77 protein-coding genes, 1 other RNA gene, 2 pseudogenes and 1 riboswitch are annotated in these 94,629 nt (G+C 66.7%); of the genes and pseudogenes, 54 read left to right on the forward strand and 26 right to left on the reverse strand.

Translation table 11 applies throughout. From position 1 onward, the window contains the following. From FG323_RS15640 to def, 5 genes and pseudogenes are all read left to right on the forward strand, one after another. Positions 1 to 1,187, forward strand: a pseudogene (locus FG323_RS15640) (type II secretion system protein GspD); the annotation flags it as partial. Continuing rightward, positions 1,184 to 2,032, forward strand: coding sequence for a glycosyltransferase (locus tag FG323_RS15645; RefSeq protein ID WP_141455656.1), 849 nt, complete (start codon positions 1,184 to 1,186; stop codon positions 2,030 to 2,032). The pseudogene FG323_RS15640 and the gene FG323_RS15645, both read left to right, overlap by 4 nt. 526 nt (positions 2,033 to 2,558) lie before the next feature. Beyond that, positions 2,559 to 3,416: a glycosyltransferase family 2 protein gene (locus tag FG323_RS15650; protein ID WP_141455657.1), complete on the forward strand. Its 858-nt coding sequence runs from the start codon at positions 2,559 to 2,561 to the stop codon at positions 3,414 to 3,416. A gap of 93 nt (positions 3,417 to 3,509) precedes the next feature. Beyond that, positions 3,510 to 4,691 carry a nicotinate phosphoribosyltransferase gene (gene pncB / locus FG323_RS15655; RefSeq protein WP_141455658.1) on the forward strand — a complete coding sequence of 394 codons (1,182 nt, stop codon included), beginning with the start codon at positions 3,510 to 3,512 and terminating at the stop codon, positions 4,689 to 4,691. Beyond that, positions 4,688 to 5,215: a peptide deformylase gene (gene def / locus FG323_RS15660; protein ID WP_141455659.1), complete on the forward strand. Its 528-nt coding sequence runs from the start codon at positions 4,688 to 4,690 to the stop codon at positions 5,213 to 5,215. The genes pncB and def overlap by 4 nt, the downstream gene beginning before the upstream one ends. Before the next feature lie 84 nt (positions 5,216 to 5,299). Here def and FG323_RS15665 read toward each other — a convergent pair whose 3' ends face one another. From FG323_RS15665 to lpxO, 4 genes are all read right to left on the reverse strand, one after another. Next, on the reverse strand, positions 5,300 to 6,172 hold the full coding sequence (locus FG323_RS15665) for a fimbrial protein (RefSeq protein ID WP_181444262.1): 873 nt from the start codon (positions 6,170 to 6,172) through the stop codon (positions 5,300 to 5,302). A 260-nt stretch (positions 6,173 to 6,432) separates the two neighbouring features. Further along, on the reverse strand, positions 6,433 to 7,746 hold the full coding sequence (locus FG323_RS15670; protein ID WP_141455661.1) for an NCS2 family permease: 1,314 nt from the start codon (positions 7,744 to 7,746) through the stop codon (positions 6,433 to 6,435). Between the two features lie 203 nt (positions 7,747 to 7,949). Further along, the gene (ettA, locus tag FG323_RS15675) at positions 7,950 to 9,614 is read right to left on the reverse strand and encodes an energy-dependent translational throttle protein EttA (protein ID WP_141455662.1); all 1,665 of its coding nucleotides are present in this window, start codon (positions 9,612 to 9,614) and stop codon (positions 7,950 to 7,952) included. 206 nt (positions 9,615 to 9,820) lie between these two features. Next, positions 9,821 to 10,723, reverse strand: a complete 903-nt coding sequence (gene lpxO, locus FG323_RS15680) for a lipid A hydroxylase LpxO (protein ID WP_255470209.1) — start codon at positions 10,721 to 10,723, stop codon at positions 9,821 to 9,823. 243 nt (positions 10,724 to 10,966) lie between these two features. Between lpxO and glyA the strand changes: the two genes are divergently transcribed. From glyA to thiL, 10 genes are all read left to right on the forward strand, one after another. Beyond that, a complete protein-coding gene (gene glyA / locus FG323_RS15685; RefSeq protein WP_141455664.1) occupies positions 10,967 to 12,220 on the forward strand; it encodes a serine hydroxymethyltransferase in 1,254 nt (417 codons plus the stop codon). 213 nt (positions 12,221 to 12,433) lie between these two features. After that, positions 12,434 to 12,970: a transcriptional regulator NrdR gene (nrdR, locus tag FG323_RS15690; protein WP_141455665.1), complete on the forward strand. Its 537-nt coding sequence runs from the start codon at positions 12,434 to 12,436 to the stop codon at positions 12,968 to 12,970. 3 nt (positions 12,971 to 12,973) lie between these two features. Then, positions 12,974 to 13,504, forward strand: coding sequence for a GNAT family N-acetyltransferase (locus FG323_RS15695; RefSeq protein WP_141455666.1), 531 nt, complete (start codon positions 12,974 to 12,976; stop codon positions 13,502 to 13,504). Continuing rightward, the gene (ribD, locus tag FG323_RS15700) at positions 13,501 to 14,607 is read left to right on the forward strand and encodes a bifunctional diaminohydroxyphosphoribosylaminopyrimidine deaminase/5-amino-6-(5-phosphoribosylamino)uracil reductase RibD (RefSeq protein WP_141455667.1); all 1,107 of its coding nucleotides are present in this window, start codon (positions 13,501 to 13,503) and stop codon (positions 14,605 to 14,607) included. Before FG323_RS15695 ends, ribD begins: the two co-directional genes overlap by 4 nt. A gap of 13 nt (positions 14,608 to 14,620) precedes the next feature. After that, the gene (locus tag FG323_RS15705; RefSeq protein WP_141455668.1) at positions 14,621 to 15,385 is read left to right on the forward strand and encodes a class I SAM-dependent methyltransferase; all 765 of its coding nucleotides are present in this window, start codon (positions 14,621 to 14,623) and stop codon (positions 15,383 to 15,385) included. Positions 15,386 to 15,482: 97 nt separating this feature from the next. After that, positions 15,483 to 15,628: riboswitch (FMN riboswitch) on the forward strand. A gap of 148 nt (positions 15,629 to 15,776) precedes the next feature. Continuing rightward, positions 15,777 to 16,388, forward strand: coding sequence for a riboflavin synthase (locus tag FG323_RS15710; protein WP_141455669.1), 612 nt, complete (start codon positions 15,777 to 15,779; stop codon positions 16,386 to 16,388). Then, entirely contained in the window at positions 16,385 to 17,482 is a 1,098-nt protein-coding gene (gene ribB, locus FG323_RS15715; RefSeq protein ID WP_141455670.1) for a 3,4-dihydroxy-2-butanone-4-phosphate synthase, read from the forward strand. The genes FG323_RS15710 and ribB overlap by 4 nt, the downstream gene beginning before the upstream one ends. Before the next feature lie 74 nt (positions 17,483 to 17,556). Next, positions 17,557 to 18,024: a 6,7-dimethyl-8-ribityllumazine synthase gene (ribH, locus tag FG323_RS15720; RefSeq protein WP_141455671.1), complete on the forward strand. Its 468-nt coding sequence runs from the start codon at positions 17,557 to 17,559 to the stop codon at positions 18,022 to 18,024. Between the two features lie 4 nt (positions 18,025 to 18,028). Next, on the forward strand, positions 18,029 to 18,508 hold the full coding sequence (nusB, locus tag FG323_RS15725; RefSeq protein ID WP_255470214.1) for a transcription antitermination factor NusB: 480 nt from the start codon (positions 18,029 to 18,031) through the stop codon (positions 18,506 to 18,508). 46 nt (positions 18,509 to 18,554) lie between these two features. Continuing rightward, a complete protein-coding gene (gene thiL / locus FG323_RS15730; RefSeq protein WP_255470210.1) occupies positions 18,555 to 19,493 on the forward strand; it encodes a thiamine-phosphate kinase in 939 nt (312 codons plus the stop codon). Between the two features lie 40 nt (positions 19,494 to 19,533). On the opposite strand, the gene FG323_RS15735 is transcribed toward thiL, so the two are convergent. The 4 genes and pseudogenes from FG323_RS15735 to FG323_RS15750 all read right to left on the reverse strand — a co-directional run. After that, a complete protein-coding gene (locus FG323_RS15735) occupies positions 19,534 to 20,346 on the reverse strand; it encodes a hypothetical protein (protein WP_141455674.1) in 813 nt (270 codons plus the stop codon). Beyond that, positions 20,343 to 21,725, reverse strand: coding sequence for an FAD-linked oxidase C-terminal domain-containing protein (locus FG323_RS15740; protein WP_141455675.1), 1,383 nt, complete (start codon positions 21,723 to 21,725; stop codon positions 20,343 to 20,345). The genes FG323_RS15735 and FG323_RS15740 overlap by 4 nt, the downstream gene beginning before the upstream one ends. 34 nt (positions 21,726 to 21,759) lie before the next feature. Further along, on the reverse strand, positions 21,760 to 22,146 hold the full coding sequence (locus FG323_RS15745) for a YraN family protein (RefSeq protein ID WP_141455676.1): 387 nt from the start codon (positions 22,144 to 22,146) through the stop codon (positions 21,760 to 21,762). Then, positions 22,136 to 23,410 (reverse strand): annotated as a pseudogene (locus tag FG323_RS15750) (penicillin-binding protein activator); the annotation flags it as partial. The gene FG323_RS15745 and the pseudogene FG323_RS15750, both read right to left, overlap by 11 nt. A gap of 166 nt (positions 23,411 to 23,576) precedes the next feature. Between FG323_RS15750 and rsmI the strand changes: the two are divergent. The 3 genes from rsmI (at position 23,577) to rnpB (ending at position 25,715) form a co-directional block, all read left to right on the forward strand. Next, on the forward strand, positions 23,577 to 24,401 hold the full coding sequence (rsmI, locus tag FG323_RS15755) for a 16S rRNA (cytidine(1402)-2'-O)-methyltransferase (protein WP_141455678.1): 825 nt from the start codon (positions 23,577 to 23,579) through the stop codon (positions 24,399 to 24,401). Positions 24,402 to 24,476: 75 nt separating this feature from the next. Beyond that, positions 24,477 to 25,349, forward strand: a complete 873-nt coding sequence (locus FG323_RS15760; RefSeq protein ID WP_141455679.1) for an alpha/beta hydrolase fold domain-containing protein — start codon at positions 24,477 to 24,479, stop codon at positions 25,347 to 25,349. Positions 25,350 to 25,364: 15 nt separating this feature from the next. Further along, an RNA gene (gene rnpB / locus FG323_RS15765) (RNase P RNA component class A) lies at positions 25,365 to 25,715 on the forward strand. Positions 25,716 to 26,399: 684 nt separating this feature from the next. Here the strand turns inward: rnpB and FG323_RS15770 are convergent. Next, positions 26,400 to 27,170, reverse strand: coding sequence for an NRDE family protein (locus FG323_RS15770; protein WP_141455680.1), 771 nt, complete (start codon positions 27,168 to 27,170; stop codon positions 26,400 to 26,402). A gap of 316 nt (positions 27,171 to 27,486) precedes the next feature. Between FG323_RS15770 and mraZ the strand changes: the two genes are divergently transcribed. The 15 genes from mraZ (at position 27,487) to lpxC (ending at position 44,560) form a co-directional block, all read left to right on the forward strand. Next, positions 27,487 to 27,933, forward strand: a complete 447-nt coding sequence (mraZ, locus tag FG323_RS15775) for a division/cell wall cluster transcriptional repressor MraZ (RefSeq protein ID WP_141455681.1) — start codon at positions 27,487 to 27,489, stop codon at positions 27,931 to 27,933. Continuing rightward, positions 27,930 to 28,901 carry a 16S rRNA (cytosine(1402)-N(4))-methyltransferase RsmH gene (rsmH, locus tag FG323_RS15780; protein WP_255470211.1) on the forward strand — a complete coding sequence of 324 codons (972 nt, stop codon included), beginning with the start codon at positions 27,930 to 27,932 and terminating at the stop codon, positions 28,899 to 28,901. Before mraZ ends, rsmH begins: the two co-directional genes overlap by 4 nt. Then, positions 28,898 to 29,161 (forward strand): cell division protein FtsL, encoded by a 264-nt coding sequence (gene ftsL / locus FG323_RS15785; RefSeq protein ID WP_141455682.1) that lies wholly within the window; start codon positions 28,898 to 28,900, stop codon positions 29,159 to 29,161. Before rsmH ends, ftsL begins: the two co-directional genes overlap by 4 nt. Beyond that, positions 29,158 to 31,020, forward strand: a complete 1,863-nt coding sequence (locus FG323_RS15790) for a penicillin-binding protein 2 (RefSeq protein WP_249888672.1) — start codon at positions 29,158 to 29,160, stop codon at positions 31,018 to 31,020. The genes ftsL and FG323_RS15790 overlap by 4 nt, the downstream gene beginning before the upstream one ends. Then, complete coding sequence (locus FG323_RS15795) at positions 31,017 to 32,501, forward strand: UDP-N-acetylmuramoyl-L-alanyl-D-glutamate--2,6-diaminopimelate ligase (protein WP_141455683.1); 1,485 nt, start codon at positions 31,017 to 31,019, stop codon at positions 32,499 to 32,501. The genes FG323_RS15790 and FG323_RS15795 overlap by 4 nt, the downstream gene beginning before the upstream one ends. Then, on the forward strand, positions 32,498 to 33,865 hold the full coding sequence (gene murF, locus FG323_RS15800; RefSeq protein ID WP_141455684.1) for a UDP-N-acetylmuramoyl-tripeptide--D-alanyl-D-alanine ligase: 1,368 nt from the start codon (positions 32,498 to 32,500) through the stop codon (positions 33,863 to 33,865). Before FG323_RS15795 ends, murF begins: the two co-directional genes overlap by 4 nt. Beyond that, positions 33,855 to 34,940 (forward strand): phospho-N-acetylmuramoyl-pentapeptide-transferase, encoded by a 1,086-nt coding sequence (mraY, locus tag FG323_RS15805; RefSeq protein WP_141455685.1) that lies wholly within the window; start codon positions 33,855 to 33,857, stop codon positions 34,938 to 34,940. Before murF ends, mraY begins: the two co-directional genes overlap by 11 nt. Continuing rightward, positions 34,940 to 36,250, forward strand: coding sequence for a putative lipid II flippase FtsW (ftsW, locus tag FG323_RS15810; RefSeq protein WP_141455686.1), 1,311 nt, complete (start codon positions 34,940 to 34,942; stop codon positions 36,248 to 36,250). The genes mraY and ftsW overlap by 1 nt, the downstream gene beginning before the upstream one ends. Next, positions 36,247 to 37,332, forward strand: a complete 1,086-nt coding sequence (gene murG, locus FG323_RS15815) for an undecaprenyldiphospho-muramoylpentapeptide beta-N-acetylglucosaminyltransferase (protein WP_141455687.1) — start codon at positions 36,247 to 36,249, stop codon at positions 37,330 to 37,332. The genes ftsW and murG overlap by 4 nt, the downstream gene beginning before the upstream one ends. A 111-nt stretch (positions 37,333 to 37,443) precedes the next feature. Then, entirely contained in the window at positions 37,444 to 38,913 is a 1,470-nt protein-coding gene (gene murC, locus FG323_RS15820; protein ID WP_181444263.1) for a UDP-N-acetylmuramate--L-alanine ligase, read from the forward strand. Then, entirely contained in the window at positions 38,910 to 39,875 is a 966-nt protein-coding gene (locus tag FG323_RS15825) for a D-alanine--D-alanine ligase (RefSeq protein WP_141455689.1), read from the forward strand. The genes murC and FG323_RS15825 overlap by 4 nt, the downstream gene beginning before the upstream one ends. Beyond that, positions 39,875 to 40,714: a cell division protein FtsQ/DivIB gene (locus FG323_RS15830; protein ID WP_141455690.1), complete on the forward strand. Its 840-nt coding sequence runs from the start codon at positions 39,875 to 39,877 to the stop codon at positions 40,712 to 40,714. The genes FG323_RS15825 and FG323_RS15830 overlap by 1 nt, the downstream gene beginning before the upstream one ends. Further along, positions 40,711 to 41,946: a cell division protein FtsA gene (ftsA, locus tag FG323_RS15835; RefSeq protein ID WP_141455691.1), complete on the forward strand. Its 1,236-nt coding sequence runs from the start codon at positions 40,711 to 40,713 to the stop codon at positions 41,944 to 41,946. The genes FG323_RS15830 and ftsA overlap by 4 nt, the downstream gene beginning before the upstream one ends. Before the next feature lie 226 nt (positions 41,947 to 42,172). Then, on the forward strand, positions 42,173 to 43,402 hold the full coding sequence (gene ftsZ, locus FG323_RS15840) for a cell division protein FtsZ (RefSeq protein ID WP_141455692.1): 1,230 nt from the start codon (positions 42,173 to 42,175) through the stop codon (positions 43,400 to 43,402). A gap of 240 nt (positions 43,403 to 43,642) precedes the next feature. Then, the gene (gene lpxC, locus FG323_RS15845; protein WP_141455693.1) at positions 43,643 to 44,560 is read left to right on the forward strand and encodes a UDP-3-O-acyl-N-acetylglucosamine deacetylase; all 918 of its coding nucleotides are present in this window, start codon (positions 43,643 to 43,645) and stop codon (positions 44,558 to 44,560) included. A gap of 182 nt (positions 44,561 to 44,742) precedes the next feature. Here the strand turns inward: lpxC and FG323_RS15850 are convergent, their stop codons facing one another. Next, positions 44,743 to 45,216, reverse strand: coding sequence for a DUF721 domain-containing protein (locus FG323_RS15850; protein WP_141455694.1), 474 nt, complete (start codon positions 45,214 to 45,216; stop codon positions 44,743 to 44,745). An 8-nt stretch (positions 45,217 to 45,224) separates the two neighbouring features. Here FG323_RS15850 and FG323_RS15855 point away from each other — a divergent pair, with 8 nt between their 5' ends. The 3 genes from FG323_RS15855 to FG323_RS15865 all read left to right on the forward strand — a co-directional run bounded on the left by FG323_RS15855 (position 45,225) and on the right by FG323_RS15865 (position 50,461). Beyond that, the gene (locus FG323_RS15855; RefSeq protein ID WP_141455695.1) at positions 45,225 to 46,175 is read left to right on the forward strand and encodes a M23 family metallopeptidase; all 951 of its coding nucleotides are present in this window, start codon (positions 45,225 to 45,227) and stop codon (positions 46,173 to 46,175) included. A 161-nt stretch (positions 46,176 to 46,336) separates the two neighbouring features. Beyond that, positions 46,337 to 49,075 carry a preprotein translocase subunit SecA gene (gene secA / locus FG323_RS15860; protein ID WP_141455696.1) on the forward strand — a complete coding sequence of 913 codons (2,739 nt, stop codon included), beginning with the start codon at positions 46,337 to 46,339 and terminating at the stop codon, positions 49,073 to 49,075. A 429-nt stretch (positions 49,076 to 49,504) separates the two neighbouring features. Beyond that, positions 49,505 to 50,461, forward strand: a complete 957-nt coding sequence (locus FG323_RS15865; protein WP_141455697.1) for a Nudix family hydrolase — start codon at positions 49,505 to 49,507, stop codon at positions 50,459 to 50,461. Between the two features lie 25 nt (positions 50,462 to 50,486). Here the strand turns inward: FG323_RS15865 and coaE are convergent, their stop codons facing one another. The 4 genes from coaE to pilB form a co-directional block, all read right to left on the reverse strand. Further along, a complete protein-coding gene (gene coaE, locus FG323_RS15870; protein WP_141455698.1) occupies positions 50,487 to 51,116 on the reverse strand; it encodes a dephospho-CoA kinase in 630 nt (209 codons plus the stop codon). 355 nt (positions 51,117 to 51,471) lie between these two features. After that, positions 51,472 to 52,335 (reverse strand): A24 family peptidase, encoded by an 864-nt coding sequence (locus FG323_RS15875; RefSeq protein ID WP_141455699.1) that lies wholly within the window; start codon positions 52,333 to 52,335, stop codon positions 51,472 to 51,474. Between the two features lie 3 nt (positions 52,336 to 52,338). Beyond that, entirely contained in the window at positions 52,339 to 53,607 is a 1,269-nt protein-coding gene (locus FG323_RS15880) for a type II secretion system F family protein (protein ID WP_141455700.1), read from the reverse strand. A gap of 155 nt (positions 53,608 to 53,762) precedes the next feature. Continuing rightward, complete coding sequence (gene pilB, locus FG323_RS15885; protein ID WP_141455701.1) at positions 53,763 to 55,502, reverse strand: type IV-A pilus assembly ATPase PilB; 1,740 nt, start codon at positions 55,500 to 55,502, stop codon at positions 53,763 to 53,765. A 212-nt stretch (positions 55,503 to 55,714) separates the two neighbouring features. Between pilB and FG323_RS15890 the strand changes: the two genes are divergently transcribed. From FG323_RS15890 to FG323_RS15910, 5 genes are read left to right on the forward strand one after another with little or no spacing between them, the layout of a single operon-like run. After that, a complete protein-coding gene (locus FG323_RS15890) occupies positions 55,715 to 56,587 on the forward strand; it encodes a glycosyltransferase family 2 protein (RefSeq protein WP_141455702.1) in 873 nt (290 codons plus the stop codon). Then, positions 56,565 to 57,854 (forward strand): glycosyltransferase family 4 protein, encoded by a 1,290-nt coding sequence (locus FG323_RS15895; protein ID WP_255470212.1) that lies wholly within the window; start codon positions 56,565 to 56,567, stop codon positions 57,852 to 57,854. The genes FG323_RS15890 and FG323_RS15895 overlap by 23 nt, the downstream gene beginning before the upstream one ends. 56 nt (positions 57,855 to 57,910) lie before the next feature. Next, positions 57,911 to 58,585: a class I SAM-dependent methyltransferase gene (locus FG323_RS15900; RefSeq protein ID WP_255470213.1), complete on the forward strand. Its 675-nt coding sequence runs from the start codon at positions 57,911 to 57,913 to the stop codon at positions 58,583 to 58,585. Next, entirely contained in the window at positions 58,582 to 59,631 is a 1,050-nt protein-coding gene (locus tag FG323_RS15905) for a glycosyltransferase family 4 protein (RefSeq protein WP_141455704.1), read from the forward strand. The genes FG323_RS15900 and FG323_RS15905 overlap by 4 nt, the downstream gene beginning before the upstream one ends. Next, positions 59,628 to 60,164 carry a methyltransferase domain-containing protein gene (locus tag FG323_RS15910; protein ID WP_141455705.1) on the forward strand — a complete coding sequence of 179 codons (537 nt, stop codon included), beginning with the start codon at positions 59,628 to 59,630 and terminating at the stop codon, positions 60,162 to 60,164. The genes FG323_RS15905 and FG323_RS15910 overlap by 4 nt, the downstream gene beginning before the upstream one ends. A 6-nt stretch (positions 60,165 to 60,170) precedes the next feature. Here FG323_RS15910 and FG323_RS15915 read toward each other — a convergent pair whose 3' ends face one another. The 7 genes from FG323_RS15915 to FG323_RS15945 all read right to left on the reverse strand — a co-directional run bounded on the left by FG323_RS15915 (position 60,171) and on the right by FG323_RS15945 (position 69,598). Continuing rightward, positions 60,171 to 60,959, reverse strand: a complete 789-nt coding sequence (locus FG323_RS15915; RefSeq protein WP_141455706.1) for a class I SAM-dependent methyltransferase — start codon at positions 60,957 to 60,959, stop codon at positions 60,171 to 60,173. Next, positions 60,956 to 62,263 (reverse strand): lipopolysaccharide biosynthesis protein, encoded by a 1,308-nt coding sequence (locus tag FG323_RS15920; protein WP_141455707.1) that lies wholly within the window; start codon positions 62,261 to 62,263, stop codon positions 60,956 to 60,958. The genes FG323_RS15915 and FG323_RS15920 overlap by 4 nt, the downstream gene beginning before the upstream one ends. Positions 62,264 to 62,310: 47 nt before the next feature. Next, positions 62,311 to 64,206 carry a hypothetical protein gene (locus FG323_RS15925; protein ID WP_141455708.1) on the reverse strand — a complete coding sequence of 632 codons (1,896 nt, stop codon included), beginning with the start codon at positions 64,204 to 64,206 and terminating at the stop codon, positions 62,311 to 62,313. A gap of 160 nt (positions 64,207 to 64,366) precedes the next feature. Next, on the reverse strand, positions 64,367 to 64,747 hold the full coding sequence (locus FG323_RS19955; protein ID WP_141455709.1) for a prepilin-type N-terminal cleavage/methylation domain-containing protein: 381 nt from the start codon (positions 64,745 to 64,747) through the stop codon (positions 64,367 to 64,369). A 775-nt stretch (positions 64,748 to 65,522) separates the two neighbouring features. Then, entirely contained in the window at positions 65,523 to 65,954 is a 432-nt protein-coding gene (locus tag FG323_RS15935) for a pilin (protein ID WP_141455710.1), read from the reverse strand. Between the two features lie 501 nt (positions 65,955 to 66,455). Then, the gene (locus FG323_RS15940) at positions 66,456 to 67,859 is read right to left on the reverse strand and encodes a sigma-54 dependent transcriptional regulator (RefSeq protein WP_141455711.1); all 1,404 of its coding nucleotides are present in this window, start codon (positions 67,857 to 67,859) and stop codon (positions 66,456 to 66,458) included. A 116-nt stretch (positions 67,860 to 67,975) separates the two neighbouring features. Then, the gene (locus tag FG323_RS15945) at positions 67,976 to 69,598 is read right to left on the reverse strand and encodes a HAMP domain-containing sensor histidine kinase (RefSeq protein ID WP_141455712.1); all 1,623 of its coding nucleotides are present in this window, start codon (positions 69,596 to 69,598) and stop codon (positions 67,976 to 67,978) included. Positions 69,599 to 69,788: 190 nt separating this feature from the next. On the opposite strand from FG323_RS15945, the gene sucC reads away from it, so the two are divergent. The 4 genes from sucC (at position 69,789) to FG323_RS15965 (ending at position 74,233) form a co-directional block, all read left to right on the forward strand. Next, positions 69,789 to 70,955 (forward strand): ADP-forming succinate--CoA ligase subunit beta, encoded by a 1,167-nt coding sequence (gene sucC, locus FG323_RS15950; RefSeq protein ID WP_141455713.1) that lies wholly within the window; start codon positions 69,789 to 69,791, stop codon positions 70,953 to 70,955. 26 nt (positions 70,956 to 70,981) lie between these two features. Further along, entirely contained in the window at positions 70,982 to 71,854 is an 873-nt protein-coding gene (gene sucD, locus FG323_RS15955; RefSeq protein WP_141455714.1) for a succinate--CoA ligase subunit alpha, read from the forward strand. 349 nt (positions 71,855 to 72,203) lie between these two features. After that, a complete protein-coding gene (locus tag FG323_RS15960) occupies positions 72,204 to 72,587 on the forward strand; it encodes a DUF559 domain-containing protein (RefSeq protein WP_141455715.1) in 384 nt (127 codons plus the stop codon). An 8-nt stretch (positions 72,588 to 72,595) separates the two neighbouring features. Next, positions 72,596 to 74,233, forward strand: a complete 1,638-nt coding sequence (locus FG323_RS15965; RefSeq protein WP_141455716.1) for an NAD+ synthase — start codon at positions 72,596 to 72,598, stop codon at positions 74,231 to 74,233. 230 nt (positions 74,234 to 74,463) lie between these two features. Here the strand turns inward: FG323_RS15965 and FG323_RS15970 are convergent, their stop codons facing one another. Then, complete coding sequence (locus FG323_RS15970) at positions 74,464 to 75,342, reverse strand: outer membrane protein assembly factor BamD (protein WP_141455717.1); 879 nt, start codon at positions 75,340 to 75,342, stop codon at positions 74,464 to 74,466. 109 nt (positions 75,343 to 75,451) lie between these two features. On the opposite strand from FG323_RS15970, the gene rluD reads away from it, so the two are divergent. Genes rluD through FG323_RS15990 form a run of 4 tightly spaced genes read left to right on the forward strand, consistent with a single transcriptional unit; the run spans position 75,452 to position 78,135 of the window. Beyond that, positions 75,452 to 76,426, forward strand: coding sequence for a 23S rRNA pseudouridine(1911/1915/1917) synthase RluD (rluD, locus tag FG323_RS15975; protein ID WP_141455718.1), 975 nt, complete (start codon positions 75,452 to 75,454; stop codon positions 76,424 to 76,426). After that, on the forward strand, positions 76,423 to 77,175 hold the full coding sequence (gene pgeF / locus FG323_RS15980; RefSeq protein WP_141455719.1) for a peptidoglycan editing factor PgeF: 753 nt from the start codon (positions 76,423 to 76,425) through the stop codon (positions 77,173 to 77,175). Before rluD ends, pgeF begins: the two co-directional genes overlap by 4 nt. Then, positions 77,160 to 77,714, forward strand: coding sequence for a DUF4166 domain-containing protein (locus FG323_RS15985; RefSeq protein ID WP_141455720.1), 555 nt, complete (start codon positions 77,160 to 77,162; stop codon positions 77,712 to 77,714). Before pgeF ends, FG323_RS15985 begins: the two co-directional genes overlap by 16 nt. Next, the gene (locus FG323_RS15990; protein ID WP_141455721.1) at positions 77,704 to 78,135 is read left to right on the forward strand and encodes a DCC1-like thiol-disulfide oxidoreductase family protein; all 432 of its coding nucleotides are present in this window, start codon (positions 77,704 to 77,706) and stop codon (positions 78,133 to 78,135) included. The genes FG323_RS15985 and FG323_RS15990 overlap by 11 nt, the downstream gene beginning before the upstream one ends. A 269-nt stretch (positions 78,136 to 78,404) precedes the next feature. Here the strand turns inward: FG323_RS15990 and FG323_RS15995 are convergent, their stop codons facing one another. Beyond that, entirely contained in the window at positions 78,405 to 80,831 is a 2,427-nt protein-coding gene (locus FG323_RS15995) for a TonB-dependent receptor (protein ID WP_141455722.1), read from the reverse strand. Between the two features lie 313 nt (positions 80,832 to 81,144). On the opposite strand from FG323_RS15995, the gene FG323_RS16000 reads away from it, so the two are divergent. Next, positions 81,145 to 81,621, forward strand: a complete 477-nt coding sequence (locus tag FG323_RS16000) for a DUF3574 domain-containing protein (protein WP_181444264.1) — start codon at positions 81,145 to 81,147, stop codon at positions 81,619 to 81,621. A 257-nt stretch (positions 81,622 to 81,878) separates the two neighbouring features. After that, complete coding sequence (locus FG323_RS16005) at positions 81,879 to 83,453, forward strand: hypothetical protein (RefSeq protein WP_141455723.1); 1,575 nt, start codon at positions 81,879 to 81,881, stop codon at positions 83,451 to 83,453. 18 nt (positions 83,454 to 83,471) lie between these two features. On the opposite strand, the gene FG323_RS16010 is transcribed toward FG323_RS16005, so the two are convergent. Then, positions 83,472 to 83,729 (reverse strand): GIY-YIG nuclease family protein, encoded by a 258-nt coding sequence (locus FG323_RS16010; RefSeq protein WP_141455724.1) that lies wholly within the window; start codon positions 83,727 to 83,729, stop codon positions 83,472 to 83,474. A gap of 116 nt (positions 83,730 to 83,845) precedes the next feature. Here FG323_RS16010 and clpB point away from each other — a divergent pair, with 116 nt between their 5' ends. Beyond that, positions 83,846 to 86,437 (forward strand): ATP-dependent chaperone ClpB, encoded by a 2,592-nt coding sequence (gene clpB / locus FG323_RS16015; protein ID WP_141455725.1) that lies wholly within the window; start codon positions 83,846 to 83,848, stop codon positions 86,435 to 86,437. 143 nt (positions 86,438 to 86,580) lie between these two features. Next, complete coding sequence (locus FG323_RS16020; RefSeq protein ID WP_141455726.1) at positions 86,581 to 88,830, forward strand: bifunctional diguanylate cyclase/phosphodiesterase; 2,250 nt, start codon at positions 86,581 to 86,583, stop codon at positions 88,828 to 88,830. A 6-nt stretch (positions 88,831 to 88,836) separates the two neighbouring features. On the opposite strand, the gene ybaL is transcribed toward FG323_RS16020, so the two are convergent. Both ybaL and FG323_RS16030 read right to left on the reverse strand, forming a co-directional pair. After that, the gene (gene ybaL / locus FG323_RS16025; protein ID WP_141455727.1) at positions 88,837 to 90,525 is read right to left on the reverse strand and encodes a YbaL family putative K(+) efflux transporter; all 1,689 of its coding nucleotides are present in this window, start codon (positions 90,523 to 90,525) and stop codon (positions 88,837 to 88,839) included. 395 nt (positions 90,526 to 90,920) lie between these two features. Next, the gene (locus FG323_RS16030) at positions 90,921 to 93,302 is read right to left on the reverse strand and encodes a TonB-dependent receptor (RefSeq protein WP_141455728.1); all 2,382 of its coding nucleotides are present in this window, start codon (positions 93,300 to 93,302) and stop codon (positions 90,921 to 90,923) included. 289 nt (positions 93,303 to 93,591) lie between these two features. Here FG323_RS16030 and FG323_RS16035 point away from each other — a divergent pair. Next, positions 93,592 to 94,629: ABC-F family ATP-binding cassette domain-containing protein (locus FG323_RS16035; protein ID WP_181444265.1), on the forward strand; the 1,038-nt coding region annotated here is incomplete at its 3' end.

Consider the following 94,629-nt stretch of genomic DNA (forward strand, 5'->3'; position numbering starts at 1 on the left):
GGGGGTTCGGTTCGGGGGGATCGCGGGATTCCGGTAGCAACGGTGGAAACGCGTCGCTGATGCCTGGCGCAGATCCGACGCAACTGGGTGACAGTGGATTACTGGGTCAACAAAGCGATGGCTTTGATTCTGGCGGCGTGACCGGTGGCAATAGTGGCGTGGGAGGCGGTTCGGGGAGTGGCCTGGGCAATGGCAGCTTCAGTCTGAATCCACGCCGCGACGGCAATGGTTCGGTCACCCTGCAGGTCGAGGGCGATAAGGTAGGCGTGGCTGCGGTCGATGAGACGAATACGCTGCTGGTGCGATCTAGTGCTAGTGCATGGAAGTCGATCAAGGATGTTATCGAAAAGCTCGACATTATGCCGATGCAGGTGCATATCGAAGCGCAGGTGGCCGAAGTCAAACTGACGGGAAAACTCAGCTACGGCGTGAACTGGTTTTTCGAAAATGCGGTGGTGGATGAGGCGGGGTTACCTAGCGCATTGGGGCGACGCATCTGGGGCGATATCAGCGGCAGCATCCGGGGTGACGCAAACGCACCAGGCCTGGGCTGGACCTTCCTGGGCAAGAACGCGGCCGCCATCATCGAAGCGCTGGAGGACGTTACGGATGTCCAACTGCTGCAGACGCCGTCGGTCCTGGTGCGCAACAACGCAGAAGCCACATTGAATGTCGGCACCAAGATTCCGATCAATTCGGTCAGCATCACGCCGGATCAAACTTCCAACACATACAGCCAGGTCCAGTACCTGGATACGGGTGTGATCCTGAAAGTGCGTCCCCGCATCACCAAGGACGGCATGGTATTTCTGGATCTAGTCCAGGAAGTCAGTTCACCTGGCGCGCGACCGGCTAGCTGTGACGACACCACCACCGGATGCAATGTGCCCATCGATACCCGGCGCCTGAAGACCGAAGCGGCTGTCCGCACCGGAGACACGATCATGCTCGCGGGCCTGATTGGTGATTCTGTGGACAATGGATCGCGAGGGCTCCCTGGTCTTACCAAGTTGCCGATCATCGGCGGCCTGTTCGGTAACAAGCGCCAGAACACGGACCGACAGGAGGTGATCATCCTCTTGACGCCGACCATCGTCAGGGATCCCCAGGATGCGCGGAATCTCACCGATGAATACGGTCGCCGATTCCGTTCCATGAAGCCGCTCTACGCGCCTGAAGAGAAATGACAGGATTCAGCGTGTCGTCGCTGCCCATCATCCTTCTGCCAATCGGAGTGGATGACGACGCGCTGGATGCCTGCCTTGGTTCACTGGATGCGGGTACTCCTGAAGGAACGCGTATCTGGCTAGCCGATGATGCACAGGCAGGCCCACGTGGGCTTGCCATCGTCGAACGCTGGCTGCAACGCACGCGACTACAGGCGGACTACACCCGACGTCCGCGCCCGGTCGGCGAGGTCGCGCATCTAGATGAAATGCTCCGTGCCTGCGGCGATGCCGATGTGGTGATCCTCGCGCCGGATGCACAGCCGCTACCAGGCTGGCTTCAGCAAATGGTTGCCTGCCTCGCCCGTGATGCATCCATCGCTACTGCCACGCCGTGGTGCAATGCAGGCGAAGCTGCATCCTGGCCACGTCTAGGAGAAATCTCACCTCCTCCCGCTGACTTCGAGCGCACGGCGCGTGCGTGTGCGGGGATGCCGCCGGCACATCCTGAACTACCCGCTGCGGTAGCACATGCCGTCGCTCTTCGAGGCAGTGCCCGCAAGCGTGCCGGCGGTTTGGATGCCAGCAGCTATATGTCTTGGTATGCAGCGCTGATCGATTTATCGCTGCGTCTGGCCGGTCTGGGCTGGCGAAATGCCTTGTGCGAAACTGCTTTCGTCGCGCGTGGCGGCGAAGGTCTACCCGCCGATGGCGATATGGACACTATCAATGCGCGTTGGCCTGCTTGGCACGCGAGACTCGCGGGTTGCTTGATGGAAGATCCACTACGGCCTTATCGGGAGAACTTGACAAGGATCTACATGGACATTGGCTCGCCAGAGCCACAGCGCCAATTGTTCCAGTGATTCTCGGCACAAAAAGATCCATATTTCAATGTTAGTTGAACTCGCTGTTGTCTAGGCATAGAAGCAAGATGCTGCGCTATTGCAGCAATGCCGTTAAACACAGGGAGTTCAACTCATGAAGGTGAAGTCAATTTGTCTCGGTGTGCTGATGTTGGGATATGTTCTTCCCGGAATTCGGGATGCGCGGGCTACGGAAATAACGGGTAGTTTCACGGCCACTGCGGAATGGGGCTCAGTCGAATCAGCCCTTTCAAAGGCCATGTGGACAGCGAGAACCATGGCGTCAAGGCAAGGCTACAGAGATTGTGTGCTTGCGCGGTATGTGTACTGGCGGCCAAGAGGCGGTTTTTGGCAGGTCACTGCGATAATGACCTGCAAGAAGACACTCAGGTAGCCTTATCCGCGTACGAGCCCATGACTCGTGTCATGGGCTCGTCAGAAAAGGAAGAGGATTTCGAGCTTTGCAGGAAGGCTGTCTCGGAAATTGTGCCGCCAAATGCTGGGTGATGATATTGATATACAGAATATGAAAATCCCGGAGCACGAAACGGCCATCGCCGCGATCGTCGTCACCCACGAAAGCGCCAGCACCATCGACGATTGCCTGCAGCGCCTGCGCGATGCGGTGGACGTGGCGGAAATCCGGGTGGTGGACAACGCCTCGACCGACGATACGGTGAGCGTGATCCAGCGGCATGCGCTGGCGGACCCGCGGGTGCGCTTCGTCGCCAACCCGGACAACCCGGGATTCTCGGTCGGCTGCAACCAGGGCGCGGATGATTCGGCATCGCCGTGGCTGGCGTTCGTGAATCCGGATCTGCAGGTGTTGCCGGAGACCCTGGCCCGCCTGCGCGATCTGGCGGCGGGCACCGGCAGGGAAACCCTGCTGGGCGCGGATCTGGTCGACGAAGCGGGCGTCAGGGACACCGCCGCGCGTCGCCGCGATCCGGATTTCGCCGCCATGCTGACCGCGCCGGGCGCCGCTTCGCGGTTGGGCGTGGAGGTGGACGATGCCCAGACGCTGCAACCGCTGGAAGCGCTCTCCGGCGCGCTGATGGTGATGCCGCGTTCGCTGTTCCGCCGGCTTGGCGGGTTCGACGAGGGCTATCGGTTGCATGCGGAGGATCTCGACCTGTGCCGGCGCGCGCGCATGGCCGGTGCGCTGGTGGCTGTCGCCAACAGCGTGCGTGTGGTGCATATCCGTGGCGTGTCCAGCCGTTCGCGGCCGTTCTTCGTGGAATGGCACAAGCATCGTGGCCTGTGGCGGTACTTCGGCAAGTTCGAGGCCAGTCGGCGCGGACTGGGAGTGCGCATCGGAGTATTCGGTGCGATCTGGGCGCATTTCGCGATGGTCGCGCTGAAGTTGCTGTTCCGTCGTCGCTGACCCTGCCGGGGCCTGTCGTCGCGGCGGCGGATATGCCGCAGGCGCCTGGGTCGCGTGGAGTATGCTGACGGCGCTCCCGCACGGCCCGGCCCGATGATCATCACCTCGTTGCTCGATACCGATCTCTACAAGTTCACGATGATGCAGGCGGTCCTGCATCACTATCCGGCCGCGCAGGTGCAGTACCGCTTCAAATGCCGCACGCCGGGCGTTCCGCTGGCGGACGTTCTTGATGAGATTTCCGCGGAAATCGATGCGCTGTGCACGCTGCGCTTCCGGACCGATGAGCTCGATTACCTGCGCGGACTTCGCTTCATCAAGTCCGATTTTGTCGATTTCCTCGGCCTGTTCCACCTGGATCGCAAGTACATCCGGTTGCGGGCCTCGCCGACGGTTCCGGGGGAAATCGAACTCGACATCGCCGGCCCCTGGCTGCACACCATCCTGTTCGAGGTCCCGCTGCTGGCGATCATCAACGAGGTCTGGTTCCGTCATGTCGGACAGGCGGATACGGGCGAGGGGGAACGGCGGCTGGGGGCCAAGATCGCCCGCCTGCGCGAGGGCGGCGAGGATTGCGTCATCGCCGACTACGGCACGCGTCGCCGTTACTCGCGGGGGTGGCATGCGCGCGTGCTGCCGAAGCTCAAGGCCGGACTGGGCGCCCAGTTCGTTGGCACCAGCAACGTGTACTTCGCGCGCGAATACGGCATGACCCCGCTGGGCACGATGGCGCACGAATGGCTGCAGGCATTCCAGGCACTGGGTCCGCGCCTGCGCGATTCGCAGGCGGTGGCTTTCGATATCTGGGCCAAGGAATATCGCGGCGATCTGGGGATCGCGTTGTCGGACGTGGTGGGCCTGAAGGCGTTCCTGCGCGACTTCGATCTGTATTTCTGCAAGCTGTTCGATGGCATGCGCCACGACTCCGGTGATCCGTTCGCGTGGGGCGAGGCGATCCTCGCGCATCTGGAGCGCATGCGTATCGACCCGCTCGGCAAGACGCTGGTGTTCAGCGACGGCCTCGACGTGGAGAAAGTGCTACAGCTGCATGAACGTTTCCGCGGCCGCTGCCGCCTGGCGTTCGGCATCGGTACCAACCTGACCAACGATCTGGGGCCGACGCCCTTGCAGATTGTCATCAAGATGATCCGCTGCAACGGCCAGCCGGTCGCCAAGCTGAGCGATTCGCCCGGCAAGAGCATGTGCGAGGACGAAGGCTACGTGCGTTATCTGCGGCAGGTGTTTGAACTGCCGGACGTGGAGGAAACGACATGATTCATCCCATCCTGAAAATGGGTGACCCGCGGTTGTTGAAGATTGCCAACCCGGTGGAGCGATTCGACACACCGGAACTGCACGCGCTGATCGCCGACATGTTCCAGACCATGGCTGCGGCCGGCGGCGTCGGTCTGGCCGCACCGCAGATTGGCGTGGACATGCAACTGGTCATCTTCGGCTTCGACAACAGCGATCGCTATCCCGACGCGCCGCCGGTGCCGCGCACCATCCTGCTCAACCCCGTCATAGAACCGCTGTCCGACGAAATGGAGGATGGCTGGGAAGGCTGTCTGTCGGTGCCGGGCCTGCGCGGTGTGGTGCCGCGCCATCGCGCGATCCGCTATCGCGGTTTTGATCCACAGGGCCATACGATTGATCGCGAGGCCGAGGGCTTCCACGCGCGGGTGGTGCAGCACGAGTGCGACCACCTGATTGGCCGGTTGTATCCCTCGCGCATCCGCGACTTCAGCCAGTTCGGCTATACCGAAATCCTGTTCCCCGGTTTGCAGGGCGACGACTAGGACTGTGCCTGGGAATTCCGCCCAACGCCGGGCCGGAACGCAGAAGCTTGCGCAGAAAGCGGGGCTTCGCTGGGAGACTCAGGTTTATTGATAGTCAATCGAAATCAGCATTCCCGCCTGGACCGAACCGCCGGTAACCTGCCTCGCGGTCTGCACGTAGGCCGCTCGCATCGGAATCTTGAACGAACCGCCCGTATCCTTGCCATATTCGGCCACGGGCACTGACACGTTCGGTTCCAGCGGCGTTCCCGAGGGATCGGTTACCCGGATCGAGGCACCGGTCGCGGTCGATTCCGGAAGCCGCGGCAGGATGCCGGAACCTTTCGCCATCGTACCGCCCACCGGAAGTATCGTGTAGCCGACACGATTGAAGCCGCGGGGACATGCATTGATGGCGAGATCGAAGGGCGTTTCGGCCGCGGTGGTGTTGATGCCGCGCAGGTGGGCCGTGTTGATGGGAGGCAACTTCACGTTCTGATCCGGCGCCGTGCAGGTGCCATCGATGGCCGTGACCGAACCCCGCAGCTTGATCGATGTGCTGTCGGTCCAGAGGATGCCACTCTTGTAGGTGAGGATGTAGTACGAGTTGAACGGTCCGCTCGCGAACACGCCGCTTGCGATCCGCCCGCTGTTGCGGAACAACTGGATTTCGGCGATATCCGAGAACGTCCCGGAGTAACGCGATGAAACGGGTGTTCCGTCGAGGAGCAGGCGCAATGATACGCCTGGAACGTCGGTTTCCAACTCTGGACCGCTGGCACCGCCCCCGAAGACGCTGCCCTTGTTGTAGAGCGCGGCAACAGTAATCTCACAGTGGGCCTTGCCACAGAGTTGGGTCGGCGTGAACTTATACAGGGACAGGAGGGCGTCGGGTTGCACCGATGAAGGGGTGGCGATGTTCCTGCCGAACGCATGGATGCTCTCGGCCGCGATGCCCGGGCTGGAGAGACCGGCCATCATCGCGGCGGTGAGCAGGCGCCGGGGGCCTGTACGCCGGTTCTCCCCAGGCCGGGCCAGCGTCGGGACGCAGGAGCCTGGAATGGACGTCTTCGGCGTGCATGGAACACATGGCGCGGGCATGTGGTCTTGTGCCGTCTGTGAGGGAGGGGATCATCCTAGGGAACCCGCGAGCCGAATCCACTAGGAAAAATCCCAAATCGCGAACATCGCCGCTACGCGTGGCGATGGCCATGCGAGCGCTCTTGCCTGGTCCGGATTCAACCCAGCGCGTAGCGCAGGATGAACAATCCGGCCACCAGCCACACCGCCGGGTGCACCTCGCGCCAGCGGCCGGTGCCGAGCTTGAGCGCGGCGTAGGCGATGAAGCCGAACGCCAGGCCGTTGGCGATGGAGTAGGTGAACGGCATCGCCAGCGCGCACAGCGCCGCCGGCACCGATTCGGTCAGGTCGCTCCAGTCCACGTCGACCAGTTCGCGCAGCATCAGGCCGGCCACGTAGAGCAGGGCGGGCGCCGTCGCATAGCCCGGCACCATCGCCGCCAGCGGCGAGAACAGCAGGGCGACCAGGAACAGCAGCGCCACCACCAGTGCGGTCAGGCCGGTGCGACCACCCACCTGCACGCCCGAGGCGCTTTCGGCGTAGGCGGTGGTGCTGCTAGTGCCCAGCAGCGAGCCGGCGATGATGGCGCCGCTGTCGGCGAGCAGCGCGCGGCCGAAACGCTTCTGTCCATCGGCAAGCTTCAGCAGGCCGGCGCGTCCGGCCACGCCGTAGAGCGTGCCGGTCGCATCGAACACTTCCACCAGCACGAACACCAGCACCACCTGCAACAGCACCGCCACCGGCGTGCCGTCGTCGCGATGCAGCAGGCCGGGCAGATCCAGTTGCAGCCAGGTCGGCGCCAGGCTGGGCGGCGCCGCGACGATGCCCTGGTAGTCCACGTAGCCGAGCAGGCCGGCGAACGCCGTCACCACCAGGATGCCGATCAGGATCGCGCCGCGCACGCCACGGGCCTCCAGCACCGCGATCAGCAGGAAGCCGCCCAGCGCCAGCAGCGGTTCGTGCGAATGCAGCGTTCCCAATGCGACCAGCGTGTCCGGATTGCCGACGATGACCTGCGATTTCTGCAGCGCGATGATCGCCAGGAAAAGGCCGATGCCGGCGACGATCGCCGCGCGCAGCGACGGCGGGATGCCGGCGACCAGCCAGGCGCGCACGCCGGTGAGGCTGAGCAGCAGGAACACCAGGCCGGAGATGAATACCGCCGCCAGCGCCTGCTCCCAGGGCAGGCCGGCCGTACCGACCACCGTGAAGGCGAAGAACGCGTTCAGGCCCATGCCCGGCGCCATGCCGACCGGGAAGTTCGCGGCGAACGCCATGATCAACGATCCGAGCGCGGCCGCCAGACAGGTGGCGACGAACACCGCGCCCGCGTCCATGCCGGTGGTCGAGAGGATTTCAGGGTTGACGAAGACGATGTAGGACATCGTCAGGAAGGTGGTGGCGCCGGCCAGCAGTTCGGTGCGGACGGTGGTGCCGTGCTCGCGCAGGCGGAACAGGCGGTCGATGGACATGGGGCTACCTCTTCATCCGGGGGCAGGGTACTGCAGGCGCGTGTGCTGCGGCGGCCGCGGCGGGTCGGATGGAAAAACAAGGAAGGGCCGGATTCGGGGGAATCCGGCCCTTCGGGATCATTGCCGGTCGCCAGTGGATCCCCGCTTTCGCGGGGATGACGATCCGACAAGGCCGTGGCCGTTGCCGGCCACGGGGCGAATCGTCACTTCAGCGCCTTGAAGCGCAGGCGGTGCGGCTGCGCGCCCTCGGCGCCGAGGCGGCGCTTCTTGTCTTCCTCGTACTCGCGGTAGTTGCCCTGGAAGAATTCCACGTGCGAGTCGCCCTCGAAGGCGAGGATGTGGGTGGCGATGCGATCCAGGAACCAGCGATCGTGCGAGATGACGAAGGTGTTGCCGGGGAATTCCAGCAGCGCGTCTTCTAGCGCGCGCAGGGTTTCGATGTCCAGATCGTTGGACGGTTCGTCGAGCAGCAGCACGTTGCCGCCCTGCAGCAGGGTCTTGGCCATGTGCAGGCGGCCGCGCTCACCGCCGGACAGCGAACCGACCAGCTTCTGCTGGTCCTGGCCCTTGAAGTTGAAGCGGCCGATGTAGGCGCGCGACTGGATTTCCACGCCGTTGATGTTGAGGATGTCCAGGCCGCCGGAGACTTCCTGGAACACGTTGTGGTTGCCTTCCAGCTTGTCGCGGCTCTGGTCGACGTAGGCCAGCTTGACGGTCGGGCCGATGTTGATGGTGCCGGTGTCGGGCTTTTCCTGTCCGGTGATCATCTTGAACAGGGTCGACTTGCCGGCGCCGTTCGGGCCGATGATGCCGACGATGGCGCCGGCCGGGACCAGGAAGCTCAGGTCATCGATCAGCAGGCGGTCGCCGAACTTCTTGGAGACGTTCTTGAACTCGATGACGCTGTTGCCCAGGCGTTCGCCCGGCGGGATGAAGATTTCGTTGGTCTCGTTGCGCTTCTGGTAGTCGACCGACTGCAGTTCATCCAGGCGGGCCAGGCGCGCCTTGCCCTTGGAGCGGCCGCCCTTGGCGTTCTGGCGCGACCATTCCAGTTCCTTGGCGATCGCCTTCTGGCGCGCCTTTTCCTGGTTCTCTTCCTGCTTCAGGCGCTCTTCCTTCTGCACCAGCCAATCGGTGTAGTTGCCCTTCCACGGAATGCCGCGGCCGCGATCCAGTTCCAGGATCCACTCGGCGGCGTTGTCGAGGAAGTAGCGATCATGGGTGACCGCCACCACGGTGCCGGTATAGCGGGCCAGGAACTGTTCCAGCCACTCCACCGACTCGGCGTCCAGGTGGTTGGTCGGTTCGTCGAGCAGCAGCATGTCCGGCTTCTGCAGCAGCAGGCGGCACAGCGCGACGCGGCGCTTTTCGCCGCCGGACAGCTTGCCGACGATGGCGTCCCACGGCGGCAGGCGCAGCGCGTCGGCGGCCACTTCCAGCTGCTGTTCCAGCATGTGCGCGTCACCGGCGGCGAGGATCGCTTCCAGGCGCTGCTGCTCGGCGGCCAGCTTGTCAAAGTCGGCGCCTTCCTCGGCGTAGGCGGCATACACCGCGTCCAGCGCGGCCTGCGCCTGCAGCACTTCGCCGACGCCTTCCTCGACCGCTTCGCGCACGGTCTTGTTCGGATCCAGCTCCGGCTCCTGCGCCAGGTAGCCGACCTTGATGCCCGGCTGCGGGCGCGCCTCGCCCTGGAAGTCGGTGTCCACGCCGGCCATGATCTTCAGCACGGTGGACTTGCCGGCGCCGTTGAGGCCCAGCAGGCCGATCTTGGCGCCGGGGAAGAACGACAGCGAGATGTCCTTGATGATCTGGCGCTTGGGAGGGACGATCTTGCTTACACCGTTCATGGTGTAGATGTATTGCGACATGGGGCTCTCCGGAACCGGGACGCGCCGAGCCCGGCCGGATGGCCTGGGACAGGGCGGGAAGGAGGTGATTATCCCGCAGGGTGGGGGCGCGTTGCCAGCGCGGAAAGGGTGGAACACCGCTTCCACGCCCGTCGTTCAGGCGGGGTGGGCCCGGATCCACGGCCAGGGTCTGGCCGGGGCCGCCGCCGGGCGGCGCGTCCGGGACTTCAGATCCAGATGATCAGGGCCACCACCAGCGCCACGCCCAGGTACTTGAGCGTGTAGTACAGCCCCTTGCTGCGCTCGCGCAGGGCCTTGCTCTTCAGGCGCAGCGCGTAGAAGTACTTGAAGGCCCGGTTGAAGCCGCCGGTCTTGTCGCCTTCCTGGTTGGGCGAAGCGCCGGCGGCGATCAGGTGGCGGGCGACGAAGCGGTTGAGCGCCGCCGCCCAGCGGTACTTCATCGGCCGCTCGATGTCGCAGAACAGGATGATCCGGTTGCCGGCGCTGTCGTTGCGGGCGCTGTGGATGTAGGTCTCGTCGAACATGGTCCATTCGCCGTCGCGCCAGCTGTAACGCTGGCCGTCCACGTCGATGAAGCAGGCGTCGTCGTTGGGGGTTTCCAGGCCCAGGTGCAGGCGCAGCGAGCCGGCGTAGGGGTCGCGGTGCGGCCGCAGTTCGCTGCCCGGCGGCAGCTCGGTGAACATGGCGGCCTTCACCCCCGGCAGCTCGCGCAGCAGGGCGGTGGTGGCCGGGCACAGCTCGGCGGCGGACGGATGGGCATCGTCGTACCACTTCAGGTAGAAGCGCTTCCAGCCGCGCCGGAAGAACGAATTGAAGCCGACGTCGGTATAGCCGTCGGCGGCCTTGATCTGCTGCATTTCACGCAGGTGCCGGGCCTCGGCGCGGATTTCCTGCCAGCGGGCGCGCAGGGGCGCCAGTTCCGGGAAATGCCGGTCCGGGTCCAGGAACGGGGTGGTCGGCACCCGCGAGCAGGCATACATCAGCACGTTGATGGGCGCCATGAAGGTCGAGTGGTCCAGCAACTGCCGGCCCAGGCGATGGCGCACGCGTCCGCGGAAGTGCACGTAGACGGCACAGGCGACGAACAGGAAGACGAGAACCCATTTCACGGTCGGGGGGCATCCAGTGGGGAAGACCGGCTGGCGGAGGCGGCTGGCGGGTCGGGCGGCGGGGTCGCGGTTGGGCGAATCCGCCCATTGTCGGGCAGAACGGGCCTGGTGGCACCTGTCCGAGTTGGCCGCCATACGCCCGTGGGCTAATATTTCAAGTCTTATCCCGACCGCCTGAACGCCGGTCCGCCGGCTCGGCCTGGTCTCATCTTTTCTTCAGCTTCCCCCTTGCGAGGCCCGCGAATGTTCCCCAGCACCACCCGTATTGCCGGATTCGATGACGAACTCGCCCAGGCCATCGCCGCCGAGGCCCGCCGCCAGGAGGACCACGTCGAGCTGATCGCCAGCGAGAACTACGCCAGCCCGCGGGTGATGGAAGCCCAGGGCAGCGTACTCACCAACAAGTACGCCGAAGGCTATCCGGGCAAGCGCTACTACGGCGGCTGCGAGTACGTCGACATCGCCGAGCAGCTGGCGATCGACCGGGTCAAGCAGCTGTTTGGCGCCGACTACGCCAACGTGCAGCCGCACTCCGGCTCGCAGGCCAACCAGGCGGTCTATTTCGCGCTGCTGCAGCCGGGCGACACCATCCTGGGCATGTCGCTGGCGCACGGTGGCCACCTGACCCACGGTGCCAAGGTCAATGCCTCGGGCAAGCTGTTCAACGCCGTGCAGTACGGCGTCAACGACCAGGGCCTGATCGACTACGACGAAGTCGAGAAGCTGGCGCTGGAGCACAAGCCGAAGATGGTGGTGGCCGGTTTCTCCGCCTATTCGCAGGTGATCGACTGGGCGCGCTTCCGCGCCATCGCCGACAAGATCGGCGCCTACCTGTTCGTGGACATGGCGCACGTGGCCGGCCTGGTCGCCGCCGGCGTGTACCCGAATCCGCTGCCGCATGCCCACGTGGTCACCTCGACCACCCACAAGACCCTGCGCGGTCCGCGTGGCGGCATCATCCTGGCCAAGGGCGCCGGCGAGGACATCGAGAAGAAACTGCAGAGCATCGTGTTCCCGGGCATCCAGGGCGGTCCGCTGATGCATGTCATCGCCGCCAAGGCGGTGGCCTTCAAGGAAGCGCTGGAGCCGGAATTCACCGCCTACCAGCAGCAGGTGGTGAAGAACGCGCAGGCGATGGCCACGACCATCATCCAGCGCGGCTACAAGATCGTCTCCGGCGGCACCCAGAACCACCTAATGCTGGTCGACATGATCGGCAAGGGCATCACCGGCAAGGCCGCCGAGGAAGCGCTGGGCAAGGCGCACATCACCGTCAACAAGAATGCGGTGCCCAACGATCCGCAGAAGCCCTTCGTCACCTCGGGCCTGCGCATCGGCACCCCGGCGGTGACCACCCGCGGTTACAAGGAAGCCGACTGCGTGGCCCTGGCCAACTGGATCTGCGACGTGCTGGACGCGCCCAACGACGACAAGGTCATTGCCGGGGTGCGCGAGAACGTCACCCTGCAGTGCCGCCAGTTCCCGGTCTACGGCTGATCGGCTGACCACCGCCGCCATCGCCACGATGGCGGCGACGCCACCGGTCCGGCGCGCCGTGGCGGCGTGGGTTTTTTCCGCCGTCCCGTCGGGCCCGCCGCCCGCCGGCCCGGGCGGATCGTGACCGGGAGGGGCGGCGGCAGTACACTCAGGCGTTCGGGTGGAGTTCCCGCCCATTGCCGCCGCTTCCCGCGGTGGAAAGCCCCAGAGCCGATGCACTGCCCCTTCTGCCAGCACACCGACACCCGCGTCATCGATTCGCGCGTCTCCGAAGACGGTGCGACGATTCGTCGCCGGCGCGAATGCGAGGCCTGCGGCGAGCGCTTCAGCACGCTGGAGAACATCGAAATCAAACTGCCCGGGGTCATCAAGAGCGATGGCCGCCGGGATGCGTTCGACGCGCGCAAGCTGCGCGCCGGCTTCGACCGCGCCCTGCAGAAGCGTCCGGTCTCGGAGGAACAGATCGAGGCAGCGGTACGCGCGGTGGTGCACAGCATCCGGATGAGCGGCGAGCGTGAAATCCCCTCGCGGCGGATCGGCGAGTTCGTGATGAACGAACTGCGCAAGCTGGATCACGTGGGTTACGTCCGCTTCGCCTCGGTCTACCGCAGTTTCGAGGACGTGGCCGACTTCCGCGAGGAAATCGAGAAGCTCGAGCGCGATCTGCCGGCCGGCGCCGGCCAGCTTTCGCTGCTGGGCGGCGAAGTCGTGCCCTTCGACAAGAATCTCGACAAGCAAAAGAAGCGCTGAGCCATGCGCATCGAATGGATTGGACGCCACCCGCAGCACGTGGCCGTGCTGGCGCGCTGGCATCATGCCGAGTGGGGCGCGCTGTACGACGACTGGACCCTGCCGGTGGCGACCGCCGAACTGGAGGAGCACACCCGCCGCGCCTCCCTGCCGACCACCTTGGTGCTGCTGGATGGCGACACCCTGCTGGGTTCGGTCAGCCTGCTGCTGGAAGACGCGCCGGAATTGCAGGATCGCGGCAGCCCCTGGCTGGCCAGCCTGTTCGTGTCGCCGGAAGCGCGCGGACGCGGGGGCGGCAGGCACCTGGTGGCGGCGGCCGTGGCGCATGCGGCGGCGCAGGGGGTGGAACGGCTGCGTCTGTTCACCCTCTGGCACGAGGACTTCTATTCCGGGCTCGGCTGGGAACTGGAGGAACGTGCGCAGCTGCACGGCGTGCCGATCAGCATCATGGGCATCGTTCCCGCGCGCCGTGTCGCGGAGTCGCCGCCGCGCTCCCCGCCGTACCCAATCCAAACCCCGGGAACCCTGGCATGACCGATACCGCCGCCTTCACCGCCACCGACCACGCGTTGATGGCGCAGGCCCTTCGCCTTGCCGAGCGTGGCGCCTACACCACGCGACCCAATCCGATGGTGGGCTGCGTCATCGCCCAGGGCGGGGAAGTGGTCGGGGAAGGCTGGCACCAGCGGGCGGGCGAGCCGCATGCGGAAGTATTCGCATTGCAGGCGGCGGGCGAACGCGCCAAGGGCGCCACCGCCTATGTGACCCTGGAGCCCTGCGCGCACACCGGTCGCACTGGTCCGTGCGCGGATGCGCTGATCGCGGCGGGCGTCACCCGCGTCGTCGCGGCGATGCGGGATCCGTTCCCGCAGGTCGATGGCGCGGGCTTCGACAAGCTGCGCGCCGCCGGCATCACCGTGCAGTCGGGTTTGCTGGAGGCGCAGGCGCGACAGCTCAATCGCGGTTTCCTGTCGCGCATCGAGCGTGGCCGGCCGTTCGTGCGGGTCAAGCTGGCGACCAGCCTGGACGGACGCACCGCGATGGCCAACGGCGATTCCAAATGGATCAGCGGTGATGCCTCGCGCCTGGACGTGCAGCGTTGGCGTGCGCGCGCTGGCGCCATCCTGACCGGTGCCGGCACCGTGCTGGCCGACGATCCCTCGCTGACCGTGCGGCTGGAGGATGACACCCCGTTCGTGCCGCCGCTACGGGTGGTGCTGGATCCGGGATTGGCGACCATCGCGCGCGGGCGGGTCCGCGAAGGCGATGCGCCCACCCTGTACATCCACACCGCCGACGCCAAGCCGCCGCGCGAAATCGCCGCGCAGCGCGCGGTGGCCCCGGCCGACGGCAGCAACTTCGATCTGCGCGCGGTGCTGGAGCTGCTGGCCGCGCGTGGCGTCAATGAGGTCCAGGTCGAAGCCGGCGCCACCCTGGCCGGGGCGTTCATCGCCGCCGGGCTGGCCGACGAAGTCCTGCTCTACGTTGCGCCGGTGCTGCTGGGCGACCAGGCCCGGCCCCTTTTCGCAGGACTGGGCATCCAGAGCATGGCCGAGCGCGCGCGATTGAAGATTGTCGACGCGCGCGCGATTGGCGAGGATCAGCGCATCCTCCTGCAACCCGCGCCCGCCGCCTGAGCCAGTCCCGATCATGGCCGCCTTCAAGGATCATTTCTCGGCGCTCGCCGACACTTACGCCAGTTCGCGGCCGACCTATCCGGATGCGCTGTATGACGCCATCGGCACGGTGGTGCCGGCCAGCGCGCGGGTGTGGGAGCCGGGCTGCGGCAGCGGTCAGGCGACCCGTGGCCTGGCCGCGCACTTCGCACACGTCCATGCCACCGATCCCAGCGCGGCCCAGATAGCGCGCCACTGGGCGCAGCGTGAACCGATCGGCAACGTGACCGTCGCGGTCGAACTGGCCGAGACGCCCTCGCTGGCCGATGCCAGCGTCGAGCTGATCGCGGTGGCGCAGGCGCTGCATTGGTTCGAGCGGCGGGCGTTCTTTGCCAGTTGCGAACGCGTGCTGGCGCCGGGCGGCGTGCTGGCCGCCTGGACTTACCAGGACATCGTATTCTCCGACGATCTCGCCGATGTGGTCGAGGCGGTGCGTGACGACATCGATCCGTACTGGCCGCCGGAGCGCAACGACGTGGATGTCGGCTACACCGGCTACGACTGGCCGTTCGTGGCAATGTCCGCACCCGACGATCTCTGGCTGACCGCCGACTGGACCCTGCCGCAACTGCTGGGCTACTTCGCCAGCCTGTCCGCGACGGCGTGCTTCCAGGCCGCCACCGGCCGCGATGCCATCGAAATCCACGGCCCTGAACTGGCCGCCGCCTGGGGCGACCCGCAGCGCGTGCGGCGGATGCGCTGGCCGCTGGTCCTGCATCTGAGGCGCAAGCCCGCCTGACTCGGCCTTCATGTCGCGCTGGTTGGCGCGACACAGCGTTCGGCCGGGCGCGGCGGGCGGCGGGGCTACAATGCGCGCGCCGGTTCGCCGGCAACCAAGACGTCTTCAGGGCGGGGCGAAACTCCCCACCGGCGGTAGGTGCGCAAGCACGAGCCCGCGAGCGCCTCCGGCCACGCCGGAGGGTCAGCAGACCCGGTCCAATGCCGGGGCCGACGGTCACAGTCCGGATGAAAGAAGACGGCAACGCGGGCACCGCGAGGTGTGCGATGGCCTGCGCCTGCCTCAATGCCTTGGGGCGTTTTTCGCTTTTTTCATTTCCGCGAGAAACGTTCATGCTCCCAGTATTCCCCGTTGTTGTTCCCGTCCCGGCCGTGCGCGCGGAGGTGCCCTGATGTTCACTGGCATCATCGAGGGCGTGGGCGCGCTGGCCGCGTCCGAAATCCGTGGTGGCGACGTCCGCCTGACCATCCAGGCCGGAACCCTGCCGTTCGCCAACGTGCAGCCCGGCGAAAGCATCGCGGTCAACGGCGTCTGCCTGACCGTGATCGATTTCGACGCCGGCTCGTTCCAGGCCGATGCCTCCAACGAGACCCTGGCATTGACCACCCTGGGCCGGCTCAAGCCCGGCGCGCCGGTCAACCTGGAGCGTGCGATGCGTCCGACCGATCGCCTCGGCGGCCATTTGGTCAGCGGGCACGTCGACGGCATGGGCCAGGTGCTGGACATCCGCGAGGACGCGCGCGCGCAGCGCTGGCGCTTCGCCGCGCCGTCCGCGCTGCTGCGCTACATCGCCAAGAAGGGATCGATCTGCGTCGACGGCGTCAGCCTGACCGTCAACGAGGTCGACGACGCCGGCTTCGAGGTCGCGCTGATCCCGCATACGGTTTCGCACACAGCCTTCGCGCAGACGCGGGTGGGCGACGCGGTGAACCTGGAAATCGATCTGGTCGCGCGTTACGTCGAGCGCCTGCTCGGCGCGCGTGACATGGAGGCGCAGGCATGAGTTTCGCCACCATCCCCGAACTGCTGGAAGAAATCCGCAACGGCCGCATGGTCGTCATCGTCGACGACGAGGACCGCGAGAACGAGGGCGACCTGATCATGGCGGCCGAGCTGGTCAAGCCGTCGGACATCAATTTCATGGTCACCCACGCGCGTGGCCTGGTCTGCCTGTCGCTGACCCGCGAGCGCTGCCGGCAGCTGGGGCTGCCGCCGATGGTCCAGGACAACACCTCGCCGCACCACACCAACTTCACCGTCAGCATCGAGGCGGCCGAAGGCGTCACCACCGGCATTTCCGCCTACGACCGCGCGCATACCGTGCGCACCGCCGTGCGGCCCGATGCCAAGCCGCAGGATCTGGCCCAGCCGGGCCACATCTTTCCGCTGGCCTCGCAACCCGGCGGCGTGCTCAATCGCGCCGGCCATACCGAAGCGGCCAGCGACCTGGCGCTGATGGCCGGGCTGGAACCGGCCGGCGTGCTGGTGGAGGTCCTCAATCCCGACGGCAGCATGGCCCGTCGCCCGGAACTGGAAGCCTTCGCGCGCGAGCACGGCCTGAAGATGGGTTCGATCGAGGAGTTGATCCGCTACCGGCTCAGCACCGAACACACGGTCGAGCGCGTGGACGAGCGCGACATCCAGACCGAGCACGGCCCGTTCCGCCTGTTCACCTATCGGGATCGGCTGAGCCACGGACTACATTTCGCGCTGCTGCGCGGCACCGCCGCGGCCGAAGTGCCCACGCTGGTGCGCGTGCACATGCAGAATCCGCTCGCCGACGCCCTGCACTGGCGTCGCGCCGATTTCGGTCCGGCCATCGGCGAGGTGCTGCGCCGGATCGCGGCCGAGGAGCGTGGCGCGCTGGTGCTGCTGGGCGACGCGGCGACCCCGGATGCGCTGCTGGATCGCATCCGGGAGTGCCCGGAGGCTCCCGCCAGCCGGGCGGGCGCGCTGGCCGAATGGCGCCGCAACGGCGCCGGCAGCCAGATCCTGGCGGATCTGGGCTTGGGCCGCTTGCGCGTGCTGGGCACGCCGCGCCGCCAGGTCGGCCTGGCCGGTTTCGGCCTGGACGTGGTCGAGTACGTCGAACCCTGACGCCCGCGACCTGGCCGGCCCCGGCGTGCGGGGCCGGCCCTGCTAAACTTCCCAACCCCCAAGGAAATCCGCCCATGGCCCACTACGAAGGCGATCTGCGCGCCCCCGAAGGCGCCCGCTTCGCGATCATCGCCAGCCGCTGGAACGCCCGCATCACCGACGTGCTGGTGGCCGGCGCCCGCGAAAGCCTGGCCGGCAACGGCGTGGGCGAGGACGCCATCGACGTCATCCGCGTGCCCGGCGCCTGGGAAATCCCGGTGGCCGCCGCGCGCGTGGCCGCGGGCAGCGGACACGCGGCGATCATCGCGCTGGGCTGTGTGATCCGCGGCGACACCCGCCACTACGAACACGTCGCCGACAGCTGCGCCGAGGGACTGATGCGGGTGCAACTGGACTTTGGCGTGCCGGTGCTCAACGGCGTGCTGGCGGTCGAGCGCATCGAGGACGCCGAGGCGCGCGCCGGCGGCAGTCACGGCAACAAGGGCGAGGAGGTCGCGCTCGCGGCCGTCGAGATGGCGCAACTGCTGGAACAGTTGCCGTAACCACATTCAGGCTGGAGAACCCGTGAGCCGACAGTACCGAAAAGATGGCGTCGATCCCGTGACCCGCGCGCGTGCGCGCCGTCGCGCCCTGCAGGCGCTGTACGCGTGGCAGCTGTCGGGTGGCGAGGTCGGGCAGGTGATCGCCCAGTTCGCGCACGAACAGGCGCACGAGATCGCCGATCTCGAATACTTCGAGGATCTGGTGCGCGGCGTGGTGAAGCATCGCACGCAGTTGGACGAAGCACTGGCGCCGTATCTGGATCGCACGGTGGAGGAGGTCGACCCGATCGAGCGCGCGGTGCTGCGCATCGCCGCCTACGAACTGTTGCATCGCCTCGACGTGCCGTACCGGGTGGTCCTGAACGAGGCCATCGAAACGGCCAAGCGTTTCGGCGCCGAGCACGGCCATACCTACGTCAACGGCGTGCTGGATCACGCCGCCGTGGCATGGCGTCCGGCCGAGACTTCGGCGAAAGCGCGCTGAATCCGACGTGATGCGGAGCGGATCCGCATCCCGGAATCCCCGCCCCGTGGACACCGGTGAATTCGATCTGATTGCCCACATCCGCGCGCGCGCCGGCGTGCGCGCGGATGTGGTGCTGGGCATCGGCGACGATGCGGCGCTGCTGCAGTTGCCGGCCGGCCGGCACCTGGTTGTCACCGCCGACACGCTCAACGCGGGCGTGCACTTCCCCGAAGCCACCGCGCCGCAGGACATCGGCTGGAAATCGCTGGCGGTGAACCTGTCGGATCTGGCCGCGATGGGCGCGGAACCGGCCTGGTGCACGCTGTCGCTGTCGCTGCCGGCAAGCGATCCGGCGTGGCTGGATGCGTTTCTCGATGGTTTCCTGGCGCTGGCGCGGCGGCACGGCGTCGCGCTGATCGGCGGCGATACCACCCGCGGTCCGCTGGCGATCGCGGTGACCGCGATCGGTACGGTCGAACCCGGTCGCGCGCTGCGGCGCGATGGCGCCAGGGTCGGCGATGACGTCTGGGTCAGCGGCACGCTCGGCGACGCGGCGGCCGCGCTGCATCTGTTGCCCATGCCGCCCGCCGACCTGCGCGAGCGCCTGGATCGTCCGGTACCGCGGGTGGAACTGGGCCGCCGCCTCGCCGGTCTCGCGCACGCCGCGCTGGATGTGTCCGATGGCCTGATCGCCGATCTGGGCCATATCTGTCGCGCCAGCGGGGTGGGCGCGGAGGTGGAACTGGATCGCCTGCCGGCTTCCGCCGCGTTGCATGCGTATCCGCCATCGGAGCGCTTTGCGTGGCAGGCGACTGGCGGCGACGACTACGAACTCTGCTTCACCGCCCCGGCCTTCACCCGGAACGCATTGGCCGAACTTGGCGTGTCGCTCGCTCTGCCGTTGACGCGCATCGGCCGGATCGTGGAAGGCGCAGGTGTGCTCGCCCTCGACGTCGAAGGACGTCTCTGGCCGCCGCCACGCGCCGGCTACACCCACTTCTGAACCGAGTGGATGCGGTGCTGGGCTTGCGCTGCCGCTTTTCCTATGGGGCTGGCTCGGCGGCCTCAAGCAATGGTGGCAACTCCGCCGCGCTTAACGCAATAGGGCGGATCAGTGCGTTGAGCGCGGCATTCTGTTCCAGTGGCAGGTTGTCACCCATCGGGCTGCCTGGAGGCAGCAAAGGAAAGTCCAGCCGCAGATCCGCGGCCTGCGCCGGTCGACCGGCGATTTCACGATACAGGGTGGCCGTCACGATCAGCGATGCGGACAAGGACGGATGCAGGTCGTCATCGGTGAACAGAACGAGGTCGCGATGGGCCTGCTGATAGGCCCGCAGACGGGTACCGGACAGCACGGGCGTCGCGTTGGTCATGCGTGCGACGTGACGCAATCCCCGGTCCAGATTTTCCTGCCAATCCGCATCCGGCCCCCAGGTTCCGAGCAACAAGACGCGCGCTCCGTGCGTTCTTGCGAGTTCGGCGAAGCGACGATGCGTGCGCAAACTATTGCGACAGTCGTCCTGCTCTTTCTGGGTAGGGCTGGCGATGCAGGCGAGCAGGCCCCCGCGTTCCTGCAACACGACGACATCCCAGTGTTCCCGCTCGAGTGCTTTCGTCGCCGCGCCATTTTTCCAGTGATGCACCAATTCGGCGCCTGGCATCACGTAGGTTCCCGTTTCGAGCAAAGGGCCGTCACCCTGTGCGCGCGCGAGACTGCGCAACAAGCCGGGCAGATTGTTGACGTAGATTTGACTGTTGCCAATCAGCATGACCCGCAGGATGGGGCGCTCCGGAGCCTGCGCGCCCGCCTGGGCAGCAAGGCACAACAGCATGAACAGAAGTGCGGTACGTTTCACGGCGGCAGCACCTTGCCCGGGTTGAGGATGCCGTCCGGATCCAGCGCACGCTTGATCGCATGCATCGCCGCCAGCGTCGCCGAGGTGAAGGCCTGCGGCATGAAATCTCGCTTGGCCACGCCGATGCCGTGTTCGCCGGACAGGGTGCCGCCGAGCGACAGGGTCAGTTCGAACAGGCGCGGGAGCGCCAAGCGCGCGCGCGCGGTCTGGGCCGGGTCCTGCGGGTCATAGAGGATGTTGACGTGCAGGTTGCCGTTGCCGGCATGGCCAAACGCGACGATGGGCAGTTCGAATTCCGCCGCCATCCTCTCGACTCCACCGACCAGATCCGGGATGCGCGAAACAGGCACCACGACGTCTTCGTTGATCTTGCCGTCGGCGATCGTGCGCAACGCCGGCGAGAGCGATTTGCGCGCCGCCCACAGCCGTTCGCGCGCGATTTCATCCGGGGCTTCGTCCAGCGCGATCAGCCCTTCACCGGCCGCCGCGGTGGCTACCGCTTCCAGCGCGTGCGGGAGGGTTTCCCGTTCGCCATCGACCTCGATCATCAGCAACGCGCCGGCGTCGGGAATATCGGCACCGCCGACCTCGCGTGCCAGCCGGATGCAGGCGCGATCCATGAACTCCAGCATCGCCGGCGCGACCGGCTGCGCCATCACCCGCGATACCGCCGCCGCGGCCTGGGTAACGTCGCGATAGAGCGCGCGCAGGCTGGCGCGGCACGGCGGCCTGGGCAACAGGCGCAGGGTGGCCTCCACGATCAGCCCCAGCGTGCCCTCGCTGCCGACCAGCAGATGGGTGAGGTCGTACCCGGTCGCGTCCTTGGTGGTGACGCTGCCGCAGGCGATCAGATCGCCGGTGCCGGTCACCGCCTGCAGGCCCAGCACGTTGTCGCGGCTGGTGCCGTACTTCACCGCGTGCGGGCCACCGGCGTTGCAGGCGAGGTTGCCGCCGATGGTGGAAACGTCGGCGCTGGCCGGATCCGGGGCCCAGAACAGGCCATGCGGCGCCAGCGCGGCTTGCAGTTCGCCGTTCAGCACCCCGGGCTCCACCACCGCATAGCGATCGCCGGCCTCGATGCGCAGGATCCGGTTCATCCGTTCGAACGACACCGCCACGCCACCGGCATACGGAATCGCCGCGCCGGTACTGCTGGTGCCGCTGCCGCGAGCCACGATCGGTACGCCGTGTTCGCGGCACGCCCGCACGATCGCCTCGACCTGTTCACGGGTGCGCGGCAGGGCGACCGCGTCGGCGAGGGCGAAACGGCGCGAATTGTCTTCGCCGTAGCGGCGGCGGGCGTCGGCGTCGGTCAGCCAGCCATCGCCGAGCAATTCGCCCAGCGCGGCATCCAGTGAGGCGGGAAGGGAGGGATTCACCCGCCCATTCTAAGGGAGTGGGCGGGCCTGGGATTCAGGCATCGTCGGCGCGGAAGGCGTCCGCGATCCAGTCCAGCCGCGGGGAATCCGGATCGCCGCGGGCGTCGATCACGTCGAAGCGGCAGGGCAGGTCGGCGTAGCGGGGATGGGCGGCGAGAAACCGCGAGGCGGCATGGATCAACCGGCGACGCTTGCCGGCATCGATCGAGCCGGCGCCACCGCCGAACGCATCCGAACGGCGATGACGGACCTCGACGAACACCAGCACCGCCTCGCCGCGGCGTTCATCGCACATCACCAGATCCAGTTCACCGCCGCGGTAGTTCACGTTCGCGGCCAGCGGACGCAGGCCGGCGCGGATCAGGAACCCGCGTGCGGCCTGCTCGATCCGCGCACCCTGTGCGCGGCGATCAACCGCCATCGGCGATGGGAACCACCGCGCCGCTGCGGAAGGTCGACCAGGCCGGCGAGCGCAGCACGTTGCCGAAGCCGTCCAGGCGCAGGACGCCGGTGGCGCCGCGCAGGCCCTCGTTGGTGTCGTTGGCCAGCTTTTCCAGGTATGCGGTCAGCAGCCAGGCGTCGTAGCCGAACGCGAACAGGCGCGCGGCCGGACCGCGCGCGGTCGCCAGGCGTTCGCCGGTCACGCTGGCCGGTGGCAGGCCCGGCACGCCGCGGGTGGTCCAGGCTTCGGTCGGGAACACGATGCCGTCCAGCGCCACGTCGTCCAGCACTTTGCCGGTGCCGGACAGCAGCTGCGAGGTGGCCACCCGGCTCTTGCCGCCGAGGCCGGCAAGCGCCAGTTGCGGCGCCAGCACGCGCGCGGTTGCGCCCTTCACCGCCAGGAACACCGCATCCACATTCGCCTGCGCGGCCGAGGCCAGCGCCGCCGACAGATCGCCGGGCGTGTCGCCGACGCTGAGATTGGCCGCGACCTTGCCGCCGCGCTCGCTGAAGCGTTCGGCGAACGCCTGCGCCGCGCGCCGGCCGTTGTCGTCGGCGCCGCCGATCACCAGCACGTTGCGGCGCTCGCGCTCGAGCAGGTATTCGGCGGCCATGATGCCGTCGTCTTCCGGGGTCAGCGAGAAGCCGGCCATGCCATTCGGTGGGGGGACGTTGCCGCGGTTGAGCACCAGCGTGGGCACCTTGAGCGCGGGCTCGCGAAACAGCGCGCTGACCTCGTCGCGGCCGAGCGGGCCGATCACGAAATCGGCGCCGGCGGCGACCGCGCGGCCGTAGGCGGCGATCGCGCCACCGGCGGTGCCGCTGGTGTCGAAGAACTCCACTTCCGGCCGGCGCCGGCTCTCGCCGTAATAGCCGGCCATCAGGCCGTCGCGGACCGGCTGCGCGGCGGTGGCCAGATCGCCGGACAGCGGCAGCAGCACGGCCAGCTTCACCGGCGGACGGTAGCCGTCGCGCTCGGCCGGGGGACGATTGCCGAATTGCCACTGATCGCGATCGAACGGCCGGGGCAGCGCCAGGCCGCGCCGCAGCAGGGCGCGACCGGCGAATTTGTACAACGGGTCGCCGGCCGGCAGTGCGGCCGCGTCGCGCGCCAGGGTGGCATCGTCCAGGCTCGACAGCAGCCGGTCGATCTCCCTCGCGTTGTCGCTGCGTGCCTGGCCGGTCAGGGTCGCGTCCTGCCGCGCCAGTTCCGCGGCGCGCGCGATGGCGGCCGAGGCCTGGCCCTTCGGCGTGGTCGGACCGCTGACCTGGGTGGTGGCGCAACCGGCGAACAGCACGGCCAGCAGCAGCGGGGCGAGAATCCTTGCGAAGCGCATTTCCATAGGCATCGGCGGCGACAGGACGGAGGAACCGGCTACGATTCTACCCCTGCCGAAGGATCCCCACTGAATGCCCGCCGGAACCCTGTTCATCGTCGCCACGCCCATCGGCAACCTGGCCGATCTGTCGCCCCGGGCGCTGGAGACCCTCCGCCAGGTCGCCGCCATCTGCGCCGAGGACACCCGCCGCAGCGGCCAGCTGCTGGCCCATTTCGGCATCGAGCGGCCGCTGATCGCCCTGCATGAACACAACGAGGACGCGCTGGCCGAGCGCATCGTGGCGCGCCTGCAGGCCGGCGAATCGATGGCGCTGGTCAGTGACGCGGGCACGCCGCTGGTCAGCGATCCCGGCTATCGGGTGGTGCGCGCGGCGCGCGCGGCCGGAATCCCGGTCAGTCCGGTGCCCGGCGCCTGCGCGGCGATTGCCGCGCTGAGCGTGGCGGGGTTGCCGAGCGATCGCTTCGTGTTCGAGGGATTCCTGCCGGCCAAGGCCTCGGCGCGCCGGGAGCATCTCGCGCAGCTGGCCGACGAAACCCGCACGCTGGTGTTCTACGAATCCTCCCACCGCATCGCCGAGTCGCTGGCGGACATGCGCGCGGCGTTCGGCGACGAACGCCCGGCGGTGCTGGCCCGCGAGCTGACCAAGCTGTTCGAGACCGTGCTGGACGGCAACCTGGCCGACCTGCAGCGGAAGGTCGACACCGACGACAACCAGCGCAAGGGCGAGTTCGTGGTCATCGTGCAGGGCGCCGGCGAGGATGCCGACGCGCAGATTGCCGAGGGACGCCGCGTCTACGCGCTGCTCAACGCGCACCTGCCACCGTCGGCGGCCGCCAAGTTGGCCGCGGAAATCACCGGCGCGCCGCGCAAGGCGCTGTACGGGCAGAAGGACTGAGGAAGCGTCCGCGGGACCCGGTCCTGCGCCCGCCGGGAACCTGCTAACGTGCGGTCGACTTCCGGGGAAGCCGCCATGATCAGGATCCGATCCGCGTTCGCGATGGGGGTGTTCTGCCTTGCCGCGTGGACGGCGAGCGCGGCCGAGCCGGCACCTCCAAAGCAGCATTTCGTCGACATGGAGCAGGGCCAGCGCCTGCGGCTGGATGTGTTCGAACCGCAGGCCGGACCCGTGCCACGCGCGGCCATCGTGCTGTTCCATGGCGGTGGCTGGTCCGTGGGCGAGGCGTCCTGGATCCATCCCACCGCGCGCCTGCTGGTGGAGCAGGGCATGGTCGCCGTCTCGGTGGAGTACCGGCTCTCGGATCAGAAGACGGTTACGCCGTTCGACGCGGTGGCGGATGCGCGCGCGGCGATCCGCTGGGTCCGCGCCAATGCCGAGGCGTTGGGCGTGGACCCGGCGCGAGTGGCGGCGGGAGGCATTTCCGCGGGCGGCCACCTGGCGGCATCGACGGCCGTGTTCGACGAGCCGGGAAGCGCGCCGCCGTCCGCGCGCCCGGATCTGCTGGTGCTGTGGTCACCGGCCGTGACGGTGGCAAACGATGGCTGGTTCACCCGGCTCAGTGGCGGTCCCGCGCAGGCGGCGGCGCTGTCGCCGGATCGGCATGTCCGTGCCGGGCTGCCGCCGGCGATCCTGCTGCAGGGTGCGGAGGACAGCGTCACGCCGGCCGCGGGCGCGACCCGCTTCTGCGAGCGCATGCGGCAAGCCGGAAACGTTTGCGAACTGGTGATCTATCCGGGCGTGGGGCACTTGTTCACCCGCAACCTGCAACAGCAGGAAGAACCCGATTACAAGGCGATCGACATGGAGATCGACGCCAATGCCGATCGCAAGGCGATCGCGTTCCTGCAACAGCACGGGTTCATCACCAAACCGCGCGCGCCGTGAGACAATGCGCGCGGCGGAGCCGGCCAGACAGTCGCGTCATGCGCAAGCATGCCGAGGAAAGTCCGGGCTCCACAGGGCACGGTGCCAGGTAACGCCTGGGCGGCGCGAGCTGACGGAAAGTGCAACAGAAAGATACCGCCGAACGGCTCTCCGGAGTGCGTGGCAAGGGTGAAATGGTGCGGTAAGAGCGCACCGCGAGTCCGGCAACGGACCGGCACGGCAAACCCCACCGGGAGCAAGACCAAATAGGGAGGCTATGCCGCGGCCCGCGGTGCCTCCGGGTAGGTTGCTTGAGCGTAGCGGTGACGCTGCGCCTAGAGGAATGACTGTCCAAGACAGAACCCGGCTTATCGGCCGGCTCCGCCTCATGTTTACTGGGCTTGTGCCCAGTAAACCCCGAAGTTCGCTAGGCGAACTTCGGGCCCCGATGCGCACTTCCATACCCCCGTCGTTCGCGCCGCTGGCGCGAACTCGCCCCCAGACTCAGGGGGCTTTGTGCTTTCGGACAGGTCGAGTCGCGTGACGGGTTTGTCGTGCCAGTAAACCCCAAAGTTCGCAGCGCGAACTTCGGGCCCCGATGCGCACTTCCATACCCCCGTCGTTCGCGCCGTTGGCGCGAACTCGCCCCCTGATTCAGGGGGCTTTGTGCTTTCGGACAGGTCGAGCCGCGTGACGGGTTGTCGTGCCAGTAAACCCCAAAGTTCGCAGCGCGAACTTCGGGCCCCGATGCGCACTTCCATACCCCCGTCGTTCGCGCCGCTGGCGCGAACTCGCCCCCTGATTCAGGGGGCTTTGTGCTTTCGGACAGGTCGAGCCGCGTGACGGGTTTGTCGTGCCAGTAAACGCCGAAGTTCGCTAGGCGAACTTCGGGCCCCGATACGCACTTCCATACCCCCGTCGTTCGCGCCGCTGGCGCGAACTCGCCCCCTGACTCAGGGGGCTTTTGCGTTCTGATGGATCAGGCTTGTGTGTTCGTGAGCGGGTTCGGCGCCATCGCGAAGAGCGGAGCTTGCTCCGCTGCTCCTTGGGCGGCCGGATGCGGCATCCCCCTTACGGCGGCATCCGGTTGGAGAGGGTGGTTTCGCCCAGCAGGTGGCCATCGGGGCCGAAGCGGCGTTCGCTGATCCAGCCGTGGCCCTGGTGGTCGATGGCGATGAGGGTGCTGGCCCGGGTGCCATAGATCGGGTTGCGGATGAAGGCGGCCGACAGCAGGCGTTCGCGTTCCAGGCCGACGCCGGTGTCGGGCAGTTCCGGGTCGGGGGCGAGGCGTTCGTCGGCCAGGCCGCGCCAGAGCAGGTCCACGTCTTCCGTCTCGCGTGACACCCAGTCGGACATCACCTGCATCAGCCGCAGGGTCTTGGGCCAGGGCTCGTCGAGGTCGCCGTTGGATAGCCCGTGCACGCCGTCGGCCAGGAGCATTCGACGTGGATGCGGGTAGTTGCTGACGTATTCGCAGACATTGGCATCGGCAACCAGCAGATTGAAAGGGGCATAGGCGTCTGCCGCCGACCCGGTCGCGCCCGCGTATGCGGACGCGGACAGGCCGCTGCCGAGGAAATCCGCCGCCAGCGCGCCCCGCGACGGGGCCTGCGGGACGACGATGCGGGGATCCCGGACGTTGGTCACCACCGTCATCCGCCCCGAGACATCCAACCCCGCCCAGGTACCGCCGGACCGCAGATCGCGTCCGGCCAGAACTTCCGGCCGGTCTGACCAGCGCGCCAGCGGGGCGGTCGGACGCTCGTGCGCCTCGTCGCGGTTGCCGGCCATGACCAGGCGCCAGCGGGGATGAATGTTCCAGGCGATGGCGAGCAGGCACATGCCCGCATTCTGGCCCCTTGCGCGCCTCGTCGTCAGTAGTCGCAATCCACGGCGAGACTGAGATCACGTCGTGCTCACGTCGGTGAATCTGACCCGAATCTCAAAATCTGAGACGAAACAGCAACTTGTGGATAAGGCTTGAACAAGTCTCTGAAGTTTGCTGCAAGCCCTTGATACATCAAGCGATTTTTTGTCGATCTGCCTGTTGACAACCCTGTGCGCGGTGCTAATGTGGGCATCCGAGGGAAAACCGGGTTTTTAGTGGGTTTTCGTGGTTCAATTACCGCCTTCGTGCGGACGGGCAAGGGCAGGATTCGTGTTTCAGGGTGAGACCGCCATCACGGTTGACGACAAGGGACGGCTAGCGGTGCCCACCGCTTACCGCGACCTCGTCGCGCGCGAGTGCGGCAACCGGCTGGTCATCACTTACAACCCGTTCGAGGCCGGCAGCCTGTACCTGTACCCCGAACACGAATGGCAGCGGGTCCGGGACGAGGTCAGCAAGCTGCCGAGCACCCAGCGCGCCCATCGCAGCCTGCAGCTGAAGCTGATCGGTGCCGCCTCGGTGGTGGAACTCGACGGCAATGGCCGCATCAGCATCCCGGCAAGCCACCGCAGCGCGGTCGGCATCGAGAAAAAGGCGGTGCTGCTGGGCATGGGCGACAAGTTCGAATTGTGGAGCGAGCAGGCACACCACGCGCAGATCCGCCAGACCATCGGCGACGAGGATCTCAGCGCGCACATGCTCGAGTTGCGCTTGTGAGGACCGGTGACGGCACGCGGCAGTCCGCGCAGGCCGGTCACCTTTCAGCGCTGCACTTGCCGGTGTTGTACACGCAGGTCATGGAAGGGCTGCAGGTGAAACGGGACGGGACGTATCTGGACGGCACGTTCGGGCGTGGAGGACACGCGCGCGGAGTGCTGGAACGACTGGGGCCGGGAGGTCGGCTGCTGCTGATGGACAAGGATCCCGAAGCGATCGCGCATGCCGAACGTACGTTCGCGGACGATGCGCGCGTCGCGATCCGCCGCGGCAGCTTCGCCGGCATGGCGGAGTGGGACGCCACCGCCGCCGGCCTGGACGGCGTGCTGCTGGATCTCGGGGTCTCGTCCCCGCAACTGGACGTGGCCGAGCGCGGCTTCAGTTTCGGCAAGGACGGCCCGCTGGACATGCGCATGGATCCCGAATCCGGCGAGAGCGCCGCGGAGTGGCTGGCGCGCGCCGACGAGCGCGAAATCGCCGACGTGCTGTGGACCTACGGCGAGGAGCGCATGAGCCGGCGGATCGCCCGCGCGATCGTCGCGCGCCGCGCGTCGCAGCCGTTCGTCCGCACCGCGGACCTGGCCGAGGTCATCGCCTCGGCGATGCCGCGCGGCAAGCAGGACATCCATCCGGCCACCCGCAGCTTCCAGGCCATCCGCATCCACATCAACCGCGAACTGGCCGACCTGGAAGCCGGCCTCGACGCCGCGCTGGCGCGCCTGAAGACCGGCGGCCGGCTGGCCGTGATCAGCTTTCATTCGCTGGAAGACCGCATCGTCAAGCGGTTCATCGCCGCGCACGCCAAGGCGCCGCCGGCCAACCGCCGGCTGCCGGTGCAGGAAGCGTTCGTGCCGACCCTGCGCATGATCGGCGATGCGCAGAAGGGCACGGCCGAGGAAATCGCCGGCAATCCGCGCGCCCGCAGCGCGGTGCTGCGCGTGGCCGAGAAGCTGGAGGCCGCCGCATGATGCGCTTTTTGATCGCGGTGCTGCTGGTGGCGAACGTGGCTTCGGCCATCGGCGTGATCTATGCGCGCCACCGCCATCGCCAGTTGTTCGTCGAACTGTCGCGGCTGGAACGCTCGCGCGACGAACTGAACGTCGAATTCGGCCGGCTCCAGCTGGAGCAGGCCACCGTCGCCGAAAGCACGCGCATCGACCAGATTGCGCGGGTGCGCCTGGGCATGAAGTTCCCCGAGACCAATGACGTCGTGGTGGTGCGCCCGTGAACTCGCGCAGCACGCCGCCGCTGAAGAACCGCAACCGCGCCCGCTTCAACCTGCGCGGGCGGTTGGCGCTGGTCATCGGCGCGCTGGGCCTGTGCTCGGTGAGCCTGATCGGCCGCGCCGCCTACGTGCAGCTGATCAACAACGACTTCTATCAGCGCCAGGGCGACTCGCGCTTCCTGCGCGAGATTCCGATCCCGACCTCGCGCGGCATGATCACCGATCGCAACGGCGAGCCGGTGGCGGTGTCCTCGCCGGTGGAATCGGTATGGGCCAACCCGCGCGAACTGCTGAAGACGCCGGATCGCCTGCCGGAGCTGGCGCAGGCGCTGGGCGTGCCGCTGGAACACCTGACCAACCGCCTGTCGCAGCGCGCCGACAAGGAGTTCGTCTACCTCAAGCGCCGGATCAATCCGGACGAGGCGCATCGCATCCTGGCGCACAAGATCCCGGGGGTGTTCTCGCAGCGCGAGTTCCGTCGTTTCTACCCGCAGGGTGAAGCGATGGCGCACGTGCTGGGCTTCACCAACATCGACGATCGCGGCCAGGAAGGACTGGAACTGGCGTTCGACGAGTGGCTGCGCGGCAAGCCCGGCGCCAAGAAGGTGATTCGTGACAACCGCGGCCGCATCGTCGAGAACGTCGATCTGGTGCGCTCGGCGGAGCCGGGCAAGGACCTGACCCTCAGCATCGACCGTCGCATCCAGTTCCTGGCATTCCGCGAACTGCGCAACGCGCTGATCGAACACCAGGCCAGCAGCGGCTCGATGGTGATCATGGACGTGGCCACCGGTGAAGTGGTGGCGATGGTGAGCCTGCCGACCTACAACCCCAACGCGGTCGGCCAGGCCGGCGCCGAGACGCGCCGCAACCGCGCGGTGACCGATATCGTCGAACCGGGTTCGACGATGAAGCCGATCACCGTCTCGGCCGCGCTGAAGGCGGGCGCGGTGACGCCGTCCACCCTGATCAACACCTCGCCGGGCTACATGTCGCTGGGCCGTTACACCATCCGCGATGTGCCCCGCAACAACGGCGTGCTGACAGTCACCGGCATCATCACCAAGAGCTCCAACATCGGCTCGGTGAAGCTGGCCGAGAAGCTGCCCAACGACTACTTCTACTCGGTGGTGCGCAGCTTCGGCTATGGCAGCGCGCCCGGCAGCGGCTTCCCCGGCGAAGGCGTCGGCATCCTCGCGCCGCCGGCGCGCTGGAACGGCCTGCAGAAGGCCACCATGTCCTATGGCTACGGCCTGTCGGTGACGCCGCTGCAGATCGCGCGCGCCTACGCGGCGCTGGGCAATGGCGGCCGGCTGGTGACCCCGACCTTCGTCAAGGGCGAACATCACGACGCGCCGCAGGTGCTGGATCCGGCCATCGCCCGCGAGGTCGTGGGCATGATGGAAACCGTGGTGACCCAGGGCGGCGCCAAGCGCGCCGGCGTGCTGGGCTATCGCGTCGCCGGCAAGACCGGCACCGCGCGCCTGGCCTCGGGCGGCGGCTACGCGCGCGGCCGCTACGCCTCGCTGTTCGCCGGCCTGGTGCCGGCGAGCAATCCGCGCTTCGCCGCGGTCGTGGTGATCAGCGATTCGCAGGAAGGCGGTTACTACGGTGGCCTGGTCGCCGCGCCGGTGTTCCACAACGTGATGGATGGCGCGCTGCGCCTGATGGACGTGCCGCCGGATGACATCGAGACCTGGCTGGCCGTGCAGGCCAAGGCCGAAGCGAAGCTGGGTGGCAACAAGCCGGCGGCGCCCGCGGCGATGCCCGCGAGCCTGGACGACGCCACCGACATGACCGATTCGCCCACCTTCGACGCCCCGGCACCGGTGGCCGTGCAGGGCACGGGAGGCGTGCGATGAGGCGCATGATGGCGCTGGCGGAATTGCTGCCCGACGTGGACGTGCCGCGCGACATCGTGGTGCGCGGGTTGGTCCAGGACAGCCGCACGATCGAGCCGGGCGACGCCTTCGTGGCGATCGCCGGTTTCGGCGCGCACGGGCTCAACTTCGTCGAGCAGGCCAGGCAGAAGGGCGCCAGCGCGATCCTGTACGAACCCCCGGCACCGCCCGGCATGGACGTACCGCGCGACGCCATCGCCGTGCCCGGCCTGCGCGCGCGCATGGGCACGATGGCCGATCGCTTCCACGCCTTCCCGTCGCGCGACATGAAGCTGGTCGGCGTCACCGGCACCAACGGCAAGACCTCCACGGTGCAGTTGCTGGCGCAGGCCTGGCATATCCGTGGCACCCGCTGCGGCAGCATCGGTACGCTGGGCGCGGGCATGTACGGCGAAGTCGTGCCGACCGGCTTCACCACCCCGCTGGTGCTGCAGATGCACGCGCTGCTGGCGCAGCTGCGCGATGCCGGCGCCAAGGCGGTGGCGATGGAAGTCAGCTCGCACGCGCTGGACCAGGGCCGCGTGGACGGCGTGCATTTCGACGTCGGCGTATTCACCAACCTCACCCGCGATCACCTCGATTACCACGGCGACATGGCGACCTACGGCGCGGCCAAGGCGCGCCTGTTCGCCTGGCCCGAGCTCAAGGCGGCGGTGATCAACCTCGACGACGAGTACGGCCGCGTGCTGTATCCGCACCTGCCCGGCGCGGTGCAGGGCGTGGGCGTCAGCTCGCGCGGACAGGAGGCGGCCACCCTGCGCGCGGACGCATTGCGTCTGGACGCCAGCGGCATCGCGTTCGATCTGGCCACGGGTGGCGAGTCCCATCCGGTGCAGTCGCGCCTGCTCGGCCGTTTCAACGTGGACAACCTGCTGGCGGTGGCCGGCGTGCTGTACGCACTGGGCGAGGCGCCGCAGGAAATCGCCCGCACCCTGTCGCGGCTGCAGCCGATCCACGGGCGCATGAACCGCTTGGGTGGCAGCATCGACGAACAGGGCCGTCGGTTGCCGTTGATCGTGATCGACTACGCGCACACGCCCGACGCGCTGGAACAGGCGCTGTCGAGCCTGCGCGACCACGCCGGGGGCCGGCTGATCTGCGTATTCGGCTGCGGTGGCGAGCGCGATGCGGGCAAGCGTCCGCAGATGGCCGGCGCCGCCGAGCGGCTGGCCGATCGCGTGATCGTCACCGACGACAATCCCCGGGGCGAGGACGGCGATCGCATCGTCGCCGACATCATGGTCGGATTCACCCGGCCGGACGCCGTCACCGTGCTGCGTGATCGCCGCCAGGCAATCGAGCGCGCGGTCGGCGAGGCCGGCGAGAACGACATCGTGCTGATCGCCGGCAAGGGCCATGAGCCGTACCAGGAAATCAATGGCGTGAAGCATCCGTTCGACGACACCGCGGTGGCCCGCCAGGCATTGGAGGCGCGCGCATGAAGCGGCTGCCGCTCTCGCTGCTCGCGCACTGGGCCGGTGGCGAACTCCACGGCGAGGACGCCGTGGTGGACGCGATGACCCAGGACACCCGCGCCCTGCAGCCGGGCAGCCTGTACGTGGCCCTGCGCGGCGAGCGTTTCGACGGACACGACTTCGCCTACGACGCGGCCATGCGTGGCGCCGCCGCGGTGCTGGTGGAGCACACCGTCAACGTCGAGCTGCCGCAGATCGTGGTGCCCGACAGCCAGCTCGCATTGGCCCGGATCGCCGCCGGCATCCACCAGGATCAGTCTGGCCGCGTGATTGCCATCACCGGCAGCAACGGCAAGACCTCGGTCAAGACGCTGGTGGTGGCGATCCTGCAGCGCGCCGGCGTGACCTATTTCAACCCGGGCAACCGCAACAACGAGATCGGCCTGCCGCTGGCGGTCATCGATGCGCCCGACGACGCCGACTTCGCGGTCTACGAAATGGGCGCCGGCCAGCCGGGCGACATCGCCTACCTGACCGACATCGTCGCTCCCGACGTGGCGCTGGTGAACAACGTCGCCGCCGCGCACCTGGAGCGGATGGGGTCGCTGCTGGGCGTGGCCGAGACCAAGGGCGCGATCTACGACGCCCTGCCGGCGTCGGGCACCGCCGTGATCAACGCTGACGATGCCTTCGCCGAATACTTCGCCGAGCGGGTCGCCGATCGCCGGATCCTGCGCTTCGGCCTGGAGGCCAGCGCCGACGTGACCGCGCGCGACGTCCGCACCAATGCGAGCGGTTCGGGTTTCACGCTGGTCGCGCCGCAGGGTGAAGTGGCGGTCGAACTGCACCTGCCCGGACGCCACAACGTGCTCAACGCCTTGGCCGCCGCTTCGCTGGCGCTGGCCTGCGACGTGTCGCTGGCGACGATCGCCGAGGGCCTGGGCGCGGCGCAGCCGGTCGCGGGTCGCCAGGTCGCGCGCACGCTGGGCAATGGCGCCGTGCTGATCGACGACAGCTACAACGCCAACCCGGGTTCGCTGGCCGCCGCCATCGATGCGCTGGCCGCCGGCGAGGGCGAAGCCTGGCTGGTATTGGGCGACATGCGCGAGCTCGGCGCCGACGCCGAGACGCTGCACGCCGATGCCGGTCGCCGCGCGCGTACCGCCGGCATCCGTCGTCTCTACACATTGGGTCCGCTCAGCCAGCACGCCGCGCAGGCGTTCGGCGAGGGCGCCCTGCATTTCGAAACACACAAGACCCTGGCCGATGCGCTGCGCGCCGATCTGCATGCCGGTGTGCGCTGCCTGGTGAAGGGGTCGCGCGGCAGCGCCATGGACAAGATCGTCGCGGCGCTGCTGGCCGAAGGGGAGGGGAAATCGCATGTTGCTTGAGCTCGCACGCTGGCTGCAGAGCCTGGAGAATTTCTTCGGGCTGTTCGGCTATCTGACCTTCCGCGGCATCCTCGCCGCGCTGACCGCGCTGTTCCTGTCGCTGTGGTGGGGGCCGGCGGTGATCCGCCGCCTGGCGCAGTTCAAGGGCGGCCAGCCGATCCGCCAGGACGGTCCGCAGACGCATTTCTCCAAGGCCGGCACGCCGACCATGGGCGGTGGCCTGATCCTGATGACCGTGCTGGCGGCGGTGCTGCTGTGGGGCGACCTGCGCAACAAGTACGTGTGGACGGTGGTGCTGGTGATGCTGGCGTTCGGCGCCATCGGCTGGTACGACGACTGGATCAAGATCGTCAAGCGCGATCCCAACGGCCTGAAGTCGCGCTGGAAGTACCTGCTGCAGTCGATTTTCGGCCTGGCCGCCGGCCTGTACCTGTACCTGTACGCCGACGTGCCGGCGGCAACGACCTTCTACGTGCCGTTCTTCAAGTCGATCGCGCTGCCGCTGGCCGGCATCGGCTTCGTCGCCATCGCCTATTTCTGGATCGTCGGTTTCTCGAACGCGGTCAACCTGACCGACGGCCTGGACGGCCTGGCGATCATGCCGACCGTGCTGGTCGCCTGCGCGCTGGGCATCTTCGCCTACGCCTCGGGCAACGCGGTGTTCTCCAACTATCTGCAGATCCCGCAGGTCCCGGGCGCCGGCGAGCTGGTGATCATCTGCGCGGCCATCGCCGGCGCGGGCCTGGGCTTCCTGTGGTTCAACACCTATCCGGCGATGGTGTTCATGGGCGACATCGGAGCGCTGGCGCTGGGCGCCGTGCTGGGCACCATCGCGGTGATCGTGCGCCAGGAACTGGTGCTGGTGATCATGGGCGGCATCTTCGTCATCGAGACGCTCTCGGTGATGATCCAGGTCGCCTCGTTCAAGCTGACCGGCAAGCGCGTGTTCCGGATGGCGCCGATCCACCACCACTTCGAACTGAAGGGATGGCCGGAGCCGCGCGTGATCGTGCGCTTCTGGATCATCTCGGTGGTGCTGGTCCTGGTCGGACTGGCCACGTTGAAGGTGCGCTGATGAACGACCGCGCCCGCCAGGCGACACGACTGGAGGCCATCGGTGGCCGCTATGACCCGTGGCTGCTGGGCGCGGCGCTGGCGCTCGCCTCGCTGGGCGTGGTGATGGTCGCGTCGAGCTCGATCTCGCAGACCGCCACGCCGTTCTACTACCTGGTGCGCCACCTGATGTTCCTGGCCGGCGGCCTGGGCCTGGCGATCTGGGCGATGCGCACCGAACTGAAGACCGTCGAGCACTACAACCAGCTGCTGCTGCTGGGCTGCGTCGGCCTGCTGCTGCTGGTGTTCGTGCCCGGACTGGGCGTGAGCGTGAAGGGCGCGCACCGCTGGATCAACCTGGGCGTGTCCAACTTCCAGGTGGTCGAGGCGGTCAAGGTGTTCTTCATCGTCTGGCTGGCCAGTTACCTGGTGCGGTTCCGCGACGAAGTCAACGCGACCTGGATCGCGATGCTCAAGCCGCTGGGCGTGGTGGTGGTGCTGGTGGCCCTGCTGCTGATGCAGCCGGACTTCGGGTCGTCCTCGCTGCTGCTGGCGATCACCGCCGGCATGCTGGTGCTGGGCGGCGTCAACATGCCGCGCATGTTCGGACCGGTGCTGGTCGGCCTGCCGGTGCTGGCGGTAATCGCCATCGCCGAGCCCTATCGCATGCGCCGCCTGACCTCGTTCGCCGATCCGTGGGCGGATCCGTTCGGCTCCGGCTACCAGCTGACCAATGCGCTGATGGCGATCGGCCGAGGCGAATGGTCCGGCATCGGCCTGGGTGGTTCGGTGCTGAAGCTGAACTACCTGCCGGAAGTGCACACCGACTTCATCTTCTCCGTCATCGGCGAGGAACTCGGCTTCGCCGGCATCTGCCTGGTCATCGGCCTGTACGCGCTGCTGGTCGGCCGCGCGTTCTGGGTGGGCCTGCGCTGCGTCGAGATGCGCCGCCACTTCGCCGGCTACTGCGCGTTCGGCATCGCCCTGTGGATCGGCCTGCAGAGCTTCGTTTCGATGGGCGTGAACCTGGGCCTGCTGCCGACCAAGGGATTGACCCTGCCGCTGATCTCCTCCGGCGGCTCCAGCGTGCTGATGACCTGCGCGGCGATGGGCCTGCTGCTGCGGGTGTCCTACGAACTGGATCGCGCCCAGCGGCAGGTCGCGCTGCGTGGCGAACTACAGGCGGGCGTGGACACGGCACCGCCCGTTTCCGATTCCCCTGCGGCCGCCCCGGCGGCGCCTGCACCCGCCGCGACGCCCGCGCCGGCGGCCGTGCGCGGCACCAGCCGCCTGCGCCAGCGCATCGAACCCATTTTCGGGAGGACCGCATGACCGCGTCGGTCCAGCCCGTGATGATCCTCGCCGGCGGTACCGGCGGGCATATCTTCCCCGCGCTGGCGGTGGCGAAGGTGTTGCGCGCGCGTGGCGTGCCGGTGACCTGGCTGGGTGCCGACGGCGCGATGGAAACCCGGCTGGTGCCGCCGCACGGCATTCCGCTGGATACGCTTCCGATCTCCGCCCTGCGCGGCAAGGGCAAGCTGGCGCTGTTGGGCGCCCCGCTGCGCGTGGGTCGTGCGATTGCCCGCGCGATGGGCCTGCTGCGCGCGCGCCGTCCGCGCGCGGTGGTCAGCTTCGGCGGTTTCGCCGCCGGTCCCGGCGGCATGGCCGCGCGGCTGTCCGGCAAGCCCCTGCTGGTGCACGAACAGAATCGCGCGCCCGGTTTCACCAATCGCGTGCTGGCGCGCTTCTCGCGCCGCGTGCTGACCGGTTTCCCGGGCAGCTTCGCCCATGGCGAGGAATACGTCGGCAATCCGGTGCGCGAAGAGATCGCCGCCATCGCACCGCCCGCGCAGCGCATGGGCGGGCGCGAAGGGCCCCTGCGCCTGCTGGTGCTGGGCGGCAGCCAAGGCGCGCGCGCGCTCAACCAGTCGGTGCCGCGCGCGGTGGCGATGCTGGGCGCGGAAATGCCGGTCGAGATTCGCCACCAGTGCGGCGAGAAGCTGCGCGAGGAAGCGGTCAAGGCCTATACCGATGCCGGCGTGCCGGCCAGCGTGGAAGCCTTCATCACCGACATGGCCGCCGCCTATGGCTGGGCGGACCTGGTGGTGTGCCGCGCCGGCGCGTCCACCCTGGCCGAAGTCTGCGCGGTGGGCGTGGGCAGCGTGCTGGTGCCGTTCCCGCAGGCGGTGGATGACCACCAGACCCGCAACGCCGAATTCCTGGTCGAGCGCGACGCCGCGATCCTGCTGAAGCAGGACGCCTATCTGGCCGAGCGCCTGCATGGCGTGCTGAGCGATCTCGCCCAGCACCCGGACAAAAGAAAAGCCATGGCCGAGGCCGCGCGCGGCCTGGCCAAGACCGATGCGGCCGACCGCATCGCCGACATCATTCTGGAGGAAAGCCGTGATTCGTGATTGGGCAATGGAGATTCGCAACAGCAACGCCACCGGCCAGGGCCGGCGGCGCGCGCAGGCGTGCACGAATCCCCAATCCCCGATCCCCAATCCCGGCACCGGAGGCGCCGCATGATGGCCGCCGCACGTGAACGCCGCCTGCAGCACACCGGCAACCTGGCGCGCGAGTTCCGTCGCGTCCACTTCGTGGGCATCGGCGGTTCCGGCATGAGCGGCATCGCCGAGGTGCTGTGCACGCTGGGCTATGAAGTCTCCGGTTCGGACAACGCCGACAATGCGGCGACCCGCCGGCTGGCCTCGCTGGGCGCGCGGGTGATGCGTGGCCACAACGCCTCCAACGTGCTTGGCACCGACTGCGTGGTCGTGTCCAGCGCGATCAAGCACGACAACCCCGAATTGATGGAAGCGCGTTCGCAGCGCATCCCGATCGTGCCGCGCGCGGCGATGCTGGCGGAACTGATGCGTTTCCGCCGTGGCATCGCGGTGGCCGGCACGCACGGCAAGACCACCACCACCAGCCTGACCGCGGCGGTGCTGAGCGAGGGCGGGCTGGATCCGACCTTCGTCATCGGTGGCCAATTGCTGGCCGCCGGCGCCAACGCCAAGCTGGGCGATGGCCAGTGGCTGGTGGCCGAGGCCGACGAGAGCGATGGCAGCTTCCTGCGCCTGAACCCGCTGATCTCGATCGTCACCAACATCGACGCGGATCACCTGGAGAACTACGGCAACGATTTCGAACGGGTCAAGGCCGCGTTCGCGGAATTCCTCCAGCGCCTGCCGTTCTACGGCCTGGCGGTGCTGTGCATCGACGACGCCGAAGTGGCCGCGTTGGCCGCGGAGACGCCGCGCCACGTGATGACCTACGGCTTCGCCGACAACGCCGACGTGCGCGCCGAGGACGTGGAGCAGGAAGCCGGGCGCATGCGCTTCACCCTGCGCCTGCCCGAGGACGTCAGCATCCCGGTGACGCTGGCCCTGCCTGGCCGCCACAACGTACAGAACGCGCTGGCCGCCGCCGCCGTTGGCTGGCAGCTCGGCGTGTCGCCGGAGAACATCGCCGCCGCGCTGGAGAAGTTCGCCGGCATCGGGCGCCGCTTCAACGATCTGGGCGAGGTCGCCACGGCCGCCGGCGCGCGCGTGCGCCTGGTGGACGACTACGGCCATCACCCGAAGGAACTGGCCGCGGTGTTCGCCGCGGCGCGTGGAGGCTGGCCGGACAAGCGCCTGGTGGTCGCGTTCCAGCCGCACCGCTACAGCCGTACCCGGGACCAGTTCGATGCCTTCGCAGCGGTGCTGTCGGAAGCCGACGCGCTGGTGCTGAGCGAGGTGTATCCGGCCGGCGAGGCGCCGATCGCCGGCGCCGACGCCAAGTCGCTGGCGCGCGCCATCCGCGCGCGCGGCCGCAACGAGCCGGTGGTGGTCAGCCAGGTCGCCGACCTGATCGAGGTGCTGCCGGACGTGCTGCGTGATGGCGACCTGCTGCTGCTAATGGGCGCCGGCGACATCGGCCACATCTCCCAGCAGATCGCGGCGCACGGTTTCGTGGATCCCAACGGCGCGAAGGCGCAACAACACTCATGAGCAAGTTTTCGTTCCCGCCAAAGCGCGTCACCGATCCGGCCCGTTTCGGCCGCGTCGCCGTGCTGCTGGGCGGTACCTCCAGCGAGGCCGAGGTTTCGCGCGACTCCGGTCGCAATGTGCTGGACGCGCTGCGCGCGCGCGGCGTGGATGCCACCGCCGTGGACGGCATTCCCGCCCTGGCCGAGGCGCTGGTGCAGCGCCGCTTCGATCGCGTCTTCAACATCCTGCATGGCCACAAGGGTGGCGGCGAGGACGGCGTGGTGCAGGGCCTGATGGAAGCCTTCGGCATGCCGTACACCGGTTCGCCGGTGCTCGGCTCGGCCCTGAGCATGGACAAGGTGCGCACCAAGCAGGTCTGGCTGTCGCTGGGCCTGCCGACGCCGCGCTATGTGCGCCTGCTGAAGGGCGACGACGTGCACGCCGCGGCCCGCGAGCTGGGCCTGCCGGTGATCGTCAAGCCGGCCAACGAGGGTTCCAGCGTGGGCGTGACCCGGGTCTTCCAGGACAGCGATCTGGATGCCGCCGTGGAGCTGGCCATCCGCTACGACGGCGAACTGCTGATGGAGCAGTTGATCGAAGGTGACGAACTGACGGTGGGTATCCTGGGCGGAGTCGCGCTGCCGTCGATCCGGATCGTGCCCAAGGGGCAGTGGTACGACTACCACGCCAAGTACGTGGCCGAGGACACCCAGTACCTGTGCCCCGGCCTGGAAGGCGACGACGAGACCGAAATCCGCCGCATCGCGCTGGCCGCATTCCAGTCGGCGGGCTGCCGTGGCTGGGGCCGCGTCGACGTGATGCGCGATCGCGCCAGCGGTCGCTTCTACCTGCTGGAAGTGAACACCGCGCCGGGCATGACCAGCCATTCGCTGGTGCCCAAGGCCGCCGGCCAGGCAGGACTGGATTTCGCGGAGCTGTGCTGGCGCATCCTGGAACAGACGCTGCCGGAGGTGGACGGCTGATGAACGCCGTGCTGCGCATCCTCGCCTGGCTGCTGGCCGTCGCGCTCGTCGCGCTGCCGGTGGTGGCGGTGGTCAACGGCTGGATCGGCGCCGATCGCTGGCCGCTGACCCGGTTGCGCGTGCACGGCGAGTTCGAGCGCGTGGATCCGGCGCAACTGCGCGCGGTGGTGCTGCCGTACGCCAGGCACGGCTTCTTCGCGGTGCGGTTGCAGGAAGCGCAGGACGCGGTGGAACGACTGCCCTGGGTCGAGCGCGCGGAAGTGCGCAAGCGCTGGCCCGACGTGATGGAGATCAGCATCGTCGAGCATCGGCCGTTCGCGCGCTGGGGCAAGGATCGCCTGCTGTCCGAGCATGGCCGTCTGTTCCCGACGCCGAAGGCGCTGCAGGACCTGAAGCTGCCGCAGCTCGGCGGGCCGGATTCGCAGGTCAAGGAAGTGGTTTCGCTGTACAACGAAGCCCGCCAGTTGTTCGCGCCGCTCGGCTTGGCCGTGGAAACGCTGACCATGGATCGGCGCGGCAGCTGGACGCTCACCCTGGGCAACGGCACCGAAGTGGTGATCGGACGCGCCGACGCCCGTCCGCGCCTGAGCCGTTTCGTGCGCATGCTCCCGCAGATCCTCGCGCGCCAAGGACAGCCGCTGCTGCGAGCCGACCTGCGCTACACCAATGGTTTCGCGCTCAGCTGGGGAGCGGTGAAGCCGGCGGTCGGGAATCGGGAATCGGGAATCGAAGCAGCGATCTCCGGCTCTCCACCCACCGTCGCGAGCATCGTTCCCGATCCTGGAGCGCTTCCCTCCATTCCCCATTCCCCATTCCCCATTCCCGGTCTCGCAACATGAATCGCAAGGGCGACAAATCGCTGATCGTCGGTCTCGACATCGGCACCTCCAAGGTCACCGCACTGGTGGGCGAGTACGCCCCCGGCAATCCGATCGAAGTGATCGGCATCGGCTCGCATGAATCGCGCGGGCTGAAGCGGGGCGTGGTGGTCGACATCGAATCGACCGTGCAGTCGATCCAGCGCGCGGTCGAGGAAGCCGAGCTGATGGCCGGTTGCGAGATCCGGTCGGTCTACGCCTCGATTTCCGGCAACCACGTGCAGTGCCGCAATTCGCCGGGCATCGTGCCGATCCGCGACGGCGAGGTGACCTGGGGCGACCTGGACCGCGTGCTGGAAGCGGCCAAGGCGGTGGCGATTCCCGCCGACCAGAAAATCCTCCATGCCATCCCGCGTGAGTACAAGCTGGACAACTCGCAGGAAGGCATCCGCAATCCGGTCGGCATGACCGGCGTGCGCCTGGAAGTGGACGCGCACCTGGTGTTCTGCGCGCAGTCGGCCGCGGCCAACATCAGCAAGTGCGTGCAGCGCTGCGGCCTGCAGATCGACGACCTGATCTTCTCGTCGCTGGCCTCCAGCGTGGCCGTGCTGACCAGCGACGAGCGCGAGCTCGGCGTGGTGCTGGTCGACCTGGGCGCGGGCACCACCGACCTGGCGGTGTTCATGCAGGGCGCGATCTGCCACACCGCCTCGTTGCCGATTGCCGGCGACCAGGTCACCAACGACATCGCGCACATGCTGCGCACGCCGACCCCGGAAGCCGAGCAGATCAAGGTGCGCTATGCCTGCGCGCTGGCCCAGCTGGCCACCGCCGAGGAAAGCATCCAGGTGCCGAGCGTGGGCGACCGTCCGCCGCGCCGCCTGCCGCGCCACTCGCTGGCCCAGGCGGTGCAGCAGCGCTACGAGGAAATCTTCGAGATGGTCCAGGCCGAACTGCGCCGCTCCGGCTTCGAGGAGCGCGTGCGCGCGGGCATGGTCCTGACCGGCGGCGCTTCCAAGATGGAAGGCGTGGTCGAACTGGCCGAGGAAATGCTGCAGATGCCGGTGCGCGTGGGCATCCCGCAACACGTCACCGGCCTGGGCGAAGTCGTCGGCAACCCGGTCCACGCCACCGGCGTGGGCCTGCTGCTGATGGGCAGCCAGATCGAACACCCGCGTCGGCCGTCCCTGCCCACGGGCAAGGCGGGCAGCTGGTTCAAGAAGATCCAGAACTGGTATCGCGGTGAGTTCTGACGACCGCGAATCGGGAATAGGGAATCGATAGTCGTGGAAGCAAAAGCAGGACAGCGGCAGGTTGGAAAGAAGCAAGGCGCGGCAGGCAGGTAGAGACGTAGTTCATTGGCGGTACGCAACACCACTTAAAACACAACAACTCGCCGGAAACGGCATGGGTACAGGGAAAGCACTTTCGGTTCCCGATTCCCCATTCCCGGTTACCGGCCCAAAGAGGACAACGGACATGGCACATTTTGAACTGGTTGAAAAGATGGCTCCGAATGCGGTGATCAAGGTCATTGGCGTGGGCGGCGGCGGCGGCAACGCGGTGGCGCACATGGTCAACGGCAGCGTGGATGGCGTGGAATTCATCACCGCCAACACCGATTCGCAGGCGATCAAGAACTGCGGCGCCAAGCTGCAGCTGCAGCTCGGCGGCAACGTCACCAAGGGCCTGGGCGCGGGCGCGAATCCGGAAGTCGGCCGCCAGGCCGCGCTGGAAGATCGCGAGCGCATCATCGAGGCGCTGGACGGCGCCGACATGGTGTTCATCACCGCCGGCATGGGCGGCGGCACCGGCACCGGCGCCGCGCCGGTGGTGGCGCAGCTGGCCAAGGAGATGGGCATCCTGACCGTGGCCGTGGTCACCAAGCCGTTCCCGTTCGAAGGCCGTCGCCGCATGCAGGTGGCGCTGAAGGGCATCGAGGAACTGAGCCACCACTGCGACTCGCTGATCACCATCCCGAACGAAAAGCTGATCACCGTGCTGGGCCGCAACGCGACCATGATCCAGGCGTTCCGCGCCGCCAACGACGTGCTGCTCGGCGCCGTGCAGGGCATCGCCGACCTGATCGTGCGTCCGGGCCTGATCAACGTCGACTTCGCCGACGTGCGCACCGTGATGAGCGAAATGGGCCTGGCGATGATGGGCACCGGCCACGCCCGCGGCGATGACCGCGCGCAGGCCGCCGCCGAGAGCGCCATCCAGAACCCGCTGCTGGACGACGTCAACCTGTCCGGCGCCAACGGCATCCTGGTCAACATCACCGCCGGTCCGGACTTCACCATGGCCGAATTCGACGAAGTCGGCCGCACCATCGAAGGCTTCGCCTCCGAGGACGCGACCGTGGTGGTCGGCACCGTGCTGGATCCGGACATGCAGGACGAGGTCCGGGTGACCGTGGTCGCCACCGGCCTGAACCGCGCCGTCGCCCGCCAGCCGGTGGGCCGTGGCCTGGACCGCGAGCCGGTGCGCGCACCGATCAAGCTGGTCCGCGACGCCACCACCGGCCTGCCGGCGTTCGACGCGATGGCCAATGTCGATCCGGTGGCCGACGCCGTCGGCGGCCTGGGCCTGCGCCGTGGCTCGGCGGCTCCGGCAAGCGCGCCGGCCGCGTCGTCCGCCCCGGCGGCGGCCGACCTGCCCGCGGACTACCTGGACATCCCGGCGTTCCTGCGCCGGCAGGCGGACTGACCCCCGCCCCCTGAAACACCCTCCCGCCGGTCCGGGGGAGGGCGCGGTACCGCCATGTCCTTTCGCTGCCGGGCCTGTCTGGGCCCGGCAGCCCTTTCCGTCCCCCGAGGAAAGCGGACCGGCCAGTGTCGCGCGGCATTGTTTCAGCTGCGGGACAGAGCAATTCTTCCGTTAAGATTCAGCTAATTGCGTGCTATTCTCGCCGCTCTTGGTCAGCACCTTCACCTCGGTCCCCCTCCGATGGCCCAGCAACGCACCCTCAAGAACGTGATCCGCGCCACCGGCGTGGGTCTGCACAGCGGCGAAAAGGTCTACATGACGCTGCGTCCGGCCCCGGTGAACACCGGCGTCGTGTTCCGGCGCGTGGATCTGGAGCCGGTGGTGGAAATGCCGGCCAGCGCCGAACTGGTCACCGAGACCACGCTGTGCACGGGCCTGAGCTGCGACGGCGCCAAGGTGCAGACGGTCGAGCACCTGATGTCCGCGCTGGCGGGTCTGGGCGTGGACAACGTCTACGTCGAGCTGTCCTCGGCCGAACTGCCGATCATGGACGGTTCCGCCGGCCCCTTCGTGTTCCTGCTGCAGTCCGCCGGCATCGCCGAGCAGAACGCGCCCAAGCGCTTCATCCGCATCAAGTCGCCGGTGGAAGTCACCGAGGGCGACAAGGTGGCGCGCTTCGATCCCTACGAGGGCTTCCGGGTCGGCTTCACGGTCAAGTTCGATCACCCGATGATTCCCGCCTCGCAGTCGCGCGCCGAAGTCGAGTTCTCCACCGGCGCCTACATCAAGGAAGTCGCGCGCGCGCGCACCTTCGGCTTCATGCGCGACCTGGAGTACATGCGCGAGCGCAACCTGGGCCTGGGCGGTTCGATGGACAACGCCATCGTGCTGGACGAGTTCCGGGTCCTCAACGACGACGGCCTGCGCTACGCCGACGAATTCGTCCGCCACAAGATCCTCGACGCCATCGGTGATCTGTATCTCGCCGGCCGCCCGATCCTGGGCGCCTACGAGGGCTACAAGTCCGGGCACGCCCTAAACAACAAGCTGGTGCGGGCCCTGCTGGCCCAGCCGGAAGCGTGGGAAGAGGTCACCTTCGAGGACGAACGCTACCCCTCGCCGGTGCTGTACGGCGCCCCGGCCACCGCGGCGGCCTGAGTCGGGTCCAGCCCCGTCCAATCCTTGCCCGTGAAACCGTATCCGCAGGGATGCGGCGTCGCCGCATTGTCATTTGTGTGATTCAGGTCAAATTTCGGGCCTGAATTTAACCAATTTCTAACTTTCATCTAACGACCCGGGTCGCCATGCCCGGTAACATGCCTTGCCTTCGCGTCGCGGGCCTAGCGCTTTCGCCCGCCGCGCCGGTTGTCAGGAGCAATACCTCCTCCGGCGGAGTCCGGAGATTCCAAGGATGCCAGGACAGCCGCCAGCGCCTTGCGCGAGGCTTCCGGAACAGGTGGTGCCGTTGTTTCTGCCCGAAGATTCGGGTGGAGCGGGGCGGTTGTTGTTTTGACGGTCACCTCGGTAACCGTCAGTCCCACGGATCGGGCGGCATCAAGCAGTTCGACGGAGGCGAGCCGGAGTTTGGCGCGCCACACGGGGGAGTCGACGATAAAAACGAGCCGTTCGCCGGCCACATTCGCCAGACGGCAATGGGGGGCCAGGGCGGGCGGGAGACAGGGGCGAAGTTGCTGTTCAAGGGCGTCGAGCCAGAGGGCACGACGCACCGGGTCGGCGGCAGCATCCGTCAGCGCGGCCTGGAGGGCCGGTTGCGGAGTGCTTGCGCCACGCGGCTTGGACTTCGAATCAGACATCGGTATCTATGGCTTTTCAAAACATCGTAAACAATTCGCGCGCCTGGTTGGCCAATCATCTCGCCGGCCCCGCCTACAAGGCGCGCAGTCTGGTCCACGCAAGACCGCTCAGCACCGCCGCCTGTCTGCTCGCCGTTGGCCTGGTCGCCGGCCTGGCTGGACGCAGCGCGATGGGCATGGCCCAGGTCTCGCTCCTGCAGGCCAAGACCGAGCGCCAGGATGTCGAACTCGAGCAGGTCCGCCGCGGCGCCCAGCAGGAAATCAACGCCATGGCCGCGCGCCTGGGCGAACTGCAGGCGCAGGCCAACCGCCTCAACGCGCTGGGCGATCGCCTGACCCGCATGGGTCAGTTGCAGGACGGCGAGTTCGATTTCGAGGAGCCGGTGGGCGTCGGCGGCAACGATGCCGTCTACGACATGTCGCCGTCCGAACTGGACAAGGGCGTCACCCAGCTCGAACGCCAGTTCGCCGCCTCCGGCCAGCAGCTGTCGGTGCTCGAAGCGCTGCTGTTCAACCGTGAGCTGGACAAGAACGCGACCCCGTCGCGCATGCCCATCGCCAACAGCTACATCACCTCCGGCTTCGGTGGCCGCGCCGATCCGTTCGGCGGCGGCGGCCAGTACCACAAGGGCATCGACTTCAAGGCCAGCGTGGGCGATCCGGTGCTGGCCGTGGCCGACGGCGTGGTCAGCTTCGCCGGCATCAAGGGCGGTTACGGCAACGTGGTCGACGTCGATCACGGCAACGGTTATGTCACCCGCTACGCGCACAACTCCCGCCTGGTGGTGAAGTCCGGCGACCTGGTGCGGGTTGGCCAGGAAGTGGCCAAGGCCGGTTCCACCGGCCGCTCGACCGGCGCCCACGTGCACTTCGAGGTCTGGGAAAACGGCCGCGTGGTCAACCCGCGCAAGTTCCTGGGCGACGGTCCCACCCCGGTCGGCAAGATCAAGCGGGGCTGAGCTTCGGGAGGGGCTTGCGGCAGGGTTGATTCCCCCGGGGGCGCCCCAAGCTACAATACGGTGTTGCCAGACAGGGCGCAGTGCGCCCTGTTTCGTTTTGGGGTTCTCCTCGCCGGCCTGCTCGCGGCGGCCCCGACGCTCATTTCCAACCGGTTCCTTACATGATCAACAACTTGCTTACCCGTGTCTTTGGCAGCCGCAACGAACGCCTGCTGAAGCAGCTCCAGCGCAGCGTCGGCAAAATCAATGCCCTGGAACCGGAGATGGAGAAGCTCTCCGACGACGAGCTCAAGGCCAAGACCCCGGAATTCCAGAAGCGCGTCGCCGACGGCGAGTCGCTGGACAAGATCCTGCCCGAAGCGTTCGCCGTCTGCCGTGAAGCCAGCCGCCGCGTGCTGGGCATGCGCCACTACGACGTGCAGCTGATCGGCGGCATGGTGCTGCACCTGGGCAAGATCGCGGAAATGCGCACCGGTGAAGGCAAGACCCTGGTCGCGACCCTGCCGGTCTACCTCAACGCGCTGGAAGGCAAGGGCGTGCACGTGGTGACCGTCAACGACTACCTGGCCCGCCGCGACTCGGCCTGGATGGGCCGCCTGTACAACTGGCTGGGCCTGTCGGTCGGCGTGGTCTACCCGGGCATGCCGCACAGCGACAAGCATTCGGCGTACGCGGCCGACATCACCTACGGCACCAACAACGAATTCGGTTTCGACTACCTGCGCGACAACATGGCGATGGCCAAGGAGGACCGCTTCCAGCGCGGCCTGCACTACGCCATCGTCGACGAAGTCGACTCCATCCTGATCGACGAAGCGCGTACGCCGCTGATCATCTCCGGTCCGGCCGACGAATCCCCCGAACTCTACCTGCGCGTCAACCAGATCGTGCCGAAGCTGGTCAAGCAGGAGAGCGAGGAAGGCGAGGGCGACTTCTGGGTCGACGAGAAGGGCAAGCAGGTCCACCTGTCCGAAGCGGGCATGGAGCACGCCGAGGCGTTGCTGCTGCAGGCCGGCATCCTGAAGGATGAGGAAGACAGCCTGTACGGCGCCAACAACCTCACCGTGGTGCACCACCTCAACGCGGCGCTGCGCGCGCACGCGATCTACCAGCGCGACGTCGATTACATCGTGCGCGATGGCGAAGTGGTGATCGTCGACGAGTTCACCGGCCGCACGCTGCCGGGCCGGCGCTGGTCCGACGGCCTGCACCAGGCGGTGGAAGCGAAGGAAGGCGTGCCGGTCCAGCGCGAGAACCAGACGCTGGCCAGCATCACCTTCCAGAACCTGTTCCGCATGTACAAGAAGCTGTCCGGCATGACCGGTACGGCGGACACCGAAGCCTACGAATTCCAGAGCATCTACGGCCTGGAAGTGATCGTCATCCCGACCCACCGCCCGACCGTGCGCAAGGATTCGCCCGACCAGGTGTTCCTCAACCGCAAGGGCAAGTTCAACGCGGTGCTGGCCGACATCCAGGACTGCTACCAGCGCGGCCAGCCGGTGCTGGTCGGCACGACCTCGATCGAAACCTCCGAGATGCTGTCGGAGTTCCTGACCAAGTCCGGCGTCCCGCACGAAGTGCTCAACGCCAAGCAGCACGAGCGCGAAGCGCACATCGTCGCGCAGGCGGGTCGTTCCGGCGCGGTCACCATCGCCACCAACATGGCCGGCCGCGGTACCGACATCGTGCTGGGCGGTTCGCTGGAAGTGGAACTGGAACAACTGCCGGAAGACGCCACCGACGCCGATCGCCAGCGGGTCAAGGCCGAATGGCAGCAGCGCCACGAAGCGGTCAAGGCCGCCGGCGGCCTGCACATCATCGGCACCGAACGCCACGAATCCCGCCGCATCGACAACCAGCTGCGTGGCCGTTCCGGCCGCCAGGGCGACCCGGGTTCGTCCCGCTTCTACCTGTCGCTGGAAGACAACCTGATGCGCATCTTCGCCTCGGACTGGGTCCAGAAGGCGATGAAGCTGATCGGCATGAAGGAAGACGACGTGATCGAGGATCGCCTCGTCAGCCGCCAGATCGAAAAGGCCCAGCGCAAGGTCGAGGCGCACAACTTCGACATCCGCAAGAACCTGCTGGATTTCGACGACGTCAACAACGACCAGCGCAAGGTGATCTATTCCCAGCGCGACGAACTGCTGGAAGCCGATTCGGTGAAGGACAACATCGATGGCATCCGCGGCGACGTGGTCGCCGAGACGGTGGGCCGCTTCGTGCCGCCGAATTCGGTGGACGACCAGTGGGATCTGGCCGGCCTGCAGCGCGAGCTGGAAGAGGAAATGGCGCTGGCCCTGCCGGTCGCCGCCTGGCCGAAGGAAGCCGAGGAACTGGATGCCGAAGCCATCGAGCAGCGCGTGCAGGACGCGATGAACCGCCACTTCGAGGAGAAGGAAACGGTCATCGGCGGCGAGACCATGCGCGCGCTGGAAAAGCACATCATGCTGACGGTGCTGGACAAGAACTGGAAGGAACACCTGGCGCGCATGGACTACCTGCGCCAGGGCATCCACCTGCGCGGCTACGCGCAGAAGCAGCCGAAGCAGGAGTACAAGAAGGAAGCCTTCGAGCTGTTCTCGGACATGCTGGAGCGGGTCAAGCGCGAAGTCGTGACCCTGCTGGCGCGCGTGCGCATCCGCACCGAGGAGGAAGTGGCGGCGCTGGAAGCGCAGGAGCGCGCGATGGCCGAAGCGCAGGCCCGGCAGATGCAGTTCCAGCACGCCGACGCCGGCGGCTACAGCGCCGACGAGGAGGCCGCGCAGGCCCAGGCCGCGCAGGGTGGCCGCCCGGTGGCGATGCCGGCCGACGCCGGTCCCAAGGTCGGCCGCAACGATCCCTGCCCCTGCGGCAGCGGCAAGAAGTTCAAGCACTGCCACGGCCAGCTGGCCTGATACGACGGCAGTCAGTGAAGAAAAACAGGCGCCTCGAGGCGCCTGTTTTTTTTGGGCTGTCGGGGTTGCCCCCATCCGCCTTCGGCACCTTCCCCCGCGCGCGGGGGAAGGGGGCACGGGCAGGTCACGCGTGGGAGTCGGGGACAGGCGGGTCGGGTCGGCAGGTATCGTTGGCTTCCGGCTTCCGGCTTCCGGCTTCCGGCTTCCGGCTTCCTCCCGACTCCCGACTCCCGACTCCCGACTCCGACCGCTGGCCGCTGGCGCTCCCGAGTGAAGTCTCCCCGCCCCATCTCTTCCCCGCCCCCGAAGTCGTCCAACCCCTCCTTCCCCCGCCTGCGGGGGAAGGTGCCGAAGGCGGATGGGGGCAAGCCCTGGAACCGTGACCCACCGCATTTGCATTTGCGCGGAAATACCCGGCAAGCTTCGGCCATGTCCTCCGAACCTCTGCGATCCATCCATGTCGTGGCCGGCGTCATCAGCGATGCCCGGGGCCGCATCCTGCTGGCCCGCCGCACCGAGGGCCGTGATCTGGCCGGCCGCTGGGAGTTTCCCGGTGGCAAGCGCGAGGCCGGGGAGACCGAGGCCGAGGCGCTGATTCGCGAACTGCAGGAAGAACTTGGCATCACCGCCGAAATCGGTGAACCCATCATCAACGTGCCCCAGCAGTACCCCGACAAGCGCCTGCGCCTGGACGTGCGCCGGGTGCTGTCCTGGAAAGGCAATCCGCGTGGACACGAGGGACAGGCGCTGGCCTGGGTGGCGCCGGAGAAACTTCCGCGCTACGTGATGCCGCCGGCCGATCGCCCGGTGGTGGCGGCGCTGCTGCACCCGGACCGTTACCTGGTGACCCCGTCGCCGGCGGACGTCGACGACGAAGCCTGGCTCGGTGCGTTGCAACGGGCACTGGAGGCGGGCATTCGCCGCCTGCAACTGAGGATGCCCGGGGTCGACGCGGAACGCCGTCGCCGGCTGGCGCGCGCGGCAGTGGAGGCCAGCCAGCGGGCCGGCACAGAGGTGCTGGTCAATTCCGACATCGGCCTGGCGCGCGAGCTTGGCACGGGCGTGCACCTGCGCGCCGCGCAGCTGCCGGAACTCTCGGTACGGCCGCTGCCCGACGCGCAGCCGGTCGCCGCGTCCTGCCATACCGGCGAGGAACTGCGTCGTGCCGAGGACCTGGGTTGCGATTTCGCGGCGCTGGGCAGCGTGCGGGAAACGGCCAGCCATCCGGGCGGCAGCGTGCTGGGCTGGGAAGGATTCGCCCGCCTTCGCGAGGCGGTCTCGCTGCCGATCTACGCCATCGGCGGCTTGCAGCCGGACCATATCCTCGAAGCCCGCCAGCATGGCGCGCAGGGAATCGCCGCCATCCGCGGACTCTGGGCGTACTGAGGACGTATCGAGGCGCGCTTGCCGGCTAGGCGGATTCGCCGACAGCGGCGGCCGCCAGGCGGCGATAGCGGGCATCCAGTTCCGCCACCGCGGCTTCCAGTCGATCGATGTGGCCGTCGTTGACCACGATGTCGTCGGCCAGCGCCAGGCGCTGGTCGCGATGCGCCTGTGCATCCAGCATGCGCTCGGCCAGCGCGGCATCGATGCCGTCGCGCTGCATCAGGCGCGCCTTCTGCACCGCACGCGGCACGTCCACCACCAGGATGCGGGAAAGCCAGGGGTAGGCGACGCGGCCCCCGCCTTCGGTCAGCAGCGGGATGGTGGCGATGGCATACGGACTCTCCGCCGCCAGGCAGAGCGCCTGCATGCGCTGGCGGATGCGCGGATGGAGGATGCCTTCGAGCGCCCGCCGTTCGCTTTCGTTGCCGAACACGCGTGCGCGCAGGACCGCGCGATCCAGCCGGCCATCGGCCTGCAGCACCTCCGCACCGAACCGGGCCGCGACTTCGGCCAGCGCGGGCTGGCCCGGCTCGACGATTTCCCGCGCCACCCGATCGGCATCGGCGATGCCCACCCCGCGCGCGGCGAAGGCGCGCTCCAGCGCGCTTTTCCCGGACGCCACGCCGCCGGTCAGCCCGATCACGTATTCGCTCATGCGCCCATTATTGGCCGGAACCGCCGCGTTGTAGAGCGCAGCCAGCCGATGCGTCCTTCCCCCGCCTGCGGGGGAAGGTGCCCGAAGGGCGGATGGGGGCAAGCGGAAAGCTCAGACTCGAACGCCCAGCCACGCAAGCCCGGCTCTACACATGCGTCCTTCCCCCGCCTGCGGGGGAAGGTGCCCGAAGGGCGGATGGGGGCAAGCGGGAAGGTCAGACTCAATCGCCCAGCCGAGCAAGCTCGGCTCTACACGATGTGATCTTCCCCCGCCTGCGGGGGAAGGTGCCCGAAGGGCGGATGGGGGCCAAGCGAAAAGGGTCAGGCGGGATCGCCCAGCCAAACAACCCAGGCTTCTACCGGAAGCCAGCGAAACGCAGATAGGCGTCGATCAGATCCTGGCCCCAGAAAAACACCACCCAGCCGGCGACGGCCAGATAAGGACCAAACGGAATGGGCGTGGCCCGGTCGCGGCCCTTCGCCGCCAGCCAGACCGAACCGATGATGGCGCCCACCAGCGAGGACAGCAGGATGGTCGGCAGGACGCCCTTCAGGCCAACCCAGGCGCCGATGGCCGCCAGCAGCTTGAAATCGCCATGGCCCATGCCTTCTTTGCCGGTCAGCTGCTTGAACAGCCACCACACCGACCACAGCGACACGTAGCCGGCAATCGCGCCCAGCACCGCCGCCTTGGGCACCATGTAGAGGTTTTCCAGGCTGGCGATCAGGCCCAGCCACATCAGCGGCAGGGTCAGTTGATCGGGCAGCAGGCGGGTACGCAGGTCGATGCCCGACAGCGCCACCAGGAAACAGCTGAGCAGCGAGGCCCCGAATCCCTGCCAGCCAAAGCCGAAGCGCCACACCGACGCGACCACCAGCAGGGCGGTGAGCAGTTCCACCAGCGGGTACTGCACGGAAATGGGTGTCTTGCAGTGGCGGCACTTGCCGCGCAGGGCGAGCCAGCTGACCAGCGGGATGTTCTCGAACCAGGCCAGCTTGTGCTTGCAGTGCGGGCAGTGCGAACTCTCGACCACGATGCCGGGGGGCGGCGGGTCGTAGATTTCCGGTTCCTCGAGGATCTCGCGCGCATCGCGCCGCCATTGCCAGTCCAGCTTGCGAGGCAGGCGCAGGATGACCACGTTGAGGAAGCTGCCCACCAGCAGGCCCAGGCCGGCCGCGACCGGGAAGCCGAGGCCGGGGTGTTGATCGAGGAATGCCACGGATTATCCGACCGTCATCGCCAGCTTGAAGATGGGCAGGTACATGCCGATCACCATGCCACCGACCAGGATACCGATGACCACCATGATGAAGGGTTCGATGAGGCTGGACAGGGCATCCACCGAGTTGTTCACTTCCTGCTCGTAGTATTCGGCCACCTTGAACAGCATCGTGTCCAGCGCGCCGGCCTCCTCGCCAATGGCGGTCATCTGCACCACCATGTGCGGGAACAGCGCGGTCTGCCTCATCGCCATGTTCAACGGGTAGCCCACCGCCACGTCGTCGCGCATCCGGTGCACGGCCCTCTCGTAGACCGTGTTGCCGGTGGCGCCGGCCACCGTATCCAGCGCCTCGACCAGCGGCACGCCGGCCTTGAAGGTGACCGCGGTGGTGCGGGCGAAACGCGCCACCGAAGAATTGTGCATGATCTGGCCGATCACCGGCACCTTCAGGATCATGCGGTCGACGAAATGCTGGAACGCCGGGGATCGCTTGAAGCTGAAGACCGTCACCACGATGCCGACGACCGCGATCAGCAGCAACGCCCACCACCAGGCCACCATGAAGCGGGACGCAGCGACGATCAGCTTGGTGAAGGCGGGCAGATCCGCGCCGAAGCTCTTGAAGGTTTCCTCGAACTGCGGCACCACGAACACCAGCAGGATGGCGCTGACCAGGATCGCCACCGCGATCACCATGGCCGGGTAGAACAGCGCCTTCTTGATCTTGCCCTTCAGGGTTTCCAGGTTTTCCTTGTAGCTAGCGATGGTGTCGAGCACCGTTTCCAGCACGCCGGCGCCTTCGCCGGCCCGGACCAGGTTGCGGTAGAGCTCATCGAACTGGACCGGATGCCTGGAAATCGCCTCGGTCATCGAGGAGCCGCCTTCGATGTCCGTTCGCACTTGGTCGACCATCTTCTTCATGCGCGGGTTCTTCTGCCCGCCCGCGATGATGTCCAGCGAACTTACGATCGGCACGCCGGACTTCATCATGGTCGCCATCTGGCGGCTGAAGAAGGCGATTTCCTTCGCACTGATGGCCCGACCCGCTGCACCGAACAGCGGCTTGGGCTTGACCTTGACCACGTTGGGGGTGATGCCCTGCTTGCGCAGTTCGGCGCGCAGCATGTTGGCGTTCTTGGACGGCTGCTCGCCCTTCATCTTGACGCCGCGCTTGTCCACGCCTTCCCAGACGAACAGGCTGAGCGGGTTCTCGCGCGGGGCCGCAGTCGTGGCGGCGGTCTTCTTGGCAGCAGATCGGCTGATGGACATCGGCATTTCCCCGTCCGGTTTCCCCGACCGGACTTCATTCCGCATGGTAGCGGTTTACGGCCGGAAGGGAACTCCCCCGGCCTGTGACGCGGGGCAGGGTTTGGGATCCTGCCCCGCCGGGCGCGGGGAAAGCGGCACCCGGGCCATCCCGCGGGTCAGTCCTTGGTGACGCGGTTGATCTCGGCCAGGCTGGTCACGCCGTTGCGGACCTTCATCAGCGCCGACTGGCGCAGGTCCCGGACTCCCGCCTGCTGGGCGGCTTCGGCGATCTGCAGGGCATTGCCGCCTTCCAGCACGATGGTGGCGATTTCCTCGCTCATCGGCATCACCTGGTAGATGCCGGTGCGGCCCTTGTAGCCGCCGGTGCATTCATCGCAGCCGACCGCGTCGTACAGGGTGAAACCGGCGCCAATCTCCTCCTCGCTGAAGCCTTCGGCCACCAGCGCATGGTGGGGCAGTTCCACCGGCACCTTGCAGCGCGAGCACAGGCGGCGGGCCAGGCGCTGGGCGATCACCAGGGTCACCGAACTGGTGATGTTGTAGGGCGCGATGCCCATGTTCATCAGGCGGGCGATGGTCTGCGGCGCGTCGTTGGTGTGCAGGGTGGACAGCACCATGTGGCCGGTCTGGGCGGCCTTGATGGCGATCTCGGCGGTTTCCAGATCGCGGATTTCGCCGACCATGATGATGTCCGGATCCTGGCGCAGGAAGCTGCGCAGCGCGGCGGCGAAGGTCATGCCGCGCTTGGTGTTCTGCTGTACCTGGTTGACACCTGGCAGGCGGATTTCCACCGGGTCCTCGACCGTGGAGATGTTGCGGATCTCGTCGTTCAGGATGCCCAGCGCGGTGTACAGCGACACCGTCTTGCCCGAGCCGGTGGGGCCGGTGACCAAGACCATGCCGTAGGGTTTGTGGATGGCGTCCTCGAACAGCTTCTGCTGGTCCTTTTCATAGCCCAGCTTGTCGATGCCCAGCTTGGCCGCGCTGCCGTCCAGGATACGCAGCACCACCTTCTCGCCGAACAGGGTGGGCAGGGTGCTGACGCGGAAGTCGATCTGCTTGGTCTTGCTGAGGTTGAGCTTGATGCGGCCGTCCTGCGGCACGCGCTTTTCGGCGATGTCCAGCTGTGCCATCACCTTCAGGCGGGCGGCGATGCGCTGGCTCAGCTTGACCGGTGCCTTGGCCACCTGCTTGAGGATGCCGTCGATGCGCAGGCGTACCCGGTAGTCGGTCTCGTAGGGCTCGAAGTGGATGTCCGAGGCGCCGCGCTTGATGGCGTCGACCAGCACCTTGTTGACGAACTTGACCACCGGGGTGTCATCGCCCTTGGCGTCGACGCCGCTGTCGGCGCCGGCCAGTTCGTCGTCGTTGCCGACCTCCAGGTTGTCCAGTCCCTCATCATCGTCGCCGCCGAAGGCGCCGGAGAGGTTGCTGCTGGCGTTGATCCACTGGTCCAGCGCCCGCCGCAGCGAATCATCGTCGACCAGGATCGGCTCCACCACCAGGTTGGTGTGGAACTTGATTTCGTCCAGCGCGTGCATCTTGTTGGTGGGATCGGAGACCCCGACGAACAGCTTGCTGCCACGCTTGAACAGCGGCAGCACCTGGTGCTTCTGCAGCAGCTCCTCGCTGACCAGCTTGACCGCGTTGTGGGCTGGATCGAAGCTGGCCACGTCCAGCAGCGGCATGCCGAACTCGATGGCGTTGGCCGCCGCCATCTGCGAGGCGGTGACCAGTTTCTTCTCGATGATCCACTGGGCCAGCGGCAGCCGGGCCTCGGTGGCGCTGGCCATCGCGGCACGGGCCGCGCCTTCCTCCAGCGCGCCGTCCTGGACAAGGCGGCGGGCGATACCGGTGATGCCCACCAGGTTTGCAGTGTTGACGACGGCGCTCATGTGCAGGTTCCCGTGGTGACGATGGGGCGCCGCAAGAAGCGGGCCAGTACCAACTTTACCGCAAGCTCCCCCGCGTACGCGTGGCCGGCCCCCCGGCCCGGAACGACCTGGGTCACAAGCTGACGCGATACGGCAATGAAGTGACGGCAAGACCTGCCAGTCCCGAATGTGATTGAAGTAAGCTGGGCAGGGGAAAACAGACTGGGGCGGTAATGAGGATCAGTGTCGTATTGCCGGCCAAGAACGAAGCGGGGGGACTTCCGCGGACGCTCGAACGCTTGCGGGAGGTGCTGCCGGAAGCCGAAGTCATCGTGGTGGACGACGGATCCACGGACCAGACTGCCAGCCTGGCCGCGGCCCTGGGGGCCCGCGTCCTGACCTCGCCCTATTCGATGGGCAATGGCGCGGCCATCAAGCGCGGTGCGCGGGTGGCCAGCGGCGATGTCATCGTGTTCATGGATGCCGATGGCCAGCATGATCCCGCCGATGCCTGCCGCCTGCTGGAGAAACTGGGTGAAGGTTACGACATGGTGGTCGGGGCCAGGAACTGGGAGGGCCAGGCAGGCGTCAGCCGTGGCCTGGCCAATACCTTCTACAACTGGCTGGCCAGCCGGATGACCGGTTTCCAGGTCAAGGACCTGACCTCCGGGTTCCGGGCGGTGCGCGCGGACAGGTTCCGGGAATTCCTGCACCTGCTGCCCAACGGTTTTTCCTATCCGACCACCAGCACAATGGCTTTTCTCCGCAGTGCCTACGCCGTAGCGTATGTGTCCATCCCGGTGGCGCGTCGCATCGGGACCAGTCATATTCGCCCCATAAAAGACGGTATCCGGTTCCTGCTGATCATCTTCAAGATCGCGACCCTGTATTCGCCCCTGAAGCTGTTCGTGCCGATGGCCCTCGCCTTTTTCCTGCTGGGACTTGGCTACTACGCTTACACCTTCACCGCGTATGGTCGCTTCACCAACATGAGCATGCTGCTGTTCAGCGCCTCGGTCATCATCTTCCTGATCGGACTGATATCCGAGCAGATTACCGGCCTTACCTACCTAGCGGCGAAAGGTGAAGAGTCCCGTCGCCCATGAATACCTGGACCGGGTCAGTCGCAAGCCGCGATTGCTGGTTCTGGCGTCCACATATCCCCGCTGGAGGGACGATCCGGAACCGGGATTCGTTCATGCGTTGTCGAAGCGATTGACCGACCGGTTCGATGTGATGGTCGTCTGTCCGCATGCGCCGGGTACGCCGGTGCGGGAGACGATGGATGGCGTCGAAGTCGTGCGTTATCGCTATGCGCCCGAGAAGTGGGAAACGCTGGTCAACGATGGCGGTATCGTCACCAACCTGCGCAGGCGAAAATGGAAGGTTTTTTTGTTGCCCGGCTTCATTCTCCTGTTGGCCTGGCAAGCATGGCGGCAGAACCGCAAGGCCCGCTTTGACGTCGTGCATGCGCACTGGATTATTCCGCAAGGGCTGGTGGCCCGGCTGCTGTGCTTTGCGGCGGGTGGTATTCCGTTCGTGGTTACTTCGCATGGTGCCGATCTGTTCGCACTGCGAGGTCCCGTGTTCAATTGGATGAGGAGATGGGTCATGCGCGGCGCCGCGCGCAGCACGGTGGTCAGTACCACGATGCGCGATGCCGTGGAGTGTGCGGGTATCAATGTCGATGCGGTCTCTGTCCTGCCCATGGGAATCGATCTCAAGGCGCGCTTTCAACCTGCCGAAACCCCATCTCAAGTGGTGGACCGGATCCTGTTCGTGGGTCGGCTGGTTGAAAAGAAAGGGTTGCGATTCCTGTTGCAGGCGATGCCGTTGGTGCTGGCGGAGCGACCGCAAGCACGCCTTGTCATTGCCGGATTCGGGCCGGAAGAAGCCGAACTGAAGGAGCTTTCACGCCGCCTTGGCCTCGTCGACAGCATCGAGTTCGTGGGCGCGGTGGCGCAAGCCCGCTTGCCGGAGCTATATCGCACCGCCTCGCTGTTCGTCGCGCCGTTCGTTGAAACGGCATCCGGCGATCAGGAAGGCCTGGGCCTGGTCACCATCGAGGCCTTGGGCTGTGGTTGCCCGGTCATCGTGGGGAACGTACCTGCCGTCAACGATGTGCTGGGTGCGTGGCCGGAGTGCATCGTCGATCCCCGTGATACCAAACTGTTGGCTTCCAGAATCCTGGAGGTCCTGGGCCATCCGGTGGTGGCCAGGGAGAATGCGTTGCGGATGCGGGCCGATCTGGAGGCGCGCCTGGACTGGTCCGTGGTCGCGGAGACCTATGGTGATCTCCTGATGGGAGTTGCGCTGGAAGGTGATGGCTATTCCAGCAGGGCGGACACGTCCGCTTCCGAAGGCCGGCAATGACAGACGCATCGCCAGACCGGCAGCCACATGCAACCCTCGACCTTCGGTCCCGCAGGTTGAAGGGACGCAAGATAGAGCGCCTGCTGGACCTCCCCGATGGCGGAGAGATGCCGCGCCTTCTTGAAGTCGGGGCCGGATCCGGTGGCATCAGTCACTACTTTGCCACGGGCGCTTCGCGGCGCTACCAGGTGGAAGCGGTGGATGTCGTCGACAATCGCCAGAATGCCGAAGGCTACGGATTCCGGTTGATCGATGGTACTGACCTGCCATATCCAGATACATGCATGGACGTGGTAATCAGCAATCACGTGATCGAACACGTTGGCGGAGAGCGTGAGCAGTCGAATCACTTGGCGGAGATACGGCGGGTAATGAAGCAAGACGGAGTTGGCTACGTCGCCGTTCCCAACCGGTGGATGCTGGTCGAACCGCATTATCGGCTGGCCTTTCTCAGCTGGTGGCCGGAAGGAATGCGCAGTGGCTGGCTCCGCCTGTGGCGAAAGGGCAAGCATTACGACTGCAGGCCGCTTTCGCGACGCCAGATCGAACGGCTACTTGATCAGGCCAGGCTTCGCTACGAGCAACTCCATGGCGAAGCGCTGGTGGCCATCCTGGACATCGAACGGCCTGGGACGTTTGCCGGTTTCGTGATGAAGCGGGTCCCCGCAGCCGTCTGGCGGCGTATCAGGGGAATTTTTCCGACACTTATCTATCGAGTCCGAAGGGCATGAAGACCGGTATTCCGGTTCCCGCCGTTTGGTTTCCCGCCATCAGGACAGGCACGGGGGCCGACGTCTTTACCGAACGATTGGCGACAGGACTGCGGGAAAGAGGCATCAGGGTCGAAGTCACCTGGCTGCCACACCGTGCGGAGTATCTTCCCTGGACAGTTCCGGCGCCCACGCAACCCGAGTGGGCAAACATCGTGCATGTGAACACCTGGTTGCACCCCAGGTTCATTCCGGCGGGCATGCCCTTGCTCGCGACCATGCACCATTGCGTGCACGAATCGGAACTTGGACGGTACAAGTCGAGCTTGCAGAAGGTTTATCACGAGTTCTGGATTCGCCCCATCGAGCGCCGTGTGCTCGAACGAGCGGCCAGGGTCGTGGCGGTGAGCCACTACACCGCGGAGCAGACGCGGAAGTCATTTGGTTGCGACGGCATCGAAGTCATCCACAATGGACTGCCCCCGCTTGCCGGTCATCGGCCTCTCGTCGCCAGAAATCCGGGGAGTCCCTTCCGCCTCCTGTACGTGGGTACCTGGTCGCGCAGGAAGGGAAGCGATCTGCTCGCTCCCATCATGGAAGCGCTGGGTGAGCAATACGAACTCTGGTTTACCTCCGAAGAGGGCAGGAAGACCATCCTTCCCACCAATTGCAGGGCGTTGGGGAGGCCGAGCAACGAAGAACTGGACGAGCTATATCGGAGCTGCGACGCACTTCTTTTTCCAAGCAGGCTGGAGGGATTTGGCCAGGTAGTACTGGAAGCGATGGCAAGGGGCCTGCCCGTGATCGCGACGAATGGATCCGCACTGCCGGAAGTCATGCGCGATGGACTGGAAGGCTTCCTCTGTACACGCGACGACGTTCCTTCCTTCGTGAGTGCGGTCCGCCGCATGTCCACGGACAGCCAGTCATGGTCGGGGATGAGGGTTCAGGCCCTGCGCCGCTCCCGGGACTTCAGCCTGGATTCCATGGTGGATGCTTACTTGGCTGTCTACTCGGAACTTCTGTCGGATGACGCCGGCATCAACAGAAAAGGTCTCGTCACATGAAACAGGAAGAGGGCCGCCGCGAGCGGGTCGCCAATCTCGGCAGCGGCAGGGACTATCTGGCGGGTGCGATAAATGTGGACCTGTATGCCGAAAAAGCGGATATCAGGCACGATCTCGCCAGCATCCCCTATCCATTCGATGACAATAGCTTCGACAGGATTCACGCGCTGAACATCATCGAGCACCTGGACAATCCGATCGACGTCATGAGGGAAATTCACCGAATCGGCGCCGATGGCTGCCTGGTGGATATCCGCGTACCGCATTTCCGGAGCGCCAGCCTGTACGAGGACATCACCCACGTCCGCGGCTTCGCCTGGCGGACATTCGATGTCTTCCTCGGGGATGGGACCGTCTACGGGGAATACGCCGACTTCCGTTTCGAGATGGTTTCGCGTGCCTATACGCCCTATCTCTTTCCCTGGCTCTATCGACTGCTGTCCCGGTTCCCCGTGCTGACGGACAACCTGCTCAGCAAGTACATTCCGATGGCTTCCATCGAGTTCCGTTTACGCGTTTCCAAGGTCCGCTAGTGGTCATCAGGCCAGTGGATTGAAGATGGACGGATGCTGATGGGTTCGCCGAGCAAGCAGGAACACACTCTCGAACTGCCCTGCCGCTTCGGTATCGAGGTGCATTTCGACTTCCGGGAATCCCGCCTGTCGCAACGTGCGAAGAATCTTGGGCAGGTCATAGACGTGGAGTTCCATGGCCTGCTCACGCAGCGGTCTTGATTTGAGCCGGTTTCGGATCCAGTTGGCGGGAGGAAGCAAGTAGCGCGCCCTCACCAGGCTGCGGACAAGCCAGTGCGAGTTACAGCGCACGTAAAACTGCAGTGCCAGGAAGCCATCATCACTGACTCGATCCGCAAGTTCAGCCATAATCTGTTCGCCGCGCGAGGGCGGTATGTGCTGCAGCACTATGAATGAGTGAACGAGATCAATGTTGGCCGGAATGCGTGAGAGCCGGTCATCGGAAACTTCGGCTTCCAGGTTTTCGATGCCGTGGAGCTCGCAGTTCCGCATTGTCTCGGCCAACATGGCAGGTGCGACGTCCGCCGCGATGACCGAGTCGCAACGTCTCGCCATCGGAATCGACAGCCTTCCCACACCACAGCCGAAATCTAGCGCGGTGCGTGGCCGGAAGGGTTTTCCCGCCATTGACTCTATTCGCGAAAAGACCGTACTGATATGCCGTTCACCGGATGCGAAGAATGCCTCTTTCGCATCGGCATCCAAATTCTCCGGCCTGAATCTATTGATGCTCAGAACCCCGTAGTAGGGTGCTGTCACACCCCATCGCTCCCAATCGTGGTCCGTCTTCTTCATGGCGGGTCCGAAATCTGATGATTGAAGTCTTCACCGAGTGGCGGACGAGTGTGCCTGCGGGGCATCCTCCACACAAGGATCCATGCCCAAAGCGCAAGCCATGCCTCCACGCCGGTCATGATCCAGGCCATTACGGAGATCCCATGCTCGGGGAGCAGCCGCAAAGCCAGCACGCTCATCAGCAGGGCACCGCTTGCATCAACGAGAATGCGCGCAATCTGTCTCCCACTGGTCATCAAGACGGTGCTGCCGATCAGGCGGAGTGCGTACAGCGGGGGAAGGAGAGATAGCGTCCTGGCAATATGGGCGGACGCTTCGAACTGGGCGCCGAAGATCGCTGGGATGGCGTAGGAAAAGGCCAGCAGGAAGACGGACGCAATCGAGCCGAGGAGGATGCAAGTGCCGACGATGGCCGGAAGCGGGGAAGAACCGGATCCTCCGGTTGTCGCTCCGAGGCGGAACAGCCTTGGTTGCGCAGCCAATACCAGGGATGCAACGGGAAGCGTCAACACGCTCGCGAAGCGATAGGCGACCGAATAGATGCCATTTGCCTCAGCGCCTGCAAGCTGGAGGCTCAGCGTTTTGTCCAGTTCCGATGTCGCTGTCCCAGCCGACCAGGCGGTTGCGTATGCGGCTCCGGTGCGGAAATCACGATGGCTAATTTTCAAGCCATGCCCGGTAGGCCGAAGTACATGCCGCACGCTATACAAGGCGAAGAGCGCGCTCAATATGGAGGCAGCCAGGTGAAACCCTGCATATGTGGAAAGCGTGGCCGTTCCAACAGTCGCGCCCAGGCCCAGGACGGAAACAAGTCGCAGGCCCGAAAGCAGTGTGACGACGGCACCCGACCAGCCCAGTCGCTCACGCGCCTGGAAGGCGAAGCTTGCCGTGTTTACCAGTGGAACGCATACAAGTTCCGCTAGACCGATAGCGACGAGAATGGATAGTTCAACGCCGCTGTTTACGTACCGATGAGCTATGCCAGCGAAGGCAAGGCAAAGCATCAATCCTGTGACAAGAACGATGCGCAAGGCGCGATGCCAATGCGGGCCAAGCATGGCGGGTTCTCGGGAGACGCCTTGAAGCAGCAGATACCCCGTGCCCCACCCGACGAAGGCTCCCAAGGTCACCGCAAACCCCGCCAACCCCGCCAGCTTTCCGTACTCGGCAGCCCCCAATACCCATGCGGCAGCAACGATCCATGCCGCTTGCAGGCCAACCCGCCCGGCCTGCCACAGCACATTCAACGCTGTGTTGTGCGCCAACTTCCCAAAGCCGAGTTTGCCCAGTAATGAAGCTAGCATTGCAGCGCGGAGTGCCCTCGGGTTTCTTCCCGCAAGTTTGCCGTACTTTACTGATTCGGTTCGATCTTAGCCTTCATCCCATAAGCCTCACGCGCACTGTCGATCTGTGTGCGCAACCAGCGAAGGCCCGCCTGGTCGGTGGAATTGGAGCGTTCCGCTCTTAACGTGGCCTCTCGCAGGGTGGCTTCGGCGCCGTCAATGTCGCGGGTACCCAGTTGGGAAAGTACCAAAGGCATGGCGATGCCTGCTTCAGCGTTGGGCTGCCAGGCCAAACGAGCCGGGGGCAGTGCAGCGCGCCAATTGCGTTCGCGCACATGAAACTGGGCAGCGAAGTAGCGAAGCACGATCTTGGGCCTGGCACCGTCGGGCTGGCGCCTGGCTCGATCAGCCAGTTGGGTTAGCATCGCCCCTATTCGGTCGTTTGATGCTTGCTTGCACCGGCCATTTTCAGTCGCTGCATAGAGGAACTTAAGGGGCATGGTCTCGGCTAGCGTCAGAGGCATCGGAGTCGTCTGGCTGAAGGTCGCCAGATCCTCAAGATTCGGCTCTCCGTTCAGGACGCAGGACGCATAGAACCTATAAAGATGTGCAAGCGAGCGGTGCCTGGGTTCAGGTGAGCCCTGGAGGGTCCCAAGTATCTGGTCCACCCGGCTGGAATCACGACGGCCCAAGGCATTCGACAGAACGGCGGCATTTGCACGCAGCGAGTACGGATGAGCGGCCAAGCTCGATTCGGCGATGAGTCGTTCGTCTTGCCACACCAGGGCTCGCCCATGTGTACCTGCTGCCAGGACGAGAAGGCCGCCGGCAAGCAGGGGAATGCCTATTCTGGTTGGGCGAAGTCCCTTGCCGGCTAACCACCGGCCAAGCAAGTTGGCCAACGCGACGATGGCGGTCAGGATTCCAACGGCTGGAAGATAGTTGCGATGCTCGAAGTAGAGTTCCAGCGGAATAGGGCCAGCTTCCAGGGTATGCGCGGCGAGAAAGAAGAACCAGCCAAAAAATATGGAGGGGAGTCGCTTACGAAAGCGATATGCGAGGACACTGAGCATTGCCAGCAAGACGAACGAGGCCAGCGTCGTTATCGGTTGAAGCAGGCTGGTGGAGACTACGAAGTCATCGGTATAGATGCCCATGGCCGGGGGATTCGGGAAAACAAGTTTCCACAGGTAGTCACAAAGTGCACGGCCTTGGCTCAGCAGTCGCTCGACAAGCGTGAAGTCGCGGCCACTGTACCAACCCAATACCCGACCGGGGTTTGCAGCCAGGATCAATAGTCCCAAGGTGAAGGGGATAAGGACGTAAAACGCGATGAATAGCCGACCTGTCCTGGCGCGGCTGCCACGATAGTAGGCCAGTTCAACAACCGCGCAGAGCAGAGGTAACAGAATGCCATTTTCCTTGGCGAGAAATGCCAGCCCTGTCATGCCTGGAACAAGCAGCATGATTGCCCAGGCAACTCGATTCGATGGGGTTGTTTCCAGTTTGTCCCGCAAGTAGGTATAGAGCCACAATCCAAGCAGAATGATCAGCGTGGAGAGTTGGGCCATGCGCTGGACGACATAAAGCACTGTGCTGGCGTGCAGGGGGTGCAGTAGCCACAAAGCTGCAACTGCTCCGGCGTAGAACGATGCCCGCGGTGCGAGATTGGAGTCTCGTTGCAGCAACTGCTTCAGTAGCCCGAACAGAACCAATCCACACAAAACATGGATGAGCAGGTTGCCCAGTTTCAAGGAGAACGGTGTGAAGCCGGTCAGCCAAGCATTGAGCGCGAATGACGCCATTGAGGCGGGACGTCCAAAAGTACCCGCACCGCGTTCGAACAGGAGGGTGTGGAGTTCCAGCTTGCCTTCCAGCCAAGGCTTGAGGGCCGCCAAGTTGGCCGGGTCATCGAGCAGGAAGGGGCCGTCCAGGCCGACCCAATATGCCAAAAGCGTGGCCATGGAAGCTGGGACCAGCAGGAGCGCAACTCTGTGTCTGTCCGAGGGTGTCATGGGTTGGTTGGAAATCGTTGGGCCAGAAAAAAAACCCCGGCATATCGCCGGGGTTTCTTTGTCAAACGCTTGCCAGAGCCTGTAGCTGCACCGGCGGCGATACCGTCAATTACGGAGCCGGGCAGGCTTCCGGCGTATTGGACGCGGTGAGAGTGGCACCGGTGTAGGTCGGGGTGCAGACCCACTCGATGCGACCATTGGCGGTGTTGGGCGCCAAATCGACCGAAGCTTCTTCATACGTGCCGGTCAGCGTGCCGTCGGTGGTGTCGCAGGCGCCCGTCTTGGTGATGCCGTCGCACAGGGGGTTGCCGGCGCCAATGTTCTCGCCGACCTTGATCTTCTCGCCGGCGACGGAGCCGATGGCGTTGGTGATCTTGGCCTTGATGGTGTAGTCACGGTACAGCGGCAGCGCGATGGCGGCCAGGATGGCGATGATGGCGACCACGATCATCAGTTCGATGAGGGTGAAACCCTGCATGTTCTTCTTCATGAACTTCCCCTTTCAGGATTGGCTTGGATGGTTAAGGACACTCCAGCCCCCGTGTCCTTAAGCGTTGGACCGTGGGCGCCGTGCAAGACGACGCACGTGCTTTAAGTCACGTGCAGGATGTGTGCCAACTGTAAGCGCCCCTCTCCCCGTCCCCGATGGTTCGCGGGAAAGACCCCAGACACCTAAGTCGAGATAACTATGACATCAATCTCGTTGGACCGGTATCAGGAAAAAGGGGATCAACCGCGGGAATGATCACAATCTGACAATTTGGCCCCGCGCGGGTCGTTCTTCAGGTGCAAAGAATGCAGGTGTAAATATTGGGCACAAAGTGACAATTTGCGTCACTTTAGTGGTCGAAAGATTGACGCTGGGGAGGGGAATGAGGCCCCGAGCTGGCAGGAGTGCTGGCTGACGCGCTCGCGTAACCGCCAAACGGTTGTCGCTTTTTCCGGATCCTCGAGTTGACCGCCATCGCACTCCAGTAGGTCGGCCAAGCGCTTCGGGTGTGGGTTGAATTCCGGAACTCGCGATGTGCCGCTTCGGGGTCTGGCATCACTCGTGTCACGGATCTGCGTACGCGATGGACATCGGTGGCTACTGCGTCGAGGGCGTGTCGGTAGATGGATCCGATCTCTCGATGCTCATACACAACAAACCCCGCTCTCGCGGGGTTTGTTGCCTGGGGAGGCGTCAATTCATGATGATGCGTATCGCCGCAGCCTTCCTCCAGCGTGGAGTCGCGAATCTTGACTTTGCGTAGTGCGGCAGTGCTTCAAGATTTCGCAGCCCCTGCCTTAGTACAGCCCGTGGGCCAATACTTCTCATCCAGATCGGTTTTACAGGTCCAGACGCCATCGTCATCACGTTCTAGAGTGATTTTTCTGCCAGTGAACTTGTCTTTCACGCCATTGATGCCTGTGCAGGCAATGCTGTTGCCCGTAGACACGTCGACGGTGCAGTAGGACGTCGTAGCATGAATGTTGATGTACCCCGGATCGGTTGACTTCGTAGACGGCGTCTTACCGCTCGTCACCGCGAGTTCGAAACCGGTCTTGCCCGGCGAGATCTCAGCCAGTGCGGCGGTTGCCTGCGTCCTGACGTTGTAGTCCTGGAAGACGGGCATTGCGATGGCGGCGAGAATGGCAATGATGCCGACCACGACCATCAGTTCGATCAGAGTGAAACCTTGCATGTTCTTTTTCATGTGACACGTCCCCGTGTTGCTTTGCTTGGTGGGCGGAGGCGCACCCGTCCGGCTCCCGCGTCAGCGGAAGTTGCTCGTCAGGGCACGTTTGCCCCTCGGAAACATCGAACGGATGCCGCTTTCAGCGCCGACGCCGTATCCGTGGAAAGTGAAAGGTTCGGGATACGAACGTTCGGCGCGGAGCGCACGATATCGACGGCCTACTGCCGCCTGGGGCGGGCGTGGTCACACTCTTTTCCAGAGTGAGGGGGGTCATGCGGTTGACGACAAATTGCGTCAATCGGGGGGCGTATGTTTGGTGTAGTGGGGGAGGGAGGCGTGACCTTGGGGCGGCGGGAATGTGGTTCTCCCGGGCATCGCGGGCGAATCCCCCGTCACCCGCTGGCGCGGGTGCCCGCCCCCTTTTTCAAAGGGGGCTATCTTGTTCAAGGTCTATTGAGGGGCGGGTGGTGACGCATTCGCGGGAGCCGTTTCCCGCGTGGCGCGGCGGTCGGCTGCGCGCTACTCCATGCCCAGCTTTTTCAGCTTGTAGCGCAGGGCGCGGAAGGTGATGCCGAGCTGGGCGGCGGCGCGGGTCTTGTTCCAGCGGTTTTCTTCCAGTGCCTTCTGGATGGCCGCGCGTTCGAGTTGTTCGATGTAGTTGGGTAGCGGGCCGCCGGCGGGATCGATGTCGATCGGGGGCGCGCCGGCCACGGGTGCGGCGCCGGGACCGGCGTCGGCCATCGCGCGGGGCGCGGCGGCGGAGGCCTGGGGCAGGTAGAGGTCGCCGATCTCGATGCTGTGGCCGTCGGCCATCGCCAGCGCGCGTTCGAGGATGTTCTCCAGTTCGCGGACGTTGCCCGGGAACGGATACCGGCGCAGTTCGGCCATGGCGTCCGGCGACACCGAGGGGGCGTTGCGGCCGTGCTGGTCGGCGAGTCGATCGAGGATGGCGCTGGTCAGCTGCGGCAGGTCGCTGGCGCGCTCGCGCAGCGGCGGTACCCGCAGCTCGATGACGTTGATGCGGTAATACAGGTCGTGGCGGAAGCGGCCGTCGCTGGCCAGTTCGCCGATGTCCTTGTGGGTGGCCGAGAGGATGCGCACGTCCACCTGCACTTCCTGCGAGGCGCCGACCGGGCGCACGGCCTTTTCCTGGATGGCGCGCAGCAGTTTGACCTGCATGGGCAGGGGCAGCTCGGCGACCTCATCCAGGAACAGGGTGCCGCCGTTGGCGGCCTGGAACAGGCCGGCCTTGTCGGCGTGGGCGCCGGTGAAGCTGCCCTTCTTGTGGCCGAAGAACTCGCTTTCCATCAGCTCGGCGGGAATCGCGCCGCAGTTGACCGGCACGAACGGACCACTGGCGCGGGCGCCCTGCTCGTGGATGGTGCGGGCGACCAGTTCCTTGCCCACGCCGGACTCGCCGCGGATGTAGACCGGGGCCTGGCTGCGGGCGACCTTGCCGATGGTGTCGCGCAGGATGGCCATGGCCGGGGAACTGCCCAGCAGCCGGCTGGCCTGCTCGGGCGGCGGCGGCGGGGCCGGCGCGCGCTCGGTGTTGTTGAGTTCCAGGGCGTGCTTGACCAGTCCGCGCAGGACGGTCAGGTCCACCGGCTTGCTGACGAAATCGAAGGCGCCGGCCTTCAGCGCCTCGACCGCCAGTTCGATGTTGCCGAAGGCGGTGATCATGGCGACCGGGGTGCGGGGGTAGTTGCGGGAGATCTCGCCGACCAGTTCGATGCCGTTGCCGTCGGGCAGGCGCATGTCGGTGAAGCACAGGTCGTAGCTGTTGCGTGACAGGAGTTCACGCGCCTCGCCGAGGTTGGCCGCGGTATCGATGCGCAGGCCCATTCGGCCCAGGGTCAGTACCAGCAGTTCGCGGATGTCGCGTTCGTCGTCGACGATAAGGGCGCTACGGTTTTCGCTCATGGATCCCCCTTCAGCCCCTGTCCGTTCAGTGTACCGGCTGAACAGGAGTGGTCGCTAGTGTGAGGTCTCAAACATGAAGACTGCGGCACGGAATGGTCCGGATCCGGTCGGATGGCTCAGGCGGGCAGCAGCGCATGCGGGCCGGGCAGGGTGATGCGGAAGCAACTGCCGCCGCCGGGAACCGGGACGTACTCCAGGGTGGCCTGGTTGGCCCGGCACAGCTCGCGGGCGATGTACAGGCCCAGGCCGGTGCCGTGCTCGGAGGTGGTGAAGAACGGCCGGAACAGCTGCGCGGCCACCGCTTCGGGAATGCCGGGACCCCGGTCCATGACGTCGATCATCGGGCGGTGGTCGGCCTGGAACACCCGCACCCGCACCCGCGCCGACTCGCCCGGCAGGCGCCCGTAGTTCATCGCGTTCTGCACCAGCACGGTCACGATCTGCTGGAGATGGCGTTGATCGACCAGGGCCGGGACCGGGCGTGGGCCGATCACCGCCTCCAGGGTATCGGTCTCGATCGACAGCGATTGCTGGTACTCGTCGATGAAGCGGCGGACGAAGGTATTGAGGTCCAGGTGCTCCGGGCTGGCGCGCTCGCGCCGGGCCAGGCCCAGCACGCTCTCGACGATGCCGTTGGTGCGCTGGCACTGCTGGTGGATGATCTGCAGCAGGCGGCGGTCGCCGTCGATGATCTGGCGGGATTCTTCCAGCAGCTGCACCGCGTAGTTGATGGCCGCCAGCGGGTTGCGGATCTCGTGGGCCAGGCTGGCCGAGAAGCGGCCCAGCGCGGCCAGGGTCAGCGATTCGGCGCGGCGCGAGACCACGGTGGCGTCGTCCAGGAAGATCAGCGAGGTCTCGCTGTCGGCCAGCAGGCGGGCGAAGCGCGGCTGCACCTCGGGCTGGTCGGGCGACAACTGCATGGGGGTGTCGTCGGCCTGCCAGCCGTTGCGCCAGCGCTGCAGGCGGCGGGCCAGCTCCGGCGCGGTGTGGGTGAGCAGGACGCCAACGCCGTCGCTGGCACCCTCGCCACCCTCGCCGTCGCCGAGCAGCAGGCTGGCGGCCTCGTTGGCCAGCTTGATGTGGTTGTCCGCGTCCACCACCAGCACGCCGGTGCGCATGCGGCGGATGATCAGTTCGTTGATTTCGACCAGGTTGGCGACCTCGGCGCCGCGCTGATCCGCCAGCGCCTCGCTGCGGCGCGCGCGCTGGCCGGCCTGGTGGGCCAGGTAGCCGACGGCCAGGTAGCTGATGGCGAACATCACCACCTCGGCGATCGAGCGGTCGGTGCCGCCGTCGTGGAAGAAGGTCCAGCCGTACTCGGCGAACAGCATGGCCACGGTCAGGCCGATCATCGCCAGCGCCCAGTTGCGCGAGGGCAGCAGCAGCACCCCGGCGGCGACGTTGAACAGCAGCATCATCGCGACCCCGGCGGTGGTCGCCGGCAGGGCATGGGTGATGACCGCGGCCGCGACGATGTCCACGGCCAGGCCGACGACCACGGTGAGGGTCATCCAGCGGGGACTGCGCACCAGCAGCAGCAGGACCGAGGCGGCCAGGTAGCCGACCGTGACCCCCAGTCCCAATTGCGGGTGGCGCTGGGAACCCAGCAGGTCCGAAAGCGGGCTGAACACCAGCCCGGCCAGGATCGCCGCTTCCAGCGTCCGGTACAGGGCGAAGAAATACAGTTCGCGCCGCGGGGCGGATTCGATGCGTCCCAGGATCGAATGGCTTTGCGGCAAGCGCGGACTCCCCCCGTCGGCGATGGCATCAGTATAGGCAGGCCGGGCCCAGGAGGCTGATTTTGCGCCGTCCGGCCCGCTGGGCGACAATAGGGGGCTGGCTGGCGCCCGCCGGGCGGCCTTCGCACGTCCAAACGCGCTTTTCCGGGACGTCCGGCCTCGCTTACCTGTTCCCTACCCACGGTGACGCATGAATTTCCACGAATACCAGGCAAAACAACTGTTTGCCGAATATGGCATTGCAGTTCCGGCCGGGCGCGTCGCGCGCACGCCGGAAGAAGCGGTTGAAGCCGCGAAGTCCATTCCGGGCGACCTCTGGGTCGTGAAGGCCCAGATCCACGCCGGTGGCCGCGGCAAGGCCGGCGGCGTCAAGCTGGCCAAGACCCTGGACGAAGTGAAGCAGTACGCCGCCGCGATGCTGGGCACCCGCATGGCGACCTACCAGTCGGCCGGCGTGGCCCTGCCGATCGACGCGGTGCTGATCTCCGAAGGCACCGACATCGCCAAGGAACTGTACCTGTCGGTGCTGGTCGATCGCGCCACCAAGGCCGTCACCTTCATCACCTCCAGTGAAGGCGGCGTGGAGATCGAGAAGGTCGCCGCGGAAACCCCGGAACTGATCCACCAGCTGGACGTGAACTTCGTCCAGGGCCTGCAGCCGTACCAGTGCCGTGATATCGGCTTCAAGCTGGGCCTGAACGCCAAGCAGGTCAACCAGCTGACCAAGATCATGATGGGCCTGTACAAGCTGTTCAACGAGAAGGATCTGGCGCTGGTCGAACTGAACCCGCTGGCGATCCTCACCAACGGCGATCTGGCCGTGCTGGACGGCAAGGTCAACTCCGACGACAACGCCTCGTTCCGCCATCCGGACCTGGTCGCCATGCGCGACAAGGCGCAGGAAGACGAGACCGAAGTGCTGGCCTCCGAGCACGACCTGAACTACGTGACCATGGACGGCAATATCGGCTGCATGGTCAACGGCGCCGGCCTGGCGATGGCCACCATGGACGTCATCAAGCTCAACGGTGGCGAGCCGGCGAACTTCCTGGACGTCGGCGGCGGCGCCACCAAGGAACGCGTGACCACCGCGTTCAAGCTGATCCTGTCCAGCGACAAGGTCAAGGCGATCTTCGTGAACATCTTCGGCGGCATCGTCCGCTGCGACATGATCGCCGAAGGCATCATCGCCGCGGTCAAGGACGTGGGCGTGAAGGTGCCGGTGATCGTGCGCCTGGAAGGCACCAACGTGGAAGCCGGCAAGGCGCTGCTGCGCGATTCCGGTCTGGCCATCATCCCGGCCGACGACATCAACGACGGCGCCAAGAAGGCCGTCGCTGCGGTCAAGGCCGCCTGACCCCACGACGAGACTAGGAATAATTCATGAGCGTTTTGGTCAACAAGAACACCAAGGTCCTCGTCCAGGGCTTCACCGGCCAGCAGGGCACCTTCCACGCGACCCAGATGGTCGAGTACGGCACCCAGGTGGTGGGCGGCGTGACCCCCGGCAAGGGCGGCACCACCCACATCGACCTGCCGGTCTACAACACGATGCGTGACGCGGTGCAGGACACCGGCGCCGACGCCTCGGTCATCTACGTGCCGCCGCCGTTCGCGGCCGACGCGATCCTGGAAGCGGCCGACGCCGGCATCAAGGTGATCGTGGCGATCACGGAAGGCATTCCGGTGCTGGACATGCTGCGGGTCAAGAACACCCTGAAGGGCTACCCGGGCGTCACCCTGATCGGCCCGAACTGCCCTGGCATCATCACCCCGGGCGAGTGCAAGATCGGCATCATGCCGGGCCACATCCACCAGCCGGGCAAGATCGGCATCGTCTCGCGTTCGGGCACGCTGACCTATGAAGCGGTCAAGCAGACCACCGACGTGGGCCTGGGCCAGAGCACCTGCATCGGCATCGGCGGCGATCCGATCAACGGCCTGAACTTCGTCGAGGCGCTGACCCTGTTCAACAACGATCCGCAGACCGAAGGCATCATCATGGTCGGCGAAATCGGTGGTTCGGCCGAGGAAGAAGGCGCCGAGTACATCGCCAAGCACGTCAAGAAGCCGGTCGTCGGCTTCATCGCCGGCGCCTCGGCCCCGGCCGGCAAGCGCATGGGCCACGCCGGCGCCATCGCTTCCGGCGGCAAGGGCACGGCGGAAGGCAAGTTCGCGGCGATGGAAGCCGCGGGCGTGACCACGGTCCGCTCGCCGGGCGATCTGGGCGCGGCGATTGCCGCCCGCCTGAAGTAAGTCGTTTCCGCGTTTTGCGGAATGGACGAAAGGCCGCCTTCGGGCGGCCTTTTGTTTTGGGTGGGTTGGATGGCTTCGGCTTGCCCCCACCCCGGCCCTCCCCCGCGAGCGGGGGAGGGGGCTTGAGAAGTCGAGCATTCCCGCGGGTGGGCAGGAGGGTTGAGGCGCTCCCGCGTGGGCGGGGAGGAGGTTAGGGGGATCGAGCGCGCACGGATGGGGTGGGTACTCCAACGAATTGTCCTGATTTGTCGATTGGCAGTCGGGCGCGGCTTCTGGCCCCTTCCCCCGCTTGCGGGGGAAGGTTGGGATGGGGGCAAGATGCCAACCCACCCAAGCACAGGACGTGCGCATGCGACCGGGACAGAAGCGGAACAGGGCGCGCGAGCTTCGCAAGGACATGACACCGGCCGAACGCCGCCTCTGGACCATCCTGCAGCGACGCCAGCTCGAAGGCTTCCATTTCCGCCGGCAATGCCCCATCGGCCCCTACATCGCCGATTTCGCCTGCCTGGAGGCGCGATTGCTGATCGAAGTGGACGGCGGCCAGCACATGGATGCCGCGACGGATGTACGACGGGACACCTTCCTGCGCGAGGAGGGCTTCCAGGTCCTGCGCTTCTGGAATAATGAGGTGATGACGAACCTCGAAGGTGTTCGCGCGCTGATCGTTTCGCGGCTGCCGGGCACCGCCCACGTCCCGCTTTCCCGCGCAGCGGTGAAGGCTCGAACCTGAAGACCGACATGTCCCAGACCCTCCGCATCGCCCTGGCCCAGTTCGATTTCCCCGTGGGCGACGTCGCCCGGAATGCCGAGCGCATCGCCGCGCAGATCGCCGAGGCGCGTGACGAGTACGGCGCGGATATCGTGCTGTTCCCGGAATTGGCCATCAGCGGCTATCCGCCGGAAGACCTGCTGCTGCGGCCGCGTTTCCTGGCCGATTGCGAGACCGCGCTGCGCCAGCTGGCCGCCACCACCCACGGTATCGTCGCGGTGGTCGGCTGGCCCGAATCGGCCGGCAGCGTGGTCTACAACTCGGCCAGCGTGCTGCGTGACGGCCATCTGGAAGCGACCTACCGCAAGCGCGAGCTGCCGAACTACGCGGTATTCGACGAGCGCCGTTATTTCGACGTGGATCCGAACGGCGAGACCTGCGTGTTCGAGGTCAAGGGCGTGCCGGTCGGGCTGATCATCTGCGAAGACCTGTGGTTTCCCGAACCGCTGGCCGCGACCGCGCGCGCCGGGGCGTCGATGGCGCTGGTGCCCAATGCTTCGCCCTACGATCGCGACAAACATGCCCAGCGCGACGCGCTGCTGGCCGAGCGCACCCGCGATACCGGCCTGGCGCTGGCCTATCTGAACGTGGTCGGCGGGCAGGATGCGCTGGTGTTCGATGGCGCTTCCGTGGTGGCCGACGGCGACGGCACCGTGCATCCGGCTGCGGCGGCGTTCACCGATCAATGGCTGGTGGTGGACTACGACCCGGCCGGACGCCGCTTCAGCCCGGTGCAGTGGATGGACGATGGCGACGAGAGCCGCGACGCGCTGGCCTGGCGCGCGATCGTGCGCGGACTGCGCGATTACTGCGGCAAGAACGGCTTCCAGAAGGTCTGGCTGGGCCTGTCCGGCGGCATCGACTCGGCACTGGTGCTGGCGCTGGCGGTGGACGCGCTGGGGGCGGAGAACGTCACCGCCGTGCGTTTGCCGTCGCGCTACACCGCCGGGCTGTCCAACGACCTGGCGGCCGAGCAGTGCCAGGCGCTGGGCGTGCGGCTGGAGACGATTCCGATCGAGGCGCCGTTCAAGGGGTTCCTGGAAACACTGGGGCCGTTGTTCGCTGATACTCCGGCCGACACCACCGAGGAAAACCTGCAGTCGCGCAGCCGCGGCGTGATCATGATGGCGCTGAGCAACAAGTTCGGCGGCCTGCTGCTGACCACCGGCAACAAGAGCGAATACGCGGTCGGCTACGCGACCATCTATGGCGACATGTGCGGCGGCTACGCGCCGATCAAGGATCTCTACAAGACGGAGGTGTTTTCGCTGGCGCGCTGGCGCAATACGGTCGGCGGTGCACCGGTGATCCCGCCGGCCGTCATCAGCCGTCCGCCGTCGGCGGAGCTGCGCGAAAACCAGACCGACCAGGATTCGTTGCCGCCCTACGACGTGCTGGATGCGATCCTGTTCCGCTACGTGGATCTGGAACAGTCGCGCGACGAGATCGTCGCCGCCGGTTTCGACGCCGCCACCGTGGACCGGATGCTGCGGCTGGTCCGCATCAACGAGTGGAAGCGCCACCAGGCCGCGCCGGGGCCGAAGATCTCGCGCCGTGCGTTCGGCCGCGAACGGCGGTATCCGATCACCAACAAGTACGGTAGTTGAGGGGCGGGACTGTATTGGAGTTGGCTGGCTTTGGTTTGCCCCCACCCCAGCCCTCCCCCGCAGGCGGGGGAGGGAGCCAAGCATTCATCGGGCGGGGGAGGGAGCCAGGCGCTTTGTGCTTCTGCCCCTTCCCCCGCTTGCGGGGGAAGGTTGGGATGGGGGCGCTTTTCAAAAAACGCCCAACAAAAAAAGGGCCTTGCGGCCCTTTTTTCATGCGCGATACGCGCGGCTCAGTCCTTCTTGCGGACGGCGGCGCCGCTGGCCGGCGATTTCTCGCCCGCGAACGGGTTGAGCTTGCGGATCGCCCAGGGGTACTTGGGCCACTCGCCGGTCAGCCAGGGGTGCTGCGGTTCGTTCAACTGCAGCACGCGGCGGGCGTCATCGGCCAGGGACTTGTTGCCCAGCTGGGTGTAGGCCTCGCCGAGCACGGCCACGGCGTCGTACTGGTACTCGCTCTGCGGATAGGTTTCCAGCAGGTAGCGGGCGCGGGTGGCGGCGGAAATCCAGGCGTCGCGGCGCAGGTAGTACAGCGCGGTGTCCATTTCGTGGCGGGCGAACTGGTTGCGCAGGTAGACCATGCGCTGGCGCGCGTCGGCCGCATAGCGGCTGTTCGGGTAGCGCTCGGCGACGATGCTGAAATCGTTGTAGCCCTGCATCGGCGTGGACAGGTCGCGGCGGCTGGCATCCAGCTTCCACACCCGCTGCAGGAACACCGCGTCGCGGGTCGAGTTGGACAGGCCGCGCAGGTAATACATGTACGGCACGTTGCGGTGGGTCGGATAGGTGCGCAGGAACTTGTCGATCGAGGAGACCGCGTCGTCCAGCTTGCCGGCCTTGTACTGGGCGTAGGCCGATTCCATCAGCGCCTGCTCGGTGTACGGGCCGTACGGATACTGGGCCACCAGCGCGCGGAAGTTGGTCTGGGCGCGTTCCCAGTTCTCGTTCATCATCGCCTGGTGGGCGGTCTCGTACATCTGCTCGACCGGCTGGACTTCCACTTCCTTCTTGCGCTTGAACATGCCGCAGCCGGTACCGGTGGCGACGATGACGAGCAACAGCAGGCCGGTGCGGGCGACGGCGGTGAAACGGGTGGAAGCACGCTGGGTCATGGGCTGGCGGCAATGCCGCGGCAGGGAAACAGGCTGTCGATGATAGCCTAGGCGGTGCCCAAGCCATGAACAATCGGCGAACATCCCCGGTTTCCGCCGCCCCACCCCGATGACCGATACCCTGCCTCCCGAGGCGCCGCGCACCGCGCGGGTGCCTGAATCCGCTGCCGGACGCCGTTTCGACGCCGTGCTGGCCGAGCTTTTCCCCGAATTCTCCCGTTCCCGACTGGCCGAGTGGATCAAGTCCGGCGACGCCCGCCTGGACGGCCAGGCGGTCAGGCCGCGCGACCCGGTGCGCGGTGGCGAACTGGCCAGCCTGGCCGTGGTGCTGGAAACCCAGACCCACGCCGAGCCCGAAGACATCCCGCTGGACATCCTTTACGAGGACGAGCACGTGTTCGTCCTGGACAAGCCGGCCGGACTGGTGGTCCACCCCGGCGCGGGCAACCCGACCGGCACCCTGGTCAACGCGCTGCTGCACCGGGATGCGTCGCTGCACACCCTGCCGCGCGCCGGCATCGTCCATCGCCTGGACAAGGACACGTCCGGGGTCATGGTGGTGGCGCGTACCCTGCCGGCGCAGACCGCGCTGGTTGAACAGCTCTCCTCGCGCGAAGTGCACCGCCAGTACCTGGCGGTGGTGGTCGGCGCGATGGTGTCCGGCGGCACCGCCAACGCGCCGATCGACCGCCACCCGCGCGATCGCCTGAAGATGGCGGTGCGCGACGACGGCCGCGACGCGGTCACCCATTACCGCCTGCGCGAGCGCTTCCGCGCCCACACCGCGCTGGAGTGCCGGCTGGAAACCGGCCGCACCCACCAGATCCGTGTGCATATGGCGCATATCCGCTATCCCATCGTCGGCGATCCGCTGTACGGCGGACCGCTGAAGCTGCCCAAGGGTGCCAGCGAGGAACTGGTGGCGACGCTGCGCGGCTTCCGCCGCCAGGCGCTGCATGCCGAGACGCTGGAATTCCGCCATCCGGTCAGCGGCGAACCGATCCGGGTCTCCGCGCCGGTGCCGGCGGACATGCTGGAGCTGATGGCCGCGCTGCGCGCCGATACCGAGGCGCAGCGCGGATGAGCGCGATCCTTCCGGCCGACTGGCCGGCACCGCCCGACGTGCGCGCGTTCACCACGCTGCGCCATGGCGCGGGTCGCTCGCGGGCGCCGTTCGACAGCTTCAATCTCGGTACCCGCTACGGCCAGTACCGCGATGATCCGGCGGTGGTGGAAGCCAACCGGGCGGAACTGGTCGAGCGGTTCGGATTGCCTTCGCCGCCACGCTGGCTGCACCAGGTCCACGGGACCGGCGTGGTGCGGTTCGGGCAGGAAGCGGCGGGGGACGAGCCGGACGGCGACGCCGCCGTCACCGCCGAGCCCGGCGTGGTCCTGGCCATCCTCACCGCCGATTGCCTGCCGGTGGTGTTCGCCAGCGATGACGGTCGGGCCGTGGGCGCGGCCCACGCCGGCTGGCGCGGGCTGGCCGGCGGCGTGCTGGAGCGGACGGTGGAAAACATGCGGGTGGCGCCGGAACGGCTGCTGGCCTGGCTGGGTCCCGCCGCGGGACCACAGGCCTACGAGATCGGCGAGGAAGTGCATGACGCTTTCGTCGGCGCGGACCCGCGCGCCGCGTCCGCATTCGTGCCCACCCGTGCCGGCCACTGGCGCGTGGATCTGTACGCGCTGGCGCGGTTCCGGCTGGACGATGCGGGCGTGACGCGGGTCCATGGCGGCGGCCTGTGCACGATCACCGACGCGCAGCGGTTCTATTCGCATCGCCGCGACGCGCAGACCGGGCGGATGGCGACCCTGGTATGGATGCAGCCGTAACGGCTGGCGCGGAAGCGGCCCGGCCCCTGTTCGCCCGGTTGCTGGGAGCGGATTTCGCGGCCCTGCCCGAGGTGGTGCGCCGATTGCATCTGCGCGCCGGCTCGGCGCGATACCTGGGCGAGGTCGACGTGCGCCGCGGCAGTGGCCTGTTGTCGCGGCTGTGCGCGGCGGCGACGCGGTTGCCGCCGGCGGGAAGTGGCGCCATCGCGGTCGATATCGACATCCGGCCGGATGCCGAACGCTGGATCCGCCACGTGCGGGGGCACGCGATGGCCTCGCGGCTGTGGCGAGAAGACGGCCTGCTGTGCGAGCAACTGGGACTGGTGCGGTTCGGATTCCGCCTGCGCGTGCGCGACGAGGGTATCGAATGGGCCGTGGAGCGCGTGCACGCGCTGGGCGTTCCGTTACCGGCGCGCTGGTTCAGCGGCGTCCGCGCGCGCGAGTCGGCGCAGGGCGAACGCTATGCGTTCGACGTGCAGGCCGCGTTGCCGGTGATTGGCTTGCTGGTGCATTACCGGGGTTGGCTGGATGTCGCCTGAGGTGGACGTGGACACGGGCGCCGATGCCGGCGAGGCCGTCGTCGTGTTCGACGGCACCTGCGTGCTCTGCAATGGCTGGGTGGATTTCCTGCTTCGCCATGATCGACGCCGCCGCTATCGATTCGCCGCGATGCAGGGAACCGCGGGACGCGCGCTGCTGGCGCGGCATGGCCTGGATCCGGACGACCCGGCGTCGTTCCTGTTGCTGGAAGACGCGCATGCGTGGACGGACACGGATGGCATCCGCCGCGTCCTGGCCGGACTGGGAGGCGTGTGGACGCTAGCGCACCTGATGGTGCTGGTGCCGCGCCGCCTGCGCGATGCGATCTACCGGAGGCTCGCGCTCAACCGCTATCGCTGGTTCGGCACCACCGCATGCCGGATTCCCGATGAAACCGAACGCATGCGCTTCCTGGATTGAGGATTCCCGGTTGTCGTCATTCCAGCGGAAGCTGGAATCCATGGGGTGTCCGATCGCGTGAGCGGCAGGCAGAAGCACAATGGGTCCCAGCGTTTGCTGGGACGACGGAAGGTCTTGTGGAACCTGGGCTGATCGGGCGGGCGCCCCATCCGCGACTCTGGCCAGCCAGCTTTCGTCGCGAACGTGCGGTTGCCGCGCGGTCCCGTTCCGCGGCGCCCGCCCGGTCAGTGCGGTGAAGCCTCCCGCGCCCGGCGCGGGAGGCCTGTACTTCAGAAGCTGTAGCGCACGCGCGTGTAGTAGTACGCGCCGTTGCTGCCGATCGGGGACAGCACGTCGTAGGGCAGATTGCCGAAGTAGTAGATGTCCTGGTTCGACAGGTCCGGATACTCGTCGGTCAGGTTGAGACCACCCAGCGCCACGCTCCATTTCGGGCTGAAGCGGTATTCCACCTCCGCGTCCAGTTGCCACTTGGCCGAGTAGGTCTGCTCCGGCTCGAAGCCGCCGCCGAAGTTGAAGATGCGCTTGGCGCTGCCGTGTCGGGTCGCCCGGCCCAGCAGCGACCACCTGTCGTTGTTCCAGTTGGCGCTGAGCACGCTGCGGGTGCGCGGCGCGGCGTCGGTCAGGGTGTTGCTCTCCTCGATGCCGAACAGCACGTAGGACGGATCGATTGCCAGCAGCTCCGGCGGCGTGGCGGTGATGCGCTTGATTTCGGTCTTGGCGTAGCTCCAGGTGCCGGTCAGCAGCAACTGCCCGCCGCCCAGACCCTGGCGCCAGTTGGCGACCAGCTCGCCACCCTCGGTGCGGGTATCGGCGGCATTGATGAAGAAGTTGACGCTCTGCACGCCGGGCACGCCGAAGTTGTCCTGCACGAATTCGGTCAGCGCGTCGCCGCTGATGCGCTCGGTCAGCGCCACGCGGTCGTCGATGTCGATGCGGAACACATCGAAGGACAGGTCGAAGTGATCGCCGATGCGGCTGGTGAAGCCCAGGCTCAGGTTGACCGATTTCTCCGGTTGCAGATCCTGCGCGCCGAGCGCGCGCGCGATCGGGTTGTTGACCGACAGCAGGCGGCCCTGCAGCAACTGGCCGGAGGCGTCGTAGCCGGTGGAGGTGGATTCGAAGCCGATCTGGCTCAGCGACGGGGCGCGGAAGTTGTTCGACACCGAGCCGCGCAGCGCGAACGCGGGCACGAACTCGTAGCGCGCGGCCAGCTTGCCGGTCAGTTCGCCGCCAAAGTCGTCGTAGTGCTCGTAGCGCGCGGACACGTCGGTGAAGAACTTCTCGCCGAACTGGCTGCTCAGGCTGGCGTACACGCTGACCACGTCGCGGCTCAGGTCCGCGGTGTCCTGCGGGGTCAGGCCGCCGCCGGCCTGCGAGCCGGTCGGGCGATCGGTGTACGGGCCGGCCGCGTAGGAGGCCAGATCACCGGCGCCGGTTTCATAGTCCTCCCGGCGGAACTCCACGCCGGTGGCGAAGGTGTGCGCGCCGAACACGCGGCTGACATCGAAGTTGAACAGCGCCTGCCGGAACTCGTAGTCGCCGGTGCGGAAGCGGGTCGGGCTGGTGGGGCCCAGCGAGGCGTTGAGCGAATTGCGCAGCCGATAGGTGAAGGCGTTGCGGCCGTAGTTCAGGCTGGCATCGTAGTCCCATTCGCCCCACTGGCCGCGCAGGCCGGCGACCACGGCGGTGTCGCGGTTCTCGCCCAGCGACAGCGGGCGATAGCCGTTCGGATAGACCTCTTTCCAGTTGGCCACGCCGTCCGGGTAGCGGAAGTAGTTGGCGCCTTCGGTATCGCTCTGGTGGAAGGTACCGAACGCGTAGAACTCGGCAGCGTCGCCGATCGGCAGTTCCGCGTTGAACCAGCCGTTGATGGCCTTGGACTCGCCGTCGCCCAGCCAGTAGTTGCGCTTGCCGGTCAGGGCCAGGTTGTCCGGAGTCTGTTCCTCGAAGAACGGGATCTGATCGAAGCCGGCGCGGTTGGTGCCGTTGCGCTGCTTGTATTCCAGGCCCACGCGCAGGAACCCGCCTTCGCTGCCCAGCGCGGTGCCGACCTGGCCGCTGAAGAAACCGGCCTGGCCGTCGGTCACGGTGCGGCGGATCGGTTCGACGTCGGTGTGGTGCGCGCCGTAGCTCAGCTCCAGCGCGCCGCCTTCGGGCGCGTCATTGAGGATCACGTTGATCACGCCGGCCACGGCATCGGAACCGTACTGCGCGCCGGCGCCGTCGCGCAGCACCTCGATGCGCTTGATCGCGCTGACCGGAATGGCGTTGAAATCGACCGGCGTATTGCCCTTGCCGATCTTGCTGTCGGTATTGACCAGCGCGCTGGTATGGCGGCGCTTGCCGTTGATCAGCACCAGCACCTGGTTGGGGCTGAGGCCACGCAACTGCGCGGCGCGGACGTGATCGGCGCCGCCGGAGTTGGACTGGCGCGGGAAGTTGAACGACGGCAGCAGCGCCTGCAGCGCGCTGCCCAGTTCGCCATTGAGGACGCCGGCCTTGCGGATGTCCTCGGCGGTCAACACGTCGACCGGCGCGGTGGATTCCAGCACCGTGCGATCCCGCGCGCGGGTGCCGGTGACGATGACGGTGTCCAGATCGGTGGTGCCGGCGGTACCGGCCTCCTGGCCGAAGGCGGGGGCGGAGAGGACGAGGGCGATGGCGACGCCGAGCGGCGCCACGAGGGGGCGGGACATGGAAACTCCTGGAGCGATACGGGAAATCGGGGGAGGGTGCGGCGGGCCGGGGCCCGGCGACACGGGTCAACGGCGATGGCTGGCAGCCATCAACAGGAACAGCGGATCTGGCGGGAATGCATGCGTGGGGCCCTGGGAGGCGGCGGGACAGTCTAGAACTAACTATCCATCCGGATAAAGCGATATATTAACGCCCCGACCGGGGAACCGGCCGCGTCGCGGTCATGGCCGCTGCCCATCTGCTCATGCCAATGGGTTATTTCGACGCGGAACGCCCCGGGCCGACAGTACCGTTCCCCCACGGAGTCGTTCCATGCGCCTGCGCCACACCTTGTTCCTGTCCCTGATCCTGGCACTTGGTGCCTGCGCCACCACGCCGCCCGGCCGCACCACGGCTTCCGCCCCGGACACGGCGATCACCGCCACGATGCAGGGCGACGCGGCCCGGCCCGCACAGGCGCAGCATTGGGTCCGCAGCGAGCTGTATTTCGGCGTGGGCACGGAAGGCGATGCGGCCAGCAACATCAGCGAGGCGCAATGGCGCGCGTTCCTGGACAAGGAAGTGACCCCGCGCTTTCCCGACGGCCTGACCGTGTTCGACGCCTACGGCCAATGGCTGTTCCGCGGCAAGGACGGCCCGGAGCGGCTGAACTCGAAGGTGCTGGTGATCCTGCACGAGGACAGCCCGCAGCGCCGCGCCGACATCGAAGCCATCCGCCTGGCCTGGAAACAGGCGACGCACCACCAGTCGGTGCTGTGGTCGCGCCAGCCGGCGGAAGTTTCGTTCTGAGGGCGTCCTCGCCATTCCTTTCCATGTGGGAGCGACGTAAGTCGCGATTGTGGAATTGGGCCGGTCGCGGAATTCGACGCGGCAGGGTTCCCGCCGCAACGGCGCTTTTCATGCGTGCGTAGTCGCATCCGTGCCTCCAGCGTCTGCGCATCGGGCTGGCAATCGCGACTTACGTCGCTCCCACAAGTCCGAACCGGCACCGACACCCCGGCAATCCGTTCTGACACTATGACTTCCCCTCCCGCCCCCGAATCCCCATGACCGCTCAAACCCGCCCCCGCTGGTTCGTTCCCGGCGACCTCAACGGCTTCTTCGGCCTGGTCGTGGACAACCTGTCCATCCTCGGCTTCATCTCGGCCGCGCTGATCGGCATCTTCCAGTTTCCCGCCGAGGTGGTGTTCACCCGGATGTTCCCGGGTACCGCGCTGGGCGTGCTGGTGGGCAACCTCATCTACACCTGGATGGCGCACCGGCTGGCCGCGCGCACCGGCCGCGACGACGTCACCGCGATGCCGCTGGGACTGGACGCGCCGACCAGCATCGGCATGGCGCTGCTGGTGCTGGGGCCGTCGTTCGTCGCCTTCAAGCAGCAGGGCCTGGATCCGCAGGCGGCCGCGATCGCCACCTGGCAGCTGGGCATGGCGTCGCTGGTGGTGATGGGCGTGCTGAAGCTGGTGCTGTCGTTCTGCGGTGACGCGATCACCCGCGCGGTGCCGCGCGCGGCGCTGCTGGGCTCGATTGGCGGCGCGGCGCTGACCCTGCTGGGCTTCCTGCCGCTGATCGAGACCCTGCGCTCGCCGGTGGTGGGATTCGTCACCTTCGGCCTGCTGCTGTACGTGCTGATCGCCAAGGGCAAGCTGCCGGTGAAGATTCCGGGCGTGCTGCTGGCCTTCATCGTCGGCACCATCCTGTACTACGGGCTCGGCCTGGCCGGCCTGGGCACGCCGGGCTTCAAGCTGCCGGACGCGGTGCCGTTGAGCTTCACCCTGCCGCTGCCGACGCTGGGCTTCCTCGACGGCCTGCCGCACACCGTGCCGTACCTGCCGCTGCTGCTGCCGTTCGGGTTGCTGATGGTGGTGGGCGGCATCAACGTCAGCGAAAGCGCGCGCGCGGCCGGCGACGATTACCGCACCCGCGACGTGCTGCTGGCCGAAGCGGTCTCCACGCTGGTCGCCGGCTTCTGCGGCGGCGTGGCGCAGACCACGCCCTACATCGGCCAGCCGGCCTACAAGCACATGGGCGCGCGGCTGGGCTACACGCTGCTGACCGGATTGTTCATCGGCCTGGGCGGCATCCTCGGCTACGTGTCGGGGCTGGTGCAGTGGCTGCCGATCGCGGTGCTGGCGCCGATCATCGTCTACGTCGGCCTGGACATCACCGTGCAGGCCTTCCACGAAAGCCCGCGCCCGCACGCGCCGGCGGTGGCGCTGGCGTTCCTGCCGTCGATCGCCTACCTGCTGGTGATCAAGGTCGGCAATCCGGCCTGGATCGCGCCGGACAACTTCGCCGCGCTCTACAACGGCGTGGACGGGCACGGCCTGCCGGATCTGGCCGCGATCGTGACGCTCGGCAACGGCTTCATCATCACCGCGATGATCTGGTCGACCGCGCTGGTGGCGATGATCGACCAGCGCTTCCGCCGCGCGGCGGTGGTGTTGCTGATCGGCGCGGTGCTGACCCTGTTCGGTTTCATCCACTCGGTGGATCCGCGCGGCAGCATCTACCTGCCGTGGGACGTGCAGGGTTTGCCGAAGGCGATCCTGTGGCAGTTCTTCGGCGCGTATGTGGCGCTGGCGACCCTGCTGGGACTGCTGTCGCTGCAGAAACGGTAAGCCGGATCGAAATCCGTCCTACGACATAAGCCAAGCCAGCTTGCGGGCCTTGGGCAGGCGCTTGATCTCCCACTCCGCGCGCGAGGCACTGGCGCGGTCGGGATAGGCGCGGCTGGCGAGGATCCGTTCGGGCGGGTGCGCGCGGGTGTAGCGGGCGCCCTTGCCGGCCAGGTGGGCCTGGAAACGGGCGTCCAGATCGTTGGTGATGCCGGCGTAGTAGCTGCCGTCCCGGCACAGCAGCAGGTAGAGGTGCCAGACAGGGGACGGGGCGGCCATGGGCGGGATTATGGCGGCTGAACTTCCGTCTCAACAGACCTTGAAACAGCTCCCGCGAACCGCATCTGGGTACCATTGCCGGCGCTGCCCGGCCTCTTCTTCCCGAGGTATTCCCGATGCGGATGGACAAGCTCACCTCGCGCTTCCAGCAGGCGCTGGCGGATGCGCAGTCGCTGGCCGTGGGCCGCGACAACACCATGATCGAACCGGTCCACGTGCTGACCGCGCTGCTCGACCAGAGCGGCGGCAGCACCCGGCCGCTGCTGGCCCAGGCCGGCGCCAACATCCCCCTGCTGCGCGAGCGGCTGGGCGAGGCGCTGGACAAGCTGCCCAAGGTCAGCGGCCAGCCCGGCAACCTGTCGATCGGCAACGATCTGGGACGCCTGCTCAACGTCACCGACAAGCTGGCGCAGGAGAATGGCGATCAGTACATCGCCAGCGAGTGGTTCCTGCTCGCGGTGATGGACGATACCGGCGCGGCCGGCCAGGAGCTGAAGTCCGCCGGCGCCAACAAGCAGAAGCTGCGCGCGGCCATCGACAAGTTGCGCGGCGGCGAGAAGGTGCAGGCGGAGAACGCCGAGGACCAGCGCCAGGCGCTGGAGAAGTACACCATCGATCTGACCGAGCGCGCCGAGAGCGGCAAGCTGGATCCGGTGATCGGCCGCGACGAGGAAATCCGCCGCACCATCCAGGTCCTGCAGCGCCGCACCAAGAACAATCCGGTGCTGATCGGCGAGCCCGGCGTGGGCAAGACCGCGATCGTGGAGGGCCTGGCCCAGCGCATCGTCAATGGCGAGGTGCCCGAGGGCCTGCGCGGCAAGCGCGTGCTGTCGCTGGACATGGGGGCGCTGATCGCCGGCGCCAAGTTCCGCGGCGAGTTCGAGGAGCGCCTGAAGGCGGTGCTCAACGACCTGTCGAAGAACGAAGGCCAGATCATCCTGTTCATCGACGAGCTGCACACGATGGTCGGCGCCGGCAAGGCCGAGGGCGCGATGGACGCCGGCAACATGCTCAAGCCGGCGCTGGCGCGCGGCGAACTGCATTGCATCGGCGCGACCACGCTGGATGAGTACCGCAAGTACGTGGAGAAGGACGCCGCGCTGGAGCGCCGCTTCCAGAAGGTGTTTGTCGGCGAACCCAGCGTCGAGGACACGATCGCCATCCTGCGCGGGCTGAAGGAAAAGTACGCCGTGCACCACGGCGTGGAGATCACCGATCCGGCGATCGTCGCGGCGGCCACGCTGTCGCACCGTTACATCGCCGACCGCCAGTTGCCGGACAAGGCCATCGATCTGATGGACGAGGCGGCCAGTCGCATCCGCATGGAAATCGACTCCAAGCCGGAGGAGATGGACCGGATGGAGCGCCGCCTGATCCAGCTGAAGATCCAGCGCGAGGCGCTGAAGAAGGAAAAGGACGCGCAGTCGAAGCAGCGCCTGGCCGATCTGGAAAGCGAGATCGACAGCCTGCAGAAGGAATTCAGCGATCTGGAGGAAATCTGGAAGGCCGAGAAGGCCACGCTCACCGGCGCCACGAAAATCAAGGAGCAGATCGAGCGCGCCAAGCTGGATCTGGAAGCCGCGCAGCGCCGGCAGGACTACGCGCGCATGAGCGAAATCCAGTACGGCCAGCTGCCGGCGCTGGAGAAGCAGCTCACCGCCGCGCAGGAAGCCGAGCAGAAGGGTTTCAGGCTGTTGCAGGACAAGGTCACTGACGAGGAGATCGCCGAAGTGGTGTCGCGCTGGACCGGTATTCCGGTCAGCAAGATGCTGGAAGGCGAGCGCGAGAAGCTGCTGAAGATGGAGGACGTCCTGCGCCATCGCGTGATCGGCCAGGAGGAAGCGATCAAGGTGGTGTCCGACGCGGTGCGCCGTTCGCGCGCCGGCCTGTCCGATCCCAACCGGCCCTCGGGCAGTTTCCTGTTCCTGGGCCCGACCGGCGTCGGCAAGACCGAATTGTGCAAGGCGCTGGCGGAGTTCCTGTTCGACTCTGCCGACGCGATGGTCCGCATCGACATGAGCGAGTTCATGGAGAAGCACGCGGTCAGTCGCCTGATCGGCGCGCCCCCGGGCTACGTGGGCTATGAAGAGGGCGGGTACCTGACCGAGGCGGTGCGCCGGCGTCCGTACAGCGTGATCCTGCTGGACGAGGTGGAGAAGGCGCATCCGGACGTATTCAACATCCTGCTGCAGGTGCTGGACGACGGTCGCCTGACCGACGGCCAGGGCCGCACGGTGGACTTCCGCAACACCGTCATCGTGATGACCTCGAACCTGGGATCGAACCTGATCCAGGACATGTCCGACGGCGGTGACAGTCCCGAGAGCTACACCCAGATGAAGGCGGCGGTGATGGGCGTGGTGCAGGCGCACTTCCGGCCCGAGTTCATCAACCGGCTGGATGACATCGTGGTGTTCCATCCGCTGGACAAGGCGCAGATCCGCGAAATCGCCCGCATCCAGACCCGCTACCTGGCCAAGCGTCTGGCTGAGCGCCAGATCGGGCTGGAGATCGACGACTCGGCGCTGATGCTGCTGGGCAATGTCGGCTTCGATCCGGTGTATGGCGCGCGGCCGCTGAAGCGGGCCATCCAGACCCAACTGGAGAATCCGCTGGCGCAGAAGATCCTGTCCGGCGAGTTCGGCGCGGGGGACACGGTGCGGATTGCCGCCGAGGGTGGCCACCTGGTCTTCCACAAGCGCGGCTGAGGCACCGGTACGGGAAGCACGACGCCGGCCACGGGCTTCCGTCCCGTGGCCGTGCGTAGCGGTCGTGGCCGCTTCCCGGGCCCGATTGCGTTCCGGAGGTAGTGGACGTGCCCGATGCGCGTCCCCCTCGACCAGGGAAGCAAGTGAGCCCACAGCCAACGACAGGATGGTGGCGAAGCCGGACCGGCAAGATCCTCCTGTGGGGGCTGCTGTGCGTACTCGCCCAGCAGATCGCGATCGGTTACCGGATCGACTTCTTCGGCCAGAGCGCCGACGCCTCCCTGATCCACCTGCATTTCGGCCTGCTGCTGGCGCTGGCGCTGCTGGAACCTGATCGCCGGGTGGTGATCGCGACCCTTGTCATCACCGCCGCGGGCTGGGCGGCCCGGCAATGGTCGATGCAACCGGGGCAGATCGCGCCACTGGTGTGGGGTGCGTCGATGTGGGTGCTGGTGGGCGTGTGGACCCTGGCCTGCGCGCGCTGGGCGGGCGCACAGGGTCGGCTGGACCGGCATGGCCTGAGCCGGCTCGCCTTGTACGGCTTGCTCGTCTATCCCGCCGGTTGCGCGTTGCTGGGCGGCACCATGGCGGTGATCGCGCCGCCAACGGAAGCGCTCAGCGCGGCATTCCAGATGTTCTTCGCCAAGCAGTTCGGGGTGGCCGTGATCACCCTGCCGCTGGTGGTGGCGTGGCGCGAGGGCAGGCAGTCCCCGCGCCGTTCCGGAACCGCCGGATGGACCTGGCCGCTGCTGCTGATTGCCGGCCTGGGCCTGAGCCTGTGGGCTTCGCGGATGGTCCACGGCGGCCTGGCCGATCGCACCGCGGTGGTGTTGATGGATTACCGCTTCGCCCTGTTCGTGGTGCTGGCCTGGTTCGTGCTGTGGTTGCCGCCGCGCCGTTCCATGCTGGCGCTGTCGGCGGCGCTGTTCTGCCTGGTGGTGGCGATGTCCGCGAGCGCCGAGTACGGCAGTACCGTGCTGGGCCTGTTCAACCTGCTGCACCTGGCGGCCGAAGTGAACATCCTGTTGCTGGCCATGCTTTATCTGTGGGTGATCAGCCGGGATCGCCGCGAACTGTCGCGCCGTCTGGCCGAGGAGATCCAGCGCGATACCCTGACCGGGCTGCCCAACCTGCGGGCGCTGCGCCGGCGCATGGCGGTGGCGCCGCCACGACGACGCGAATTGGGGTTCCTGTTGCTGGACAAGACCGACTCGCTGGTGACCGGCTACGGTCTGGACATGCAGGCGGCGGTGGTCGGTGGCATGGCCGCGCGGCTCTCGGACCTGGCCGACGTGTACGTGCTGGGCACCGGCCAGTTCGCACTGGTGCCGGCTGCCGATGCCGACGACGATGTCTGGGAACGGCTGGTCGCGCGGGTCGAGCATGCCGAGTTCGTCGCCGATGGCCAGCCGGTGCGGCTGCTGCCGTACCTGGGCGTGGCCTCGCTGCCGGCGGCGGGGACGGATCCGGTGGCCGACGTCGTGGATACCGCGCTGCTCAACGCCTCGCACCTGGCCTTCGACGCGCGCCAGCATGGCGAGGTGCGGCCGCGTTACAGCGATTTCGATGATGGGCGCCTGCGCCGCGCCCACCGGCAGCAACTGCAGGATGCCGCGATCGCGCTGGCCTGCCTGCGCAACGAACGGCTGGTGCTGCACTTCCAGCCGATTCGCAGGCTCGAACTGGCGGCGGAGCCGGCGCCCACGATCTCCGGCGAAGTGTTGTGCCGCCTGCGCGACGACAGCGGCAGGCTGATACCGCCATCGCGCTTCATGCGCCCGATCGAGGCGGCCGGGCGCGGCGCGGAACTGGATCTGGCGGTCATCAAGGCGCTGTTCCGGCTGCTGCGGAAATACCCGGAATCCCTGCCGTACTGCGAACGCATCGCGATCAACCTGACCGGGCAGAGCCTGGCGTCGATGAGTTTCCAGGTGGAACTGCGGACCCTGCTGGCCGACTCGCCGCTGCCGCTGACGGCGCTGTGCTTCGAGGTCACCGAATCCGCCGCCATTTCGAGTACCCCGGTGGCGGCGCGGCTGCTGCGGGATCTGCGCGCGCATGGCTGCCAGATCGCCATCGACGATTTCGGCACCGGCATGCAGAGCTTCGCGCGGTTGAAGGAGCTGCCCGCCGACGTCATCAAGATCGACGGATCCTTCATCCGCAACGTCGCCCAGCGCGGCAGCGATCACGCGATGGTCAAGGCCACCGTCGCGGTGGCGGGCGTGTTCGGCGCGGAAACCGTGGCCGAGTTCGTCGAGGACCTCGACACCGCCGACTGCCTGCGGGAATTGCACGTGGACTGGGTGCAGGGCGATCTGTACGCGCCCCCGCGGCCGCTGTCGGAAATCCTCTCCGAGGCGCTGCCGCGCGAGTTGCAGTACGCGCCCTGAGCCGACTCAGCCGCCCGTGCGCAGCGCGCGGTAGGGCGGCGTCGCCATCACCATTTCCGCCAGCGAGAACGCCAGTTCGCGTTCGGCCAGCACCGCGCCGTCGGCGCCGTGCTCCAGCAGGTGGCGCACCTCGGCGTCGCTGTGCGCGCGCGCCAGCAGGGTCAGGCCCGGATTGATCGCGCGCAGCTTGGCGATGGCCTCGCCGGCCTCCAGCGGCTGCGGGATCGCGAGCACCGCGATCTTGGCCTTTTCCGGATGCGCCTCGGCCAGCACCTTGTCGGCGGCCGCGCTGCCGCGGATCGCGGGAATGCCCGCGGCGTGCGCGCGCTCGACGTGCTCGCCGTTGTCGTCGATGACGATCAGCGGCACGCCACGTTCGTGCAGCACGTGCGCCAGTGAACTGCCCACCCGGCCGTAGCCGATGATGATGGCGTGATCCTGCACGTCCAGCGAGGGGCCGGGTGGCGGTTCGGGTTCGACTTCTTTCGGTGCCGCCGCCTCCTGGCGTGCCTGCCAGCGATCCAGCAGGCCGAAGATCAGCGGATTGAGCATGATCGAGATCAGCGCGCCGGCCAGCACCAGGTCATGGCCTTCCTTGGGCAGGATTTTCAGGTCCATGCCAAGGCCGGCGATGATGAAGGCGAATTCGCCGATCTGCGCCAGGCTGGCGGAAATGGTCAGCGCGGTCGAATTGGGGTGGCCGAACGCGCGCACGATCAGGTAGGCGGCGGCCGACTTGCCGAACAGGATGATGAAGGCCGTGCCCAGCACCTCGAACGGGTGCTCGACCAGGATGTTCGGATCGAACAGCATGCCGACCGAAACGAAGAACAGCACCGCGAAGGCATCGCGCAGCGGCAGCGAGTCGTTGGCGGCCTTGTGGCTGAGCTCGGATTCGTTGAGCAGCATGCCGGCGAAGAACGCGCCCAGTGCGTAGGACACGCCGAACAGGGTCGCCGAACCGAACGCCACGCCCAGCGCGATCGCCAGCACCGACAGGGTGAACAGTTCGCGCGAACCGGTGCTGGCGGTGCGTTCGAGGATCCACGGAATCACCCGCCGTCCGACCACCAGCATCACGGTCACGAACAGCGCCAGCTTGAGCAGGGTCCAGCCCAGGCTGGCGATGATGGCCCCGGCGCTGAGTCCGCCGGCCTCGCCCTGCTGGCCGGCCAGCCCGCCGATTACCGGCATCATCACCAGCGCCAGCACGCACGCCAGATCCTCCACGATCAGCCAGCCCACCGCGATGCGTCCGCGCGAAGTGTCCAGCAGGCGGCGTTCCTCCATCGCCCGCAGCAACACCACCGTGCTGGCGGTGGCCAGCGAGAAGCCGAAGACGATGCCGTACAGGGTCGGCCAGCCCATCAGCGCGGCCAGGCCCCAGCCCAGCAACGTGGCCGCGCTGATCTGCACCAGCGCGCCGGGGATGGCGATCCACTTGACCTCCATGAGGTCCTTCAGCGAGAAGTGCAGGCCGACGCCGAACATCAGCAGCATCACGCCGATTTCGGCCAACTGCTTGGCCAGCTCCTGATCGCCGACGAAGCCGGGGCTGAAGGGCCCCACGCAGATGCCCGCCACCAGATACCCGACCAACGGAGACAGCCGCAAGCGATTGGCCACCGCGCCCAGGACGAAGGCGAGGGCAAGGCCAATGGCGACGATGTTGATCAGGTCGGTGTCATGGTGCATCGAGGCTCGCGTTTTCCAGGGGAAAGGAAGTCGAGTTTCGCCGATGCGGTGCCGCTGCGGCAAACCGAAAACTGAGTGGCGTGTTCATCCTACACCGTGCGTGGACCGGGCGAGCCGACGCCGACGGACGGCGGCGGAAAGCAAATCCCCCGTCGCCTCCGGCGTCCGCCCCCTTTTCCGCTTTCAACAGCCGCATGGCTGGTCAAGGGGGCTATCGAGAGACTCCGACGCTCGCAAACCCGCTTTGCCTCCCCCTTTGAAAAAGGGGGACTGAGGGGGATTTGCTTTTCAGCAGCAAGAGCAAATCCCCCGTCGCCTCCGGCGCCCGCCCCCTTTTTCGCTTTCAACAGCCGCATGGCTGGTCAAGGGGGCCAGGAGAGTCCGTTACCGCGCACTCACCACTTGTAACCGATGCGCCCGTACACATAAGCGCCATTGAAACCGGCCGGCGACTGGCTGCTGTAAGGGAACTGGCCGCTGTTGGAGTTCGGGAAGATGGTGCGGTCCGGGTATTCGTCCAGCAGGTTGTCCGCGCCCAGGGTGAAGGTCCAGCCATCGAGGCGGTAACTGGCCGAGGCGTCCACGGTCCAGATCGCGCCGTACTTCTGGTCGTTGGCCGGGTTGCCGGTTTCGCTGACCCGGGTGTTGAACTCGCCGTAGCGGGTGGTGCCCAGGGCGAAGTCCCACGCCGCCAGGTTCCAGACCGCGTTGAGGGTGAACTTGTCGCGCGGATAGCCTTCCTCGATGCGGCCCTGTTCGTCACGACCCACCCGCCAAAGGTTCTCGCCCAGCGCGGTCAGCTCCGGCGGGTTCGGCGCGATGCGGGTGATCTCGGTCTTGTTGCGGTTGTAGCCAGCGGTGAGGTTCAGCGTGCTGGCGGCCAGCGGGATCGAATAGGTGCCGACCACGTCGACGCCGCGCGTGCGGGTGTCAATGGCGTTGTTGAAGTAGCGTGCGCTGGTCACCCCGTTGATGCCCAGGCTGGCGAGCAGCGCCTGCGCGGCGGTGTTGTTGGCCAGCAGCAGGTTGGAGGAGAGCACGATGCGATCGTCGATGTCGATCTGGTAGGCGTCGATGGTGATGTACAGGCGATCCACCGGCTGCAGCACCAGGCCCAGGCTGTAGGACAGCGAGGTTTCCGCCTTCAGCGCCTCCGCGCCCAGCGCCTGCGCGACCGCGCTGGTGGCCGGGAACGTGCCGGATTCGAAGAAGCGATCCACGCTCGCGTTGTACTGCGAGGTCACCACCTGGTAGTACTGCTGGGCCAGCGCCGGCGCGCGGAAGCCGCTGGCGACGGTGGCGCGCAGCGCGACCTTGTCGGTGAACGCGTAGCGGGCCGACAGCTTGCCGGAGGTCTCGCTGCCGAAGTCCGAATAGTCCTCGTAGCGCGCGGCGACGCCGGCGGAGAACTTGTCGGTGAAATCCGCTTCCAGGCCGACGTAGGCGGCGTAGCTGTGGCGATCCTCGTGCACCGCGTTGGCGGGCGTGAAGCCGCCGAAACCCTGTGCGCCGCCACCGCTGTAGGAATTCGGGTTGCCGGGCGACTGGTTCCATTTCTCGCTGCGGTATTCGGCGCCGAAGGACAGCGTGGCCGGATAGGCCAGGCCCCAGTCCAGGGTCTTGGTGAAGTCGGCGTTGAACAGGTTCTGGGTGTATTCCAGCGCGCCGTCGTAGAAACGGCGCGGGCTGTTGGCGCCCAGGCTGTAGTTGATGCTGTTCTGGGTGTAGAAGAACAGCTTGTTGTAGCCGTAGTTGTAGCTGACGTCCCAGGTCCAGCCGCTTTCCGTGCTGCCCTTGAGGCCGGTGACGAGAGAGCGGTCCTTGGACACCTGGTTGATTTCCGGCACGTAGCCGTTTGGATAGACCTGCGGCACCAGCGGGTTGTGGCCGGGCGAGCGGTAGAACGCGAACGAGGTGATGTCGCGGTTGCTCAGGATCGTCGTCGCGTAGGCGCTGAGGTTGTCGCTGAACGTGTAGCCGGCGTTGGCCGATACCGCTTCGGCTTCCACCTTCGGGTCGCCGTAGATATAGGCGACTTCGCCGACGTCGGGGTTGTTGCCGGTGTTGGGCGAGGTGCCGCGGTATGGGCCGGCGCGATCGGTTTCGTCCTGGCGGGTCACCTGGCCGGCCACGTGCACGAAGCCGCGTCCGTCGCCGAAACCCACGCCGGTGTCGCCGGCCAACTGGTACTGGCGTCCGTCACCGGCCGAGTACTGGCCCACGTCCAGGACCAGACTGCCGCCTTTCTCCGCGCCCTTGAGCACGATGTTGACCACGCCGGCGATGGCGTCGGACCCGTACTGCGCCGAGGCGCCGTCGCGCAGCACTTCGACGCGGGCGATCGAGGACACCGGGATGGCATTGAGATCCACCGCCGACGAACCGCGGCCGATGGTGCCGTTGACGTTGACCAGCGCGGACAGGTGGCGGCGCTTGCCGTTGACCAGGATCAGCACCTGGTCCGGCGACAGCCCGCGCAGCTGCGCCGGGCGCACGCCGCTGGTGCCGTCGGTGATGGCCGGGCGCGGGAAGTTCAGCGAAGGCAGGGCGCGTGCCAGCGCGGTCGCCAGTTCTGTGGTGCCGGTGGCCTGCAGCGCTTCCGGGGTGAGGATGTCGATCGGCGACTGGGATTCGGCCGCGGTACGGTCGGCGACCCGGGTACCGGTGACAATGAGGGTGTCCAGGGTCTGCGGTTTCTGTTCGTCCTGGGCGAAGACGGGGGTGGAGGCGAGGGCCAGGACGATGGCGGCGGACAGCGGAGAAAGCGTGCGGATCATGGGTACTCCAATGCTCGGAACGGGAGGCGACGGCCGCGATGCGGTGGTCGCTGGCGTGGCGGAGGCGGCAGACCCGGAGGTATGCTGCACCACAACATAACGTCAATTATTCGTTAACGAGTAGAATCGCGTCGCAGAACTTCTGCTTATGTGCTTATGCCGGTGGGTGCGATTCGTAGGTCGTGATAGCCGCCGGCGCACGTGCATGTCAACGATTTATTAACAAATGTGAGACCGGCGTGGCGTCGTGCGGACGTCGGCGCCGTTTTCCAGGAATGGACTTTTCATCGTGATTTCCCTGCGTAATTTCGCTCTCCGGCGCGGCGAGCGCCTGCTCCTGTCCAATGTCGATCTGGCCCTGCACGCGGGTTACCGGGTAGGCGTGGTCGGCCGCAACGGCACCGGCAAATCCAGCCTGTTCGCCGCCATCCGCGGCGAACTGGAGGCGGACAAGGGCGATCTCGACTTGCCGGGCAAGGTGCGCATCGCCAGCGTCGCCCAGGAAACCCCGTCGCTGCCGGATCCGGCCATCGACTTCGTGCTGGGTGGCGATACCGAGGTGGCGGCCGCGCTGAAGGCCGAAGCCGACGCGCTGGCCGCGGAGGACTGGGAAGCCGTCGCCGCCGCGCACATCCGGCTGGAGGAAGTCGGCGGCTATGACGCCACCGCCCGCGCCGGCAAACTGCTGCACGGCCTGGGTTTCCCGGCAGAGACGCACCAGCGCGCGGTGTCGGCGTTCTCCGGCGGCTGGCGGGTGCGCCTGAATCTGGCGCGCGCGCTGATGATGCCCAGCGATCTGCTGCTGCTCGACGAACCGACCAACCACCTCGATCTCGATGCCGTGCTGTGGCTGGAGCAGTGGCTGCTGAAATATCCCGGCACGCTGCTGCTGATCTCGCACGATCGCGAATTCCTTGACAACGTCGCCACCCACACCCTGCACCTGCATGGCGGCGGGGCGAAGCTGTACACCGGCGGTTACACCGACTTCGAGCGCCAGCGCGCCGAGCAGTTGCGCCAGCAGCAGATCGCGTTCGAGAAGGAGCAGGCCGAACGCGCGCACCTGCAATCGTTCATCGATCGTTTCAAGGCCAAGGCCAGCAAGGCGCGCCAGGCGCAGAGCCGGATGAAGCGGCTGGCCAAGCTGGCCGGCACCGAGGCGGTGCGGATGGAACGCGAGTTCCGCATCGAGTTCGCCCAGCCCAACCGCCTGCCGCACTCGCTGATCCGCATCAACCACGGCGAAGCCGGCTATGCCCTTTCCCCGCTTGCGGGGGAAGGTGCCCGAAGGGCGGATGGGGGCAAGGCTCCGGAGAGCGGGGGGGCC

The organism is Pseudoxanthomonas sp. z9, assembly GCF_006542425.1.
GTDB lineage: Bacteria > Pseudomonadota > Gammaproteobacteria > Xanthomonadales > Xanthomonadaceae > Pseudoxanthomonas_A.

Coding starts and splice junctions, on each gene's coding strand:
- FG323_RS15865 (WP_141455697.1), top strand. CDS start 49,505: ATGTCCTCCGAACCTCTGCGATCCATCCATGTCGTGGCCGGCGTCATC.
- ybaL (WP_141455727.1), bottom strand. CDS start 90,525: ATGCACCATGACACCGACCTGATCAACATCGTCGCCATTGGCCTTGCC.
- FG323_RS15965 (WP_141455716.1), top strand. CDS start 72,596: ATGTCCCAGACCCTCCGCATCGCCCTGGCCCAGTTCGATTTCCCCGTG.
- FG323_RS15650 (WP_141455657.1), top strand. CDS start 2,559: ATGAAAATCCCGGAGCACGAAACGGCCATCGCCGCGATCGTCGTCACC.
- FG323_RS16030 (WP_141455728.1), bottom strand. CDS start 93,302: ATGATCCGCACGCTTTCTCCGCTGTCCGCCGCCATCGTCCTGGCCCTC.
- FG323_RS15710 (WP_141455669.1), top strand. CDS start 15,777: ATGTTCACTGGCATCATCGAGGGCGTGGGCGCGCTGGCCGCGTCCGAA.
- FG323_RS15665 (WP_181444262.1), bottom strand. CDS start 6,172: ATGGCCGGTCTCTCCAGCCCGGGCATCGCGGCCGAGAGCATCCATGCG.
- ribH (WP_141455671.1), top strand. CDS start 17,557: ATGGCCCACTACGAAGGCGATCTGCGCGCCCCCGAAGGCGCCCGCTTC.
- sucD (WP_141455714.1), top strand. CDS start 70,982: ATGAGCGTTTTGGTCAACAAGAACACCAAGGTCCTCGTCCAGGGCTTC.
- FG323_RS15970 (WP_141455717.1), bottom strand. CDS start 75,342: ATGACCCAGCGTGCTTCCACCCGTTTCACCGCCGTCGCCCGCACCGGC.
- lpxC (WP_141455693.1), top strand. CDS start 43,643: ATGGCCCAGCAACGCACCCTCAAGAACGTGATCCGCGCCACCGGCGTG.
- FG323_RS16005 (WP_141455723.1), top strand. CDS start 81,879: ATGACCGCTCAAACCCGCCCCCGCTGGTTCGTTCCCGGCGACCTCAAC.
- pncB (WP_141455658.1), top strand. CDS start 3,510: ATGATCATCACCTCGTTGCTCGATACCGATCTCTACAAGTTCACGATG.
- FG323_RS15745 (WP_141455676.1), bottom strand. CDS start 22,146: ATGGCGGTTGATCGCCGCGCACAGGGTGCGCGGATCGAGCAGGCCGCA.
- ftsZ (WP_141455692.1), top strand. CDS start 42,173: ATGGCACATTTTGAACTGGTTGAAAAGATGGCTCCGAATGCGGTGATC.
- ribD (WP_141455667.1), top strand. CDS start 13,501: ATGACCGATACCGCCGCCTTCACCGCCACCGACCACGCGTTGATGGCG.
- FG323_RS15910 (WP_141455705.1), top strand. CDS start 59,628: ATGAAACAGGAAGAGGGCCGCCGCGAGCGGGTCGCCAATCTCGGCAGC.
- FG323_RS15825 (WP_141455689.1), top strand. CDS start 38,910: ATGAGCAAGTTTTCGTTCCCGCCAAAGCGCGTCACCGATCCGGCCCGT.
- FG323_RS15795 (WP_141455683.1), top strand. CDS start 31,017: ATGAGGCGCATGATGGCGCTGGCGGAATTGCTGCCCGACGTGGACGTG.
- FG323_RS15915 (WP_141455706.1), bottom strand. CDS start 60,959: ATGAAGAAGACGGACCACGATTGGGAGCGATGGGGTGTGACAGCACCC.
- FG323_RS15760 (WP_141455679.1), top strand. CDS start 24,477: ATGATCAGGATCCGATCCGCGTTCGCGATGGGGGTGTTCTGCCTTGCC.
- FG323_RS15920 (WP_141455707.1), bottom strand. CDS start 62,263: ATGCTAGCTTCATTACTGGGCAAACTCGGCTTTGGGAAGTTGGCGCAC.
- FG323_RS15880 (WP_141455700.1), bottom strand. CDS start 53,607: ATGTCCATCAGCCGATCTGCTGCCAAGAAGACCGCCGCCACGACTGCG.
- murF (WP_141455684.1), top strand. CDS start 32,498: ATGAAGCGGCTGCCGCTCTCGCTGCTCGCGCACTGGGCCGGTGGCGAA.
- rsmI (WP_141455678.1), top strand. CDS start 23,577: ATGCCCGCCGGAACCCTGTTCATCGTCGCCACGCCCATCGGCAACCTG.
- ribB (WP_141455670.1), top strand. CDS start 16,385: ATGAGTTTCGCCACCATCCCCGAACTGCTGGAAGAAATCCGCAACGGC.
- FG323_RS16000 (WP_181444264.1), top strand. CDS start 81,145: ATGCGCCTGCGCCACACCTTGTTCCTGTCCCTGATCCTGGCACTTGGT.
- FG323_RS15935 (WP_141455710.1), bottom strand. CDS start 65,954: ATGAAAAAGAACATGCAAGGTTTCACTCTGATCGAACTGATGGTCGTG.
- FG323_RS15940 (WP_141455711.1), bottom strand. CDS start 67,859: ATGAGCGAAAACCGTAGCGCCCTTATCGTCGACGACGAACGCGACATC.
- FG323_RS15695 (WP_141455666.1), top strand. CDS start 12,974: ATGCGCATCGAATGGATTGGACGCCACCCGCAGCACGTGGCCGTGCTG.
- murC (WP_181444263.1), top strand. CDS start 37,444: ATGATGGCCGCCGCACGTGAACGCCGCCTGCAGCACACCGGCAACCTG.
- pgeF (WP_141455719.1), top strand. CDS start 76,423: ATGAGCGCGATCCTTCCGGCCGACTGGCCGGCACCGCCCGACGTGCGC.
- FG323_RS15645 (WP_141455656.1), top strand. CDS start 1,184: ATGACAGGATTCAGCGTGTCGTCGCTGCCCATCATCCTTCTGCCAATC.
- FG323_RS15960 (WP_141455715.1), top strand. CDS start 72,204: ATGCGACCGGGACAGAAGCGGAACAGGGCGCGCGAGCTTCGCAAGGAC.
- murG (WP_141455687.1), top strand. CDS start 36,247: ATGACCGCGTCGGTCCAGCCCGTGATGATCCTCGCCGGCGGTACCGGC.
- sucC (WP_141455713.1), top strand. CDS start 69,789: ATGAATTTCCACGAATACCAGGCAAAACAACTGTTTGCCGAATATGGC.
- secA (WP_141455696.1), top strand. CDS start 46,337: ATGATCAACAACTTGCTTACCCGTGTCTTTGGCAGCCGCAACGAACGC.
- FG323_RS15925 (WP_141455708.1), bottom strand. CDS start 64,206: ATGGCCACGCTTTTGGCATATTGGGTCGGCCTGGACGGCCCCTTCCTG.
- def (WP_141455659.1), top strand. CDS start 4,688: ATGATTCATCCCATCCTGAAAATGGGTGACCCGCGGTTGTTGAAGATT.
- FG323_RS15995 (WP_141455722.1), bottom strand. CDS start 80,831: ATGTCCCGCCCCCTCGTGGCGCCGCTCGGCGTCGCCATCGCCCTCGTC.
- FG323_RS19955 (WP_141455709.1), bottom strand. CDS start 64,747: ATGAAGAAGAACATGCAGGGTTTCACCCTCATCGAACTGATGATCGTG.
- FG323_RS16010 (WP_141455724.1), bottom strand. CDS start 83,729: ATGGCCGCCCCGTCCCCTGTCTGGCACCTCTACCTGCTGCTGTGCCGG.
- mraY (WP_141455685.1), top strand. CDS start 33,855: ATGTTGCTTGAGCTCGCACGCTGGCTGCAGAGCCTGGAGAATTTCTTC.
- FG323_RS15855 (WP_141455695.1), top strand. CDS start 45,225: ATGGCTTTTCAAAACATCGTAAACAATTCGCGCGCCTGGTTGGCCAAT.
- nrdR (WP_141455665.1), top strand. CDS start 12,434: ATGCACTGCCCCTTCTGCCAGCACACCGACACCCGCGTCATCGATTCG.
- clpB (WP_141455725.1), top strand. CDS start 83,846: ATGCGGATGGACAAGCTCACCTCGCGCTTCCAGCAGGCGCTGGCGGAT.
- rluD (WP_141455718.1), top strand. CDS start 75,452: ATGACCGATACCCTGCCTCCCGAGGCGCCGCGCACCGCGCGGGTGCCT.
- FG323_RS15705 (WP_141455668.1), top strand. CDS start 14,621: ATGGCCGCCTTCAAGGATCATTTCTCGGCGCTCGCCGACACTTACGCC.
- ftsW (WP_141455686.1), top strand. CDS start 34,940: ATGAACGACCGCGCCCGCCAGGCGACACGACTGGAGGCCATCGGTGGC.
- ftsA (WP_141455691.1), top strand. CDS start 40,711: ATGAATCGCAAGGGCGACAAATCGCTGATCGTCGGTCTCGACATCGGC.
- coaE (WP_141455698.1), bottom strand. CDS start 51,116: ATGAGCGAATACGTGATCGGGCTGACCGGCGGCGTGGCGTCCGGGAAA.
- ftsL (WP_141455682.1), top strand. CDS start 28,898: ATGATGCGCTTTTTGATCGCGGTGCTGCTGGTGGCGAACGTGGCTTCG.
- FG323_RS15850 (WP_141455694.1), bottom strand. CDS start 45,216: ATGTCTGATTCGAAGTCCAAGCCGCGTGGCGCAAGCACTCCGCAACCG.
- FG323_RS15670 (WP_141455661.1), bottom strand. CDS start 7,746: ATGTCCATCGACCGCCTGTTCCGCCTGCGCGAGCACGGCACCACCGTC.
- FG323_RS15830 (WP_141455690.1), top strand. CDS start 39,875: ATGAACGCCGTGCTGCGCATCCTCGCCTGGCTGCTGGCCGTCGCGCTC.
- FG323_RS15770 (WP_141455680.1), bottom strand. CDS start 27,170: ATGTGCCTGCTCGCCATCGCCTGGAACATTCATCCCCGCTGGCGCCTG.
- FG323_RS15990 (WP_141455721.1), top strand. CDS start 77,704: ATGTCGCCTGAGGTGGACGTGGACACGGGCGCCGATGCCGGCGAGGCC.
- FG323_RS15905 (WP_141455704.1), top strand. CDS start 58,582: ATGAAGACCGGTATTCCGGTTCCCGCCGTTTGGTTTCCCGCCATCAGG.
- FG323_RS15890 (WP_141455702.1), top strand. CDS start 55,715: ATGAGGATCAGTGTCGTATTGCCGGCCAAGAACGAAGCGGGGGGACTT.
- FG323_RS15985 (WP_141455720.1), top strand. CDS start 77,160: ATGGATGCAGCCGTAACGGCTGGCGCGGAAGCGGCCCGGCCCCTGTTC.
- glyA (WP_141455664.1), top strand. CDS start 10,967: ATGTTCCCCAGCACCACCCGTATTGCCGGATTCGATGACGAACTCGCC.
- ettA (WP_141455662.1), bottom strand. CDS start 9,614: ATGTCGCAATACATCTACACCATGAACGGTGTAAGCAAGATCGTCCCT.
- pilB (WP_141455701.1), bottom strand. CDS start 55,502: ATGAGCGCCGTCGTCAACACTGCAAACCTGGTGGGCATCACCGGTATC.